Here is a 112,869-nt window from a genome sequence, read left to right as displayed (position 1 = left end):
CATTGATGCAACCACCGGAGAGCAGCATACCTCGTCCGATCAAACAGGCGGGGGAGGTAACGGCCAAGAGCAATCAACGCAGCAAGCCGCCTCGGCGGAGACTGTCGGTGCTGATTCCCTACCTCCGAATGGTGAAGAGCCGAGTGGAGAAGAATCGAAGCAAAAACCCAATCCCAAACTTCATGAAGGCGCCCAAGGAAAGCATCTTGAGGGACATCGGAATTATGATGAGACGCGAGGAAGAAGTGTCATAACCGAAGACCCTGAAGAACTTTTACAAGGGGTGATATCGGGGAAATATAAAATAATAAGAGAAGGTAATGGAAAATACGTCGTAGATTTTGGAAAAAAAATAGGTAGATTTGGCGGTGCTTCAGGTCCTGAAAGCCAGTTCGGGACAGTCCATACCGGAAAAAATGGAAGTCACATCGTGCCGGCAAACCCAAGCCAATGGTAAAAAAATGAATTATAATAGCGATGCAATGGAGTCCTCTGCAAAGAAAGCAGTGCTTATGGAGGAAACTCCAAATTTAATGTCTGCATACCTACATATTGAATCAAATAATATGAAGATATCACTTCAATTTAAAAGCACTCCAGAAGAAGTGGATATTGAATCAATGGAATCTATGGTCACATATATTTATTCCGACCTATGGAGGTGGATCGGGAATATTAATACAGAATGGACCGTGTTAAATAAGGGTCATTTTGAAGGAGAGGGTACTCTTATATTCAGCCGAAATTTATAAATTATCATATGATATGCGTCATACTTCGGGGATGCTGCCTAGTGTCTAGGGCCTGTTAGGTCTTGATATAATCTGCTGCGGCTGCGACTCAGATCATTGAGGAGAAGGGAGCAGCGATTTTTTGTATCGGGTGGTAATCGCTCTCCACTCCCTGAGGCGAACCAAAAAATCTTCGACCAGGTGACAGTGTCGATAGGCCCATTTGGGGCATGAACGGCCGCGGCCCTCTGCTCTACAAATCATCAAGAAACCAGTTTGAGGCATATCCTCGGTCACAGACGACATGGCGCGGCGTCGCCTGCAACGCGTCCAGGAGTGTCATGGCAGACGGCAGTTCGTGTGCCTGCCCCGGAGTAAGGGTGAATGACTGAACTTTTCGGGGCCGTCGGCCGCTATGCAGGTCTTGCTGACAAAGCATAGGCGCGAACGGCCAAGTGCCAGACAACTGCTCCATCTTCTTCGGAATCCCCATTTTTGGCGCCTCCTGCCGGCTTGTGGCGCACTCTGGCTTGATTCAAATGGAAATCTCGCTGGTGAGACAGGAAGCAGACATACCATTCGAAACATCCCTAAGTCGGCGGATCCGGATGCTGCTGCGCAGGAATTCGCAGACTCTATCATGGCGACCAGAACAGTGCAGGAGGTGAAACCAATCATGGTGAAGGGCGAGCCGGCTACCGTATCTAAATTGACCGATGGCACGAACGTGACTGTGCGCCCAGCGGGAGCGGCAAGCTGGAGAACATCAGAGAATACGGCGACAGTCGACATTTCGGGTACAGGTGTCCAAAATTTTTTGTATGGAGCACGAGTGCTTAGATTTAAGTTTGGAGGGTACTGAACATGTATTTCTTTTACGCTTTTTATCAGCAACCAATGGCTTTGCTTGAACATGAAGAGGGTCCCATCTTCCTCGCTTTCACTAGTAAAGAAATTGCAGATATCTGTGGGCCCCGTAAAGAAGGCGAGATGCTCAATGAAATCTGGAGGTACTCAGCGCTTATTTCGCTTTGTAGGCTCCTACACATAGGAGTGCTTCGCTCCTGGGGCCTCGAAAATGCAAATGCAGTGTTTCATGAGCTTTCCAACAGCTCGCTAAACTATCACCGAGACACAGTGTTGTGGGAGACGTATCAATTCGCTCTCACTGTTAAAGGAAAGGAATTTCTCGACGCAAATGGCGTTGCAGAAATAGAAGGGCCTGTGAGCGCTAGTTTGGAAAAAAAGCTTGCACACTTGTTCGATGTTCCATCTATACAGTGTGATGAGAAATCGGCTTCCTCAGAGGCTCTCAAGTTCTGGATCGAGAAGCTCCGTTACGTCGAGGATGAATATCCTTACTATATACCGTAGATTTGATAATTGTTGTTTGTGAATTTATAATTAGTATTACCTATTTGTTGCGAAGTAATAAAAATATAGAAAAATTAATTCTATATTTTATTGAAATATACGGAAGTTATATAATAAATCATATCTGATGATGCTTAGAGCTGGTTCGGAGTATTAGAGCTGGGGTACCTGTTGAGCTCTTCTCTACAATGACGCCAATGTTTTAACGGTGCACGAAATATCTGGTCGTAGAACTGTGGATGCCGTGTGGGACTATACCGCGGCAACGCAGTCCTCCGGCAAGGGAGGCGGCACCTTGACGGCGCTGAATGCGCTGCAAGGTGGCTATATGGCGAGCAAGGGGCTGGCCGGGGCTTTGGGTTCGGACAAGCTGCTCTCGACGTCACCGGCTGATCGCAGCAGCGGCAATCTTGAGCTGATCGGGATACAGGCGGGCGTTGGGTTCAACTCCAATAAACGGGACGCGACGCAGACCAAAACGACAGTTGAGGGATCCAAACTCACGGCGGGCGGCACGACGACGCTGATCGCCCGGGGGGATGATGCCAGTGACCCGTCGAACGGCAGGATCAGTGCCACGGCGGCGCAGATCGCGTCGTCGGAAATTGTTCTTGCGGCGAAGAAGGATATCGATCTCCGCGCGGGTTATGACACGACCTCGAGTGAGAGCCATAGTTCGAGTAAATCCGCCTTTGTCGGTGCGAATGCGAGCATTCGCACGACGGGCGCCGTGTCAGTGTCACGGCGTCGATCGGGGGCTCGAAGACGCATGTGACGACGTCGAGCTCGACGTCGGTCGATACAAAGCTCGTTGCGACGAATGGCGTGTCGGTTGTGACACCGGGTTCTGTGACGCTGGATGGCGCCGAGGTGCTGGGCAAGCGCATCGATGTGAATGCGGGGTCGCTGTCGATTACGAGCTCGCAGAACCGCTCGGACTATAAAAGCACGTCGTCGCAGTTTGGTGCATCGATCTCTGTCCCCGTGTTCGGTGCGGGGGGCAAGGCGGGCGGTGGCGGAAGCTACGGTCATCAGGCGATCAAGGACCACTTTGTCTCGACGGGCGACGTGCTGTCGGGTCTGTATGCGGGTGATGGCGGTCTTGGCGTTGATGTAGAAGGCGCGACGACGCTGAAGGCCGGCGTGCTGAGCAGCACCGCCGAAGCCTCTCTGAACCATCTGAAGACGGGATCTCTGACGAGTGGATCGCTGGAGAACGTGTCGCAATGGGGTCTGACCTCGACGGGTATGTCGCTGAGTGGCGGTGCGGGCATGATGGGCGCGGGTCTGGCCAAGGGTGCGTCTGGCATGATCGGCGGGGGGGGGGGCTCGCATGATGAGAGGGAGCGAAAGCCAGTCTGCAATCAGTGGCAATATCAGTATTGATGCAGGCAGTTGCAGCGGCGATTTCACGACCGATGTCTCGAAGGCGAATGGCCGTCTGGAGAACAAGTTCGACGCGCAGGCTCTGAAGAACCAGGCGCAGGTGCAGAGGCTTGGCAGCCAGTTGGTCGGTGAATTTGGCGGCGAGATCGCCGACGGGCTCGATAAAGCGGGCGTAGCCGGTTTTGGGGGGAAAGATCTGAGCAATGCCTGGGGACGCATTGCGCTTGAGACGGCGGGAAATGCGGTCGTTGCGGGTGCCTCAGGCGGTAATGTCGGCGCAGCGATTGCGAGCCGAAACTGGGTTCTGGATCAGGCAAACGCGATGTCGGGCAATCCTGAACTTCGAAAGATCTATGCGAATGCCATCAGCAATCTGATTGCCTCTGGCGCAGGGGCAGCAGCAGGCGGACTAGCAACCTCAGCGACTGTGTGTGTGGGTGGGGGGGGGGGCGTAGCTAGGTGGGCATTGGAACAAACAAATGGAGACGTAAAGACCGCCCTTCCTTTGATCGCAGCGATCGAGAATATCATCGCGTCCGGTTCAGGAGCATTAGGTGGCGTTGCTGGCGGCAACACGTCAGGCAATGCAGGAATTAATGCGCCGAATGGTGCAGGCCAAGCCGCTGCAGTTGAGCAATACAACATGGCAAGCCTGAAGCTCCTGGCATTTTTTGCAAAGTGGGCTGCCAAAAGAGAGGCGACTAAAGCTGCCGAGAGAGCCGCCTTGCATAAGGCTGAACATGGTGGCAGAGGCCGCGAAAGGTAATGGTGAAACGCCTGCAGAGGCTAAGCTGAGTGCCAACCGCAAGGGCGAAAATGAGTCGCCGAGATAAGTTCAGACGAAGCGTCCGGGAGAAAAAGCGAATGAAGTAGGCGCGAGCCGTGAGCAGAACGTCGCGAATTGGGTGAAGGGTAGAGTTTCACGCAAAATTATCAAAAATAAGCATGGAAAGACTGATATAGATGTTATAGCAGAAAATGGTGATATAATTACTGTAGTAGGCCCCGCAAAGGCGAATAAGTTAGATAACTTTGTTAGAGGACTTCGTGTTTATAAGGAGTAAGCTGAAAAAAGGGGTGTTCAAGCGTGGGCCTACCTCGCCGAGGGTACGCCCGATAGTGTCTTGCAAGTGGCACGCTAAATACTAGGAGGGAATGTTAAGATTTTTAAGGGAAATTGAAATGAAGATGTATTGTGAAGTTACATTAGTAGATAGCGAATGGGTAGAAACATTTTTCCAAATTGTGGATGATCTAGGTTTTCCCACAAGCAAACCAAATGTATACAAGATAAAATCTTATGTAGGAGACGACGAATATTTCTTCGAAGATCGAAAGGGGCTCATTGAAAACAGAGAAATCAGTAACCTCCTCATATGGAGCACTGAGGAAGATTGTCTTTTTTCTCTCGTTGGAGCGGAAAGAAAAAAGTATTGATATTACTATACACTTTGATGGATGGGAGATAAATTCTGCTATAGTTATGGCGTCAAGAATTTTTTCAGAAACATCTAAAAGATTGTACCGGTGCACAGAGGGAGTTTTTTTTAAGGCTTACTTTGAATAGTGATATTTTACGGAATCTACTTCCAAGTAGATCTGCTCATATTTTGACTATCCCGTCCACAAGCTGCGGCTAACTTATTTCAGTTAACGTGACTGGGAGTATGTTTCGTCGGGTCGACATCTTGACTCTTAGCACGCCCGACTTGATGGCTTGGTAATAATGTTTTCGGGCAACAATTTATTTCCGAGCCCTGATGGCGATGTGACTTGATAAGAGCCTGACGGGTTCGTCCCCTTAAAGTCACGTTCTCTTCGCCTGATGCACAGGCACTCTTTTTGTGAGGAGACTCTCGATAACACTACACTTGGTTTCGTCAACCATCATCGAGGTAGACAGGCATGATGACAAATATGCCGCAGTGGCCTCACCCGGCCAGGGAATGATCTTGGGGCGTCGATCCATCAAGGCCGATACGCACAGTTATCATGAAGAAATTACAAGATTGGTTGCAGAGCCTGAAAGTGGAAAGTAGGTTATAATCAATGATCGATGTAATTATAGAAATACTAGGACAAGACGAAAATTTCCTGAATAGATACATCGAAAACCTCGATTTCGAAGAAGAAAACATTGGGGGAGACATATATATAAAGTTCATGAAGTTGGGATTTAGCTTGCGATATAGCGATAAAATCGTAGACAGTATAATATTCTATGCAAAAAATAAGGAGGGGTATGCGGCATATAACGGAACGCTGCCTTTTAACCTGAGGTTTTCAATGAACCGCGAGGGAGTTCGCTCTCTGTTGGGCGATCCATCTTTTATCAGGGAAGCAAAGATGGTGCCGGTTTTGGGCGCTCTCCCCCCACTTGATCGATATGACGTAGACGGTAAATCTTATGCTATTTCCTATGATGATAGGTCTAATAGTATAACTAAAATTAATATATTCGTAAATTAGGCTGAATTGGAAAAGTATTGTCAGATTAGCCCAAGTTCTGATTCACTGCTTTTTTCAACGCCGACGGTGCGGTGGCGCGAACATGGCACGAGGCGATCTGGCGGATCAGGAATGGCAATGATTGGTCCGCTTCTGACACCCGAACGCGAGCGTTGGTCCCGCCCAGGCGTAAATAACCGCCAGTTTCTTAATGGTATGTTGCTTGTCCTGAGAACGGGTTGTCCGTGGCGGGGATCTCGCTGAGCAGCAAGGGCGCGCAAGGCCGTATAGGTGGTTGATGAGTCCGGCAATATTGATGAGTACGTTCCGCATAGCGTCGAGCAGGATGGTGATAAAGGGGGGAATAAATCTTAAGAAGAAGAGCGAACCCGTCTAGAGGAGAGCTCTAAACTATCATGGAAAGACTGGGAGTAGTACCCGAAGATCAGAATAGTTGGTCTTGAGTATGCAGAAATTGGGAATCTTCGCTAATAGCGACCATGCGCCTGCGGGGAAAGTAGGAGAAGCTCGAAGTATCAGCCAAAATATAGTAGAAGAAGTCATCGATGCTAGCGATTCAGCGACTCAAATGGTTTAAGCCGTCGAGAGAGAAAAATTTTCATCGGGTGACGTAGAGGTGGTCACCGGATATTCATAGTGAGTGTTTTGAGGGTGCCGCGATGAATGAATTCGAAAGAGAAATTCCTAGTTTATTGGCTGTATGTCGATTGCATATAGACGGAAATATAGATTTCCTATTTGTACAATCCAAAGTGCGGTTAACGGAGGACATTATATATTCTTACGAAAACCGGATTCATGCTCGTTTTTTGAGTAGAATGGAAAATGAATTGGAACGTATTTCCTGTATGATCGACAATGGCGACCAAGAGTCGGCGTCAAAAGAAGTATGCTTCAAAATAATTGAATACTTCGATAAAAGGGAGGGTGAAAATGAAGATAATATTTGATGCCAATCCATATCTTGGTCCACATGGAGACGACGGCATAGAGTATAGCTATGTAAACGGGAATTTGTATTTGAAGATATTCTATGATAGCACAAAGTGTATCAAATTAATGTTTCATCATTGTACATATCAGTACTTTTTTCCAATTCCAGGTCATACGCCTTTTAAAAATACAAGCGTCTATGTGCGGGGAAGGTCAACGTCTGGCATTGTTTATGAGGTAACAGATGGGGATCTTATGAAGGGTGCGCGAGAGGTATGTGAAAATCTCAACCTGAAATTTGATCAAAGACAGTACCATCTCTACCTAATCGAAGCAAATATAGTTATGGATGTCATTTCCTCAGGTGTAACTGTCGAAATTAACTGAATTCATTAAGATTTCCTGTTTTACAAGGAACGGATTTACTCTAATCCGTATCGGTTAGGTGATATTTTCTGCCACGTTTCACTGCATGGAATAATCTTTCTCATGCACTTTTAGATAAGGGGCGGGAACGAAATCCGTGAGCCAAACGTCGTTTTCCGATTTGTAAAAGAGATATCCATCGCAGCTCATAGCATCGCTATTCACGCTTATAACTACAGCATTGCCGTGTCTCTTTCCGACACGATAAGCAGTAGCCGGATCAGTCGACAAATGCACATTTTGTCGACGTCCCCGTTTGATTCCTTCTTCGAAGATAGCTTTGAGGTTTTTATTTGATGTTCCGTGCCACAGTATTTTGGGTGGCTTGACGGAGAGAATATTTAAATCGACAGATAAAGAGTGGCCTTGAGCTGCTCGAATACAGCGACCATTCGAAGAGACTGTAAAACGTTTCTTATCGTTTTCTTCAACGACTCTATTAAATGATATCAAATCGATATTATATTCTTTCTCATTTGCTAGTCGCAACAATTCGTTAATATATGCCCAGCCCGCTTTGTCGAGCGTGAGGCCAATAGTCCCGGGTTTGTGGCGGAGAACCAAATATAGTAGGCGCGATATGTCATTATCTTTCATATTCTATTTGCTCTCTAGTCAAAAGAAAGCTCATAAATTATCAGGTCGGAACTGCTGTCAAGAATGAGGGTCTGGTCTCCATCGGTTCTGGCATCGCTGGGTGAAGGTGTTGCGCTCAATGCAGGCAAGGCGCCTACGATCGATGTTTCGGCCCTGTCTGCGGTGAATGATCTGACGCTCTGGCTCCGGAGTCCAGATTTCGACATGACTGAATGGCTTTGTTCAGGCTGGCTGCATCGTCGATGTCGCTGGTTTCCCGCTCTGTGCATGGAATGAAGCGAGCTGAGCGAAGAAGGGGGCGGGCGCCTGCGTCCCCGGTGAGAGGGAGCTCGAGAAGCGAGCTTACCGGAAAGATGGCAGGCGGTCCTCGATAGGTCGGAGACGAGGTTGCGAATATCCGATCCGGCTCTGACTCGCTGGCCTGACACAGGCTTATCAACTGGGCGGCGGCGATAAAGGGCATATCCGCCAGGCAGACAAGCACACGTTCCTGTGGTGCGAGGCCGGTAATCCCAAGCGCGAGAGAAGAGCCCAGCCCTCGTTCCGGATCTGCGTTGATAACGCGATGAAATCCGGCTTGGTCATAGGCCTTGTGCCAGGCACCGTCAGCGCGCGACACGACACGTCTGTCACGCCATGAAAGCGTTGAGACGGTTTCAAGAATATGGTGCGCCAACACCTGTTTTCCGACGGTCGCTCCGAGTTTGTCGTCTGACCCGTATCGACGGCTCAGCCCGGCAGCGAGGATGAGAAGAACGCATGATTTGGTGCTCATATCTGCAGATCCGCCCGGCGTGCCTCGATCAATGAAAAAAGCTCGGCCAGAACCGACACGGCGACAGAGCGTGCTTCGCGCGATGGTCCGAACAGGCCAATCGGCCCATGAATTCGGTCGAGCGATGTCTTGCTGTGTCCGGCTTTGAAAAGCGCATCAAGGCGACGTTCCTGCGTTCGCCGACTACCCAGACAACCAATGAAAAAAGCCTTTGTCTTGAGGCTTTCCTTGAGGATAGGAAGCTCACGATCTAGATCGTGATGCAAAAGAACGATCGCGGTCTCGCGATCCTGCGCATGCTGTGCCACCAGAGTGACGTCACCTTTGAGCACGCTCAGACCGGCAGCTTCCGCGAGGCGGATAAGAAAGTGGCTCTCCAATCCGTCGCCGTAAAGCAGGATCTGCGGATCTGGGCGGAAGGCAGCGGTAAAAATGGCGCTGTTCCAACCTGTTGGCATGAGACCCGACGCAGTGCAAAGGGTCTCATTGTGGGCGTCATAATGCAGCAGAGCGGGCTCCCTCGCGCTCCGTAGTTCCAGAAAACGGGCAAGAGCGGTGCCTTCGCGAAGGACATGCAGATGAAGCCCGATGCCGCCGCGACAGGGCAGGACGATGTCGAACCAGGGTGAGCCGATCCCGTAACGACATTGGCGGTCTTTCCGCTCCCTCAAAGCAGATAACGCCTCACCGACAATGCTGGCCTCGACGCAGCCACCCGAAACCATGCCGACATAAGAGCCGTCATCCCGCACGGCCATCAGTGCGCCTAGTGGACGTGAGGCTCCGTCGATGATGTCAGTAAGAAGCGCAAGAACGCCGTCATGTCCGGCGTCATGGCCTTCTTTGAGAAAGCGTATGGCATCGTCGGGATGGTCGCTTTGCATGGCGCATCTCGCCTCAACGGCAACGAATTCTCTGAAACGATCCTGCATGAATGCCCAATCCGGGAGAGGCTGACTGAACGAGACTAGCCCGGCTTGCGGGCGCTGTCCCGCCTGGTGTGGGGATTTTCACACAGATAAATGCAACCCGCATTCTTTCCTCGAGAAAAATGTTGACCCCATTATCCGCTCATGATCTGTATATTTCGTATACGGATCGACTTTGAACTTTCCTCCCGCAAGCACGCACCCGAACATTTTGAGGCTGTCAATGTGTCGCCATGAGCGAAGCCGTTTTCTCACGTCTGGTTGTCAAAATAACGCGCTGGCATCGTCCGGTCTCCTAGCGATGGCGAGGGCAACTCAGCCTCTTCAACGTCGCACGGCGTTGTCGCTGCGATTTTGGCTTTCTTGTTCGCTCTGTTTCCTTCCGGTGGTGGCCCACGCAGAGACCGTTAAGAAAGCGGATGCCCACCATAAACGGCTCGACGTCGCGACAGGGACGTCGAACAAGAAGCCGGCCAAGGCCTCAGCCGCCCGCAATGGCGGTGTCGAAGAGGTGATGGTCACCTCGAGGCGGCGCAAAGAGACGGCGCAGCAGATTCCTGAAACCGTGCAGATTTTTACGGGCAAGGAGCTCAATCGTCTTGGCGTTCAGGCCTTGCCCGATCTGATCAAATATACGACCAACGCGCAGAACCTCGATTTCTACGGTGGCGCCATGCCGACCTGGGTTATTCGCGGTGTCAGTCTCGCCGACTTCAATCCCAATTCGACGCCCGCAGCGCCCATCTTCCTGAATGACGCCTATCAGCCCAGCACAGTCATGGGCACAGGCAGCCTGTTCGATATTTCCCGCGTCGAGGTGCTCAAGGGCCCGCAAAGCGGGCTTTATGGACGCAATACGATTGGCGGCGCCGTACGAGTGCTGACCAACAAGCCCAATTTTGACAAGGCAACCGGCTCGGTTGCGGTCTCTTACGGGCGTTGGGGCGATGGGCATGTCAATGCAGCTTATGGCGCGCCGATCACGCGTAACCTTGCTTTTCGTATTGCCGAGACATCGGACCATGGTTGGAGCGGCTGGCAGACATCCCTGCAGAACGGCGCCAAATGGGGCCGCAAGAACCGCGATGCCGTGCGCCTCGAAGTCGCCGCAAAGCTTGATAACTGGACGCTGAATTTCGATCTGCATGGCAGTCGGGACAAGTCTCAGCTGGCTCTGGCAACGGCACTCGGCGTCTATAACAACATGGGCGGTTTCTGCTCGGCCATGATCGCCGGTTATGCAGATCAGCGAAACTGTCTGACCCTGCCTCAGGCTTTTGGCGATGCCAGTCAGGCGGCCTCACGTCAGACGCAGGACGGCACAAAGGTTCTCTCTTCGCCGACGAATCAGCTGGATAACAAGGCTGGCGGCGCGCAATTCAGCGCAGTCGGCGATCTGGGTGGCCTGGAACTGACGTCCATTACCTCGCTGGATTATTTCGAATACGGCCTGAACTATAATTACGCAGCAACCGGACCAGTCTACGCGACCCAGGTCGAGCACACACCGATGCGGATGGCTCAGGAAAATCTGCGTCTCAGCTCCGGCAAGCCGAAGCGTCTGGACTGGTTGCTCGGTCTCGATGTGTCCTATGAGGATCTGGAAGAAAACAAGCAGTTCCAGCTTTTCGATAATGCGCTTCAGACACTTTATACTGGTCTCTCAGGAGCAGCGAATGAAGGAATTCTGAGCTATACCCAGAAAACGCAATCCTATAGCGGCTATGGGCAGATCACCTATCACATCCTTCCCAAGCTCTCGCTCGACTTCGGCGCACGCAGCACGTGGGAATACAAGTCGTATAATGGCGCTTTCCAGCAATCGCCCGGCTATTACGTCGCTTCCGACGTGTCGCGTCAGTATCAGCTGAAGGATCATGTCACGGGCAAGGCTGTTCTGCGTTACCAGTTCGATCCGCTGAACATGGTCTATGTCTCGGTGGCGCGCGGGTATAAATCAGGCGGTTTCTACGGTGGTTTTCCCATCGCCAGCACTGCGCAGATCGATCCCTATCGTGAAGAACAGGTCTGGGCGGTCGAGGCCGGATTCAAGGCTCAGACACGCGATCGCAAGCTGATTGTCGATGGGGCGGCTTTCTATTACCGCACCTATAACTATCAGAATTTCACAACGCAGTATTCGGCGGTCAGCAAGACGATCACCTCGACGTTGACCAATATCGGTACAGCGGTGAATCAGGGTCTCGAAGGCAATATCGTCTGGAAGCCCGTGCCGACGCTGACCTTCAATCTCGGCGCGGCCTATAACGACGCGAAGATCGTCAAATCCTCGCAGGATCAGCTCGATTATGCGGGTAATCTGGTGTCGTGGCAGGGACAGCGTTTGCCTTACGCGCCGCGCTGGAGCCTGACGCCGTCGGCCCGTTATGAACATGAGATGTTCAACGGGGCTTATACCGCCGGGGTGCAGATGAATTACAGCTTCCGCACCACGCTGAATGCCACGCGGGGTGTCGGTGCCTGGATCAATAATATCCCGGGCTACGGTCTGCTGGATGTGCGCCTCGACCTTCTCTCGCGCAAGCAGCACTGGAATCTGGCGCTGATGGGGTTCAACGTCACCAATGTTCACTATCGCACGGTCGGACAGACCGATGGTGTGAGCGATTTCCAGCAGATCTACGGCATGCCAGCCAGCTATCGTTTCCAGATCGGGTACGACTTCTGATCGGACCCGATTTCAGAACTGATTTTCTCTCTTCTCAGAACTGATTTTCTCTCTTCTCAGGTGGAATATGATCAAGACAAAGTCTCTCAAAGCCAATCTGCTCGCCATGCTCGTGCTCTCTACCGGGCTGAGCGGACTTGCTCATGCCGGAGAGCCACCCTTGCCGACCGATCCGGCCATTACCCGGTCGCTCGAGGCGCAGGATGCCCTGCCACGCACGGCGTTTTACAGCACGCCTGCCGATATCGCCGCCTCTGCACCGGGCGCGCTGCTTCGTCAGGAAAAAGCCCCTGAATATAGCCTGCCGAAGGGCTTTACGGCCACGCGCATCCTTTATCGCTCAACTGACTCGCATGGTGGTCCGGTCGCGACCTCCGGTGTCGTTGTCGTGCCCCCCGGCAAGGCGCCTGAAGGCGGCTGGCCGGTCATTGTCTGGGCCCATGGCACCAGCGGCACGGCTCAGTCCTGTGCGCCTTCGCTCATGAAGGATGTCTATTACGGCAGTCTGCGCGTATTCGATCTGGCAGCAGCAGGGTTCGTTCTGGTCATGACCGATTATCACGGTCTGGGAACCGACAGCCCGCATCAGTACATGAACAAGTTCGCTCAGGTGGCGGATATCCGCAACGCAGTGCCTGCGGCTCACGCTCTTCTGCCTGATCTGTCGCAGAAATGGTTTGTGGTGGGTCATTCACAGGGGGCCTATGCGGCTCTGGCGACGGCCGAGGCAGAAGCCAAGGCGAATGATCCGGGTTACCTCGGCGCGATTTCGATTGCTCCGGCGGCTCGTGTCGGCATGATCAATAAGAACATATCTGCCGTGAAGAAAGCCGGTGGTCCCTACATGTCCTGGCTGGCTTACGCCATCCATGCCCAGTACCCGGAATTCAAGCCCGAAGACCTGCTGTCGAAGACAGGCCTGTCGCATTATCCTGAGGCCACAGGCAAGGCTTGCTGGCTGACAGGCAACGCACTCTACTACCCTTACTCGGCCAAGGAGCTGGTGCGTCCGGACTGGAGCAAGAACAAATACGTCAAGAAGTTCTTCGCAGAGCAGACAGTCGGCTATGAGAAGGCCAAGGGCCCGATCCTGCTGATCGCTGGTGGCGGCGATACGACGATCCCCATTCACACGCTCGAATCCTATGCCAAGGATGCCTGCCATTCGGGGTCGGATGTGAAATACATGGTCGTGCCGAATGCGGAGCATGGTGCTGCCATGGTTGAATCCATGGATACGCAGATCGCCTGGCTGAAATCGGTTCTGGCGGGCAACGCGCCCTCCAATACCTGCCAGCGTCACTGAAACCGGCCATGAAGACAAGACGGTCCTCGCTCGCGCTTCTTTGCGTCGGTGTTTCGCTTCTGGCCTTCCCCACCAAGGGGAGGGCACAGGAGGCCCGATCGGGAGGCAGCGTGATTGCCGCGGTCTCGGGGTATAATCCCGAGCTGGTGCATACGGCTCCCTTCTGGGGGAAACGTCTTGTCGGCTACCTGCACACGCGCGATGGGGTGCCGCTGCGCTACAGCGTGCTTCTGCCTGAAGGCAAGGGGCCGTTCCCCGTCGTGATCAATTACAGCGGTTACGACCCCGGTGGCATTGGCAGTTCGGCCTATCTCAAAGGCGATACCGCCATGTCGGTCAGCCTCGATCACGATCTGGTTGCGCATGGCTATGCGGTGTTCGGAGCCAATGCCCGGGGTACGGGGTGTTCAGAAGGGCAGTTCACCTTTCTGACCCCCAGCTACGGTCAGGATGGCTACGACATCGTCGAATTTGCCGCGTCACAGCCTTGGTCCGACGGTCATGTCGGCATGGCCAACTGGTCATGGGCGGGAATGTCGCAGATCGCCACGGCCTCCACACGTCCTCCCCATCTGCGTGCCATAGCGCCGGGCATGGTTCTGGGCGATGCGCGTCTGGACAGCTGGGCGCCGGGTGGCGTGCCGAATATGCAGTTTCCGTCCGGCTGGCTGCTCTATCTGCAATCGCGCTGGGACGCCTTGAAAGAAGGTGCACAGGCCGAGCATGACCAGCGTTGTCTGGACAGGCTTGCGATTAATACCGAGACAAACCGCAAGGATAATCTGCGCGATCTTATTTTGCGCCATCCGTTGCGCGATGCCGAGATCGAAAAACGTAATCTGGCGGCAAGAACCGGTCAGATCACAGTGCCAGTTCTCTCCATGGAAGCCTTTCAGGACGAGGCGGTGACGTCTCGAGAAGGCTATTATCAGGATACGCTGGCGCCAGAGACAACATGGCTGGTCCAGACCAATGGCCAGCATGATGCCTATGAATCGCTGAAATATCGCAGTTTGCTGCTCGGGTTTTTCGATCGTTTCCTCAAGGGGCATGACGCCGCCTTTGGCGATACGCCCCATGTACGGGTCTGGCTTGAGAGCGGCTCTCACGGTGAAGGGCATGAGAAGGTCGAGCAGATGACTCCGCGTGTGAGTCTGAGTGGTACGACCTATCCGATCGTGGCAGCCCCTCATGTGTTTACCCTTGCCGCGAAAGGGACGCTTGAGGACGGGTCTTCTCCCTCCAGCGGATCGGATACTTATACCTATCCGGTACGGGGCCCCGATGTTGATGTCGATGCCGATCACCCTGCCTGGGGTAGTCTGCCGGAGCATTGGCGCGAGGGCAGTCTCGCCTATACTTCTGCGCCGCTTGGAAAAACGCTCATCGCCTATGGTCCAGCCAGTGTCGATCTCTGGCTTTCATCCGACATGCCCGACACCGATGTTGAAGTGACATTGACCGAGCTACGTCCGGACCATCAGGAGATGTTCATTGAACGCGGCTGGCTGCGCCTCTCGGATCGGGCGCAGGATCCAACCCGATCCACGGCGCTTCGTCCGTTTCCGCTCGACCGCGTGGAGACCACGCAGAGTCTGGCGCCCGACGAGCCGGTCCTGGCGCGTGTCGAGTTAAGCAAGCTGGGCCATGTGTTTCGTGCGGGCTCCAGGCTGCGCCTCTGGATCGACGCCCCGGGCAATTTCGGAGGGTACGGCTTCTCTCCGTGGCTCCTACCCGCCACAAACCGGCTCTGGCATGACCCCCAGCACGTGTCACGTCTGGTTTTGGGCAGCTTGTCAGAGCAGGGTGTTTCCGGTGTGACGGTTTCTGCTCTGCCGAAAACCTCCGCGCCTTGCAATGACGTGCTGATGCAGCCCTGTCGGCGCGATCCGCTTCAGTAATCCCCCAAACTTTCAGAAGGTAATCTGACATGAAGACGCTGAGAACAACGCTTTGCGCGCTCACATGCCTCGTCGCATCGGGCGCCGCACATGCCGCCACGGAGGCACCGTTCAAGGGCAAGATCTATGATCCGGTCAAGACGGAGCTCGTGCTCAATCTGGTGGTTACCTGCACCGACCCGGTTCGACCGGGCCCTGAAGGGGCGAGCAAGGATGGTGAACGCACGGAAATCTGGCCCATCATCGGGGGGCGTTTCGATGGTCCTGGTATCCACGGAACAGTAGAGCCCGGTGGTGCCGATCTGCCGGTCCTGCGCCCGGACGGTGTCGAGGTTGTCGACGCTTTTTATCGACTGAAGACCGATGACGGGCAGATCATCATCATTCACAACAAGGGCCTCGCCTACCCGATCGACGGTGGCAAGGATTATAAATACCGTCTGAGCCCGGAATTCATTGCACCGAAGGGTAAATATGACTGGTTGAACAAAAGTATTTTTGTTGCCACTCTTGTCTATCCGGTTCCCAAAGGGATGGAGCTCGCCAAGGGTGTTCATCAGAATGACCGGTTGATTCAGGTACTCCGACTTAACTGATATTCTCTCCGGCATCTGGTTTGCATAAAATGTCCTCAAATGAGCCCGTTTTCACGAATTCAAACATTGATCGTACTCTGGGCAATACCATTCGTGAGAGAAGAAAGCAGACCGGATACCTTCTCAAGGATGTCGCGTCGCGTGTCGGGATCTCGCTCAGTCATCTGAGCCAGATAGAGCGTGGCGCCTCATCGCCGAGCATCCGTGATCTGATGAAGATCTCGGATGTGCTCGAACTCGATATGTCGAATTTCTTCGGATCGATCAGGGGCAGGTCTCTCGATGAGCCTGCCTTCTACACGCGTATTGACGATCACGGCCTGCTCGGTTTCGGCGAGGGGATCACCAAGGTGATGCTCAACTCGCAGAGACCGGAGTTGCTGCGTACCTATCTCATGATTATTGAGCCGAACGGGCATTCTGGGACCGAAATCCTGACGCATGGCGGATTCGAGTCAGGTCTTGTTCTGCAGGGATGTCTCCATCTGCAGGTGGGTGATCAGGACTCCTTTCTGCGTGAAGGGGACTCGTTTTCTTTTTCCAGTGAAACGCCCCATCGCTACAGCAATGGGTCATCACAGGTTACGCGTGTCGTCTGGGCCAATGTGGACGGGCCCTGACTGACGCACGCTGCTGGCTGGCGGGACGCAAAGACATCTCTGTCGAGCGTCTGTCACCTGTTCAATTCGATAAGTCTCAATGCCTGAATTGACCGGGTTCGACCGGATGATCGACCCCGCCAAAATGGTGAAGCATCCATGTCGACAGAGCGGCGAGCTCTTCCGGCGTGTAGATGGTGGCGAATTTTTGCATCGTCATTGAACCATGAATGGTTTTAAGTGATGTCCCTTCCCTGAGCACAGCGATCAGATTGGTAGCGGAGGGATCGCTTAGCGAGTGACTGCCGGCGAGGGCTGCCCAGTCCGTTTGTCGGCCCGAGCCGTCTTCCAGATGACATCCGGCGCAGGCTTGCTGAAACACGTGTTTTCCCAACGCTGGGCCACCATCCGATGCGCTGGGGCCCTGGTTACGGAGAGACCCTTCGGACTGCGCCGGGATGCTGCGCAGATACAGGATCATCGCGTGGAGATCGTCGGAAGGTAATTGGCTCAGGCTATGCTCAATTGCCTCGGCCATCGGCCCTGAAGCCGGACCATGTCCCTTGGCGTGTCCGGTCGAAAGATAGCTGAACAGGTCTGCATCACTCCAGGCGCCCAGACCATGCTCACGGTCGGTGGTGAGATTATACGCCCGCCAGCCTACCTGAACCGCGCCCGCATAGGCACGGTGGCTGAGCCCGAACATGAAATTGCGCGGGGTGTGGCACTGACCGCAATGGCCCAAAGCTTCTGTGAGATAGGCCCCCCGGTTCCACTCAGTCGATCGGGACTTGTCGGCGGTCATGCGTCGGTTCGGGTTGTTGAACCAGTTCCAGAACAGCATGGTCCAGCGCTGATTGAACGGAAAGGAAAGACCGTTGGGGAGAGCGGGGGCTCTGATGGCAGGCAAGGTAAACAGATAGGCCTTGATGGCCAGAGCATCCTCGTCACTGAGCAGGGTGTAGGACGTGTAAGGCATGACCGGATAGAGATGCTTGCCTCCCAGACCGACACCTTTGCGCAGCATCCTGAGCCAGGCGGTGTCGGTATAAGAGCCAATACCGGTCTCGCGATCCGGGGTGATGTTGACCGCATGGATTGTGCCGAAGGGCAGGGTGAACACACGCCCCCCGGTCAGAGCGCGACCATCTTCAGAGAGATGGCAGGCCGCACAATCGGCCGCAATGAACAGGGCCCGACCCTTCATAGCCTGACTGGACAGGGCTTGCGGATCGGCCTGTGAGGCGAGGGCGTCCTGAGCGCTGGCTGGCGGCGGCGATGAAAAACAGGCGTAGGCAGCAAGGAGCGCTGCGGAAAGGGTCAGGAGGCGGGTCATAGGTCTTTCTCCCCATCGTTCCGCGGGCTCATCTGGGGCGCGAAGGGGATGCGGCGCAACCGTCGCCCTGTTGCGGCAAAGAGCGCATTGGCAAGGGCAGGTGCGGCAGCCACCGTTCCTACCTCACCGATACCGCCGACCTCTGCGGTAGGGTCAGACACCAGATGCACACGGATATCAGGGGCCTCATTGATGCGCATCATCCGGTAATCGTGAAAATTGCTCTGCTCTGCCTGACCGTTGTGGAAGGTGATCTCATTATAAAGCGCCATGGTGAGGCCGAAAATCAGTCCCCCCTGAATCTGGCGCGTACAGCGTCGGGAAACACGATCGGCCCGCAATCGACAGCGGTATCGGCTTTGACAAGATGGATCTGCCCGTCTGCCTCTACCCTGACCTCCAGCACGGTCGCTGCCCAACATTGAAAGGAATAATGAAGGGCGATACCGAGCCCGTGACCTTTGGGCAACTCGCGTCCCCATCCGGCCTGTTTTGCTGCCTCGTTGAGGACTTTCAATCCGCGCGGGGAGGGGGCGAGATGCTTGCGCCGGAAGGCAAGCGGGTCGGTCCCGCTTGCATGAGCCAGCTCGTCCATCATGCTTTCGACAACAAAGATATTGTGGGTGGGGCCCACACCGCGCCACCACAAGGTGATGAGCCCTTCAGGCTCGCATTGAACCGCCTCGTTGAGTTGGGCCGGAATAGCGTAGGGCGTTTCGGTAGCGCCCTCAACGGCGTCGGAGTCCAGACCGTTCTGAAGTCCTTCGGGCGCCCAGCGCGCCAGCACGAAGGACCCGGTTGTCCGGTGATGCCACGCCTTGATCATGCCCTGTTCGTTGAGCCCGGCGGTAATACGATCGTAGTAGAAAGGTCTGAACTGGTCCTGACGGATATCCTCCTCACGCGACCAGAAGAGCTTGACGGGATAAGCCACCTGCTTGGCCAGACGGGCTGCCTGACCGATCGAGCTGGAATCCAGTCTGCGGCCGAAGCCGCCTCCAATCACATGGTTATGAACGGTAATCCGTTCTGGCGGCAGACCCGTGGCGTCGGCGACTTCCTGACGGGCCCGGATCGGCACCTGTGTCCCGACCCAGACATCGGCGGAGTCGGACCGGATATGAAGCGTGGTATTGATCGGCTCCAGTGCGGCATGAGCCAGAAAGGGCAGCTCGTAGACAGCGTCTACACGTTTGGAGGCACTTGCGAGAGCTGAGACGGCATCTCCCGTCTTCTTGGCGACCAGCCCGTTCTGTTCCGAGGCCTGCCGAAGCGCTGATAAAAGCGTGGCACTCGATATTGCAGCGTGCGGGCCGAGATCCCATTGCGGGTTGGCTGCCTTCATTCCCGAAAGGCAGCCCAGCTATGGTCACCGATCACAGCGAGCGCGTCGGGCAGAGTCACGATCTCGATCACGCCCGGAATTTTGAGGGCAGCTTCCCTGTCGAAGCCTTTCAGAGTGCCGCCTCTTACAGGACAGGCCATGATCCGGCCGATCTTCATCCCGTCGAGGCGTACATCGATACCGAATACGGCACTGCCGTTACTTTTGGCACGCGTATCCATGCGTCGCGGGTTCGTGCCAATCAAGCGGAATTGCGAAGGATCCTTGAGCGGAACGGGATCGGGTACGGGTTGCCGGGCCGCGTCATCCGCCAGAGCACCATAAGACAGGCTCCTGCCGGAAGAGGGATGCAGCACGGCACCGTCACGTGCCTCACAGCTTTCGACGGGCACAGACCAGCGCTTGGCGGCAGCCCGGACCAGCATGATGCGTGCGGCAGCTCCAGCCTGGCGGAGCGGTACCCAGCTATCCCTTGTCGAGGCCGATCCGCCCGTGACCTCTTCTCCAGCCGTTTTGTCGATATAGCGGGAATCAGCAGGCGCCGCTTCCAGCGCAACCTTGTCGAGGGCGACTTCCAGCTCCTCGGCGAGGAGCATGGCAATGCCTGTATAAATGCCCTGACCCATCTCGGCGTGACGCATGATGAAGGTGATGGCCCCCTCGCGGTCGATGCGAATGAAGGCATTGGGTGTGAAGACGCCCTCTGGCTCGGCATGCGCCCCTGGCAGTCCTGGAATGACGCCGGAGAGGATCAATCCGCCCCCTGTCGCGAGGGCTGCACGTAAAACGGCGCGTCTGTTGAGTGCCGGTCCGATCTGATAGGGTTTACGCATTGCTGGCAGCCTTGTGGATAGCGGCGCGTATGCGCACATACGTGCCGCAGCGACAGATATTGCCCGACATGGCATCATCGATATCGTCATCATTTGGCGCAGGCGTGGTCTGGAGCAGGGCGGTGGCTGCCATGATCTGCCCCGACTGGCAGTAACCGCACTGGATCACCTGTTCTTCAAGCCAGGCTTCCTGCACGCGCTGGCCGAGGGCGGTCTTGCCGATGGCTCTATGGTTGTGACGGGTCTGTCCCCGATCAGGGAAATCGGCAACTGGCAGGCGCGCGCCGGCTGTCCGGCCACATGCACGGTACAGGCCCCGCATTGAGCGATGCCGCAGCCATATTTTGTGCCGGTCAGCCCAAGAAGATCACGCAGCACCCAAAGAAGGGGCATGTCATCCGGAGCATTTACGTCATGCGATTCACCGTTGATAAGAATCGTTCTCATGTCGCTGTTATCTTTCGGTTTTTCGGGTGCCGTTCGCCAGAACAGGATCGCCAGTGTCTTTCATGAATGCAAGTCTGCTTTCAAATCTGGGTCGAAAAGTTGTTTTGATGTTGACACGATTTTGTGGCGCCGGGATGATCGATACATCCTAATTCAGCAGGACTTCATGACGCAGGACGCAGACAGCCCCCCCTCATCTCCTTCCTGTCCGTTGCCCGAGAGAGGGGCCAGGCGGCGCGATGTGCTGTCGACAGTTGTCGTAGGGGCGGGGTGTCTCGGCGCCTGTGCTCTTGCTTATCCTTTTCTCGACAGTCTGAATGGCACCGCGAATACGTCGCTGGGAGAAGACGACTCAATCGATGTGGACATTTCTTCGCTTCGTGCCGGTCAGCAGCTTGTCGTGACATGGCGCGGCTGGCCCGTCTTCATTCAAAAGCGCACGCCCGAAATGCTGGCCTCATTGCGCGCCTCCGATCTCGGGCAGCGTTTGCGCGATCCGGATTCCAAAATACTGCAGCAGCCCAAAGACGCGACGAACTGGCATCGCTCCGTTGTGCCTGAAATCGGCGTGCTGATCGGCATCTGCACGCATCTCGGCTGCGTACCGTCCTATGCGACGCCTTCGACCAACGACAAATCCGGAAAATATTCCTGCCCGTGTCATGGCTCGCAATTCGATGTAGCAGGGCGTGTCTATAAAGAGGCTCCTGCGCCCTATAATCTCCCGGTGCCCCCCGTCACCATGATGTCTGCCACGCATGTGCGTATCGGGCAGAGCAAGGGTGATCCGGGTTTCTCCATCGCCTCCATCCAGCAGATCTGAACGGCGACCATGAGCAAACCTGAAACATCGCCAACGGGCTGGCTCGAAGCACGTCTGCCCATCGTCTCTGCCTTTCGGCGCGAATATGTCGATTTCGCGATGCCGCGTAATCTGAATTATCTGTGGAATTTCGGGGCCTTTGCGACGATTGCCCTCGCGCTTTTGATTGTGAGCGGCATTTTTCTGGCGCTCAATTATACGCCAAGCGTTGCCGAGGCATTCAACAGCATCGAGACGATCGACCGTCATGTGTCATCTGGCTGGCTGGTCCGTGCCATTCATATGGGCGGCGTGTCGATGCTTTTTGCGGCACTCTACGTGCACATGGCGCGCAGTCTCTATTACGGCTCTTACAAAACCCCACGAGAGCTGCTCTGGCTGACAGGGTTGGGCCTGTTTATTCTGGTCATGATTGCGGCGTTTGCAGGTTACATCCTGCCTTGGGGCCAGATGTCCTATTGGGGCGCCACGGTCGTAATCAATGCGATGAATGCCGTGCCGGTTATCGGTCCGGCACTCGCCTCATGGCTTCTGGGCGGTGAGGGGCTGGGCTCGGTGGCTCTGCACCGTTTTTACGTGCTGCATTTCGTGACGGCGTTCTCGATCATCGGCGTGATCGTGCTGCACGTCGCCGCGCTGCATGTGGTGGGGTCGAATAATCCGACGGGCGTGGAACCGGAAACATCCGACGATGTCGTGCCCTTTCACCCCTATTACACCACCAAGGACGGGCTTGGTCTGTGTCTGTTTCTCATGGTCTATGCAGTCCTGATCTTCTTCGCTCCGGATCTCCTGACGCTTGCCAATAATTACGCGATGGCCAACCCTCTGGTGACGCCGGGCGACATCACGCCCGAATGGTATTTCGCGCCTTTTTACGGCATTCTGCGCGCGGTGCCTTTCAAGCTTGGGGGGCTCCTCCTGTCTGCTGGCAGCGTTGCTGTGCTCTTTGCTGTCCCGTGGCTTGATCGCTCACCCGTGAAATCGGCACGTTTTCGCCCGGTACTACGCTGGGCGCTTCTGGGTCTGTTTATTGCCTTTATCGCTCTTGGAGTGGCAGGCATGCACAAGCCTACCGGGCTGTGGCTCGGTATCAGCCGTCTCAGCGTCGCCTATTATTACGCCTATTTTCTGCTCCTGCTTCCGTTCTTGCCCAGGTTTGAAAAAACGCGCCCCGTTCCGGCCTCCCTTCGTGGAGAGAACCGATGAAACGAGTCCTTCTGATCGGTCTCATGGCGCTCCCCCTCACGGCGCAGGCCTCCACGCCCGAGCAACGCGGGTTTCAGGTCTATCGTCAGGTCTGCGCTACCTGCCATAGTCTTGACCATGTGACCTTTGCCGATCTTTCCGGGATCGGTCTCGCCGTGGCCGATATCAAGGCCTATGCCGCGTCGCATCAGGTGCCTGACGGCGTGGATGATGATGGCGATCCGAAGACCCGTCCGGCCCGTCTTTCGGATTCCATCGGTTCGCCCTATCCGAGCGAGGCCATGGCGCGCCTGGCGAACCATGGCGATACCCCCCCGGATTTCTCACGACTTGCGATGACGGAAGAAGGGGGCGCCGGGCGGATCGAGACGATCCTGCGTTCTTATGAGCCCAAGCCGGCTGGCGTCGTCCTCTCTGCAGGGTCTTATTACAATACAGCTTTCGCTCAGAAGCATATCGGGATGCCGCCGCCGCTTCATGACGGTCAGGTGACCTATGCTGACGGCACGAAGGCTACCCTTCCCCAGATGGCACAGGATGTCGGAGCGTTTCTCGATTGGGTGGCTCATCCGCATCGCAGTGCACGGTCTCATACCGGGCTGGCCGTTTTGGGCTATCTCGCAGGTCTGACCGTCTTGCTGGCCCTGCTCAAGCATCGCGTCTGGAAGCGCGTGAAGGAAAACCGTCAATGAGCGATACGACAACGCTGTTCTGTGCGCAGGGAGTGGTCTGGCTGGTCGCGCTGGGGCTCTGTTTGCTTGTCGTGCTGATGTTCCGGCGTGTCAGAACTCTCTATCGTCGTATCGCCCCTCTGGGGGCGCTGGCGCCCACAGCTGCGGCGACGGATCACCTGCCGGGGACGCTATTGCGAAGCCTTGACGGTACCGAGGTGACGGCAGGCGGCGTGCGTGAAGACGGTCGCTCGCAACTGCTGGTCTTTGTCTCTGGCTCCTGTCCTGTCTCGCGCAAGATGGTGCCGATCATCAATGATTTCGCCCGGCGGGAAGCGTTGTCGCTGCTTTATTGTGGTGACGAAAGTGAGGAGGTCCAAAAGCATGCAGTTGCGAAGCTGGGCCTCTCCGAGGCGAGATTTGTGAATGATCCCAAGCTCGGACGCATTCTTGGGGTCGATCGCGTCCCGTTCGCTGTTCTGCTCGATCTGACCGGGACGGTGCAGGCGCGTGGTCTGGTCAATAATCTCGAACATCTGGAGAGCCTGCTGGGCGTGCAGGAGACCGGTTATCGCTCGTTGCAGGGGTTCATGACGGCCAACCCGAACGCTCTGGCAGGCTGAGGCCCTTCTTCCCGCAGGGTATCAGCTTCCGGGCTTTTCCTGAGATCAACGCATGAATTTCCGAGGCTGCTGCACGGCATACCCTCTTCTGCGAGGAAGGCAGTCGGGTGGAGAAGAGGGCGGCGGCTTGGTGCCGTTTCGTCCCCAAACGCTGGCTTGTCTTCTCCCGAACGCAAGCATTGATCGTTGGAGAGATACCGGCCTTCTTGAAGGAGGCTCTCTCACAAAAGCCTCCTCTCTGGCCTCATTTCAGGCGCGAGAGAAGAGCGTTCAGTGTGGACAGGCGGCGCGTGCCCGGCTGAGTACTTCAGCGCGCAAAGCCATCAGATCATCGGTCTGGAGAGGTTGAGCCCGCAGCGTATGGACTTCTGTTGCGGTGAACGGCTTTGTGCTCGTCGGGGTGCTGTTGCCGCCGAGGCGGAACAGAACGAAGTTCAGAACGTCGGCCAATTCCTGATCGTCGCGTATCAGTGACATCGAAATGCCGGGAACCCGCACCAGATAATCCCGCCCTTCCTGCGAACAGGTGAACTGCCCGACCTGATCACGCAGGGTCGGCACGAAGGTTTTGCCGGATACGCCCTCGATCCCGTGGCAGCCGCCACAATGGGTCAGGTAATTCGTTACGGTGTGAGTCTGGATGGCGGCTCTCGCCCCGCTCATTCCCAAAAGGCCGAGGAGGACGAGGCTGCTGACGAGCAGAAAATCAGGGAAGCGTGTGCGCGTCATTCAGAACCTTTCTTTCGGCCAGGATTTCCTTGGCCTTTTTCGGTGCGGCGCGCGCAGCTTTCACGTCATCGGCCGTAAAGGCCGGAGCACCCGGTGTATCGATGGTGCTGAGATAGGTGAGCACAGCGGCGAGCTGATCGTCGGTCAGCGCCTTGAAAGAGGGCATGAAGCCATATAGCTTGCGCCGCCGGCATCGATGCTGCCGTGCATGCCATTAAGCAAAACATCGACGATGTAGGTTTTGCCTCCGGGCATTGCGGCAATTTTGCCAACCCGTCCGGCAAGAGGCGGAAACTGACCGGGAGACCCGACGCCGCCCGCCTGGTGGCAGACGCTGCAATTGGTCGTGTAGACGGCCTGACCGTCTTCTGCATGGGCGGCGCTGCCCATGACGAAAGGCAGAGCGAGCAGGCTGGCGACTGAGAGGAGGCGTTTGGTCATGACGCGTTTCCGACAAGGACGGATGTTGAACAGTTATAGACGAGCGCACCCGTACCGAAGCACCAGATGATGTCGTTATTGGCCTGGGGACGATAGCTGGGCTGATCACCATCCGTGCCAAGACAGGGCGGCTGGCTGCAGGCATCCTGCCCACAGCAATCACGATAGGCCACGAGGTAGGACTGACCGTCACGCGGGTTGAAGCACGTGCCGATCCATGACGTCGGCGATGGGCGGGTCCCGGGTGGGCAGCTATGGACGCCCCCTCCGCAGGAGGCACACAAGAACCCGTCAATGGCGCAATAGCGCCAGTAATCGCACGCCGTCGGATCTGTCGTCTGTGCCTTGGCAGCAAAGGGTGAGGGCGCGTGCGTGCCGGATTTCTCAGGCTCGGCCTTGTGCGGAGAAGCCGCCGCCGATGCGCGCTCTACCGGTAGAAGGGGCACGACCGCGCCGAAGGTGACCCAGGCGCCAAGTCGGCCGAGCACGCTGCGTCGCGAGCTATGGCCTGCAACATGTCGGGTCAGGCGTTCCGTGATCCGGTCGAGCGGACTGGACGAGGCATCGTCCTGAATGGCGCGGCCCGAAAGCCGTTCAGACTGCGTCATGGAGGAACTCCTTGGTCTCAAGCGAGGGGGAAGAGGAAGCAGGCAGGGTCGCGATCAGCGTCTCGACCTGTAGTCGGGTATTGGCGACATCGCGCGACGTGATCACACCGCGCGGATCGAGGGTCACAAGCGTCGGCAACCTGCCGATCTGGAGCAGGAGCAGAAGCTCCTGACTGGTCACGAAAGGGGTTGCTCCAAGCCGTATGCCTGCAGCCATGGCGCGCAGCGCTGCGACGTCGCCCTCGCCAGCGAGGACGAGATCGAGGTCGTGAACATTCGCCTGAGCCTGCACGATGGGCAGAACACGCTTGCAGACCGGACAGTCCGGCGAGACGAAAAGGATGAGGCTCGACCGGCCGGTTTCATGCTGGCCGCCCAGAACGACAAGAGACTCATCGAGCCGCTTTGCCGTAATGCGGGGCAAGGCCTGACCCGCCTGAAGACCGGACAGGACAGGCTGCTGACCGATAGGCGCGATCCGCTCGTGAAGCACACCGATCTGCCTGGCCAGGACCAGTACGGCAAGGGTGAGCAAGCAGCACAATCCCGCCAGAAGCAGGGTCGAACCAAAGAGAATTGTCATCATGCCGGCTCTCCTGCGGTGTTCAGCTGGAGCGAGGCGAGTGTCAGCAAGAGGAGAGAGGTTCCGCTCATTAAGGCCACAGCGTCGAGCATGTATCCGAGGGAGCGGTCGATCGCAGCGGCGGCGAGCATCAGCGCGGTCAGGGAGAGGGTGCGCAACACCGATCTGCCGGTGAGCTTGCTATCGTGACCGGGCAGACATCCGCAGGAGAGGTCTGTACGACCGCGTGCGACATTGATCCCCATTGCCAGCGCAAAGACCGCGAATAATGCTGCGGCTACCAGGCATGCCTCCTGCGGGAGAAATCCCGAGCAGAGCCAGAGACCGGTGACGATCTGCGCGCCGCCCAAAAGCCGTGCTGCCGGAAAGGCAGCGCCGAGGGGCATAAGGCGATAAGAGGCGATCACCGAGCAAAGGCCGGCTGATCGAGCAGTTTCGTGATGCCAGTGCCCAGAAGCAGGGCACCGATTGCATCGGCGCCGGTTACACTGGCCATTTGCAGAGCAAGCGCGCCCATCATTCCCCCAGAGCGACCGTGAAATAGAGGTCGTCGCCGAGATGTTTGATCGTGTGCGAGAGCTTGCCGGTTTTGAGGTCCGAAATGAAGAAATCACCGGCTTCATCATTGGTAAAAAGCAGAGGAGCCGCGTCCTGCGTTACCCCGACCATGGTGCTCGGTTTGGCGAGCTTGATACGACGCAGCAGCTTGTGGGTCGCCACATCGAGTTCCCAGACTTCCGTCCCCGCTTCCTTATGTGTCCAGAACGTGCCCTTGTGCATGACGACGTAGAGATGGCCGGTTGCGTAATGCAGGGCAGCGAGCTGCCAGCCACCGGGGCGCCAGGTAACGGTAAAGGGGCTGTCAGCGTTGGTCGCTGCTTTCATCCCCGCAGCCTCCTGGATCGACCATGGCTTGTCGATGACCGTATTGGCCGAGAGTGTCGCCGGATAGACCAGACCGCTATACGAGATGAAATAGGTTTTCCCATCCGCGCTATGCGACGGGCTGTGCTCGAAGACGGCATCCTTTTCCGGATCGAAGAACGGCTTGGTATGGGTGATTTCAGCTTTTTCAGCCCCGATGCTGACATTGGCGAGGCCGCCATTGGCGCAGATCGAGGTAAATCCCGCATTGCCCCAGGGATAGGTCAGGGCGCAGCCGGGAAGACCGACATTCATGGAGACCTTATGCGTTGCCGTATCGACCACGTGCACGGCATTTGTCGGAACCATGTCATAGACATACACACGGCTGCCGTCGTTGCTGATGGTTAGGTCATTTTTCTTGGGTGTGACCAGCGCACGGCCCGGCAGAACCTCGTCATTGGTGATTTCTAGCGTTTGCGGATTATAGGCGGCGAGCAGATCGGCGCGATCACCGCGATTGCCGCGTGACCAGATGGTCTCGCCGACATAAAAAGCGCGCCCCTTGGGGTCCTGCACGACATTGCCGTTATAGGCTGCCTGTACCATGCCGAGGAGCTTGCCCTGATCGGCATCGACAACATAGACGCGACCATCCTTGGCATGATGCCCGACCGGGTCCTGAACCAGGATGCGATGCGGCGTGACCGGAGAGAGCTTGATGATGTCATTCTCTTCGGCCTGAAGGACCGGCTCGTCTGCAAGGGCCTTGCCGCAGGGTGTCAGTGCCACGCCCGCCAGCAGGAGCGCTGTCATGCTGGCCAGTTTTCGGGTGATGAGACTCATTGGGGGACCGTCCTTGCGGAAATAAGGAGGAAGGAATCGTGCTGCGTTCATAACGTATCCGAAAAGATATCCTGTTCCGGATATCGATGAAAGACAAGCCACAACCTGCGATTGAAAGGGAGGGTCAAAACTCGGTGCTGACGGTTCCGAAAAACTGGCGAGGAGAGCCGCGCTCGATCGACTGATAATCGCCGGACATCGGATTGCCACTCTCGCCCATCATCGAGATATATTTCGAATTCAGAAGGTTATAGACGTTGAAATCAATCGTGATATTTTTGGCGAACCCGACATTGCCCACATTATAACGGGCACCTGCGCTGGTCAGCCAGTATCCCGGAACGGATGTATCGTTGGTGTAGCTGTAATAACGCTTGGAATAATAGTGCACGTCGAAATGCGTCTCGAGTCCTTTCCAGCGATAGGACAGGTTCGCCTTGTACATGAACTCCGGATAATTCACGACCTTCCTGCCTTTGGTGTAGTAAACCCCGTCCGCTGTCGTGAGGTTTCCACCATAGGTCGAGTGATTGTAACTGACGCTGTTATAGAGGGCGAGCCCCTTGACGGGCGTGAGGGTGAGCGCCGCATCGACACCGTTCGTGTGTACGCTTGTCTGTGTGACACTTGATATCGGATTTGTGATGGTGCCCTCGGTCGCGGATTGCAGGCGATGGTTGGCGTCTGCGTGATAGCCGGCAAGGCTCGCTTGCAGATATTTGTCGGTGTAGCGATACCCTACAGCGTAGACCCAGTCGCGCTCCGGTTTCACCATTTGGCGTAGCTGATCGAATGTCGCCTGATCCTGCACGGACCAGAGTGAGTGTCCGACACCGTTCGGTAGCACCTGATAGGTGCGCATGTTTTCTGCGAGATCGAAATAGAGCTCGTGATGGGGCAGGAAATGCCAGCTTCCCCCGACATGGGGCAGAAATGCGGAAGACGCTGTCATGCTGCCGTTGGGCAGAGCGTCAGCGCCTGTGAAGTCCGGATTATTGTAATTCGCCCCCCCGGCCGTGGTCGAAAGCATCGATTTGAAACCGGCACTCAGACGCAGGTTGTTGAGGGGGCGCCAGTTGTCTTCGAGATGATAGGCAAACGTGTTCGTGTGCCAGACAAATCCGTATCCCTGGCGAAAGGCAGGACCATAGGTGTTGTATGGCCCAACCGTCTTGAGGGGAGACCCGGTTCCAAGGAGGGGTTCATTATACCAGAACAGATCTGCTTGCTGGTTATTGTTCTCGAACCAGACACCGGTATCGATTGTATGGTGCCCGATGCGATAGTCGAGCGCTGACGTGAAGCCATAACGCTCCTGTCTAGTTTGCCAGACCTCCTCGGAGAAGGGCGCACCGGTATCAGCCGAGGGTACGCTGTAATCTGAATAAGTGTAGTAGCCGGTCTGGCTCGTGCCGTAGAGTGTCGACTTCCAGCGTAGATGATCGGTCAAAGCCAGATCGATTTTCATGCCGCCCGTGTAGTCAACCTCGGCCTGACCGCCGTCATAGAGATAGGGCTCATCGCCATTGGCGGTGATCGCATCGGTTGTCGGGAGGGAAATGGCGCCTGACGCATAACCCGTCGCCAGTGCATAATTTGGATAAAGATGTGGTGTCCGCCAGCCAAGGCCGTCAAGCATGGCAAGAGACGTGTCCGGATAGCCCCATTCCTGCAGGTCGCTCCAGTTGAAGAACGCCTTCACGACGCTGTCATTGCCGATGGGCTGCACGATCTTGGCGTCCACCTGTTGCTGGAACTGTGTGCCATTGCCCATCCACTGGCCTTCTTCACTGCGTGAATAGGCAACGAAGGCTTTTGTACCACTCGGATTAAGGATGCCTGAGTCGCCACGCAGATAGGTGCGATGAGAGCTATAGGTGCCAAAACCCTGCGAAATCTTGCCGCCCATCTTGTCCTTGGGATCGCCGGTCTCGAATTCCAGCGTGCCTCCCAGTGTCGAGGTCGACGGAACAGCGACACCGCCGGGGCCTTCAGAGAGCACGGAGCGCTCAATATCGTCGGAAATGGCTGCCTGAATGACATTCAGGCCGTTATTGCTTTCATAGGTCTGATCGTTGAGAGGAATGCCATCGAGCGTGACGCCAAGCTGATCCATAAAAAAGCCGCGGACGAAAATGCTCGACCCCCACGTGTCAATGCCGAGAGGATCGGTGGAGCTGAAGCTCACCCCGGGAAGGCGATCAACTGCCTTGAGGACGCTGGTACCCGGAGTGAACTGCGCCATGACGGCCTTGGAGACGACATTGTCCGCGCCTCTGGAGGCCGCGCGGTTCGCGCTGACGGTCACAGTCTCGTTGCCATCGGAACGCGCAGCGCGCTTTCTCTGAGACGGTTTCGCGACATGGACGGGTGCGTGCTCGGACGCGACACTGGTTTTGCGGTGTAGACTGCTTTTCGATGCGGCCTGACCGGTATGGGGAATGAAAATGAAAAGTGCCGTAGCGCAAAGAAGAGCGCGATGGGAGACGGGCCGGACGCAACAGCGTGAGCTGACTTGGGCAGGGCGAGTAAAATTTTTCATATCCATTCCGTCTCGTTCTGCGTTCGAAACAATGACAAGCCTCTTGCTCATGCGTCTCCCCGATAAGGTTAATCGGAGTAGCGGGCAATGTCGGCGCATAAATATCCTGGAGACGAACGCTGCGTTTTTCCGGTGTTATGCACATCGGAAGAACGAGGCGGTCATCCTTTGCAAAACTCTATTTGCAAAAAATTATGCACGCAACGTTTTTGTACAAATAATGAGAGGCGATCCGTTAGGGAGGAAGATCGTGTCACTTACGCGCATGTAGAGGCGTGTTGCGTTGCTTTCCAGTGGTTCAGAAACGTGAAAAGCTCTGTCCTATCGCACTGGGTAACATTGAATCTGAGCCATGGCGATCGCGCGTTTTCGGGAGAGAAGTAATCTCCCGGTGCCAGCAGAAAATCAGACTGGGCGGCATCGCGGGTGAGTTGAAGGACATTCTGCTCCTGCTTGAAACGCATCCAGAGAAACATGCCGCCTTCGGGTTTGCAAAAAGGCACGAGCCCCGTTCTTGCAAAGCGTCTGAGGGCTTTCTCCTGCTGATGCGCCAGCTTCTCTCGCACTCTTGCCAGATGCAGACGATAGCGCCCATCGGCCAGAATATGATGGACGATAGCCTCTGACATATGCGTGCTGGTCAGGCTGCTGGCCATTTTCAGCTTGAGGATGTTCCGGGCAAAAGCTGGTCCTGAGGCGACATAGCCGACCCGCAATCCGGGAGAAATGGTTTTGGAGAAGCTGCTGATACGGATCACCTGTTCAAGCTGGCCCAGATAGGCAAGGGTCGGGCTCGTCTCAGGGGCAAGATCGCCGAAAATGTCATCCTCGATCAGCATAAGGTTCGTGGTTTCCGCGATGCGAAGCAATTTATGCAATACAGGGGCCGAGCAGGAGGTACCGGTCGGGTTGTGCAATCGTGTGTTGATGATGAAGGCCTTCGGGCGTTTCTCTTGTACCAGTCGTGCCAGGCTTTCGAGGCAGGGACCGTCTTTCAACCTTGGGACGCCATAGAGCACCAGTCCGAGTGCCCGCAGCGCCGGGAAGAGATTGCAATAGCCGGGATCTTCGACAAGAACCGTGTCCCCGGGACGGGCCAGGCAGCGTATCGCTAACTCGAGCGCCTGACTTGCTCCATGGGTGAGGATGATCCCGCTGCGCGGACAGGCAATTCCCTGGCGGGCAAGACTGAGGGCGATCTGGTCACGTAATCCTTCATGGCCATAGGGATTGCCATAACCGAGCTCGATCATGTCTGGGCGACGGCCGAGGCTGTTGAGCGCAGAACGCACCCCGCTGCCATAAAGGAAGGCCTCAGGCAGCCACCCGCATCCCGCCTGTATCTGTCGCTCTCCCCCCTCATAAGCGCGTTGCAAAAGCAGAGAGAATCCACGGATGGGGGATGGGAGAGTGGTTTTTCCTGTCGGGACGGCGGGGCAAGCTCGTGCGTGACAAAATAGCCGCTTGCGGGTCTGGCCTGCAGAAAGCCCTCTGCAACCAGACGGTTATAGGCATTCGAAACGGTGAGGGGGCTGACGGCGCAGCTTGTTGCGAGCTTTCTGATGGAGGGCAGCTTCATGCCATCGAGCCAGATACCGGACTGGACGCGGGAGCGAATGGCCTCAACGATCTGCGCGACGAGGGGGAGTGACGCAGCAGGATCGAGTTGGATCATCGTCTTGGCATTCCTGTAACGAGAACTGGTTAAAGAGACCTGTCAGAAATCACGCGTTTGCCGGGGTGAGAAGCGCTGTACCGGTCTCGGCACCGATACAGATCCGCACACAGACAAGCAGACTGTATATAGACAAGTTCATTCCGTATCAGGAACATTGCAGGTATCGCAAATGGTTCTGGTGAATGGGCTTGTATTCCCGCTACCGGACCATGAGACATGAAAGCTGCCCCATGGCCTCTTCACAATCCGAGTTCGATAGCGTTCACAGCCTTGGCTCGGGGACATACTGGATGCCGTTTACGGCCAACCGGCGGGTTCGGAAAGATCCTGCGTCCCGGCTGATCGTTTCCGCCAAGGGGGGCTACGTCCGGACTCACGGAGGCGCCTCGTTATTCGATACGCTCTCAGGTCTGTGGTGTACCCCGCTCGGGCATGGTCATCCACGCATCGTCGAGGCGCTGAAATCTCAGGCAGAGACACTGGATTATTGCACTGGGTTCCAGTTGACGAACCCTGCGACCGTCAGATTGGCCGACCGTATCGTCGCGATGGCGCCAGACGGGCTCGACCACGTGTTTTTTACCAATTCCGGGTCTGAGGCGGTCGATACGGCGCTCAAAATGGCGCTTGGCTACCACCGACTGCGCGGCGAAGGCGGTCGTTTTCGCATGATCGGACGCGAGCGCGGCTATCATGGCGTCGGGTTTGGCGGTCTGTCGGTCGGGGGCATCATGCCCAATCGCAGGATGTTTGCGGCGGGCATGCTCAATGGCGTCGATCATCTGTGTCACACTCATGACCCCGAGCAGGCAGCGTTCTCACAGGGCCAGCCTGCCAACGGCGCAGAATGGGCGGACGATCTCGAAAGGCTTGTCGGATTGCACGATGCGGGCACCATCGCCGCTGTCATTGTCGAGCCGGTTCAGGGCTCCACGGGTGTCATCGTGCCACCGGTTGGTTATCTGCATCGGCTGCGCGAGCTATGCACGAAACACGGTATCTTGCTGATTTTCGATGAGGTCATCACAGGTTACGGTCGTCTCGGTGCTCCGTTTGCCGCCCAGCGTTTCGACGTTGTTCCTGACATGATCACCTTTGCCAAAGCGGTGACGAATGGCGTCGTCCCGATGGGCGGGGTGCTCGTGCGCCGGGATCTCTACGAGACGTTCATGGCCGGTCCGGAGAACGCGATCGAATTCGCCCATGGCTATACCTATTCCGGCCATCCTCTGGCAGCTGCGGTCGGCAACGCTGTTCTGGATATCATGGAAGAAGAGAACGTTTTCGAGCGTGTTCTCTCCCTTGAACCCGTGCTGGAAGAGGCTGTTCATCGTCTCGACCATGCGCCGGGCATTCTCGATATCCGAAATATCGGTCTGGCTGCGGCGATCGATCTTGAGCCCGATCCGACAGCTCCTGGCGCGCGTGGTCTGGCCCTGTTCGAACTTGGCCTGAAGCACCGTCTGCTGCTGCGCTGCACCGGCGATACGGTCTCGCTCGCTCCACCCTTCGTCTCGACACCACAGGAATTGCGAGACATGGCGGAGACGCTCGGACGTCTGATCGAAAGCGTGACACGCTAAGTTCTCTCCTCCTGTTATTCATAAGGACTCACTGATGCCGCTGCTTCATTTTCATATCCTCGAAGGTCGCACACCCGAACAGATCAAGAGCATGCTCGATTCGGCTCATGAAGCCATGCTCGACGCTTTCCAGGTGCCGCGCAGAGACCGTTATCAGCTTGTGACCGAGCATAAGCCCAGCCACATGATCGTGGAGGATACCGGGCTCGATATTCCACGCACACAATCGATGGTGCTTCTGCAGATGTTCAGTCGGCCGCGCGGCGCTGAATCCGTTTCGGAGTTTTATCGACTTCTGACGAATTATCTCGAAAGGGATTGTGGAATCCTTCCTTCCGATGTCATGATTTCGGTTGTCGAGAATGGCGATGCGCATTGGTCGTTCGGTCACGGCCGCGCGCAGTTTCTGACCGGCGAGCTTCCCTTGCCGTCCGAATTCTGATCGATAGCGAAACGTTTCATTCATAGGGCCAGTTTCCGAGCCAGATCACAGGATCGAGCATGACAGAGAACGCGCTTGCCCGCAGTCTTCGCCCGCGCCACATCGCAATGATTTCCATCGGCGGTGTGGTGGGTGCCGGATTTTTCATAGGATCTTCAACGCCGATTTCGGTGGCCGGACCTGGCGCTTTGCTCTCTTACGCCCTTGCGGGTCTGATGACGTTTCTGGTCAATGTGATGCTGCGCGATATCGCCTTGCAGGCGCCGGGACATGGGTCGTTTGTCAACCAGATCCGTCATGCGCTGGGTGGACATGCCGGCTTTATGACCGGGTGGACCTACTGGCTGGTCTGGGTCACGACGCTCGCCATAGAAATCATGGCAGCTGCCGCCTTGCTGGCTCCGCTCGCGCATCTCCCTTTCGGTCTAATGGAGGTGCTGATCCTTGGCACCATGACTGCGGCCAATCTTCTGGCCGTGCAGGCCTATGGCGAGCTGGAATACTGGTTTGCCATGCTCAAGATTGCGGCGATTGCCGTTTTCATCCTGATCGGACTCGGGGCCTTGCTGCAGGGGCAGGGGAGTATCTCGCATCCTGTCCTTGCCGGAGGGATCGTTCCACATGGCTGGATGGCCTTGCTGGCCGTCATTCCCGCCATCATTTTCTCGATGTCCGGAAGTGAGGTTGTGACGATTGCCGCGCTCGAATCCGATGCGCCTGACCGGAATATTGCGAAAGCGACCCGTGCCGTCGCGCTGCGTGTAGTCGGTTTTTACCTCTGTTCCGTTACGCTCATTCTCTGTCTTGTGCCATGGTCACAGGTCATTCCGGGGGAGTCTCCCTTCCTGCTGGTGCTGAACCGGCTGCATGTGCCCTTTGCCAGTGCTGCGATGGAGATCGTCATCATCTCGGCCATGCTTTCCACCCTTAATTCCGGGCTTTATGCGACGTCCCGGGTTTTGTTCGAACTGGCCGATGTCAATGATGCGCCCCGTCAATTCATGCATCTCGACCCACGCACACAGGCACCGCGTGTTGCCGTGCTGTTCAGTGCAGCGGCAGCCCTCGCGATTTCTGCGGTGGCTATTATTTCTCCCAATGCCGTTTTCGCTTTCTTGCTGAGTGCCACGGGCGCCCTGATTATCTTCCACAATGCGCTCATCGTGCTGACTCGCATGCGGCTGTGCGGCGTGGGAGTGACCCCCATACTCACGCTTGTTCTGCTGCTGGGCACGCTCGTTGCGATGGCGCTGGTTGCCCATACGCGACACGAGCTCGCCCTCAGCACGGTCACCATGCTGTTTATGGGGGGCGTTGCGTTGCTGCGCCAGCTTATCGGCAAGGCGCCAAGACGCGTCTGTTCGCTTTCCCGAACGGGACATTAGTTTCCGTTATTTCAACCTCAGGCTTCTTCGTTTTCAGGATCTTTTTCTCTCATGTCCCATGCTCTCGAATTTTATATTAACGGTCAGTGGGTCAAGCCGCATGGCGAGACACGGATCGATGTCATCAATCCGGCAACCGAAGAGGCATGCGGCAGATCGCTCTCGGTGACGAGGCCGATGTCGAGCGTGCCGTTTCGGCTGCGAAAGCCGCGTTTCCAGGCTGGTCCGTCTCGACGCGTGAGGAGCGACTTGCCCTGCTTGAGCGCATGTTGGTCATTTACAAGCGTCGCAGCGAGGATATGGCTCAGGCCATATCGCTCGAAATGGGCTCTCCCATTGCGCGTGCCCGCGACAGTCAGAGCTGGGCGGGTCTGGCCCATCTGGAGGAAATGATTGCCGTCCTGCGCAATTATTCCTTCGAGGGGCCAGTAGGCGATGTCTACATTACGCAGGAGGCCGTGGGCGTTTGCGGATTGATCACGCCATGGAACTGGCCGATGAACCAGATCATGTGCAAGGTCGCTCCGGCCCTGGCGGCTGGCTGCACCATGGTGCTCAAGCCAAGCGAGGTGGCTCCCCTTAGCGCTCTGGTCTTTACCGAAATCCTGCATGAAGCCGGTGTGCCGGAGGGCGTGTTCAATCTGGTCAATGGAGACGGGCCGGGTGTGGGTGCTACATTGGCGGCGCATCCCGACATCGCCATGATCTCGATTACCGGATCCACCAGAGCAGGTGCAGCGGTTGCGAAGCTTGCTGCCGATACGGTCAAGCGCGTGCATCAGGAGTTGGGTGGTAAATCTGCCAATATCATCCTGCCGGACGCTGATTTTGCCGACGCCGTGCAGCGAGGCGTGCGCGGTTGTCTGAGTAATTCCGGCCAGTCATGCGATGCCCCCACGCGTATGCTTGTGCCCCGGGCACGTATGGAAGACGCCATGACGCTCGCGGCCCAGACAGTCGCCACGCTGCGATTGGGCAATCCTGCCGATGAAGAGACCCAGCTCGGTCCGGTGGTCAGCGATGTGCAGTACGGGCGTATTCAGACGCTCATCCTCAAGGGGATTGAAGAAGGGGCAACGCTGGTTACCGGAGGGGCTGGCAAGCCCCAGGGACTGGAGACCGGTTATTACGTTCAGCCGACGATCTTCGGGCATGTCACGACAGACATGACCATTGCGCGCGAAGAGATCTTCGGCCCCGTTCTGTCGATCATCGCCTATGATGACGAGGATGAGGCAATCCGCATCGCCAATGACACGCCTTATGGCCTTGCCGCCTATGTGCAGTCCGGTGATCTCGGTCATGCGCGGGCGGTGGCGCGGCAACTGCGTGCGGGCAATGTGAACATCAACGGGGCCGCCTGGACCGTGGCAGCGCCTTTCGGGGGGTTCGGGCAATCGGGCAATGGGCGTGAGTGCTCCAAATGGGGATTGCATGACTTCCTCGAGATACGCGCTCTTATCGGTTATGGCAGCTGAGGCATCTTGATCAGGGGGCAGGCATGAATCCCAGTCTCTATGCCCGTCATGAGGCATCATTCACACTCGCGCCTCTGACAGGCAAGGCGCGGGCGCAGATCGTTGTGATCGGCGCTGGCCTGACCGGTCTTTCAGCCGCCCTGCATCTGGCTGAAGCCGGACGTGATGTGGTCGTTCTTGATGCTCATGAGCCGGGCTGGGGCGCCTCCGGGCGAAATGGAGGACAGATCAACCCGGGCCTCAAAACGACGCCGGATCAGGTTTTGGAGGATTTCGGTCCGGAGCGTGGAGCGGTGTTGGCACGCAGAGCCTGGGCCGCCCCCGATCTCGTTTTCGACCTGATATCCCGACACAACATTGCCTGCGATGCCGTGCGGAGCGGCACGATCAGAGCTGCCACGGTGGCCAGTCAGATGTCAGCGCTGTCGTCGCTTGCAATTCAATGCACCGCGCTTGGCAATGAGGCCGAACTCCTGACGCAGGAAGAGATTTCCCAGCGCAGCGGCACAGCTTTTTATCATGGCGGCATGATCGACCGTCGCGGGGGGCAGCTCGACCCGCTTGCGTATACGAGAGGTCTTGCCCTCGCTGCGATCAAGGCAGGGGCGAAGCTGCATGATCGTTCTGCCGTCTCGACACTCCGGCGCGACGGTGCGGGGTGGAGTGTCGTAACGCCTCATGGATCGATACAGGCGCAACAGGTCATTCTGGCGACCAATGGCTATTCCGGCCCGGTTCATGATCGCCTGCGCCGGTCGATTGTCCCTGTCTTCAGTGCCATCGCCGCGTCGGCACCCCTGCCACCGCCTTGGCGTGCACGAATACTTGCCCAGCGTGAATCGCTTTACGAGCTTGGCGAGATCACCACCTATTACCGTATCGATGCGGCAGGCCGTTTGCTGATGGGTGGGCGATCTGCCTCACGTAATCTGGAGGGACCGGAGGCGTTTCCCTATCTCATCGCGCGTGCGCGCCGTCTCTGGCCCGGACTGGACAAGCTGGAATGGGAGGCAGGCTGGAACGGTCAGCTGGCCCTGACCCTCGATCACTATCCCCATCTCCACCAACCCGAGCCCGGGTTATTGGCCTGTGTCGGCTATAACGGACGCGGCGTCGCGATGGCGACATTGATGGGACAGAACCTTGCCGAACTCGTGCAGGGCGGAGAGGCTCTGTTTCCCGAGACGCCAATCAAGCCGATCCCGTTCCATTTTGGCTGGAAGGCAGGGGTGGTTGCAGGCATTGCAAAAGGCCGGATCAATGACCGTCTCGGGTTGTAACGCTTTTGCTACTCTGCCGTCCGCCCATCGCTTCGGGTGTACTGACTCTGATAATCGTACTTTGGAGGCAGTAGTACAATCAGGTCATGTTGAGCGAAGCTGTCTGCATAAAATCCATCAGGCCTTTAAGCGTGAGATGCCGTCCGGGAAGGGGGAAGATGCGTCTGTCAGCGATTATCCGATCAGGACGCCGAAGGTTTCCAAATCCGGAAAACACGACAATCCCAATGCTTTATGTGGTGCGAACTATGGGACTCGAACCTCAATACTTCGGGTCGATCGCATCACTATCTCCAATGATTTGAGGTATTTCGCCTTCTGCGCGCTTCTTCCTGTTTCTTTCTATCTGCATTCTTGGACAAACAATCCGGGAAGGCAAGAGCTGATTTCGAAGGTGCTCCTGGCTTGTGATTGGCTCGTCATGATCGGATGGAGCGTTAGTAGAGTTCGGCCGGTGATGGCGGGGAGAATGAGCGATTGATAGCGCTTCTATCGATCATAAAATGTGCTTATGGTGATCGATAGGAAGCAGGGATATCGATCATGCATTGGAACTGGCAGCTTCAGGACTGGACATGTTTCCAGTTCGACAGGGCTCGTTTGGAAGAGGCTGAGAAGCGACTTTTGAAAGGATCGGGCGTCGTCGTCGGGTCCATGCAACATCTGGATAACGCGGCTACTCAGCATCTTGTCGTGCAACTGCTGTCACAAGAGATGGTGCAGAGCTCGGCTATTGAGGGCGAAGTGCTTGATCGTGCAAGTGTGCAATCATCGATAGCTCGACAACTGGGCTTTGCCGCGGACAGGCGTCGCTCCAGCCCCGCTGAAGCAGGCGCTGCGGAATTGATGACCGATCTCTATAGAAACTGTTCGACGCCTCTGACGGATCAGGGCCTGTTCGCCTGGCATGCCATGCTGATGAATGGCCGTCGCGATCTGGAGGTTATTGGTGGTTATCGCCAACATAAAGAAGCGATGCAGATTATCTCTGGTCCCGTGCATGCGCCGCATATCCATTTTGAAGCGCCACCTTCCGAGCGTGTGCCTGCGGAGATAGCCCGATTTGTCGATTGGTATAACGAGACAGCGCCGGGTGGTGCAGACCCGTTGCCTGCGTTGGAACGGGCCGGGATCGCTCATCTTTGGTTCGAGACCATTCATCCTTTTGAAGATGGGAATGGTCGCCTCGGTCGGGCTCTCGCTGAAAAGGCTTTGGCGCAAACTCTCGAAACCCCGGTAGTGACGGGGCTGGCCGCAACCATCAATGCTCATAAAAAAGCGTATTACGATGAGCTGCACCGGGCGAGTACATCCAATCACATCGAGAGCTGGATGGCATGGTTCGCAAGTATCGTTCTCGAGGCACAATCCCGGACAATTGCCACGATCAAATTCGTCGTGGAAAAGACGCGTTTTCTGGATGGTCTGAGAGGGCAGCTTAACCCTCGCCAGGAGAAAGCCGTGCTCCGGATGCTGGCTGAAGGAATAGACGGATTTCAGGGTGGTTTGAGCGCCCAGAACTATCGCGCAATTACAGGAGCAACGTCCGCCACAGCCACGCGCGATCTGGCGGAGCTGGTCGTGCTCGGGGCGTTCATCAGGACGGGAGAGAACCGCTATGCCCGTTATGCTCTTAAGCTCGATCACTATCTTCGAGCGAGCTGAGTGGTTTTGGGCGGCTGGGTTAACGAATTGTCGCCTTTTTTGGCTTCGAAATCGGTTCGTTTCGGTTATGTTGGGTGCATAGCGCGCTTTGGTCAAAGATCAGTTGCAAAACTCTGCGCTGGCGAAATGGAAAACACATTCGACAGACAATATAGGCCTCTCCCTGCGGGTTGCGATGTGCCGCGCATGCCTGAGTCCGTCGAACATAGAATCTCTGCGGATACGGTTTGTGTCATGACACCACTTATCACCTCGGGATGCCGCGCGATCTCTGAGTATGGGAATAGCTAACGCACTTTCCTACATCAGCGAATACTGGCCATATTCGTTGTTATAATCGCCTCAATGGCCAGCATGAGCTTGGTCAGCAGGCCTTTAAGGCGGGAGATCCTTTCACAGGATATGGAGCCGGTGGCTCGGTGAAGGGTGCAGCTTTTTCACTCTTCATCTCCTCTGCCAGTCGTTCTGCCTCCGCCTCGTGCAATTTCCTCAAAGCGACACGCGTCACGTATTTGGCTTTTTCGAGATTGCCGGTCAGCTTGCATTGCATAATCTCTGCCTGTGTGGCGCGAGGCAGTTTTGCTGGCGGCATCCAGATGGCCTTCAGCAGGTCCAGATCTCGCCTGGCCCTATCGCACTGGGCGACATGGCGTGCTTTCCAAGCGGCGATCTCCTCCTGCCTACGCCTGTCGGCCTCGCGGCAGAGCGTGACGAGCCATTCCCTACATGTGTCCCGTCTGACGATCTGCTGAAGCAGCTCACGGTTCTCTCTCCGTAGCCGCGCATTGGCCTCTTCGCGTTCTGTCGGCACAGGCAGACAAAGCGGCTCGGGTGGCGTGGCACGCAGGCCAAGATGCCAGAAGACGGTTTCCAGAAGATAGCGCAGGATCTCGGCCAGCATTTTTGAAAGCCGCTCGATTTCCTCGTCGAGATGGGAGAGACGTTTCTTCTTCGAGAGGACGAATACCCTCTCACGCAGAGCGTCACGCTCCTGTCGTGTTTCCTGCAGCTGTTTTCCGGTCTGCCAGAGCTGTTTGCGCGTGTCTTCTATCTGCGCAAACAGAGCCGCGCCTTGTTCATCTAACGAGCGCCGCGGGCCATACTCCATGGGCGGTCTGGCATTCATTATCGTGCGGTATGCCCTGGCTTCACGTTTCCACTGCCGGATGTAGTGAGCAAAGTTCGGTGGCAGTGCATCGATACGATCCAGCGAGACGATCCTCGGCTGTTTTGACGAGGGTTGTGACGGCCTTGTTTTCGTAGCCGCTTTGGCAAATGCTTCGGGGTCACGCGTCAGTTCCTCGAAGGGCGGCAGGAGCAGACCGCTCTGCTCTGCGTTACGTTCCATCGCGTCAGTCTTCAGAGCTGCACGCTCCAGGAGCGGTTTGACTGCTGCCCTGATATCCCCGCGTTTCGGTCTGGCAGCGTCATCCACCAGCATCTGGCGGAAATCCTTCATGCGTGTTTTCGTCAGGCGCGTGAAAGACCCGATCAGCACTCCATCGGATGTCTCAATGATATGAGCGTCCCTGCGCGTATCCTGCCGGTCTCCGGCGCGCATGACCCAGCCCCTTGTTTTCATCAGAGCGCGAAAACGATGCAGCTGATTATCCGACTGCTCCCAGAGGGAAGCGATAGCCTTCTTTGCTTCGGCAAGATCCAGACCCTGTCGCTCGGCCATACGACGTGATTGCGAGGTGTAAGCTGCGCGGGGAAGGGGCCGGAGAGCAGGTTCTGATGCGGCTGGAGAGAGTGGTGTGTCAGGAGATGCTGGAGCAGGTGCGGCGAGGTTTGCAGTATCGGCTGCTGGCCCCTGCAGGACTGCCTCAACGCGTTCCGCTTCTGCCGCCTTTCCCTCCTGACGCAGGGCTTTGACAATCGCCCGGTCATGCCGACCCGGCACCAGGTGATGCCCGAGACAGATCTCCTCGAGACGGGCACATTTCTCCAGACGCTGCCACGAGAAGCGCGAGCTGAGCACATGGTCGTCCTGCCATTCGGGCAGGAGCAGATGGCCATGGGTGCTGCCGTCCTTCTGATGCACGACGAGCGTCATGCGCTCCCTGTCCGCCTGCAGCTCATCGCACAGCCTGGCTGCAAAAGAGGCAAGGGCCTCGTCACTCATGGGCTCGGCAGGGTTGAAGGCGATATGACGCAGGCCATAGCGTATGCCCTCACGCCTTGCTTCCTTCATCCAGTCGGCCAGACAGCAGTCACTGCCATACAGAACGCGTATCGCCTCATTCCTCGCGCCCCGCAGAACATGGCGTGAAACGGCCTGATGGCCGCTGGTCGTCCGGATACGGGTTTCCTGCACAATCATGCGTCCCCCTTCGGAGTTCGAAGAGACCTAGTGCAGCGTCTTCCGCTGCCTGTTCGTTACACGCATGGATTTGAGCAGGACATCGACGCGGTCCTTTGTCGCTTCCAGTGCATCGAGAACATCCCCCGCCCGGACGGCGTCACCACAATGGGCAGAATGAGCCAGCTGGTTGAGGTTGTTGCCAATACGCCCGAGCTCGCCCCGCAGCTTGCGCAATGAGACGCCCACCGCCATCCCGTCATGACCGGTCAGGGCGGCCTCTTTCAGCAGGGAGCGTACCCAGAGGGCTGTGGTCCCATGACCCAGAAGACGCGCTGTACCGGCCCACGCAGCGAGCTCGTCAGGCGAGGCACGAACCGACAGGCGGGACGAGCGGGCAGGGCGGGACTGGCCGGAGACGGGAGGCGTCACGGGCAAAGGGACATGCGGCGAAGCAGACATGGGATGCGCTTTCCATCAAGGGGGTCAACGGGGGCGACAGCCCCTTGCCAGCTGCTTCGTGCACCCAACGGGTAGCCACGAAGCACTGCTGGCTCAGGGGAGCCAACCGATGACCTCATGATAGAACAGGACAGGAACAGATGCCGGATGGAGCAGGCGGCTTCTGACAAACACCGTGCATAATGAGAGGAATTTTCTGCTTCAAGTCTGAGAAGAAACCGCTCTCTTGCTGTCCGTTGCCTCCGGTATTCCGAAGGGCTTTCTTCAGTTTTCCCCGGTCTCCTGTGGCGCAGTCTCAGCGGCATCGGCGGCGGCGGCAGTCTTCGGTTCCTCGACGGCCTTCAGTCTCACACCGGGGCCGAACTGCGCATCCGCCGGGATGAACACCGCTCCGGAGGCTTCCAGCGTTTCACGCATGGCCCGCAGCGTGCGGATATGGGGTGTGCGGGCATTGGTCTCGAAATCGGCCACGGTGCGATGCGCCATCTCGGCCATTCTGGCCAGGTCACGCTGCGAAAGACCCAGCATGGCGCGGGCGGCACGGCATTGCGAAGCAACAAGCGTCATGGAGGGCTCCTGAAAGGTGAGGGCAGGGAGATTGATGCTGATACTGCCTCATATGCGCCGCTTTCAAAAGGCGTGCCGACGGTTTTCTGAAAAAAGACCGGTGTTTTTCGTGGTTTAGTACCCAAGAGGGGAAATAAAGAGTCCAAACAAGATTGTAGGGAGTCCAAATATGATTTGGAGTCCAAATATGTTGACTATGATGTGGGAGCGCCGCTATCTGTGGTCTCGAGAAGGAGAACGCAGTCATGGCGCGTTACGGATATGCCCGTGTGTCGACCGATACGCAGAGTGTCGATGCCCAGCTTCCCGCTCTCGAAGGCGAGAAGCTGGACATGATTTTCGTCGAGACCGTGTCAGGTGCCGTGCCTGCCAGAGAGCGTCCCGTCCTCGCCTCGCTGCTGGACCGGCTCCAGCCTGACGACAGTCTTGTCGTAGTGCGTCTCGACAGGCTCGGGCGCGATGCAATCGATATGCTGCAGCTCGTCTCCGCGCTGGATGAGCGCAACGTCAGAGTGCGTATCCTCTCGCTGGGCATCGAGACGGGCACGGCCAATGGTCGCCTGTTCCTCACTATCCTGATGGCGATAGCGGAGTTTGAACGCGAGCTCATTCGCGAACGTACCCGTGCAGGGATTGCGGCAGCGCGGGCAGCGGGGCGTCGTATAGGACGGCCCCGTGCCCTGACATCGGCGCAGACCCGGCATGTGAGGGCATTGGCGGCACAGGGACTGTCTATCCGGGACATCGCGTCCGTCATGAATGTCGGGCGCGCCACTGTGCATCGAGCGCTGCAGGGCGAGGCTGGACCGCTGCAGGTCGGGCAATCCTCCAGCGCCGCTGCCTGAGCCTGACGCCGGAGGAGCGTTACCTCAGTGACGGGGCCTTTGCATCAGCGTGAAACCCGCCAGCCCGCAGGTGGCGACGAGCGCAATCCAGTAGCCGCTATTCCATGAGGTGGCATCAATCAGCGCGGTCGCCTGTTTCTGCACCATGGCCTGCAAATCATGTTGCATGGCGGCATTACCGCCAAAACCGCCAAGAAGCTGACCCGTGCTCTGGGCTGCCTCGGCTGCAAGATGACGCAGCCGCGCATGTACGACCAGAGGCAGGGCCAATAGCAGGAGCAGCGGCAGGATATTGAGCAGACGCGCCCGGGCAAATCGGAGCCATGGTGTCACCCAGGGCAGGAACGTGATGACACAGCCGAGCAAGCGCCAGAAGTCGAACGTCACCGTGATGTCCGCGCCTCCCGTCTGCACGCCGAGCAGCTGGTTCAGTGTGTAATCTAGCTTCATGCCCAGCATGGTATTGCCTGCATCGAGCGTCCATCCCGGCAGAGCGTAGAACCCAAGCAGCAAGGCACCAGACATGACCATGCCGGGCAGGGTCATGCGGTCTTTCTGTTGATGCAGATAAGGCAGCATCACGGTCCCTACTGAGCCACCATTGCTGCGCAGGGTCTGACCGAATGCGCTCAGCGTTTCATTGGCCAGGACATCGCGCCCCAGAACATGGATGGACGCGATGCGTCCTTCCGGTGTCAGGGTAAAGCTGACTTTCTGGTTCAGGGCCGGGGCTGCCGGTCCCTGCCAGATGCCGGAGAGCGTAAACTCATGTTGTTTTCCGTCAGACACGAGGAGGCCCGGCTGGGCGTCGGGAATACGGATGATTGTGCCGCGATTGGCATCATCGGCATTTACAGTGCCGGGCAAGGAGGAGGGATGGTTCATCGGTCTGTCCTCACAGGGCGGGCTTCGCGCTGGCATGCGCGAGCTTGGCCTCGATGGCTGTATTGAGCTGCCGGATGATCTCGGCTGTGATCGCCTGTTCGGCACCAATATCCTCGGTCGTGATGCTCAGGCTGCGTACGGCGGAGGGATTTTGCGGGACGATGCTGACAGCAATGCGCAGCCAGGCCTGGGTGATGGCAGCACGCGGGCTGACGAGGGCGAAGGATCAATCCCGGTGCCATCCGCTTTCTCAATGACGTTGCCGCTTTTGAGCACGTAGAGTGCGGTGGCGGCACTCCCGCCTGATAGCGGGGGCAGATGCGCCGTGTAGTGCGTGGTGAGTTCGGCCTTGAGGGCATCGTATCCGGGCGCATTGAGGGGCGGATAGGAGACACTGCGCTCGATGCGGGTCACCACGCCGCCCATGACCGGTGGGGCGAGGGTGACATCAATCCTGTCGTTCTCGCGCTGGCAGCCCAGCGATGCCGGATAGGGCTGGCTCTCGATATCCACCCCCTTATGCGATGTGCGCAGCGTCTCGGTTCGCAGGCTCGGTTCTGTCTGACAGTATTGGCGCAGAACGGTAGTGGCTTCGGGGGCGGACATGCCAAGCGACAATCCGAGTATGGAAGCCTGACCAAGCGCATTGCTCATTCTGGAATAGGTGAGCTTCTGCGTCAGTGCGACGCCGCCATTATCCTGTGTCGCAGGAGCGGTCGGGGGTTCCGTGACGTGTCCTTGGCCAAGCGCATTGGCTGCATTGACCATGTTGCGGCGGAAAGCCTCCATATCCTGGGCCTGAGCGAGCGGCGCTGATGCCGCAGACAGCAAGAGGCAGGCGATGACGCGTTTCATGGTTTCCCCCGGAGTGATGTGACGCAGGCCATCACAGGGCCGGAGCAGGGGGCAGTCAGAGCCTCCCCAAAAGCCACGACAGGGCAATAACGGGGTTGTAGGTGAGCGGAAGCCCGACCTTGCAAAACCCCTGCCCTAACTGACTTTCTGGCGGCTCGACCGTATCCTGACCGGTTGTGATGACCGGTTCACAATCCGTCGGTTTCGGGACGGCAAGGCATCGGGTCGTGCGTCCTGTTTCCAAACCGTGTTCCGAAACAACCGAAGGGATTTTCATGACACGGTATGGCTATGCACGCGTCTCGACCGATGATCAGACGCATGATCCGCAGCTTCTGGCACTCGAGCGGGAAGGGGTGAGGGAGATCGTGCTCGACACGGTTTCCGGCGGGGTTCCGGCTGCGTCACGACCGGGTCTGTCAGGGCTGCTGGCGAAGCTGCAGCCGGGCGACAGTCTCGTTGCAGCACGTCTCGACCGGCTGGGGCGGACCATGCTCGACGTGATGGGGCTGGTGGGCACTCTCGTGGAACGTCACGTGCGGGTGAGGCTTCTCGATGTCGGGATCGAGACCGGCACGGCAAACGGGCAGCTCTTTCTGACCATCCTTGCCGGGTTTGCCGAGTTCGAGCGGGAAATCATCCGGGAGCGAACGCGGGCCGGGCTGGAGGCGGCACGACGTAGCGGGTCACGGCTGGGGCGGCCTGCGCGGCTGACCGAGAGGCAGCGTCGGCACGCGGTTGAACTGCACAAGGCTGGAAAATCTCTGCACGAAATTGCGCAGATCATGGCTGTCTCGAAAACCACCATCTGGCGCGCAGTTTCTTGCGGAAGAGAGCGTTCCGGAAACGGAGGTTCCGGGACGGATGACCGGGCCGCACGGTCGGGCCGATTGACACCGACACAATATTGACCGGTTCCGGGACAGGAAACGTAGTGAAGGGCGGTAGGTTTGGTGCGCGAGGTCCGGCAAGGGGGGGGAACTGATGGTTCGCTTCCGGTTCCTATGATTGATTAGCGGACATCGCTAATCAATCGCCTGTGCCTCTAGCGCGATATTGGTTACTTGAGATCCTCAAAATCCCCGAGGAATTCCGACCCTGGTTTGATTCCCGATATCCAGAGCGCATCTCGGGCGCGCGTGCACGCGACGTAGAGGAGATGGCGCTCAGTAGCGTAAACTTCTTCGAGTTCACCTTCATCTGCAACTTGTTCAATTCGCGATTGAAGCGGGATAATCTCGTCGTCACACGCCATAACCACGACAACCCGGAATTCCAGTCCTTTTGCCAGGTGCATCGGTAATATGGAAACGGAACCGGGCGTGAGGACGAGCGTGTCGTCCAATACTGTCGCCGTTATTCTGGCTGCACGAACGGCAGCCTTCGCCCGGTTGATCTCGGATCGGGAGCGAACAAGAACAGCGATCTCCTCCGGCGGACAGCCTTCCTCCATGCGCTCGGCAATCCAGCGTCCCGCCCCGGCCTCTTCTGTCTTAGCCTCATCAAACAAGGCAACAATCGGCGTTGGGCCATCGAACAGAGAGACCGTCTCGGCCCGTTCGTCCGCAATACCGTCAGCATCCGAGACGGATCGGGAGAGGAGTCGGTCTGCGTGCGTCCGGATCTGATGCGAGGTGCGATAGTTTATCTTCAAGGTGGACGACCGGCCGCGAACGTCTATTCCCATTACCTTCCATGAAAAAGGCTGCTGGAATATCCGCTGACCAAGATCGCCCGCAAAGAACAGACCGTTTTTTTTTCTACCAGCAAGGGCGGACAGGAAACGCGCTTGGGCGATATCCAGGTCCTGCGCCTCGTCCACGATGACAAAACCATAAGGAGGCGCCAGTCGTCCTTCCTGCAAGGCGTCGGTCAGAGCCAGAAACACATCTGCCATGGTCATCAGACCGTCTTGGGCAAGTGACTTCCGGAGCGCTTCAAAACACGTCCAGAGAGATGCGCGCTGCTTTTCACCCAAGCGTGCCTTGCGTCCCAAGCGTGATGCTGTGCGATAGGTCTCCCAATCACGGATCTGGCGCGCATCTACGACGTCACTCCATTCCCCGAACAGAAAGGAAAGCGAAAACCGGCTGTCTGCCGCATCATTTGCGATTTGTGTCAGCCGTTCCTGAATATCGGATGAGGAAGCTATGAGCGGCTTTTTCCCCGACAGGTCGTGTAAAGCCCCAGCCCCGTTTGCGTCAGACAACTTACGTCAATCCGGGAGGCGAGCGAGCTGTCGTCCGAAACTAACAGTGACACTCTTGTCGCCAGCGCACGTGCCAACGGACCGGAAAAGGTTGTGAGCAGGACGCGTTCGTTTGGCTGAGTTCGTGCCAGATGCACAGCGCGATGTAGAGCAACGATCGTCTTTCCCGTTCCGGCGGAACCCATTACCCGTGCAGGCCCAGAGAATGACCGCTCCACCAGTGCCTGCTGTGCAGGGTGAAGGAAAATGGCCCATTTGTCCCATGGATAATCCAACGCACGGCGCAGTTCCTCCACGCCATGCAGCACGCGGAAACGACGCTGAGCATCGGGATGGGCGAAGCCCTGAACTCCTCTCTCGATCCGTGCCGGAGTTGGTTTGTCCCCTATTGCCAACGCCATCAATGCCTCTGCCGCTTCACCAGGTAAGTGAGGAAGCAGATCGAGCAACGCATCTTCGTCGGTGACGGCGAAAACATCTGCTAGCCAATCCGCTGGTACTCCGAAGGAAAGCAGTTCCGCCTCGGTGCGTCCTGCGAACAGTCGCTTCTCTCGAAGCACCGGAACTGGCAATTCTTCAACCCGTTCGCGGATTTCCACCATCTGCATCGCGCCGGTCGCGGGATGAACCTCAATCCGCCGTCTCTCGGCCCAGCGATAGGCGTCATCGTGATGGTCCACCCAGACGAGCATCAAACTGCCTGCCATACGATGAACGATCAGGCGTATATCCCTGTTGACGCGTACGGACCAGAAATGCGGATCTTTCGCGTGGTCGATGCGGTGGAAGCTCAGTCCCTTGCCGGTAGGGTTCAGTTGTAGATCCAGCGCCGTGATCTTCGCCGCCTTCTGCTCCTGCCCCGAGAGCCGAGCGAGGCTCGCGGTAAAAGTGTCGGCAATGCGAAACTCGGTCATGAGATATCAAACACCTTCATCACCTCATCGCCAAACTGGTTGATGACCTTAACGGCAATCCGTCCGGTCTCGGGCTTCGGGAACGGACGCGAGACCTCACTGTTCAGGCTTGTCCAGGCTTCTTCGTCGATTTCCGCTTTCAGTGTCGTCTTCAGCGCCTTGTAAGGATCGTTTGCGCCGAGGAAGTAAGCATGACGTACGAAAAAGCTTTCCTCGTTATAATCCGTATCGATCATCCAAAGGGCGATATCCTCGGGCCCACCCGACACAACCTCACCCGTCGAAGGCTTGAACACGTCCACACCATGAATGCGGACACGCACTTCTTCATCTTCCGTTCGTTCAATGCCAATATCCGGCTCACCAAATACGACGAACAGGTTGCCGCTTGATTTCAGGTCCGTCTGCATATGCAGGTCCGGGTTCATCCGCGCGCGCAAGACCTTCAACCGCCCAAGGCTATTGAACTCGGACGCATTGGCTTCGTAAGCAAAAGCACAGGAGATCAGCACATCAAACCCGGCATCTCCGGCCTCACGGGCCGCTGCGGTCAAGTCAGGCTTTGTTAACGTTCCAAATTCCGGACCAATCAAAATACCCGCCCGTCGCTCAGTCTCGCCCTCCATGAAGCGGCCTTCAGCACACAGCATCTTGCCCGGCCAGACATTGAGCGACGTGAAGGTAATCCGCTCACGCTTGTCGCCCTGCTGCACGCCAGCTTCACGCAAGGTCGTAAGGATCATGGTGACGAAATCACGTACGGATGGATCGCGCGAGGGCGCCGTTGGCTTGCCGGGATCGAAAAATTGATCGTCCGTGCCAACTGCCAGCATCCGGTGAGGCGAGAGAGACTCAACTGTAAACGGTCCGCTCACACGCACCTTCGAACGGTCTTCATAAGGTTTGTCGTGAAGATACTCGGTATCTGCCTTGGCTGCGATGGAGGCGTCGATTTCTTTCTGACGGGCAATGCGCAGCCCCCACCATGCTTCGTGCGTTTTCCGCGCAGCTTCGGGCCAGTCCGTGTCCGCCTTGCGCGGAATCTCCCACTCTTCCCAATGCTGGCCAAGTGTTTTGTTAAGTTCCGCCCGCAGAGGCTCCAGTCGCGTCCGGAAATCCTCCCAGATAACGTCGATTTCGGCATTATTTGCTATGGATTTCAGCGTGATATGCGGCACGCGCTCATAAACAAAGCCGTGCTTGATGTTGCCGTGCGTCAGATATGACTTCGGAACGGACCGCATGATTTCCGCCTCCTTACGCTGTCCTTCCGAACTGTCGGCAAGAAGATAATAAGGATAGCGCGCACCCATCAGACGCGAGCGGGCCAGAGCAAGTGCTACGCGAGAGGTATCGATAGTGATCCAGCGTCGACCCCATTGTTCGGCGACATACGCCGTAGAGCCTGAACCGCAGGTCGGATCCATGACGAGATCGCCAGGATCTGAGGCCATCAGAATACAGCGTTGAATCACTTTTGTAGACGTTTGGACAACGTATACTTTAGCATCTGTGAAACTACCTGTCCCTGTGTCTGTCCAGATATTACTACGTGGAACAACCGGGTAATCATCGAAAAATCTAACAAACCCTATTGAGGAGGCTCTTTTTTCGACTCTATTGGCGCGAACAAGGCGATCCATACTGGGTCGGGGGGTAGCCACTGACGCACTCCTGATTTGAATTTTTGTCCTTGAAAATCATAATCATAAAGAGTTGTTGAGGCATTAGTCTGTGAGGTTAATGGTTTTACAGCATAAATTCGACCATCCATACTTCCAACTCGTTGTGAATTATGTCGGTATCCGGAAATGTCTTGAATAAATTTATATTCAAACGAAAAATCAGAAAATATTTTCTTATCGTATTGTGGTCTATATTTTAAATTATCAATTTTTTTTGCATACCATAAAATATAATCGGATACATTATCCAAGTACTTCATGCTGGCACTAGATGTCTTTTCCAAAACTATTTCAGCAACGAAATTCTCCTCCCCAAATACCTCGTCCATCACTGCCCGCACGCGATGCACATTCTCATCGCCGATCTGAACGAAAATACTTCCACTCTCGGCGAGTAAGTCTCGCGCAACAGTCAGACGATCACGCAGATAGGCGAGATAAGAATGAATCCCATCTCGCCAGGTATCGCGAAACGCCTTGACCTGCTCCGGCTCTCGCGTCACCTGATCCGGCTTGCCGTCCTTCACATCACGCGACGTCGTGCTCCATTGAAAGTTCGAGTTGAATTTAATGCCATAAGGCGGATCAAAATAGATGCACTGCACCTTACCGCGCAGACCTTCGCGCTCGGCGAGACTGGCCATCACCTGTAGGCTGTCACCAAGAATTATACGGTTAGACCAGTGTTGATCGTGACGGTAGAATTCTGTTTTTGCCTGACTGTCCGGCAGGCCGTTAAAATCGCCGAACAGATCGGGTGCGTCGTCCTCGACCCGTGCACGGCTCTGGCGTTTGAGGTCTTCGATCAGCGCCTGCGGATGGACTTTCTCCTGAATATACAGGGGCGGCGCAGACACACTGAGGGCCGCACGATCCTGTTCATCTTTCCCGCGCCAGACAAGTTGCGGGTCGAGGTCAGGGTTGCGAGGATAGAGCAGCGTCTTAGGCTTGCGGTCCTCCGCTTCCATAATGGATTCAAACTCGGCGGTCGGGATGTTCCGCCGTGTAGCTTCATTGTGAAGATAGCTGCTTATGGCAGGCGTTTTTGTTTTTGCCCCTTTTGTCGCGGGCTTTGCCTTTGCTTGAGGCATCGCAGCCGTATTTTGGGACGCGGCTTTCGGTGCTTCGACGACAGAGGCTCCGGCAAGACGCACAGAGCCACCCCGTCCACGTCCGCTCGCAATTGTTCCGTTAGCAAGCAGTGCGTCTCTGACGTCTCTATAGTTACTCTCGTCCCAGCCCAGTCTTTCGCGCAGGGTGCCATTACCGGCTGATCCACCTTCAGCACGAAGGGCTTCAAGAAATTCGTTTTTCCGTGTGTCGGTCATCGTCTTGCTCTCTTACGCCGCTTCTGTCGTCTTTGTTGTTTTGGGGGCGGCGCGCAGGCGATCCACCAGTGCATTGAATTTGTCTTCGATCTCGAAAACGTCTTTGAATTCCTCAAAGGCCCAGCGTCCACAGGTTTCAAGGTGGTTCACACCAGGAATCCACAGCGTACGCATGGTCTCGGCCTTGGCCTTCGCGTCTTCCTTTCGATACCCCTTGATTTCGACGACGAGGCTGACTGGCTCGACCTCTCCGTCATCAATGCGGACGATGAAGTCCGGCCGGTAATGGCGGGAAACATGGCCATCATTGTAAGGCACTTCGAAACCAAGTCCCTGATTCTTTACATAGGCCATAACGTGCGGGTTCTTCTCCACCACACGGCAGAACTCGGCTTCCCAGTCGCTGTCGCAAACGACCACGTTGATATGACTTTTCTCTGGATCGGTTTTCCATGTCGTCTTTGTTGTAACGAAACTTACATCGGCCGATGAACCGATCGGCGCGAAAGGATCGGGCACGACGATGACCGGCTTTTCTCCAATATTGGCGCGCGTGATGGCATTCTTGATTTTCTCCGCTGCCCGCTCCGCAATATCAGGGCGAAGCAGGAGCGCAGGATAGGTTCCGCCTTTGCAGACGAGATGACTGTCTATCCATTCCCGAACGATCCGACGAATTGGGCCGAAGAGGTGCAAAGGCGGGTCTTCCCCCGCATCTCTATAGGTTCGAGTAATGAGATAGGTCGCAAGCTTGAAGATAATAGTGGAAGAACGGGCATCTTTCATGTCAGCAAGCGTAAGATTATTACTCTCGCCAATAATACCCGCATTCTCGGTGTTTGTCGGACCGACAAGATCCGGCGTCAGTTCCAATGTAGAATCCGGGGTGAATTCCGCTTTAGCTGTTTGGCTGGGTAATTCTGTACGATAGGCCGCTACACGAGGAAAAATGATTTCCAGAGCATCTCGGTCAGGACGCACAGCATGAACATGCGTGGTCGGTTTTGGGGTGGCCGGGACGGAAACGACTGGCTTTGCTGTAAAGTCAAACGGGATGCCGAGGATGTCGGCGTATTCGGGGTTTAACAAGCCCTCTGCGTTCAATTCATAGGACTGGCGGCGCAGAGCGCGACCCACGACCTGTTCGCACAGGAGCTGTGTACCGAAAGCACGGACGCCAAGAATATGCGTGACGGTATTCGCATCCCACCCTTCGGTAAGCATGGAGACGGAGACGACACAGCGGATTTGCGCGCCCAGTTTGCCGGACTTGCCAACGGTGTTCATGACTTCGCGCAACAAGGTCGCGTCATCAATCTTGGCTGTGGCTTGCGGGTTACCCTCACGTTCGGCAATGTCGCGGCGAAATCGTTCGATCTCGTCGGATGCAACGGCGCGGAAGCTGGGATCGAGAGCATCCCCGGATTCAAGCTGGGCGCTATCGATCAGGATGGTGCGCGGGCGGGAATGCCGCTGATGGTTTTCGTCGTAATTGGCAAAAAGCGGGAAATGCCCTGTGTTTACGATTGTTTCGTTACCGTCTTCGTCAACCTCACTCCATCCAGATATGTATTTATAGACAAGTTCCGAGGTCGTCGTGTTGTTGCAGACGACGATGAAGACCGGCGGCACGTCAATGCCCTGCTGCTCCCAGATTTCAAAAACCTGGCGGTAATGTCCATAAAGCGCGTCGAGCGCGTCATAGAGCAGATGCGGTAGTTTTTCCGGATCCGCCACGGCGCTACTACCGCGCCCCTTCTTGGGCATATCCTTGCCGATATTATCCCACAGATTGCGCAGCAGCGGCATTTGGCTGCCGGGCACATTGTCGGAAATCGGGACGCGGGGCAGTTTGACGATTCCACATTCGATCGCGTCCATCAGCGCGAAATCGCTCATCGTCCAGGGGAAGAGCGTGCCTTCTGCATACCCTGAGCCTCGGAGGAAGAATGGCGTTGCCGAGAGATCGAAGATTGTTGCGATGCCAAGCTTACGCTGCACGATTTCAAGGCCAGAGAGCCAGAGCCGGGCAGCCTTGTTGTTCTCATCGGCTTCTGCCTTGTCGTCGCCTTTGAGTGCCCCTTCCTCATCCGTTGTCGGCTTCTCGCGATAGCAGTGATGTGCTTCATCATTGAGCACGACGACACGTTTGAGACCCATCAGTTCGGGCATGACGCGCTGGAGCATCTGGCCTTCCGTTTCGAGCGTCTGGACGGTCTCTTCCCGCCAGCCTTCCAGAACCGTCCTTGTACCTTTCGCAATATCCAGCCGTTCGCGCAGCTTGAAGGCGTGATAGTTGGTAATGACGATCCGGGCCTTCATCACGTCCGGCATCATGTCGAGCGGAACGATTTCGCGTGACCGGGAATAACTATCCGGATCGTTGGGGAGCAGTACACGCAGCCGGTCCTTGATTGTGATGCCGGGGGCTACGATCAGGAAGCCTGATGAAAATAGTTTGCTCCCTGGATGCCGGACGGCGTTCACGGTTTGCCACGCGATCATTAGAGCCATGACGGTCGTCTTGCCAGCACCGGTGGCAAGCTTGAGCGCGAGGCGGAACAGTCCGGGATTGGCGCCCTCGTTGGCCTGTTTGAGGTGCGTGATGAAACGCACGCCCCGATTGCCCAACTTAGGCGCGACCTCAGTCAACCAGATTGCCGTTTCAACTGCCTCGATCTGGCAGAAAAAGGGCTTGATTCCGCTGAAATTATGGTGGCGCCAATGACGAAGCAGCCGTGCGGTTTCAGGCGTCACGCCCCACTGGTCCGGGTTGGGAAGCTGCCGCCATGCATCTACGGCAGAACGGACTTCGTTGATGAGGCGACTATGATTGTATTCCTGCTCTTCGGTGGAAAGCCCCTCAGTGTCGGTATAGATCAGACTGGGCTGAGCTGCTGTCGCCTTGGTTTTCTTGGGTTTGGGGACCGGAGTGATGAACTCCGCCGCTCGCCGTGATTCTAGAAGGGCTCCTGTTGGCTGCCCATGTTCGTCCAGTGCCCAGTGTCGCGTCGGATATCCATAAGGGGAGTTGACGACGGGGCGGAGGAAGAAGTCGTGTTTCATGAAGCGGGATGGCCTAGGCAGCAAAAAAATGAACAAATACACTGTAACAAGAGATTGAAAATTCGGCGAGAGCTTGCGCCACTACTTCGTCCGAAGAGCCGATCCTCTCTGAATCGATCCCTTTGATCATTTAGATGGATCACTATGATGGATAGGAAGGTCCATCGGCATTTTCAGATGCTTGGGGGTAGTCGGCAAAAGCGTGAAACTTTCTGCTAGAATAGCATCCGTGATCTCGCAAAGCGAGATGACACTGACCTTAATGTCGCGCGTTGGATTCGCAATGATTTCGCATGCTGCAGGACCAAACTTATCATAATTTGATCACCACCATAGCGAGACGTGAATTCGAGCGTGTCCTGCGGCGCTTGATCAAACGTATCTCTCAAGTTGCTTCGCCCACGCAGCACACTTGGCTGGAGATAGGAACGATAGGAGGGGGATAGAGGGTGCAATTTAGCCCCCATCTTATCATGAGATGTGCAGAGGATCGTACCGCCTTGCTGCGCTTCGCGAAAGTGAACGTTCAGGTTGCACCAAAACATCCGCACGCCAATTCGCAGTGGCACGTTCCGGCTGCTAGAAAGCTGTCCGCTCATAGGATCCTCCCTATATGTCATCAAATCTTTGCACATGGGGAGCGAGCGACAAGCGCAGTAGACCTCGTAGGTCCGTCGGCTTTGAGAGGGCCATAGCTTCCTCAACCTCGCCACCCAGATATCTTACCGTTCTGGCCAGCTCGGTATGACCCAGCAGAAGCCCCACCGCACGCCGGTTGCCGGTGCGTTTATAGATCATGGCAACTTTCGTCCGGCGAAGGCAGTGCGGACCGTATTCGTCGGGGTTCAGGGTGTTGGGGTTTCAGTATGGGGGATGAGAATCGGGTGCCTTCTTTCATGACACTTTTTCCGGGAGGGCTGCTCGTATGTAGCCGGGTGGAGAATTTGTTCATACGGGTGAAAATGGCATCAGTGCATGGTGATTGCGGACTGACAAATTCGGGGGACGGAATGGTGTATGTCCGAGAAGAAAGGAAATCGGACGACCTACAATATTGAGTCCGATCTCCGATTACGTTTCGGATATTGCTAGATCAAGCGTCTCGTAACCGATCGCTTCGACAACACGCTTGAGGTTGGGGACGTCAATCGCGGAGGTATAGTTCATGGTCCCCTGGCTGCGATGCGTCGCTTCATGCCCCAGGAGGCGGTCAATCCAGATCTCGCGCAGTTCATGCCCGGCGTTGCGCAGCTTGGTCGAGACTGTGTGCCGGAAGCTGTGAAAACAGACTTCCCTGGGAAGTCCGGCTCTGCTGCGGAGGCGCGCGAAGGCCTGAGAGAAGCTCGCCGAGCGGTCGCCGGTTTTTGTGACGACCAGATCCGGGAACAGCCAGACCTGATCGGGCTTCATGAAAGACAGGATACCCTTTGCAATCAGCTCAGGGTGGATTGGTACGATGCGTGTGCCTGCCTGTGTCTTCGGGGACCATCCGCTCTCGCTGTGCGGGCGGACCTGGAAGCAGGCGACACCCTCGATCATTTCGATATCGGCGCATCGCAGGTTGCAGATCTCACCCAGCCTCATATTTGTATAGGCAGCAATATTGATGATTGCGGCTGCCGTGCGTGCAGAGGGCAGGCGGCTCGCCCATGGTGTCGCATTGAGCTGCGCCAGCTCAGCGTCGCTGAAGCAGCGTCGTTCGACCTTCTTCGTGACATGGTAGTCCCAGCCTGCCCAGACATTGCGTGACACCAGATCACGCTGCAACAGGAGCGCCCAAAGAGCAGAGAGACGAGAGAAGTGGTTCTTGACCGTCTTGGCGCTGATGGTCTCGAGCTTCTCAGTTTCAGCGCGCGCGACCTCGTCACGGATCGAGCGACCATTGCGCTCCTTGCCGTGGGTGGCAGGAAGACGGAAGAGGAGATCACGGAACTCGCCAGCGGTCTCGCCGGTAATCCGTTCAACCTCCATGTCGCCAAAGGCATCGATGAACAGGTTAAGCGCTTTGCGCGTGCCACGTTTCGTATCCTCTGAGCGATTGGTATCCCGGTAAATAAAACGCTCCGCAGCCATGCTGACCGTCAGAAGCTTTGCGCGGGAGCCGGAGCTTGCCAGCTTTTTCTTTGGTATGGTTTGTCCGCGTGGGTCTGGTTCAGCAGTCAGCTGCACTGGGGCGATAGGTTCGCTCTTCGTGGCGGTTCCAATGTCGACAACGATGCTTTTCAGGAGATCGACCTGAGCGGCCAGATTAGCGGCCTCCGCACGCGCTTCAGGTAGATCCTTCTTCACGATTTTCCGCATCGTTTCGAGCCGCTCGGTATCCTTGGCAAGATAGGGGCCGATGATGGAGAGAAAACGCGTCACAAGGTTGTTGAACTCGAGGAAGCGTACCTGAACCTCTGTCATTTCCCTCTCATGCTTGAGTTCGAGCAGGCGCATTTCGATGGCATGGGCAGACTCGGTATCGCGAACGAAGCTCTCATAAAAAGTGATGATCTCGTCCGGTGTGGGCGGTCGGGCTTTCGAGTCACTCATGGCGCGCACCTTGTCGAAGAACTGTCCGGTCCGGTCATATAGCTGTGCCGCCCGTCTGCGAGCCTCGAGTTTAGCTGAAGTATCAAGCGAAAGGGAGATCTCGGACCGCCTCAGAAGAGGCCGGATATCCTTCGGCACGGCCCTGCGAAAATGGTAGCGGGACCCTATCAGACGCAGCATCAAAATTTCCCATTCTGGGAAGAAATCCGGAAAAACCCCGGTTTGACGCGTTGAGAGCCAAAAAACCCATCAATTTCAATGAGATAGTGGTGCGAACTATGGGACTCGAACCCATACGCCCTTACGGACTCGAGATTTTAAGTCTCGTGCGTCTACCATTCCGCCAAGTTCGCACAGCACGGCGTTGCCTCTAGCACGAGGTGCGAGGCGAGGAAATCCCTCTGCTCGTTACCCGAGACTCAAGAGCCGCGTGCATGGTGCCTCAGCCAGTTTTGGGCTTCGCGGCGCTCTGGGTGGAAACGCTCGACATGCTGCCAGAAGGCCTGACTATGGTCGAAATGGATGAGATGCGCCAATTCATGGATGATGACGTAGTCACGCACGGTTGCTGGCATCAGAACCAGTCGCCAGTTGAGCATGATTTTGCCCGTTCGGGTGCAGCTGCCCCAACGTGTTCTTGCAGCGCTACAGACAATGCTACTCGGCGTGCACGCCATAGACGCCGCATGGCGGCGAAGCTGCTCAGGCAATGTCATGCCTGCTATCTGTCTTAGAAAACAAACTGCACGCGCCTCGAAACGCTCGATAGGGCCGCCGATGATGAGGCGATCACCGTCAAGAGATGCAGGGCGGCGCTGCTCAGGGGCGTGGCTCAGGACCAGACTTTGATCGTTGAGAACGAGGTTCGACCCCGGGGCGAGGCTGAGCGCGTCGGGCAAAGCGGCCAGTTTTTCGTCGATCCAGGAGCGGTGCTGCGCCAGAAAGGCTTTCGCGCGTTTGAGTGCGATTGAGGGTGGACAGGTGACGATTACGCGTCTCTCGATCGGGTCGATCCTGAGCGACACCCGTCGGGCACGTGTCGAGCGGCGCCAGAACACGGGCCAGGGAAGTGCGTCGTCTGGAGCGCTCACCGGCCGCGTTTGTGATTTTGTCGTTTCTTGCGCTTCCGCGCGACCCCAGCCGGGATTTCGGCAGGCCAGTCGACCAGATGGTCTTCAAACAAACCTGCCTCACGTTCACTCAAGATACGCCCACGGCCCGAGATGCCCGCTTCGTGCACCGACTCAGCAGAGCCGGAGCGTAGCGGGTGCCATTCCGGTAGATCCTGACCGTCCCTGATCAGGATATAGGCACAGCTTGGGGGGAGCCAATCGATGTCGGTCAGGATGTCAGGCGTGAGAGAAACGCAATCCGGCACCTTGCGGAAACGGGTTTCGTAGCCTGAGCATTGGCACGACGTCAGATCGAGAAGGCGGCAGGCGACATTGGTGAAATAGATGGCGTCTGTCTCTTCATCACGGAGCTTGTGCAGGCAACATTTGCCGCAGCCATCGCAGAGGGATTCCCATTGCTCTGTGCTCATCTCGGAAAGAGGCGTTGTCTGCCAGAATGGCCGCTCATTGTCAGACATGGGCATGCCTTAGAAGAAGCAGGCAAACGGCGACGCAAAATGCAAAACTCAGGCTGGCCAGTGCGATGGGCAGTCGCAGCAGAGGGACCCACAGATAGCGGATTCTGGTCGCTCTTCCCGCACCGAGTCCGGATGCCGCGCGTGTGAGGCCTTCTTCTTGTCCAGAGAGACGTTGTACGACAGGAAGGATGCAAAAGGGTGCGATGAGTAGCCCGGCAGTAAAGGCCGTCCCTTTCTCACCGATCCAGGTCGGGACAGAACACAGCCATAATGCCCCAATCAGCCCCCCCGAAGCGCTTCCCAGCAGGAAACGGGGCAGGGAGTGGTATAGAGTCGATTTCAGGGCGATAAAGATCCCGAGGCTGATCAAGGCTCCTGCAATCAGGAGGAATAAGGCGAGGATCATTGTGTCGATGTAAGCCAGGACTGGAAGCGCTTCTGGAGCGCGTCAAAATTCATCGACCAGAAACGGTCGCTTCTCGAGAGCGTATGCAGATCGTGGCCATCCTGAGGGGCGTCCTGCGTATCGTCGTGGAGCGGTGTCTGATCACGCAGCATCTTGATGATGGTCGCGGTCTGTTCGGGTGAAACGTTTCGAGGGATCGCCCAGGAGAGCTTCTGCCGCAGCGACTGGTGCCACTGGGCGGAAAAGGAAACACGCGGCCCCAGCTTGGCAAGGCGATCGAAAGGTGTGGAGAGCATCAGCACAGCGCCGCTATTCATGATGCGGGTGGCTTCCTCAGGATTACGCCACCAGATCAGATAGGGTCTCAGCTGATCCAGTTTGCGGAAAGCCCGATCCACTCCAGAAGGTGACGACAGCACCGCGTAGACATCACCGGGTCCCACCCCGTCGGCCATAAGGGCGATCTCAAGCGTCCCGCGCGGATCCAGGCGCAAGGCGCGCTTGCCTGGATGCCGGGCAATATCCCAGAAATCGGCCCAGTTCGGGGCGCTGTCGCCCAACCGGCCACGATCCCAGGCGAGGACGAGGCTCTCTTCACCAGCCTGAATACCGCACGGAGAGAAATTCTGTCTCTGCGGGTCATTCGGAGCTGGTAGCGATTGCACCAGCCCGTCCCGGCAAGCTGCATAAAGCGTCGTATCGTCCACCATGACGGCCAGCCAGGGCGCCGTCCGAGCAACGGCCGCGTTCCGTAATGCGTTGATGCTGCCATCCCACTCCCGCAGTGGATAGGGCTGGTCCGGCATCAGAAGGGAGTGCGCGTCGATGCTGCCGGAAACGACAGCCAATACGGGAGGCTGCACAGCAGCATGTGCTGCTTTTTTAGGTTTGGTGTGGTGCGATACATGATGGACGTGGTGCGTCATCGCCGAAGCGGGAAGGGGAAGGCAAAGCGTCAGCAGCAGCGTACACACCACGCCACGTCGCGTGGTGTGGCGGTCAAGGCCAAGTCTTGAAGAGGGGCGAGACGCGCGCAGGAAAGACCCTTCCCGATAGGAAATGATAGTAGACCGTCTCTTATAGATCGTCTTGCATGGGAAAGGCCACAGCCTGACTGGCCTGCCATGCAAGTTGTAGCGATGTTCCCTGCGATATCGTGCGCATGGATTGTAGAAGCGGACGACGCATTTCGATCTCGGTCCCATCGGCTAGGCGCAGTCTAAGGCGGATATGCTCACCTGTGTGCAGCACAGACTGGATGGTTGCACGCAATGCTGCGGGCTCATCGTCGCCGGTTGCGGAGGCCCCGAAAAGAGGCGTCATACGATCTGGTCTGATACAGAGCGTGCAGAGCGAATCCTCATTTAGATCGGCATCTGCCAGCGCTTCGACGACACCACCACAGGCGAGGTGGATGCGGGCGATGTCGTCCTCGATCTCCAGAACCCGACCTGTGAGCAGATTGGCCTCACCGAAAAGACTGGCGCTTCGTGCGTCTCCCGGCCGCTCGAGGAGTGTGCTGGCGTCTGCGCACTGGATCAGGGTCTGTCGGTCGAAAAGCGCGATGCGACCGCCGAGCCAGAGCGCGTCTTCGCGGCTCTGGGCGACGTAAATCAGAGTCAGGCCCAAAGCGCGATGCAGCTTCGTGATCAGCTGGCGGGTTTTGCTGGCAGCACGGAGGTCGAGCCCAAGAAGAATGCCGTCAAGCAAAACGATAGAGGGGGCGTAGGCCAGAACCCGGGCGAGGCGGAGGCGTAAATTCTGCTCAGGATTCAGCTGATCGGCCCGTAGCGCGATGACGGCATCGAGACCAACCAGTGCCAGGATTTTGCTGATTGTCGCATGGATGGTCTCAAGAGACGCGCCTCGTGCGCGCAGAGGCAGTGCGATATTGGCCGCCACGTCCAGATGGCCGAAAACGGGGTCGCGGGCCGAAACGAGCCCGATCGGACGGTCTTCTGGCCGAAGGCTCATGATTTCGTGATCATTCAGAAGGATGCAGCCCTGAGCCGGTTTCTCGAAACCAGCGAGCATGTCGCATAGATGGCTGAGCGACACGGAATCTTCCGCCAGTAGGCACAAAGCCTCGCCTTCCTGCACCTTGAGAGAGAACGGTGGCGCCCCCTTGGTCAGACTCAAGGCTTCAAGAGAGAGGATGGATTTGCGGTCACGTGATGTTGCCGTCATGAAACCTCGTCTCTGCTCAATGCGTTGGGTGCGAAACCAATAGATGCGGTTATCGCCGTTTAAGGAGTTGTGACATGAGCAAATCAGACGTCAAGCAATCAGTGGATCTCGCAGCCAAGTCGGCACAGGAGCAGATCGACGGTCTGAAGGCGCAGCTTGAGCAGCTCCTCAAGGACCGTATCAACCCGGCTCTTCTGGACGTGGCAGGCCGTGCGGATCAGGCTGTTGCCAATGCGCGCGAGATCACCGATGTTCAGTTGCACAATGCGGAGGCACGCGTGCGGGCTCGGCCGATTGCAGCAGTTTTGATTTCTGCGGTCGTTGGCTTTATTGCAGGCCGTGTCTCCAAATAGGCCGCACCGTCTCGAAGCAGGGCGGCCGTTGACTGCAACCTTTCTCGGGGGCTGGAAGATGGCCAGGCTTGCTTCGGGCTTTCCGGGCTGGTTCGCCTCCGAGACGATCACACGGTAAAGGCGAGCGAATTTCCATGAAGGTCATCGATGTCGGGCAAGAAGCCCTCAAGGCTCAGGCGAGGTCTTTCAGCGAGTGGCAATGCGCGTCGGTCGTCGCGTCGCCTATTTCGTCATCGCGGCAATCTTCGGTCTCTTTGCGCTGATCTCTTTTCACGCTGTGCTCTGGGCTTTTGCTACAGCGTTCTGCATTTTTCGGCGTTCGCGGCGGCATGCTCGGTGCTGGGTGTCGACATGCTGTTTGTCATCATCTTCACGCTGCTGGGCACGCGTAACATTGCCGACCCGGTCGAATTTGAAGCGCGCCTGCGTCGGGACCGGAAGATGGCAGAGTTCAGGCAGACGCTCGCTCTATCGACGCTCGTCGGCATTCTGGTCGGGCCGATGGGACGTTTTACAGGCAAGCAGCTCTTCGGCGCCTTACGCAATATTTTCGCTCGCCGGTGACAAGCCTAACCAGCTTGTGACCTCTCCTGCCGGATTCTGATGCAAATTTCCGGCTTTGCTTCTGGCAGGAGTGTGACGTTTACCCTATGACCAAGGCCTGAGTTACCCCATGTTTTGGGCATGGGGTTCTTCCGGGGTCGGTCGGGTTACCTCATCTGATGTCTGCATCCTGGCATTGCGGCGGAGAATTTTCTCTTTGCCTCTGCCAGCTTTTGCTCTCATCCTTCCGATCCTGAGAGATCGTCACGGGAAGGAAGAGGGAGGCTGATGCTCGCAGAGTTTGATCTTTTTGGCGTTTTCATCTCTCCGATCGCCATTTATTCGCTCGCCGCCATTCCCGTTACGCTCCTGATCCGTTTCCTGCTTTGGCGCACAGGTGCCATCGAGTGGTTCTGGCACATCGCACTTTTTGAAGTCGCGCTCTATGTCTGCGTCCTTTGCCTGCTGGTGCTGTATGTCTGAAGCTCATGTTGCTTCCTGGATCCGGAGCGTGGTGACGATTTCCGGCTCCTGCTTCCTTCAGGCACTCTTCCCCCCGTTCTTTGACAAGGAATATGTTTCGTGCTGCTCGCCCGTACGCTGATCCGAGTTTTTCTCACTTTCGCGGTGCTCGGGGTCACGCTGCTTCTGGGCTACACGCTGTGGGAAACCTACATGATCGCGCCATGGACGCGTGACGGTCGTGTGCGCGCCTATGTCGTCGATGCGGCTCCCGAGGTCTCCGGAACGGTCGTCAGTGTCCCTGTACATGACAATGATTTCGTTCATCGGGGCGACCCTCTTTTCGTCATCGACCCAGTCAGGTTTCGTCTCGCCATCAAGCAGGCTGAGGCCCATCTGGCCGGTGCCGAGGAAGATCTCAAGCTGCGGCGCAATGATGCCAAGCGTCGCATGGGGCTGAACGGGATTGTCTCAGCTGAAGAGCAGGAAATCTATAATTCGAATGTCGAGACCCAGGAGGACGCGGTGAATGCCGCGCGCGCCACTCTGGATGTCGCACGTCTGAACCTGCAACGATCAACCGTTTATTCCCCGGTCGATGGCTACGTGACCAACCTCAATCTTCGGGTGGGCGACTACGCTCATGAGGGCCAGTCCCGCATGGCAGTGATCGATGCAGACAGCTTCTGGATCAACGCCTATTTCGAAGAGACCAAGATGTGGGGCGTGCATGTCGGCGATGTGGCACGTGTGAAATTCATGGGATACCGCGAAGTCATCCCCGCCCATGTCGTATCGATTGCGCGAGGCATCAACGATCAGAACGGGTCGCCCGACAAGCTGGGACTGCAGGACGTCAATCCGATTTTTACCTGGGTGCGCCTGGCGCAGCGTATCCCTGTGAGGATCCATCTGGATCGCGTTCCGCCTGAAGTGATTCTCGCGGCAGGCATGACGTGCACGGTAACGGTCGGGACCCCTGCTCGTGGGCAGAGGGGGCGCTTGACCACATGGCTGCAGAACCACCTCTGATGATGGTCACTCCTCCCCGCAGGATCGCGGCTTTCGCTCTGGCTGCGTCCCTTCTGGCCGGATGCACGGTAGGACCTGCCTATCGTCCCGACCGCATGAAATTACCGGATGGCTTTGTCGAGGCCGACCACGCGGCAACGCCCGAGGAAATCGCCCGTACCGAAGCAGAAATGAAGGAGTGGTGGGGGCAATACGAAGATCCGCTGCTCAACAGGCTGGTCGCTCAGGCGATCAAGGGTAATTTTGATCTTCTCATCGCCGATCAGCGCATTATTGCCGGGCGCGCAATGCGCGAAGAAGCGGCCTCTGCTTGGTATCCTCAGCTCGATGTCAATGCAGGGGGAGGATCGAGCCGGTATTCGATCAATATCGATAACTGGCCGATCCGCCCTGGAAGCCCTCAGAACCGACCTGAAGCGTCCGTGCTGACCTATGGTGCGCAGGCGAGCTGGGAAATCGATGCGTTCGGGCGCATTCGCCGCGAGGTCGAGGCCAGCGAGCGCGCTATCGATGTCAGTATCGAAGATCGGCGAGCCACGCTCATGACGCTGCTCTCCGATCTGGTACGCGCCTATATATCCCTGCGTGGGGCACAGCTTCGCCTCTCGATCGCGCAGGCGAATGTCAAAAATGCCCGAAATGCGATTGACCTGGCCAATCGTCTCTACCTGGAGGGGATCGGCAATACGCTGCAGATTGCTCAGGCCCAGAGCGAGCTCGATAGTGAACTAGCCTCGCTAGAGCCTCTCAAGGCCCAGATCGATACTTTGAGCCATGGTGTCAGTGTTCTGCTCGGCGACATGCCCGGCGATCTCAAGGCCGAACTGGAGGCCTTGCCGAACGGAACCGCGTCGCTGCCGGTGACGCCGCGTTTCCCCGCAACTCTGCCGTCTATCGTTGTGGCCAATCGCCCTGACATCCGTGCGGCAGAGCGGGGTTATGCCGAGGCAACTGCGCGGATCGGGGTTGCCGTAGCCCAGCTTTATCCGAAATTCTCGATCCCGCTCACGTTCAACCCCAATGCCTCGGCGATGTATCAGGCCTTTCAGGTCAATGCGATGAGCTGGTCCTTCATGATGCTGGCAAGCCTGCCGGTCATGCATGGTGGCCGTTTTACCTCGCAGGTTGTCGAAGCGAGAGCGCGCGCAGAAGCTAGCCGTCTCACCTATCGCAAAACGGTTCTGAATGCGTTTCGTGAGGTTGAGGATGCGATGACATCCTGGCTGCATAACGACCATTATGTCAGCCAGCTTCATCAGGCGTCGGTCGATAGTGGGCTTGCAGCCGAGCGAGCCCGACGCCTCTATGCGGCGGGGCTGACCGACTACATCAACGTTCTGACAACCCAACGGACTTTGCTGGGCGCGCAGGATCGCGAAGCTGCCGCTAAGACCGCGCGACTGCATGACACAGTGGCCCTGTATACGGCGATGGGAGCAGGCTGGCAGGGCATGGCGCTCCGTGATACGGCCTTGCCAATCGATGCTGCCAAGCAGAGTATTCTTGCGAAAACCTTCTCACGCTAGCATTCTTGCAACGTCTACGCTCGGAACCATATATAACTCATGAATTCTGTAGTATTTATGATCAGCATGGAGATATGGGCGTGAAAGACCCTTATACAGCGCTCGGCCTGACGCGCGGCGCGACGGATAAGGACATCCGGACCGCCTATCGCAAACTCGCCAAAGAGCATCATCCCGACCACAATCCGAACAACAAAAAAGCAGAGGAAGCCTTCAAGGCAGTAGGCGCGGCTTACGCGATCCTCGGCGACAAGGAAAAACGCGCCCGTTTCGATCGTGGTGAGATCGATGCCGAGGGCAATGAGCGGGGCCCGTTCGGACAGGGCGGTGGCTTCAGAGGCGGTCAGGGTTTTCCCGGTGGCGGGGGCGGTCAGTTCAATCAGGAAGATCTGGGCGCTTTCTTCTCCGACATGTTCGGTGCTGGCAATGCCGGAGGAAATTTCGGGGGTGGTCCCTTTGGGGGGCGTCGCGGTAGCCGTCGGGGGGAGATCGTTCCTACACGCTGAATATCTCGTTCGAGGATTCTGTTCTCGGAACGATCAGCCGCGTTACACTCCCTGAGGCAGGGACGGTCGAGGTCAGAATCCCTGCCGGGATCGAAGATGGCCAGACCCTGCGTCTGAGCGGAAAAGGCAGCCCCGGGGTAGGGGATAAGGCTCCTGCAGGGGATGCGCTGATTACGATCTCGGTTGAAGCCAGCACCGTCTATACCCGTGAGGGCCGCGATCTCAGAGCCAGCGCTCCGGTCGATCTGAAAACGGCAATTCTGGGCGGCAAGATCATGGTTCCGACCCCCAAGGGTCAGGTCACGATGACAGTGCCTCCTCATTCCGATACGGGGGCAGTCTTGCGCCTGACCGGGCGCGGGGTTGCTGAACACGGATCTCACAAGGCCGGAAATCTCTACATTACGCTTCAGGTAAAGATCGGGAAGGTCGATCCTGCGCTCGAGAACTTCCTCGCCAAACAGCGGGCGCATGAAGGCGAAAAGGCCTGATCCATGGCGAAGCGGACCAGCTTTTTCGACTGGAGGCTGTTCTTTACGCGTGAGGTGATGGGGGCTGTGGTCGCGGTTCTTTCCGTCGCGCTGCTGCTGGTGCTTTGTTACAGCGGGATGAAAATCTCGGGTATCTGGTCGGGACTTTAGCCTTTCCATCAACGTGGAGTGTGATATCTCCGGGCAACAATTCTTTCTTTGCCCGGAATCCCCTTCATGAGTTCACCCTCCCTTTCCGAGCTGCCGACACGACGACAGGCCTTTTCTGTCGTGTTTGCCATCGAGCTGTGGGAACGCTTCGGCTATTATGGCATGCAGGCCGTTCTCACGCTCTATCTGGTGCAGCGTCTCGGTCTGAGCGATGTGGCGGCCAATGTCATGATCGCGGCCTTTGTCGGTCTGACCTATATCACCCCCGTTCTGGTGGATATGCGGGCGACCGTATTCTGGGTCCCCGCCGCACCATGCTCATGGGAGCCTTTGCGTTGATCTTTGGCTATGGGGCGTTGGCTCTGGCCGATCAGCACCGGACCCTGCTCTTCTTCGCCATGGCGCTGATCTCCGCGGGTAACGGGCTTTTCAAGCCCAATGCGGCCAATCTGGTACGGCGAATTTATGAGGGGGATGACGCTGCTCTCGATGCGGCGTTCACGATCTACTACATGTCGGTCAATGTCGGTTCGACGGTATCGATGCTCGTGACGCCGTTGCTGCAGGACAGCTACGGACCGGCCAGCGCGTTTCTGACCTGTTCCGGTGGGCTGGTCGTGGGACTGCTCTATTATTTCTGGCGTCAACGCTGGATTCATCATGCGGGATCCGCGCTGGATCAAGGGCCTTTCCGGCTCCGTCCCTTCCTGATCGTGCTGGGCGGTTTTGCCCTGACGGTGCTTGTTCTGACCGGTATCATCGCCAGTCCCAGCGTTGCCCGGCTTTGCGTATGGTGTGCGAGCCTTGCCATCGCGTTTCTCTGGGGACGCCTCTATCTGCGATCCAGCGCGCAGGCCCGTCCGGGCCTACGACTGACGTTTCTGCTTTGTCTCGAAAGCATGGCCTATCTCATTTTCTACCAACAGATGATGACGTCTCTGACGCTCTTTGCCTTGCGTGCGGTCGATGGTGATTTGCGCATTGGGGGTGTGACGCTGGTTCACATCAGTGCGGGCCAGTTTCAGGCGCTCAATCCGATCTGGATCATGCTGGCCAGCCCGGTTCTTGCCGCGCTTTACAACCGTCTTGCGGCTCAGGGACGTGACCTGTCTCTCGCGCATAAGATGGTTCTGGGCTTCGGTCTTGTGACAATTGGTTTCCTTATCTGGTGGATCGCAGCCTCTCATGCCCAGAACCTGGTTTCGGCATGGGTGATGGTCCTCGGTTATGGACTGATCTCGATTGCCGAGCTTCTGACCATGGCGCTCGGGCTTGCAATCATCGCGCGGTACACGGCGGCGGAAAGCAGTGGCTTCATGATGGGCTCGCTCTACCTTCTCTGGGGGATTGCAATGTACGCTGGCAGCCTCGTTGCGAACTTTGCGGCGGCGACAGGGGAGCCGACAACAGGGGCCGCAGCAGCAGCCTTTACGTGCCGCTCTTCCGCGATCTGTTTATTGCAGGATTGATCCTCACCGGCGTGCTGGCTTGCCTGCTGCCGCTGGCCAAGCGCTGGGACCGGGAGCATGTGCAGGCGATGGGCGCGCCTCGCGAACACTAGTTCTTTTCCTGTCCCGGCCCGGGACTGACTGTTGAGGCTTAACAGGTTCGTCCTTTGGAGGATCCTTGACCAAAACGAGGAGCCTCGCGGGACTGGTAGAGTAGCTGATGGTCGACCGTGCAGGACGGGGAATTGCATGTTTTGCCAAGAGGGCATGAACCTGCCTATCATCCCGGCGCTCAGAACGAGCCTGTTCAGAAGGACGATATCATGAAGCCAAGCTCACGTTACGCTTTTGCCGGTCTGGCCCTGATCGCCGGAACGGCTGCTCTGCCTTGCCTGCCCGCATCCGGGGTTATCGCTCCGGCGATGGCGGCCAGCGCTCCGGCGGCCAACGCGCCGCTCACGCTCAAAATTCTGAAGGTTGAAGGCAACAAGGCTGTTGCTACGGCGGATATCCTTGCCGCTCTTCCTTATCATGTGGGTGATACAGTGACCCGCGATCAGCTCGATGCTGGCGTGCAGAAGGTGGCCGATCTTTACAAGGCCAAGAATCTCGGCGCCAAATTCAGCGAAAAAGAACGCTTCGTGAAGAATACGGTGCAGTTCTATCTCGTGATCGAGGAACAAGCCCCGAGCGCAGCACCGGCCCCCGCCCCCTTCGTGCTCGACAAGGTCGAATTTGTCGGCAACAAGAAGGTGCCGACGGCTGAGCTCGAAGCTGCGACGGCCCTGCGTCCTGGCGCGACTGTCACGGCGGAAGCCGCTTCAGCTGACACTGTTGCCATTCAGAAGATCTATCAGAAGCACGATCTCGGCGTGCAGATTCAGCCGGTCGCAACGCAGCCAAATCACGATAACCACGTGGTCCTGACCTATCAGATCACTGAGAAGTAAGCGCTGTAGATAGCGCCTGCGTTACGGCGGGCGCTATCACGCTTTCCCTGTTATCCCGTCTCCAGCCCGACAAAAAATGTGTTGTCGAGCAGGCTCGGGGTCAGAGCGGAGGCAGATAAAGCGGATGCTCAGGCCTGCCGCCTTTGCTCAGCCGCATGACGGACAATTCTATCCCTGCACGGTGCAGGGAGAGGGCGACCTCATTGCCACGCAAGCGAAGCGAGGGATGGGTCGGAGAGCCATAGGCCAAAATGACCTTGTCGGCCTTTTGAGCCATATCGAGCAGAGCTGCGTCATTATCCGGTCCGACGGGATCCGGGACTTCCAGCAGACGCTTCTGGTCCGTGCACCGATAGCCAAAGCTGTTGCCTACGAACATGGCGCCATAGCCCCATGCGCGCGCATAGCGCTGGCACTTTGCCACCGTCCTGTCGTCGCCATATTCCGTCGCGACAGAAGGGTTCATCATCAGCCACATGAGTGTGGGAAGTGTGTCGTCCCAAATGCGATGGAGACGATAGCGGTAGCATTCCTGCGGACCGCCATAGAGGGCAGTGCTGACAACGTCATCCTGCAGACGCAGGGCCTTTGAAGACCCTACGTGATGAGGCGAAGTTTCCTGATTCATAACCTCTTTAGGCGCACTCATCCGATGCGTGCGCCGTGACCTTTACTTCTTTTGATTTTCGGCGGTGACGGATTTGAAAGCCTGCAACGCTGCCAGTGCCTTCTCGATATGGTTGGCAGGTGTTTCCGAGCTGATCGTCGCGATGATCCGGCGGCTCGGTGCGATGACATAGGTGACCCGCTGAGCGATATCCAGCATCGGCATTTTAGCATCGTAGAGGCGGGCGACCTTGCCGTCAGTATCAGAGGCGAGCGGGAACAACCCGCGGATCTGACTGACGGAGAAATCGTCGAGCTTGTCTATCCCGTCCATGGACACGCCGATGACGGTCGCGCCGAGAGCCGTGAATCTTGGCATGGCATCAGCGAAGCCGTTGGCTTCCGCCGTGCAGCCTTTGGTGAAGGCGGCCGGATAGAAATAGAGAACGACCGGACCTTTGGAGAGGGCATCACGCAGGATATACGGCTTGACCCTGCCGTTCTGGGTGGACGGCAGCGTGAAGTTCGGAGCCTCGCTTCCCTGAGGCAATGCGGCGTTTGCTGCCGGTGCTGACAGAGCGAGAGACAGGCCGAACAGGGCCGATAGGGAGGTGAGAGTAACTCGACGGGACATGCGGGCTCCGCGCAGTATAAGGGTCAGAACGAGGATCCCGGAGAGACGACCACACAAGGTGTGTCGCGGCCCATCTTCCGGCATGCTGCCACGGCGTTGTCATGAGAAAGATTGACGAGGCGCGCCCGATAGAGATGCGCCCGACCGGACGGCACCGTGGAAACCTGACTACGCGCGCCGGAAACTGAAGTTCCGGCGTGGTTCTGGGCCTGTGCAACAGCGCGTGTGGCCTGAACAGCCGAGTTATAGGCACCGACCTGAATGGCCCAGCCTCCCGTTGCTGTCGTTTTGGACGGCGCTGTCAGACGCGGGGCGTTACGAGAAGCCGGGCGTGGCGTCATAACCGCAAGGACCGGCTCTGCCGATAAATTGCGCCCTACCGGAATGGGCTGGACGGGGGCACGGCCAGCCCAGGCCTGCGAGACGTTGTCAGAGGACGACCCTGAGTTGTCAGGCCTGTTCAGGCTTGCCAGCTGAACAGGCGCAGTGCGCGAGGATGTTGCTCCGCCGACGCCCCGTGCCGCCCAGGCAGCGCTGACCGAGCTGCGTCCGACTGCAGGGGCTTCGGCCACCTGCATGTCCTGCTGGTCGGCGCGATAGGTCGCTGCCTGAGCCTGCTGGCGCCACGCTGCACGGACCGAAGCCGTTTCACCATCATTCTGGGCAACCATGGTGGCGGCAGAAGGATCATGCTGCGAAACCATCAGATCGGCTGCTGAGCGGTTATGGGGCCAGATACCGGCAATCTGCGGGCCAACATGAGCGACATAGCGGCGGGTTTCCCGCGGTAGAGCGCGGCCGCGACGCAGATAGGAATCAAGGCTGCCGGGCCCGTCATTATAGGCTGCGAGAAACCCGGGTGAACCGTAAAGGTCGTACATCTGACGGATATAGGCCGTGCCCGCCATGATGTTGTCATGCGGGTCATAGGCGTCGTCGCCCAGATTGTATTGCGAGCGCAAATCATCATAGGTCGGCGGCATGAGCTGCATCAGCCCCATGGCGCCCGGAGCCGAGGTGGTGAACTGCCCATTGCGATCATAGAGCCGTCCGCCTGATTCCTGCATCATGACGGAACGTATCCAGGTGCCGGGCACGTCAAAGCGTCGGGAGGCTTCCTCGATATAAGGGCCCCAGGGATCTTCCGGTGGGCCAGGCGGGGCATAGTAGGATTTGGCATGTTCGCGATAATCTGCAGCTTCCTGCGCAACAGGAATTTGCGGACGTTGCGGGCCAGTGGCACAGGCGGCCAGCAGGGCGGTTGCACCGGTGAGCATAAAGAAGCGTGATGAACGCAGCCCCGAGCAAAGGAACCGATCGGCTTCTTTGCGTCCGACCTTGGAGTTCGAATGGCGGGAACGGGTCATGATATGATTCACCTGATGCAAACCGAGCGTGATCCGCATGATGCGGTAGGAATAAGGCGAAACTACGGAGCTAAAGACGAGAAAGATAGATTTAAATTGCCAGCCGATAAACCAGGCGACGCTTTCCATCTTGTTTGGGGATGTCAGGCCTAATGGGCCCCAGATAGTTGCGAAATCAGGTTTGATCGGCTAGGGCCCGAAGATCGGCATGCCTCGAGATCAAGAACCTGTAATTCCCCTGGAGGGACATGAGCCAGAGTAGTCACGCCCGCGCATGGGAAGATCTAGCATCCGGGCTTCGTTCCTGGCGCCTTGCTGCGACCCTTGGATGGACCGACATCAGGTTACGCTATCGCGGCTCGGTTCTTGGACCTCTGTGGATGACCATCTCGGCCGCGATCATGGTCGCCTCGATGGGAGTGATCTACGCTCGTCTCTTTCACATGAACCTGCGTGAATATCTGCCTTCCTCTCGCTTTCTCTCGCGCTATGGCAGGTGGGCCTCGCGAGCCTGATTCAGGAGTCCTGCACCTGCTTCATTGAGGCAGAGGCCGCGATTCATGCCATCAAGCTTCCATTCTCACTTCAGGCTCTTCGTCTGCTGGTGCGTAACGCGATTGTTTTCGCTCATAGCATCGTCGTGCCGATCAGTGTTTTCGTGATTTATGGAGTTTTTCCCGGCTTGATCAGCCTTGCCGCCTTGCCCGGTCTTGTTTTGTGGTTGATCGACGGTTTTGCTGCGTGTCTGTTGCTTGGTGCCCTCTGCGCGCGGTTTCGAGATATTGCCCCGATTATCGCCGCTTTCCTCCAGATTGCTTTTTATGTGACGCCGATCATCTGGAAACCGTCTCAGCTCAAACCCCACCAGATGCATTATCTGATCTTGAATCCGTTTTACGACCTGATGGAACTCGTGCGAGGCCCTGTTCTGGGGATCCTTCCCTCCCTGTCGAGTGTCGTGGTTGCGACCGGATTGAGCATTGTTTGGTGCACGACCGCGTTTCTTGTTTTCACTAGAACGCGTGCGCGTCTGGCTTTTTGGGTTTGACCGTCATGCCCTCGATACGATTGCTCGATTTTTCCCTCATCTATCCAATGTTTCATGGCAGCGCGCGATCGTTCAAAAAGAGCCTTCTCAAAGGTGTTCGAAGCAGGATAGGGGAGGGACAAAGCGTAGGGGGGAGCATCGTCAGTCAGTCCGATACGACTGTCGTTCTGGCGCTTAGTAACCTCACACTGTCGATCAATACTGGCGAACGTGTCGGGCTGATCGGGCATAATGGAGCAGGGAAGTCGACGCTCCTGAGAGCGCTCGCCGGGATTTATGAATCGTCATTGGGCGTGCTTCATATCGAAGGTGATTTACACGCTTTGCTCAGTCCTCAGGCGGGGATGAATATTGAATTGACGGGGCGCGAAAATATCAGGCTTTATGCCCGCTATATAGGGCTCGATGGAAAGGCGACTTCTGCGCTCGAGGCTGACGTCGAAGCTTTTGCCGAATTGGGCGCTTTTCTCGATCTTCCTGTCAGGCTTTATTCTTCGGGCATGGCAGTGCGTCTGGGCTTCGGGCTTGCAACAGCTCCCCGTCCTGAGATTTTGCTTATGGACGAATGGTTCATGGCAGGAGACTCTCATTTTCAGGAGAAGGCCCATCAGCGTCTCACTCGCCTGATCGAGCATGTGCGTATTCTGGTCATCACATCGCATTCGCTCCCCATCCTCAGAAAGTGGTGCACGCGTATCATCTGGATGGAGGGCGGGCGCGTCCGCATGGACGGCCCGACCGAGACCGTGATCAACGCTTACGAGGCGTTTAATAAGGTTTGATATTCAGCCTTTGAAAATTCCCGTAATCGACGCGAGCAGAGCCAAGGCTTCTTCTCGCGGACGCTGGAATGTGTTGCGGCCGATGATGGAGCCAAAGCCGCCACCGGCGTGAATGCCCTTGATCGTATCGAGCAACGCCTCGGTGGAAGCATGTTCACCGCCAGAGAAAATCACGATGCGGCGTCCTGCAAAGGTGGATTGCACGACGTGGCGGATGCGCGCCTCCATCGATGAGACATCGATCTTCTGCTCCTGATAGACGGCCTTGGCTGCCGGCAATGACAGAACATCGGTTGGCGGTTTCACCTTGATGATGTGGGCACCGCATTCTGCTGCCATATGAGCCGCGTAGGCGCAGATATCGACAGCGGTTTCGCCCGCCTTGTCGAGCATCGGGCCGCGCGGATAGCTCCAGACAATCACGACAAGACCCGCCGCCTTGGCCTCCTGAGCCAGTTCGCGCAGCTCGTTCATCTGATCGAAGCAGTATTCGCTGCCAGGGTAGATCGTGAACCCGATTGCCGAGCAGCCAAGGCGCAGGGCGTCTGCCACGGTACCGGTGACAGCCTGATTTTTCTCGGTAGCAAGGGAATTCGAGCTGTTACATTTCAGAATGAGCGGGACTTGCCCGGCGAAGGTTGACGCTCCCGCTTCAAGCAGCCCGACCGGCGCGGCAAACGCGTTGAGTCCGGCTTCGATCGCCAGCGAGAAATGATAATGGGGATCATAGGCGGGAGGGTTGGCAGCAAAAGAGCGCGCGGACCATGCTCGAAGCCCTGATCGACTGGCAGGATGACCAGCTTCCCGGTCCCCGCCAGGACACCCGTGTTCATCAGACGGACCAGATTGGCTTTGGTGCCTGGGTTATCTGACTCATAATTGGCGAGGATGGCTTTGACCTGAGGCGTTAATGACATTCTACACTCCTGTCTTCATTCCCGCTCGCGCAGACATCGCCGGACATCCAGCGCAACGAGAAAGCGATACCGCGTTCTAACTACTGTTCCTCTACTGCGTTTCTTATTGGGTGACGGACGCCCCTTCACAGATGCGACATCGGATTTCGATGCTTCGGATCTCACTGAAGCTTCTCGCGTTTACTCTGACCACTTCGGTGACGCGCCGTCTGCCGCGCCAGGATTGCGGAAGCAACACAGGAGCCTTGATGAAAGTTTTCAACCTGCTGACCTGCCTCGTGGCGGGAACCTGTCTGTTGCCGTTCGCAGCGAATGCCGACCCGGTCGCGTTGACACATGCGCGTTTGATCGATGGCACAGGCAAGGCAGCCACCTCTGATACGACTTTGGTGATCGATCATGGGCAAATTGTCTCAATCGGAGCGAAACCTCCTGCCTTAGGTGTGAAAACGATCGACCTTGCGGGCAAGACGGTCATGCCCGCTCTGGTCAGCGATCACAGTCATGTTGGGCTTGTCGATGGGATGACCACGGCCTCGCGCAACTACACACGGGCAACGATCCTTGCGGCGCTCGATCAATATCGGCGTTATGGCGTTCTGACAGTCACGGCGCTCGGCCTCAACAAATCGCCGCTCTTCGATCAACTGCGTAGGGAGCAGCATCAGGGCCTCAATCCGGGAGCCGATCTCTACGGTGTGGATCAGGGGATTGGAGCTCCTGGCGGCATGCCGCCCGAGGCGATGATCGACAAGATGGGGCACGATCAGATTTCTCGTCCCAGGACTCCGATCGAGGCCCGTCGAGCCGTCGATCGCATGGCCGATGAGGGGACTGATTTCGTCAAGATCTGGCTGGATGACCTTCATACGACCAACCCCGCCAATCCGCCTTTGCCGCTTCTTGGTGCATCCGTCTGGCAGGCTGCGATTGCTGAGGCTCATAAACGCCATCTGCGTGTTGCAGTGCATATCCATGATCTGGACCTTGCACATCAGGCCCTGGCGCATGGGGCCGATATCCTGGCGCATGGTGTACGGGATAAACCAGTTGATGACGCGCTCATCGCGCAGCTCAAGACCAGTGGGGCGTGGTATATTCCAACGCTCTCGCTTGATGAGTCGACCTATTATTTTGCAGAGCATCCCGAGACGCTCGACCAGACAACGGCAAGCGGCGCCATGCCGTCTGGTTTGAAGGAACTGATCGCTCAGGAGGCGTGGCGCAAGGCGACGCTGGCCAAGCCGACGACCGAGGCCGCGCGTGCGGCTTTGGCGATGAACCAGCGTAATGTGCTCGCCCTTTACCGTGGAGGCGTGAAGATAGGCTTTGGAACCGATTCAGGGGCGACCCCTCTGCGTCTGCCGGGCTTCGCCGAACATCGGGAATTGATTCTTCTGGTACAGGCAGGCTTGACGCCGCTTCAGGCGATCAACCTTGCCACGCAAAAAGCGGCATCTCTTCTTGGGCTGGATGATCGTGGTGTTCTCGCCGTTGGCAAACGCGCAGACTTCCTGATCATTGACGGCGCGCCGGATCGGACCATATCTGATATCGACCTGATTTCTCAGGTCTGGCAGCGCGGAACGCCTGTCTCTGACGGCCTCGTCGCAAAAGGAAAGACGTTATGAACCGTCACCTCGGGAAGATTTTGAGCGCGACTGTTTTCATGTTGCCGTCTATGGCTCTGGCTCAGGCCGTTCCTCAGGCGGGTTATGGTGATGGCACGGGCGGTTATGCGGTTGAAGGACCTAACGGTGCCCCCCATGCAGGCGACAATGCAGGTCCACACGATAGGGGGGGACCGCCGCCCCCACCGCCTGGCGCGGGTCGGGTAGGACCTCCACCACCGCCTCCGCCGCATCATCCCCCGAGGCATCGCTGGCGCCACCACCCGGAAAGGCACGGTCCCGACCAGCCTCTTCCGCCCCCGCCTCCGCGGTGAAATCCACCGTCACGTGACTCCTGCGGTCATTCTGGCCGGCGGGAGAGGGCTGAGACTGGGAGGGTGCGACAAACCATTGTTGCAGGCGGGAAATGTTACCCCACTGGAGGTTTTACTTTCTCGCCTTCGCCCTCAGGTCTCAATGACTGCGCTCTCTGTACGTCCTGACCAGCTTGCGTACCGGGAGCTCGGTCATCATCTCCTGCTCGACCACCATTCCGATGAGGGACCACTGACGGGTGTTCTTTCCGCCATGGAGTGGGCGATGGAGATTGGAGCGTCTCAGGTGCTGACTGTCCCCGGAGACACGCCTTTTATCCCGTTGGATCTGGTCGAAAGGCTTTTGCCCGGCCCCTCCTGTGCGGTCAGCGTGCAGCATGTACATCCTCTTATTGCGCTCTGGCCGGTCAGTTCGGCTCAGGCCTTGAGTCGCTATCTCAGCGAGGCGCGATTGTCAGGTGACCGGCGCCGTTTTGCAGTGCGTCCTTTTGCTGATCAGATTACCACGCAGCACGTCGTTTTTCCCGTTGCGGGGGAAGATCCTTTTTTCAACATCAATAGACCAGAAGACGTCCAGCATTTCGAAGATTGTGTGGCGACGGATTTTCCTCTGACATGATCAGGAAAGAGACCCTTCATGGGCCAGACCGAATTCGATCAGTGCAGGCACATAATTCTCATTTTCGTGTTTTGAACGCGCCAGTTTCACGAGGGCAAATCGCTGAAGAGCGTGCAAAGCCCGCCATTGATCAAGACTAGGCGCAATGACGGCATCGAGTTTTGCCTGAGACAGAACGCAGTCCGGCACAAGCTCTGTGTTGCGCCAAAGATGATCGTCGTTTTGCTTAAGAGTTCTAGGTGGTTCGTCACAGCGCGCAACGATCAGGTCCATCAGCTGCTCATGGTAAAGTTTTTGCTCTGCTGCGGTCTCGCACGCCCTGTGTAAAAGCTCTTTGCGCTCGTCAGAGGTAAGCTGGCTCCACTGACGCAGACTGAGCTTGATGGCGCATAGGTCGAGCTTCAGGCGCACGCGCATGGGGATGCAGCGTAACGTTCCGGCAAAATCCTGTTCAAAGTCAAAAAACTCGGTTTCAGGGTCGAAATTCATGCGGAAATCATCTCGATGGATGCAGGTTTGACCAGGCGGTGTGCACCGCAGAAAATTGTCAGGCGTTCCGGTCGCGCATTTCCGATCAGGGTCATGTCGGCATGCTGAGCGATCCGTATGGCGCGGTCGGTCGGTGAGGAGATCGAGACCAGCGTGGAAATCCCCAAAGTCAGGGCCTTTTCGACCATGTCGAAGGAACAGCGGCTTGTGAGCAGGCAGAAGCCCTGTCCAGGATCTCGGGGAGACTGGCTGAGAATGCCGATCAGTTTGTCGAGGGCATTATGACGCCCCACATCTTCACGCAGATAATGGATCATCCCGTCTGGAGAGGCCCAGGCAGCGGCATGCACCATACGGACCTTCTGGTTCAGGACCTGCTGACCGGCGAGCGCAGAGAGAGCTCTTCTGATTGCCTGCACCGGAATACAATGTGTCGGGAGTTCAGGCGGCGTTGTAGCGGCGTCATCGAGCGTTCTCACGCCGCACAGGCCGCAACTGCTACCGCCGGTCATCAATCTCTGTCCCCGCCTGATGAGACGACTGAAATCAGTACCGGGTATACGAATATGGGCTGAGAGCTGATCGTCATGACGATCGAAATGACAGGAGATCAGATCGGAAGGGCGCGCAATGATCTTCTCTGTCAGCATGAAGCCCAGCACGAAATCATGCAGATCGAGCGGCGTGATCATCATCACGGCGTGGACATGAAATTCGTTGAAAATCAGCGTGAGGGGCGTTTCTTCAGCAATGCCCAGCTCGACACGGTCCTGCGTGCCTTCCGGCCCAATCGTGATCGCATGTCGCAGGACATGGGCATCGGCGAGGCTGTCAGGGCGTGTTGTCATGGCGTTTTCCCGGAGGAAACGACGCGCACAGGGATGGATTTTGCGGCGGGTGTGCCGCTGATTTCATCGAAATGATTGAGCGGGAGCAACGGATTGAGCTCGGGATAATAGCCCGCGATCGACCCGCGCGGCAGGGGATAGGCGACGACGACGAGATCATCCACATGACGGGCAATGCCGTCTGTCGAGAGCGTTTCGAGACTGACCGTCATTTCCTGTTCCAGATGACGTGCACGCATGTCTTCTTCGTTCATGAACACGATCATTCGGGTATTGTAGATTCCGCGATACCGGTCGTTCATGCTGTAGATCGTTGTGTTGAACTGGTCATGCGAACGGATCGTAGACAGACGAAGCATGTCACGATCCTCGACCAGATCATCGACATCGAGACCGGAAAAAAGCAGAAACTGGGCCTTGCCTGAGGGGGTTTTCCAGACCCGACGACGGGGCGGGATGTCGAGATGAAACCCTTGTGGATTACGGATGCGGGCGTTGAAATCGGTGTAGATTTCCGGATAGACAGCGGCGATCTTGTCGCGAATGAGCCCATAATCGGTTTCGAAGAGCGCCCAGGGAATCTTGCTGTCCGGCAGCGTCGCTTGTGCCATGCCGCAGACGATGGCGACCTCGGAAAGAAGATCCGGACTGGCTGGCTCGAGGACACCGCGCGAGGCAGTAACGGTCGACATGGCATCTTCAATGGTGATGAATTGCTCGCCGGTTGCCTGACGGTCGATTTCCGATCGGGAGATGACCGGCAGGATCAGGGCATCGCGTCCATGCACGATATGTCCGCGGTTCAGCTTGGTTGCGATGCCGACCGTCAGGTTGAGCTGCCGCATGGCTCATAGGCACGTGTGGTGTCAGGGATCGCGTGAATGAAATTGCCGCCCATCCCGATGAAGACCTTCGCCGTGCCTGCCAGCATGGCTTCGACTGACTCAACGGCATGGTGTCCGTGCTCCCGTGGTGGCTCAAAGTCGAAAACGGCGCCCAGCCGATCGAGATAAGCCGGGGTCGGTCGTTCATCGATCCCCACCGTGCGGTCACCCTGAACATTCGAGTGGCCTCGTATCGGGGCAATCCCGGCACCTTTCTTCCCGAAATTGCCACGTAGCATCAGGAAGGCGGCAATCTGCTGGATCATGCGGGCGCCCTGCTGGTGCTGGGTGATGCCCATGCCGAAACAAACGATTGTGGCCTTCGATTGTGCATAGATCGACGCGGCCCGCTCGATCTGGGCCTTTTCGATGCCCGATATCTTCTCGATATCTGCCCAGCCCTGCTGCATGACGTCTGCACGCAGGGCAGCGAAGCCTTCGGTGTGCTCTGCGATAAAAGCGCAATCGAGTACGTCCTCCCCTGCGGCATCGCGTTCGAGAAGAATTTTCATCATCCCTTTGAAAAACGCGAGATCGCCGCCTATGCGGATATGCACGAATTCCGTTGCAATCGCTGTTGAGCCTCCTGTCGCCATCATGACCGGGTCTTGTGGTCGGTGAAGCGGATGAGTGCTCGCTCGGGCATAGGATTGACGACAACAATCGGCACGTTGCGTTTGCGGGCATGGGCAAGCAGTCCCATCATGCGCGGCGAGTTCGTGCCCGTATTCTGCCCAACGATGAAGATGGCCTCGGCGTGGTCGAGATCGTCCATCACAACCGTGCCTTTGCCGATGCCGATGGCGGCGGGCAATCCACGGCTGGTCGGCTCGTGGCACATGTTCGAACAATCGGGAAAGTTATTCGTCCCATAAGCGCGGACGAAAACGGCATAGAGAAAGGCCGCCTCGTTCGAGGTCCGCCCCGAGGTATAGAACTCAGCCTGATCGGGTGTCTCGAGTTGGCGCAGATGGCGACCGATCAGATCGAAGGCATCCTGCCAGGAGCAGGGCACATAATGATCCGTTGTCGGATCATATCGCATGGGTTCTGTAAGACGGCCCTGTTCCTCAAGCCAGTAATCGCTCTGAGCGGCAAGAGAGGTCACGCTATGCTCGGCAAAGAAGTGGCGTGTCACCCGGCGCTTGGTCGCTTCGACGGCAAGAGCCTTGACGCCATTTTCGCAGAACTCGACTTTCTTGTGATGGGTCGGATCAGGGAAGGCGCAGCTCGGGCATTTGAAACCGCCAGGTTGGTTCATCGAGAGAAGGGCACGCGAGCCCTTGGTGACCACACTTTGTTCGAGCAGAGCTTTGGCTGTGGCCTTGACCGCCCCCCAGCCTCCGGCCGGATGATGATACGGCTTGAACCGGGTCTTTTGCTCGGGCATGGGCCATTTCTCCAGATGAGCCGGGGGACCCACACTATACGCAGCACCCTTCCAAGCGTTGAGCTTATGTCCTCATATCTGCGTGAGGCTCGTCAGAAGCTGCTGACGACAGAGAAGAACGTGCCCCGCCTTTGCCCGTATTGCGCCTGTGTCACGCCCACGCCGCTCCCGTCGCGAAGCTGATAGCGGTGATCGAAAAGATTGACGACATCCGCGCGCAGCTTGACGCTGTGCCCAACGGGGACGTTGGTGAAATTATGCGCGTAGCCAATATTGAAGATGGCATAGGAGGGCTGTTTCTCCAGATTGGCAAAGCCGCTTCTCAAGCCATAGCCATAGAGAAAATCGACATAAGCCATGTCGTGCCTGTTGCTGTAGGACGCACCCGCTGACGAGGTGAATTCTCCTTGGTGATCGAGCCGAATTCCGTGACGTCTGACATAGTCCAGTTCGGCAACTTCAAATTGATATTGTGCGGAATTGATGTCTTTCGCCCAGGTTTTTACGAACGAGAAGTTCCCATAGACCGACCAGCCTCCATGGCGCCACGCATTGCCGATTTCGGCCCCGTAAACGCGACCTTTCCGATAGCTGAAGGGCGCAAGAATAACCGCCCGACCGAATTGTCCCAGATCGCCCTGATCGCGTGCCCATTTGCCAAAGGCATCGATCGTGATCTGATAATCCCGGGTGACATGGTGCAAGATGCCGACATCGACATAATTGGATTTTTCGACGCGCGTAGGGGTATTCAGCATCGTCTCAGGGGCATTGGTCGTGCCAACGAATTTTCCGAGTGTGGTGTCCGAAATATATTGGGGTGAGGGTGGTGCAAAGTAGCGTGAGTAGCCGAAATGTACCGTAGTCTTTTTGCTCGCCTTCCAGACCATATTGGCGCGAGGGCTGAGTTGCCCCTCGTTATGGAAGGATGACGCAAACCGGTCGTATCGCAGACCGTAATTGAAGGTCAGCTTCGGCGTGATGCGGTATTCGTCCTGAAGATAGGCTCCGGCTTCCACAGCCCAGTTGCCGCTATGATCGATAATCTGTCTCGGGTCGATCGAGATCTGTTCTCCAGCCTCATTGATCGGAAAAGCGAGCGTATTCGTATCGAGGCGCTCTGAAGTATATTGCCCGAGCAAACCGAAGCGCAGGGTATGATGCGGGGCGATCTCGTAGGACGTATCGACTTGCACACCGCCCGTCGTGAAGTCATTGACCTCATGTTGTGAGATGCCGGAAAAGGCGAGGTCACGGTTCGGATCGTTCCGATAGCCGATACGGCCGTAGCGGAAAAAGGGTGAGACCTGCAGGTTCGTCTTCTCCGTGCTGCGTTGGTAGGACAGAACGGCGTAATAGTTCTGTTCTGTCTGACCGTTACGAAGAAGGCGAGACTGGATATCTTGGTCATCGGGGGCAATCGTCGACGACTGATACAGGATCGGCAGACCCGTCGTGTTGGGAAGCTGAAAATCGGCGTAGGAGGCGCTTGTCAGAAGGCTGATCCGACTTTCATCGTCCAGCTGATAAGCGAGATAGCCGAAGGCTTTTTCCTGCTGGGTGAAATCATGCGTCGCGCGAAAAGAGTTCGTCGGGTTCTCGATGCCAATGTCGTTGCGGTTATAGGAGGCCGTGACAAAATAATCCCAGCGGTCCTTCGATCCTCCAAGCTGCAAGGACGGGATGAACGTGTTGTAGCTTCCGCCATAGAGCGAGAGCTGGTTGCTTTTCAGGGTGTTTCCCGATTTTGTTTTGACGTCCACCACGCCTGACGTACGAAATCCGAACTGAGCGGGCAGGGTGCCGGTCAGAAGATCGACGGATTGGATAATCCGGCTGTCCAGTTCCTGACCAAAGCCATTCAAGCCCTCCGGAAGCAGTACGCCGTTGACCCGATAGGTCAGCCCGCCATGCTCCCCACGGACATGTACCTCGCCGTAGGAGTCCATCACGACACCGGGCAAACGCAGCATGATCTGGCTGAACGCCGCGTTCTCACCGCCGGGCGTGACCTGAATCTGCCGTTGGTCGATGCCATAGGAGACGGCGCCCAGGCCCGGCGCCAGACGCCCGCGTGCCTGATCGAAATGAGCTTTCACCGTGATGTTCTCTCGCACGGGACCTGCGCGCGCCGGGGAGGCGGCAGCCGAAGCGGGGTTCTTTGCCTGTGTCGGTTCAGTGCTGGTCGGAGGGCTCGGCTTCCGGGCTGTCGCAGTATGAGCCTGTTCAGAGGGAATATTCAGGCCGTTCTTCTCTTTTGGAGCGGTCCGGTGGACGGCCGCAGGGTCATTGCCTGAAAGATGTGCAGCAGCACAGGCTTTCGAGGCGCAGATCAGAGCAAGGCAGGGCGCGATGAGGGCAGGGAACAGCGTTACGCAGGGGCGCCAATAAGCAGACACTCCAAAAACATCTTCCTGCTTTATATAATAGCAATTGCTATATTGTGACCTGTGGCGCGGCATGATGAGGCCTTTCATGATGCGGTGGGACGATGGAGTGCCTGGGTGATGACGCCGCTTCAGGCGGCGAGTGTGTCGTAAAGTAGTTTGAAATTCAGGAGCAGAATGATCCCGGCAACCAGCCAGGACAGGGCTTTCATGCCGGTCGGAATTGTAAAGCGCCCCATCTTGCTCCGGTCAGAGACAAACATCACAAGGGGAACCACAGCAAAGGGAAGCTGAAGCGACAGCACGACCTGGCTGAAGATCAGCAGCTTGCCCACGCCATGATCGCCGTAGAGGGCTGTGACGGCCACAACGGGCAACACGGCAAGGCCTCGTGTAATGAGCCGCCGTGCCCAATGGGGAATGCTCAGCTGGAGGAAGCCCTCCATTACGATCTGTCCGGCAAGGGTGCCGGTGACAGTCGAGTTTGTCCCAGCCGCAAGCAGGGCGACGGCGAACAGGGTGGATGCTGCGCCCATACCCAGCACTGGGGAAAGCAGACGATAGGCATCCTCGATCTCGGCCACATCCTGATGACCCGTGCCATGGAAGGCCGCCGCGGAAACAATGAGGATGGCGGCATTGATGAACAGGGCCAGCATGAGGGCAACCGTGCTGTCGAGCGTCGCCCAGCGGAGTGCGTCTTTCTTGCCGGAATCATCGCGTTTGTAATCGCGTGTCTGAACGATTGACGAGTGCAGATAGAGATTATGGGGCATGACTGTCGCCCCGATGATGCCGATGGCGATGTACAGCATGGCCGGGTTCGTCACCACGCTGGCGCGAGGAAGAAAGCCGGAGAGCACCGCAGCGACCGGCGGGGAGGCTGCCACGATCTGTACGCCGAAACACACGGCGATCACGGTAAGCAGCCCGATGATGAAAGCTTCGAGGTAGCGAAAACCGCGATTCATTAAAAAGAGAACGAGCAGCGCGTCGAATGCCGAGATGATGGCACCGAAAAGGAGCGGAATGTGAAAGAGCAATTGCAGTGCGACGGCTGTACCGATCACTTCCGCAAGGTCGCAGGCGATAATCGCCAGCTCACAGGTGAACCACAGAACAAGTGACACGGATGTCGGAAAATGATCGCGGCAAGCCTGAGCCAGATCGCGCCCTGTCACGATCCGAGCCGTGCCGCCAGCGCCTGAAGAAGAATTGCCATCAGGTTGGAGAGCATGATGACCGAGAGCAGGGTGTAACCGAATTGCGCTCCGCCCTGCAGATCGGTTGCCCAGTTTCCGGGGTCCATATAACCGACGGCGACCATGTAGCCGGGGCCGACAAAGGAGAGAAAACGCCTCAACCACCCCGCATTCTCAGGGGCGACACGGATCGAGGAAAAGACCTCAGGCAGACTCTTGCCTTCCGCCCCGACGGCACGCGTGAAGCGCCATGAGGTGCGAGACTGAGGGCGTTGGTCAGGGCTGGAAGTCGTTCCCTGGGCGGGCGGCGTGCTGGACATAGGGCGCTACTCAAACCTAAGGCTTATAAATATGCAATATGCTATATTTAGTTAAGGGCAACGTTTCTGGCTGGTAACGTGCAGTTGATGATCGGGTTGGCTTTGCCTTCGACCTGTTTTTGCAAAATCAGAGGGCTGGTGTTTATGGGGTGTTTAACCCAGCAGTCGTGAGAACCGTTCGTGGTATAAGGCTTGGTAGGGGCTTGAGGTCATGTCGCATCAATCACGGGGAGGTGGATGCTGGCGATGAAAGCGCCCTATCTAAGCGACGAACGGTATCGATTTGAGCGTGAGCTGATCGCTCAGGCTGTTTGACTGTCTTTTCGCTCTCATTTGCTGGAAAAACTTCTGCTGGGTGGGGGATCGTGGTCTCGTATCAGACAATCCGTCGATGGAGCTTGAAATTCGGTGCAGCGATGGGTGCTCCTTGCTCCGCACGGGGGCTGATAATGTCTGACATCTGGACGAAGAACGTATCATCATCCGTGGTAAACCTCACCAGTTGTGGTGTGCTGCTGCTCAGGAGGGATATGTTCTCGACAATACGACGGCGGTTCTTCGTCTCGTCAGCCACGCTGCGGCCTTTTTCGTTCAGAAAGACGCCGCGATAGGGGCGGCGATGCACATACCCCTCTGCGGCAAGGCGGGTCAGCATCATGGCGACAATGCTGAGAGGTCCTAAGTTGCGTTGCGATATCGCCCTGATGGACCTCAAGCCTTTCGGTCAGCAAGTCGACATCTTTCCAGTGCGCAAGTCCTGATTCTCAGAGAAAAACCTTGGTCGCTTTCAAAGCCTGATGATCCTCCCTGCGATTATACCTCCCGACAGTGTGGACGCTCAGGCTGTTAGAGCGTGTTGTTCGAAGAAATTTTCATCAAGAATGTAGGGGCCTGCGGCTCGAACTTCGATTGCCATCAGGGCGATAGAGTCTGATGCGCGGTGCCCCAGTGAGAGCCGGGCGTTCCCATTGGTCCAGCGCGTGGTGCCCTCTTCCACGTTATTCCAGCCCGAGAGGTGGGGATCGTAGAGGTGATCGGTGAGCGTTTGTGTTGTGTCGCATTCGAACAATTTGATCTCACCCACCAGAACGCCGAGCTGGCGACGGTCATCGACGAAAGGTCCGATCACATTACAGGGTCGGCTGGCATGGGAGACCAGCCGAACATTTTCGATGCCGCCAGGGATCATGAATATGACCTGCCCGTTGTGCTCCCGCGTCGGGCGGATGACTAGTCCCGTCTCCGTCGTCAGATGAATAGCACTGTCATTGGTAAGAGGGCGGACTGGAGTGTGGATCGCGACACCGGCCTTTTCTGCACGGGTTGCGATTTGACGGAACAGAGGTTCGACGGTTTCGCGGGAGACCGTCAGGGGAGCTGCGGCGTCATCCCAAGTCAGGTTCCGGCTGTGGCCGGTCGAGATGACATTGCCGCTCTGGGAAAAGGAGTGCCGGTTTCCGGTGTCGAGATAGCTCTCAGTCAGCATGCCATCGGCCATGATGACCGAGTGATTTTCTGTTTCGATATGATAATAATCGTAAGATGTAATTGTTTTGTCAAAGAAGATGGATCGACCGTTCACGAGCATACGCGCTGGGACAAATTTTCCATCGAAAAACAGGCAGTGTTCCGCCGTGATCAGCATGTCTTTGAACGGTACTCCATCAGAAATCGCATCTTTGAGAACGCGGACCGGATATCCAGCCTGATCATCGGGAAGATGGGGGCTGGATTTTCTGACGGATTTTCCAATCCAGGAGATTGTCTGCTGGCTTGTTTGACCCTTTACGAAGACATCGATCTGTCCGCCGACAACGAGGTCGTCTATGTCTTGAAATTCACCACAGACTGAAATTTTGGTGCCAGCAAGAAAACAAGGGTCAAAGTAAGTGTTCCCACTTGAATCGAAGTGGAGATACCGCTCTTGGCCAGGGCCGTTAGGTCCCAAATCGTCCAAGCATCGCTGAACTTTGGTTCTTCTAGCGTAGTTTCTTTTTTAAATATAATTTTCGATAGATCGATGTTGGCCTGCGTAATGGCGTAATATCCGCCATGCCTATCATCAAGTATAATGATTGGGCGCGCTTCCCCATACTGACCCCACCCGAACCAGGAATAATAATATTCGTGTGTTTTGCCGTTAACCGTAAATGTCTTCGTGCTTGGATCGAAGATGACTTTGGCGCTATTGGAGATACCAGAAAGTTTCCCGTTTGCGTCCAAATATGAAAAATTAAGAATATAGGGTCCGGTAAGTTGATCACTGGAGTTGAACATAGCTATTTGCGCCATCCGGTATTTTACGAGAGTGCTCCATCGTTGAGCGAGTAGGTCAGTAATTGCACGAATATGGTCGGTTATTCCCATCCACTTAAGCGCTCATGGGCAGGCCAATTGGCTGGTATGGGTTGCAAGCTGACTGGCGTCAGGCTCAAATCCCTTCGATTGGGGTCGTGAGCGCTGTTTCAGACTCTTTGAGTGTATGAAGTTGGGCTGATCGCCTTAGATGACGGAAGAGCAGATGGCGCGTCTGCGACTGTTTTTCAGGTCACTGAGGGTCGCGCGTTTAATACCTACGCAAGCTGAGTAGGACTCTTCTGGTGTACCGTAACGGTGCATCAATGACGCGCTGTACAACCGACGGAAGTGGTACGCGCGCGCGCTTTTTACGAAAAAATGTGCTGATCTATGACCTTATGCGCGTCGAGGTTGATCTCCATGCAAGGGCATCAGGTCGATCGTCCTTTCGCAAGCAGATCAGCGAGGCCAGCGGAGAGTGCTCGGTCAAAGGCCTCAAGCGTTTCATCGCTGACATAATGCTCAATGCCCTCTGCATCGACACGCAGCGTCTCTTCCCGGATGCCGAGGCGCGCAGAAAGCTCTCGACAATACGATGGCGGTTCTTCGCCTCGTCAGCCACGCTGCGGCCTTTTTCGGTTAGAAAGACCCCGCGATAGGGGCGGCGATGCACATACCCCTCTGCGGCAAGACGGGTCAGCATCTTGGCAACAGTCGGCTGAGAGACCCCAAGTCGGGTTGCGATATCGACCTGACGGGCTTCAAGCCCTTCGGCGAGCAGATCGGCAATCAGCTCGACATAATCCTCGATCAGCGCATTGCGCCGTGCCGCGCGATTGAGCCGAAACCCCTCCGATTGTGCGGACACATCGGGCAGGGTTGCTTCGGCAAGCCCCTTGGGGTCCGCCGGGGGCTTGTCAGATTTTTTCTTGCCGCCGCTCATGACGTTTCTCTTCGCAGATAAGGGCGTCGACCTCAATATCTACAACGCTTCGGATCCAACGCCGGGAGGGCGTTGTGTGAAGCCCGAGCCCGTGCCATGTCTGGCACGGAACCAGACGTGCCTAACAGGAAGGGAAGCTCATGGCTGATCTCGACAGCATCGTTGCCGAAATCGCCCATGACATGAGGGCGATGACTGACCGCGGTCAGGTTGCGGATTACATCCCGCCTCTCGCCTGTGTCGATCCGGCCAAGTTCGGCATTGCGGTTATCGATGCAGGAGGCACTCCTCATCTCGCAGGAGATGCTGATGAAGCTTTTTCCATCCAAAGCCTGTCCAAGGTGTTCGGCCTGACATTGGCACTGTCTCTGGAGGGGAGTGAAATCTGGCGTCGCGTGCGCAAGGAGCCATCGGGCAGCGCCTTCAATTCGATCGTTCAGCTCGAAAGCGAGCATGGCATTCCGCGCAATCCGTTCATCAATGCCGGGGCCATTGTCATTGCCGATATTCTGGTCTCGACATGGGGACGTCTTGGCGCACGTCAGGCCCTGCTCGACTTCACAACCGGGCTGGCAGGCTCGCCAGCCGGGCTGCATATCGATGAAAATATGGCACAACAGGAACGCGAAACCGGATTTCGGAACGCTGCCCTCGCCAATTACATGCGGACCTTCGGCAATATCAAAAACCCGATCGACGAGACGCTCGACCTCTATTTCCATCAATGTGCGTTGACGATGTCGTGCCGTCAGCTTGCGGAAATTGGCTGTTTTCTGATGACGGGGGGCGTCGACCTTCATTCGGGGCGAGCGGTCACAACCGTGTCTCATGCCCGCTCCATCATGGCGTTGATGATGATGTGCGGCCATTATGATGGTTCGGGGGCTTTCGCGATCCGTGTCGGGCTGCCCGGGAAATCCGGCGTGGGCGGGGGTATTCTGGCTATTGCTCCCGGTCTTGCCTCCGTTGCCGTCTGGTCACCGGGTCTGAATGCACAGGGCAATTCTCTGCTCGGGACATTGGCTCTTGAAAAACTGGTGCAGAAGACGGGCTGGTCGGTATTCAATCCGTTTCCTCTCTCGGTGCAGCAGATCACCTGAAATCGCTCGCAAGGGGATCCTTCATGAGCAAGATTACGCAATTCTCGACAATCGGTGCCTTGATGTCCGGGCACCTTCGGGGCGAGGCTCCGCTCTCGCATTTTTGCCCCGCTCATGGGTTCGGTCTCGGCTGCTCTCCTGAGATCAGCGGCGAGCTGACCATTCATGAGGGGAAGGTGCATGAGGCGTCAGCCGGTGAGGCTCTGCATCTTGTCACGGCAGAGACCCTTGTTCCGTTCCTGCAGGTGACCGAGTTCAGCCCTCAGCAGACCCATCGCATTGTATCGGTGACGCAGGATACCGCGTATGAGAGACTGAGCCAGTTCATCCGCCCTGATAATATCTTCCTCGCTGTCACGATCGTCGGGGTATTCGATCATCTTCTGCTCCGTCGCCCTCAACGCGCAGAGGGCAGTCAACGCTCGGTCGATGACGTTGCCGCCTCACAGCGGGAGGACAGCTACAAGAGTATTTCCGGTCGTCTGATCGGTTTCTGGACGCCTGAGCTGTTCGGTCGGGTCTCCGTGCCGGGCTTCCACTTTCATTTTCTCGACGACGAGGCGCGGATCAGTGGTCATGTTCTCGAGTTTGAAGCGTCAGAAGCCACGCTGAGCTTTGAGGAGAAAACCTCGATCGAGATTGTTAATCCCGCGAGTGACGCCTATCGCGCGCTCTCCATCGATGTCGGCGCCCTTGATGAGATGATTCATCGGATCGAGAAATAAGGCGTGGCCGCTTATAGCAGAGACCCGTCAACGTCATTCGATCATGTTCGCGAGGTGAGATGAGATCGCTCGATAGCCTCGTTATTGTCGTCTATTTCGCAGCCCTTTCGCTGCTCATTTGGCGCGTCAGCCGCAAAGCCCGCAGTTCTTCGGAAGACTTCCTTTCTGCCAAGCATGACCTGCCCTGGTGGGCGCTTTGCCTGTCTTTGGTTGCTACCGAGACATCGACCCTGACTTTCATCAGTATCCCGGGCGTTGGTTACACTCAGGGACTGGTCTTTCTGGGGATTGCCGCAGGTTATTGTCTCGGTCGGAGTGCTGTGGCGATTTGGTTTCTGCCACGCTATGCCCAAGGCAGGCTGACAAGCGCCTATGCGTTGCTTGGAGAGCGCTACGGAGCGTCGATGCAGCGACTCGCTTCGGGGGCGTTTCTGGTGACGCGCTTTCTGGCCGAGAGCATCCGCCTGCTCGCTGGCGCGCTTCCCGTTGTCTGGCTATTTTCCCAAAGTGGCTTGCCGCTCGGTCGCTGGACGATACTGGCAGCCATTCTGATCTTTACGCTGGTCTATACCGTTCTGGGTGGGCTGCGTGCTGTTGTCTGGTCGGATGCCATTCAGCTCGGGATTTACGGCTTTGGTGCCGTGTTTTGTGTGATCTTTGTCGGAAGCGCTCTCTCAGGATCCGGATGGCATCACGCCTGGGATGCGGGAATGATGCGCATTTTCCATCCTGTGACAGGGCAAAACTGGTGGCGCGATCCTTTCACCTTTGCTGCGGCGGTGATCGGTGGGGGTATCCTCTCTGTCGCCTCGCACGGTACGGATCAGCTCATGGTACAGCGTGTGCTCGCAGCGCGCTCGCTGCGTGAGGCGCGCCTGGCGCTGATCGGGAGCGCCTTTGTGGTGGCACTGCTTTTCGGTCTGCTGTCACTGCTGGGCGTGCAGCTTTGGATCAGGCAGGGCGGGCAGAGTCTTGCGGCACAGGGGCTTGGATCACCCGACGAGCTTTTCCCTCATTTCATCGTGCAGGCGCTCCCTGCAGGTGTGTCGGGTCTGCTGATCGCCGGGGTGCTAAGTGCAACAATGGGGTCACTCTCGTCCACGCTAAACGCAATGGCCGGCGCGAGCCTGACCGATTTCGGTCCTGCACCCACACGCTGGATCGAGCGCATGATACGCGTTCTAGGCTATACGCCGCGCGCGCTCTCTGCCGCGCGCTTCATGACCCTGATCTGGGGGGCAATCCTGCTGCTCGGCGCTGCCTTGTTCACTCTGGGGAGCAAATCGGCGGTTATTCTGGGGCTGACCATAGCGGGGTGGTCTTATGGCCCGACGCTCGGCGCTTTTCTGTGTGCGCTGTTTTTGCCGAAACTCATGTCGCAAGCAGTCAGGGCAGGGTTTCTATTTTCGTTACTGGTCATGGCGACCATATTGATTGGCGGACAGCTGAGAGGCGTCTCAATCGCCTTTCCATGGCTTGTCCCGCTGGGGATCCTGCTCCACCTTGCAGGCGCAGGATGTTACAGTGTCTTGAGTTCAAGCCGTTCCCGGTGAGACAAGGCCGAGAAACAGGATGATTGTCATGAATGACAAGCCGAGTGCCTCCCAGACCGAAACGCACGACCCGCGTTATGAAACGATCGAGCTCTGGCCAACGGCGACCATTCTCGAGGCTCTCGCTGAAGCCCAGATGACCGCAACGGCTCTGGTGCGCGCGGCGGTGCCACAGCTGGAAGCGGTCGTGGAGGCCGCTTTGCCGCGATTGAGGGCCGGGGGGCGGCTTTTCTACATCGGAGCAGGAACGGCCGGGCGCGTCGGAATGCAGGATGGCGTGGAGCTGACCCCAACCTATGGCTGGCCGCCGGAGCGTCTGGTGCTCATGCTGGCCGGAGGGAGCGGTGCCCAGTCTCAGGCGGTTGAAGGCGCAGAAGATGACGAGGATGCGGCTCAACGTGAACTGACTGCCCATGAGGTCGGACCGAATGATGTCGTGTTCGGCATCGCCGCGAGCGGAAACACGCCGTATAGCTGCGCCGCATTGGCCTTTGCCCGTGAAGCAGGCGCGCTGACGATTGGCATCAGCTGCGTGCCCGAAACGCGCCTTCTTCGTGAGGCCGAACTCGAGATCTTGTTGCCTACCGGCGCAGAGGCCATTGCCGGATCGACCCGTCTTAAGGCGGGGACCGCTCAGAAGGCAGCGCTGAACCTGCTTTCCACGACATTGATGCTCCGTCTGGGGCATGTCTATCGTGGGCTGATGGTCGATATGCGCGTGACCAATGCCAAACTCGGCCGACGCGCCATCGGGATGGTTCGACGTATTGCTGGAGGCAGCGATGCTGAGATCGAAGCCGCGCTGGCGGCGACCAAGGGCAATGTAAAACGGGCTGTTCTGCTCCGTCAGGGGATGAACCTGGAAGAGGCAGAAACAGCGCTTCAGGCAGCAGGTGGCGATTTGCACATCGTATTAAAGGCCTAGAGACGCAATGCCTCAGAACAACTGTCCGCCGGGCTACCTGCGCGTCATCGGTCTCATGAGTGGGACATCGCTCGATGGGGTCGATGCCGCTCTGATCGAAACGGACGGGGTCAGTATCGGTCGTCGGGGGGCGTCGCTCAGTCTGGCTTACGACCCTGAGTTGCGTCGCACCCTTTACGCCTTGCTGGATCGTGCCGCAGGATTGACGGGAAATGAGCCTGAGCTTTTGTCAGCCGAGCGTAGGCTGACCGATATTCATGCCGAGGCCGTACGTCGGGTCCTCGCAGTGGAGAAGGAAGCCGATCTGATCGGATTTCACGGCCAGACGATCTACCATGCCCCGAAAGCCGGGCAGACCTGGCAGATCGGAGACGCATTGCATCTCTCCCGCGCGACCGGGCTTGGGGTGATTCACGACTTTCGCAGTGACGATGTCGCTGCAGGAGGAGAGGGGGCGCCTCTCGCTCCCTGGTATCATGCGGCCTGTCTTGCAGGGCAGCAGGGGCCGGTCGCGATCCTCAATATCGGAGGCGTCGCCAATATTACGTTTGTCGGTCGCGATGGGGCAGTTCTCGCGGGCGATACCGGTCCCGGCAACGCCTTGCTCGACGACTGGGCCTTGCGCCATACAGGCTATGCCTGCGATCGGGACGGCGCTCTTGCGCGTGCTGGAAAACCCGATGACGCGCTATTGGCGCGGCTTCTGTCAGATCCTTTCTTTCAACGGCAGCCGCCAAAATCTCTCGACCGGCAAGCTTTCATCTCCGTGCTCGATCACGTGGCTCCCCTTACTGCGCAGGATGGGGCCGCGACCCTTGCTGCACTGACAGTGCGCGCGGTTGCTTCGATCCCGCTCCCCGAACCGCCGCGTCTTTGGTTTGTGTGTGGCGGCGGGCGTCATAATCCGGTTCTGATGCAAGGCCTTGCTGACGCGGTGCCGGGGGATGTGGCTCCTGTCGAGGCGCTGGGATGGAACGGGGATATGGTCGAGGCGGAATGCTTTGCCTATCTCGCCATGCGCAGCCTGCGCGGCTTGCCTCTTTCAGCACCGGGTATCACGGGGGCGCCGGGGCTGTTGACGGGGGGGCGTTTCAGTTCGGCGATGAGTCGACCACCCAAAGGCTTCTGGGCTGCAACCTCCGGTCGCGGTTGAGCCGGTTCTTTCTGTCGTTCGACTTTGTCTCGCCCAGTGTTTAATTGACTGTTCCGACCCGGTGATGCGTTGATAAGACGAAACAGGGGATGGATCGGATCATGACAAAATTACTGGCGTTTCTGGTGGGTGCGCTGACTTTGACAGCCTGTAACGGCATCGAACATGCCGGTTGTGCCAATGATCCCACGGCAAGTTCCTATGCCGTCAACAGCCCGCAATCGGTTCTCCACACCTGCAACTGAGACCGTCACACAAGAGTGATGATCCGTAAGGTGACGTAAAATTCATCAAACGGTAGGGTATCAGACAGGTAAGAAAGATCGAGGCCACTGCGAGTTCTCCCTGTGACGGGGAGAATGCGGCCTGTCGATCGGGAGGACACTGTCGATGAGCCCGCTGCGTTGGCAGATGATTGCCCTGTGTTTCCTCGCCAATATCATCAACTTTCTCGACCGTTCGAATCTCGCCATCGCGGTGCCGCGCATCGAGGCAGAGCTTCATTTGTCTTCCTTCCAGATGGGTCTCGCCCTGAGCGCGTTTTTCTGGACGTATGCTCTGATGCAGCTCCCGGTCGGATGGATGATCGACCGTTTCGGGGTACGTCGCTGTCTCGCTGGATCGGTCCTGTGGTGGTCGTTTTTTACGGCAGTCACGGCTTTTGTTTCGGATCTGCCCAGCCTGCTCGGTGCGCGATTGCTTCTGGGTGTCGGCGAAGCTGGCGCATTGCCCGGTTTTGCCAAGGTTGTGTTCAACTGGTTTCCCCGCACCGAGAGGGGGTTTGCGAGCAGCATCTTCGATAGCGGCTCTCGTGTCGGATCCGCGCTCGCTCTGCCTCTGGTAGCGTGGCTCGTCACCTTTGTTGGCTGGCGTCATTCCTTCCTCTGGACAGGAGCTGTCGGCTTCATCTGGGTGGCGTTCTGGCTCTGCTTTTATCGTGACCCGAAAGACCATCCTCGTGTCAGAGACGCGCAGCGTCGCTTGCTGAGCGAGGGCCAGAATGCTGGCGCCGCGTCGACTGACGTGATGCCGGTATCCCTAGGCTTTCTGCTCAGGCAGCGCACGATCTGGGGCATGATGATCGGGTTTTTCTGCCTCAACTTCGCGATCTATTTCTTCATCACCTGGTTTCCGACCTTTCTCATCAAGGCCCGTCATTTTTCGATGGAAGAGGTCAGATATTACGGCCTCTTCCCGGCGCTTTTTGCCATCCCCTTCGGTTGGATCGGCGGCGCCGTCTCTGATGCGCTCCTGCGCCATGGCTGGAGTGCAACGCGTGCGCGCAAGACCTGCCTTGTCGGCGGGATGCTGGTTTCTTGTGTGATCGCTCTGGCGCCACTGGTTGAGAGCACTGTGACGGCCCTTGTTCTTATGGGTATTTCCTATGCGTCACTGGCGTTTTCGGCGGCGATTATCTGGACTCTTCCCGGAGAGGTCGCGCCCAGCGCGAGCAATGTCGCCCTGATCGGTGCGTTGCAGAATGGCGCGGCCAATCTGGCCGGGATCGGCATTTCGACCTTTACCGGCCTGCTCCTGATGCTGACGGGCGGCTCTTTCGTGCTGCCCCTCGCCATCGCCGGGGCGCTCTGCCTTGTCGGCGCTTTTTCGTATCTCGTCATCATGGGGCCAGTCGAGCGCATTGCGCCGCCACGAGCCGCGCCCGGCTAGGCCACACGGGTCAGCTTACGCTTCTCATTTTCCTATAACGATCAAGGAAACTCTCATGTCTCAGGCGCTCGTGATTCATGCTCCGCACGATCTTCGGATCGAGACACGTGACGTGCCGCCTCTGACCTCGGGAGAGGTGCGCGTACGGGTAGAGGCAGGAGGTATTTGTGGCTCAGACCTGCATTATTACCACCATGGTGGTTTCGGGGCTGTGAGACTGAAGCACCCCATGGTTCTCGGCCATGAGATTGCGGGCCGGATCATCGAGAAGGCCCCCGATGTGTCTTCTCTTGAGATTGGCGATACCGTAGCGGTCAATCCGGGCCTTGCCTGCGGGCAATGCCTTCAATGCCGTGCGGGTCGCGTCAACCATTGTTCCGATATGCGGTTTTACGGCAGCGCCATGCGCAACCCGCATGTCGATGGCGCTTTTCAGCAGGAACTGGTCTGTAAGGCCCGGCAATGCGTCGCAGGTCGACAAAAGCGACCGGCCGCGCTCGCCTTGGCGGAGCCGTTTGCTGTGGCACTTCATGCGGTAAGCCGAGCCGGCGCGCTGATGGGCAAGACGCTGCTCGTCACAGGGGCCGGCCCGATTGGCACATTGGTTGCGATTGCAGCGAGGCTGAACGGCGCGAAAGAAGTGATTGTGACCGATATTCTCGCAGAGCCATTAGCGGTCGCACTTAGGGCCGGTGCCGATCGGGTCATCAATTCTCGAGAAGACCCCGAGGCTTTGGCCTCTCTTGAGCGTTCAGTGGATGTGCTGATCGAGTGTTCGGGCAACGAACAGGCCCTGCGCGGGGCACTGGATCTGATGTCCCCATGCGGCTGATCGTTCAGCTTGGGCTCGGCGAGGATGTCACGCTGCCGCAAAGCCGTATCGTGACCGGAGAGCTGAGCTGGCTCGGGTCTTTCCGCTTTGGCGATGAGTTCGCGCTGGCGGTGGATCTGATCGATTCAGGCAAAGCCGATCTGAGCGCCTTGGTGACGCATCGTTTTGCGCTTGGGGACGCAGGACAGGCCTTCGATCTGGCCTCAAACCGGCGTGAGGCGATGAAGGTGCTGCTCGAATTCTGAGCAGCACTTCTCCCGATCTTAGAACTGCGCGCCAATCGATCCGATAAACTGACGCGGCGCGCCTACAAACAAATTGCTGTTATTATCGCCTGATACCGAGGCTGCTCCGTAGACCCCCCCAATATAATTGGTGTCGAAGAGATTAGTGACGCCGAAGCTCGTTTTGAGGTGCTGAGCGAAGCCGATCTGGCCGAAATCATGAGAGAGCGTCGCATTGGCCAGCCAGTAGGGGGGCAGGTGCACATCGTTGAGAAACGTCATGGGGCGCGAGGCAATATAATTGACGTTGAAATTGAACTGCGTGCCACGCCATTGATAGGCGAGATTGGCTTTGTACATATAAGCCGGGTAGTAAACCTGTCTCTTGCCTTTCAGACTGTAGAGCTTGCCGCCGTAATTGATGCCTGTCCCCTGATAACGGGCGTTGTTCCAGCTGAAGCTGTTCGTGATTTCCAGCCCTTCGACGGGCCGGACCGACCCGAGGATGTCGACCCCATCCATCGTTTCACGCCCGACATTCATGTAGGCGCTGCGCGTGTTGTTCGCCGTTCCCTCGGTGATCGATGCGAGACGATTGAAGTAATCGGTATGATAGTAATCGACCGTACCCGTGAAATACCTGTCGTCATAACGATAGCCGACGACATAATTCCACGTGCGTTCGGGCTTTAGCACTTTCTTGTTGGCGTCAAAGACTTGCTGCGCGGGCTGCGACGCATTGCCCAGACCACCCCAGGCCGTGCCTGATGTCGTCTGGGAGTAATAATCATAAGCGCGGAGGTTTTCTGCGATATCCCAATAGACCTCATGATGATCCAGAAAGTGATAATCGAAGCTGAAATGCGGGAGAAACGCGCCCGAAGCCGTCAGCGAGCCCCGTGCCGGGCGCCTGTAATAGGCGTTCCAGCTTCATCGATGAGTTGCTGGGTGTAATCGTTCTTGGTGCCGCCATGGGTTGTCTGGGTGAGGGATTTGAAGCCTGCCAGCAGGGTCATCCCCTTGATGATTGTCCAGCGATCCTGAAGGAAAAACTGGAAGCTGTTCGAATTATAGGTGTTCTCGAACCATGTATGACCCGTGCCCTTCTTGAAGTCGGACATCATGTTATGCGCGGCTTCTGGCGTGTCCTCATACAGGCGCGCATCATAGACCCAGCGGTTGTTCTCGTACCACAGACCGCCCTCGATCAGGTTGTGATGAGGCGCTTCATAGGAGAGCTTCTGGGTAAAGCCGAGGCGGCGCATATCGGCATGGGCGCGTTGCAGCGCCATGGGCACACCGCTGACTGTCCCGTCCGGAAGAAGAGCAGGCACGCCATAGCTCGGTGAGGTCACGAAATTATTGGTGCCACCGTAAACACCGCTGGCGATGTTGCTATAGGCGATAGTGTCGGAATGCAGATGCTCCGTCAGGTCAAAATGGCCGGTGACGGAAGAGAGATAGCTGCGCTGTATCTGGGAGCCATCCCATGCATAATTGCCGACCTCATCATTGGACAAGACGCCTTCATAGCCGGGAGGGACGTCGGAGGTATATTGCGCGTAATAAGCCAGAGCTTGGCTTTTTCGTAGTCGGGCTTGAGATAGGTTGTATCCCGACCCAGGCGCTGCCACATGTTTTTCGTGAGTGAGAGATAATTGGCCTGAGTAAAATTGCCAAAGCCGAAAAATCCGGTCAGCTTGCCGTGAGGCCCGACCGGCTGCACCAGCTTTGCATCGGCCTGTAATTCGCGCTGATAGCCTTCGCCCTTCCACAGATTGCTCTCCGTTCTGGCGAAAGACGCGTAGAACTTCGTGCCGCTAGGATTGAGAACGCCACTATCGGCGCGAGCATAGGTACGAAAGGCGTTATAACTGCCGAAACTCTGGCTTAGTCTCCCTCCCGCCTTGTCAGTCGGGTCAGACGAAACATAACTCATGGCAGCCCCGAGGAGCTGAGCTGAGAACGTGTCGAGAGATCCCGCTCCCTGAGAGAGGGTCATGCCGGCCAGATCGTCCTGGATCATGGCTTGAGTGATGGAGACACCGTTCTGATTGGTAAATCCCTGTGTGCCGAGCGGTATTCCATCGAGCGTGGCCCCGATCTGCGTCTGGGTAAAGCCGCGGACATAGAAGGTGTTGGCCGCCGTATCGAGACCGAACGCGTCGGATGAGGTAAAATTGGCCCCCGGAAGACTTTGCGAGAGTACCTGCATCGGGTTAGTGCCGGGAATGAAGCGCTCCATGATCGTGCGGGTCACAGCGACTTCTGCCCCATGGTTGCGAACGCGCTTTCCGCTGACCGAGATCGCCTCGTTGCCTGAGATTACAGACGTGGTCTGTCTTTTCTTGAGTGGGACCGGTGTTGGTCGAGCGTGCTCTTTTTCCAAGCTTTTAGGCAAAGGGCGATGCGGCGAGGAGGTTTCGTCAGCGTAAGAGGGAAAAGAAATGGCTGGCATGACGACGCTCAGGCTCAACAGTGAGAGTGACCATTTCAAGTTTCGACGCGTCATGATGCTTTTCCATCGTCAATTTATCATTATGTTACATTATGATAACGATGCGACAGATGGTCAATTCGGATACGTAACTGTTTTTGCAATGTCTCGCTTGAGTGCGGCTTGAGTGCGCGCGTGCGGAGTCAGGCGAGTGTACTCCGTCCGATCAGAGCGCCCTGACGATCGAAAACGACAACATCCAGCTGACAAGAGGGGGCGTTCAACGCCTGTCTCGCACATGCTGCGGCGCGATTGGCGATAAGCGTACCAAGACGCGCGTCGCCGAGTGCAGCATAGCCCTGAGCGATTGTCTGGGCCCTCTCGAGCTCAGATTTTTGCGCTGCCGTCGGATTCAGAGGCGCTGCGAGCGTTAGCAAGGCCTGAGGGTCGGCGAGGCTGCGGCTGGAATGCAGATCGAGATGGCCTTGAGCGAGTTTGGTCATCTTGGCGAGACCACCGGCAATGGTCAGGCGTGGGACAGGGTGACGATGGAGATATTTGAGGAACCCTCCCACAAAATCACCCATCTCGATGAGGGCGGTGTCCTTCAGACCGTAGAGCGAGCGGATAGCATTTTCAGATGTCGACCCTGTGCTGCCTGCGATATGGGGTAATGCTAGTGCGCGGGCGACGTCGACACCGCGATGGATTGAGTGGATCCAGGCCGAGCAGGAATAGGGAATGACGATCCCGGTCGTACCGAGAATGGAGAGCCCGCCAAGAATGCCGAGCCGGGCATTAAGCGTGCGTTCGGCCAGTTTTTCGCCGTTCTTGACCGAAATCGTCACAACGGCATTTGCCGCGCCGGGTGTGATCTGCTCGAGGGCGGTGCAGATCATGGCACGTGGTACGGGATTGATGGCGGGCTCGCCGGGCGGCAGGGGAAGGCCGGGCTGAGTAACCGTCCCGACACCGGGGCCTGCTTTGAACGTAACGCCGCTTAGTGCGGGCTGAGCTTCGACCCGTACGGTTATCAGCGCACCATGAGTGACATCAGGATCGTCTCCTGCATCTTTGATGACACTGGCCCATGCGGTCTCTCCCTCGCGTCCTGCACCATCGATTGCAAAAGCGGCCTCTCCCCCTCCCGGCAGAGTAATTGTGACAGGGTTTGGGCAGTCTTCATGCACGAGGAGAGACCACGCGGCCTTTGCCGCCGCAGTCGCGCAGCTTCCTGTTGTCCATCCTCGACGCAGGGCGGTGGCTTGCGTCATGAGCTCAGCCTCCCAACTGCTCGGGCGGCTAGAGGCCGCGTTAGTGATCGCACCTGTCACTCATCGCATTTCAACCGCGATATCGCCAGTCTTGTCGTCAAATGATGCTCTCGTCGTCTTCTTGTCGATGTGCCATGTTGTTTCGGTGGCGCGAAAATTAGACTTTGCGTTAGAGAGATAAAGTTCTCTTTTTTCGGGTAGCGGCGTCTGCACAGCGTAGACTTGTCTTAACAACGAAACAGATAAGGAGACCCTGAAAATGCCAGTATCTTTTCTCATTACCATCGCGTTTCTCGCTCTGATTGTGCTGGTCGTGTTCATCCTGTTCGGCGGGATCATGGTCGTTCCGGGTCGTATGGTCTATGTCACCGAATTTCTCGGTAAACCACAGCGCAGACTGCTCGAGAGCGGGTTGCATTTCCGTATCCCGATCCTGAACCGGGTGGCTTACAAGGTCTCTTTGCAGCAGATGCAGATCGAGACGTCCTCCGAGGTCAAGACGCGTGATGACGTCTTCATCCAGATCCGTTGGGTGCTGCTTTACAGCGTGCGCGACGATCGTGAAGCCGTCTTCAGCTACGCCTATAAAGTCTCGCAGCCCGTCAAGCGTCTCGTCTTTCGCGTCGAGAACGAGATCCGACAGATTTCTTCTACCATGACGCTTGCGGAGCTCTATTCGCAGCGCAACGAGATCGCGCGGCGCGTGATTGCCGATCAGGTTGCCGATGCTTTGGAATCCGGTCTTGAAATTCATGGCGTGACCATTGAGCAGCCCATGCCCCCTGCAGGAATTCAGGAGGCGATGAATAACAAGCTGGCCGCGATCGCCCGCAAAGACGCCGCACAGGCTGAAGCCGAGGCCGAAATGGTGCGTCGAGTCGGTATTGCCAGAGCAGAGGCAGAGAGCAAGAAACTGCAGGGCGAAGGCATCGCTAATGAACGTAAAGCCATTGCAGCCGGATTTGCCGAGGCGGCTGAATTGTTCAGGCAAAGTGTTCCGGGTGTCAGCGAAGACGCGATCCTCACCCTGATGCAGAACGTAAATCAGGCCGATATGGTCGTCACCGCCAGCCGCACCGGCAAGGCGACGGTTATTTTCGTCCCGGTCGATATGAATAGCGGCCAGATTGCCGCCGCTGCATCAGGTCAATTTATCCCGACTGCAACTTAGGCTTTGTGACGAGACAGAAGAGTAGCGATCTTCGCGGGCTGATGGAGGTGCTGGCGAACTGTCTCTGACTCTATCTCTCAACGGGCTTTGGCAAAGGGGGGAGGCTCGATGAGCGATGCCTTCCAATCTGCGGGATTATTGTCAATTGCGAGGGTTTGCAGCGAGGAAACAAGAAGCAGAAAAAGTGCTTCAAAACCGTTGGGACTTCCGCGTTATCGTTGCCGGGGACAGCAATGGTAAACACAAGCCGAAGCCGCAGCAACGAAGGCGCGTGTGAAAGCATGGCCATCTGAGCAGGCAAAATGGAGGAAGCTCAGTGGGGCATGGACGCCTGTGTTGACGGATGCTGCGAGCGGTCCTTTCTTGGGCCAAGTCGCCATTCTATCCTAATGGTTCTAATTGCTTCGTCTGTATCCAGAGCGACCATTCAGAAATGAAGATATGAGGTTCTCAACATTATAAGTAGATTAAATAATGAGTGAGAGAAGGAAACTCGAATTAGTGATGATACTCTCAGTAGCTTTGATGAAATAAATATCAAAGAAAATAAAGGTGCCGGGAAAAAGGATATCATGAAAGCATCATATACAGTCCTCCCTCCTCCTTCATTGAGAGATCCCATGGGGAAATGTAGCGTACTGAATAGAGCGTAAGAAAATACTCCGCTCATGTATACAATCTCTTTCCTATTTATGAACTTCACTAGGAAAAATGGGATCTCGAAAAATATCAATGTCTCCACAATGGGGGCTCTTAAGCACGTTTGTATCGAATCGAAAAATAACTCGTTTCGATTTTCCGACGGAATATAATGTCTCGGCGCAAACCCGGAGGCATAAATTATGGAAGATAAAGTAAAAGCAAAAAATGTTACCAGTGTGATATATCTATATTTCGTCACGGGGAACCCCAAAGCTTCAAAAGGGAAGCCGTCTCTAACATGGATTCCCACAAAACTATGGCTGTTATATTTTATCTACGCTAGATCGGAGGTTATTTTATTTTCAATCATCCAAATTGTTGAGTCGTAGGATCCGTTATCGGTGATTTATTATTTCTATTTTAATCAATATTGCTTGGCCTGGCTTTTTAGTCGATAATCTGGCGGCTTTATGAGTGAAGCTGACGATCAATACCATTTCTTGGAGTGCCCTCTTGGTTCTGCTGTCTCGGGCGATCCAATGCGGGTTAAAGTCTACGGACACTTTGATGAGACTATCGGTGCCTGCCTTGCGTCGAGAAATCATGGTGCCCTGTGAAACAGACTGGGGGCGTTACAAGGACTGCAATCGCATCGAGCGCGCGAAACGAAGGTTCGATTAGGAGTGCTATTGTCGACTCCGACAAGATCGCCTGGTCCTGCAAAAGGTTCCTCAGTGCGCCTATCGTATAATCTTGAATCTAATCCAATGTTCGACACGACCTACGCCGCAACAGGAACCTAGCGAGATGTCGGGGAGAGACTTTTCTCGTACCCATACGTTCTTCGGAGATCGCGCGGTACGATGCTCGATGACTTCAGCGGTCCGTCAAAGTCTTCAGAAAAGCGATGATCTTATCGTTCTCCTGTGATGTAAGCGCTGGCGTTTTCCGGTCGCCAAAGGGGGCATCCGTCTTGTCGATGTTTGCCCAGTATCGTTTGGGAAGATCGTCATAAAGGGCCACTGAACCATCTGGACGTCGTGGATAGAAGCGTCCGGGATCCACATCGCGCCAAACGTAGAAATCCATGACCTGACGGAGCGATGTGAAGGCCCCGTTATGAAAGAAGACTTTGCGCGTCGCGCTGTTGCGGAGCGACGGGGTACGGAAAAATCCGCAATAGGCTTCTGTATGTCCAATATCGGCGCGACCCGCTGCGCAGAGACCGAGATCGGTCGTGCCCGTGGGAGCAAGCGGATTTCGAGGGGCTGCCAGCGCTTCATATTGATGGTCCGTGAAAAGGGGCGGCCGCGCCTCCTCATCGACGCTGCTTAGATGGCATGCCGCGCAATTGCCCTTGTTCGGATCGTTAAAGAGCGCCAGACCCTCCGCCTCATCCCGGGTGAGGCGTGTCTTGCCTTCAAGCCAGGCGTCATAACGGCTTGAATAAGGATGAAAGCCCGGCGCTTCGATCTGGTATCGGGCCAGCGCAAAAAGTGCGTCCGCAATCAGCATGTCGTCGGATGCGCCGGGTCCAACCAGGCGCAACAGGTCGGCACTATAGGGGGCGTGGCGCAGGCGGGAGACAACCCCAGCATGCGTGGCCGCCATCTCGCGGGAGTCGAAGAGAGGCCCGGCGGCCTGGCTTTGCAAGGTGTCCGCACGGCCATCCCAGAAAAGTCCGCCCTGCGGCACCATGGCCTGAGCCGATGCGCCTGTATTACTGGCCGATTTCAGGCCTTTGGTTGCAGGCGGTGGAGGCGCCGGCGGCGCGACCTCGCTTGTCGCGTTGTCAGGCCCCACACTGAAAGGCGGTTGCCTCTCGCGATAGGTCAGCGAAGGCACAGCCCGAACCCCGAACCGGTCCATGGCGACGCCCCCTTTTTCGAAGGCAAGCGTATTGTCGGGGGCATAATGCGCGCCTGGCACGTGGCAGGAGGCACAGGACAGCGTGCCTGACCCCGAAAGCGTAGCGTCGAAGAAAAGCGCCTTGCCGAGTTTCGCCATTGCAGAAAGCGGAAGCACAGGCGGCCGCACAAGCGTCACCGGGCAAGGATTGCTTCCATTGCCGGTAGGCGCGCAGTCAGCCGCAAAGGCTGCGGACGGTGTCAGGGCGACCGCCAACAGCAACAATGACCGTGTCAGGAACCGGGGAAGAGGTCTCCGAGTGTCGCAGCGATTTCCGAAAACCGATCGCTGCGCGCTGAAAACCTCAGAGGGTCTTGGGAGCATCCCGCAGCACCGAGCCGTCTTTGGGTGCGAGATAAAGCGGCGTGACATCCGGCGTGCTCTTGAAATCGAAGAGACCATCGAGATCGTTCGCGTCTGCGTCGAACGATCCGCCACCCAGACGCGTTCCCTCAAGCCAGTTATTCTCGATAAAGCGCAGAACCGAGCTTTGTGTCAGCAGAGTGTGGTCGATGGCGTTCTTGCGGGCCCAAGGTGACAGAACCAGAAGCGGCGTGCGCGTGCCGGGGCCGCAACGCCCGTTCACAGGCTTGCCTTTGACGCCGAGCGGAGCCGGAGCCTTGCCGCATTGGCCGGGTCCATCCAGCTGATCTGCCTCGGCATCATGAGAGCTATGTTGGGGCGACACGAAGGCATGGTCGTACCAGCCATCGGAATCGTCATAGGCGATGATGATGGCGGTGTCTTTCCATTCCGGTCGGGACTGAACGAAATTGACGATGCGGACGACGCCTTCCTGCTCATCCAGCGGATCGGAATACCCCGCATGGGCGTCCTGATAGGCGGGCAGCTTCAGGAAAGATACGGCGGGCATATGACCGCTTTTGGAAGCAGCAATGAAGTCTTCCAGATCATATTGATGGTTGGCCGGGTCTTTCGTCTTGCCATCCACACCCATTGTCTGACCGATGGCTTCGACACCCGAGGGGCGCAGATGCTTGGGGTTCGACGTGCTCGGGTAGTACTGAAACCAGTTATGGTGCGGAATATAATCCACAACTGTCTGTGCCACGATGCTTGAATAGGTCGTGCGCTGGCAGCCGCTGGTGCCGTTATGGTTGCGGTGCGAGAGGTCGAACCCCGCCATGAATCCGCCCCAGCTCACGCCCTTGACGGTCAGCAGATCCCCGACATTGCGGCCTTCCAGCCAGACCTGCTCACCGGGCACAGAGCAGACATCGCCATTCGGGTCGATGTCATTGACCATGGTCAGCCCACCCTGATCGTCATGACCTTGACCGTCGGGGATGAAAGGAGAAGGGTGGGCCACCGTGCTGCGTTTTTCCGCCGACGCGACGATGTGGAGGCCGTTTGTCTGGCCTGAGACAATCTCGAGCGCACCCGGGTCGAGGGGCCATAGGTGTCGGTATAGGCGTTATCGCTCATGGCAAAGCGTTGCGCGTAGCGCCAGAGCGCCGTGACGGTATTGCCGTCGAAATAGCCCATAACCTGGCCATGCGTGGCAAAGGCTCCGACACCGCCAGGTGAACCGTTACCGGTATAGAGGGGGAAGAGATCGGCCTTGCCGCCGTTATAAGCCATCTGCTCGGCCGTGTAGCCGTGGTTCTGGTCTGCCGTGCTGGCCTGGCTTCGATCGAGCCGGAATGGCAGGGCGGCATTCGGACCATTTGCCGGATTGGTGTTCGGGTTCGTCACAAGCAGATTGGCGCGGAGCAGCGTGTTCGCTGCGGGCGTTCCAAGGCGGGGCAGAAAGACCGGCTCGCCCTCGGGATTGGCCGCCTGAGGATAGGTCGCAAAGTAGTGGTCGAACGACACGTTCTCGTCGAAAATCACGACGACATGCTTGATCGGCGTCTTCGTCTGGGTCTCAGCCCGGGCTGTGAGGGGCGCGCTCAGGGAGGTGAGCGCGAGAAGGGCGGAGGCGAGAGAACGGATCGAGCGTGTCATGATGGGGAACGAAAACACCTGTTCGGTAAAAAAGAAACGTCTATCCCGTCACGCCCGGATGGCAAGGCCTGAAACGTCAGGGAAAGGTCGTTCGTGGCTCAGGCCCGATCGTCGTCGCGCAAGGGCGCGTCCTGCATCGGCTTCAGTCCACTGCGACGCGACTGAAGGGAAATCGTCTCAAGACGATGCTCGCGCCAGGCGGCGACGAGGGTCTGACGCCAACGATCCGAAGGAGCATTGGTGATCTCGGGCTGAAGCTGAAATTCCATTGACCGGCGCCTTGTCCATAAGGGTGCGGGGTTACGGCGCTTGGTTAAAGGATTAAGGGGAAGTTGCGTGTGACTCTTCCGTGAATAAACCCGATGTGAGACGGCTTTCTGAGAACAAGTCTTTGAAAGCCAGTCCGAATTTCTGTTCTCGGGAAGTAGAGATTCTGAACGAGATTCCTGGACTCCGGTTCGGACAAAGAAGGGACTCCATCGTATCTCGCAAAGCGTCCTCATGGCCGCCGATCATGATCTCCCATGAAGTCGGCGGCGTATCAGCGTGAGGAGAGTGTGACGCCGTCCTGGCGCGAACGCTCCTCAGGCTTGACGATCTTCGTTTCAGATGGAAAGGGCTTCAGTTGAAGCCTGCCGAGATGCCTGCAAAGACACCGAAGCCATCGCCCGGCTGGAAGACAGAGAGCTGCTTGCCAGCGGCGATATAACCCGGGACCACGATCGACGCGTAATGCGTGTTGGCGAGGTTGTTGAAGGACAGGAACACCTGGCGGTGTTTGTGCGGCCACTCATAGCCGATCGTCGTGTTGAAGATATGATATGAGGGCGCGAAATACGTGTCGTCATACGACCCGGAGACTTTTGACGAGACCTGTGTGTTGAAATTGGCATAGAGACCGTTTTTCAGGTCGAGACGGATTTCGCCCTGATAGAAATGGGCCGGGATGCCGGGCAGGGCATTACGACCGAAAACGGCGTCATGTTTGAAATGGAAATCCTGCCAGGTGTAAGACTGTCGCAGGCCGAGTTTGCCCCCGGACCATTTGATGAGATCGGTCTCGAGCGATGCCTCGACGCCCTGATGGGTCGTCGGGCTCGCATTGGAATAGGTGGCGGCACCATAGAGCTGAGAGAGCGGCGTCATGACGGACAGCAATTCATTGCGCACGTCAGAGTAGTAGTAGGAGACACTCCAGCGATTATTCTTCCAGTCTCCTCGCGTGCCAACTTCATAGGTCGTGGCGGTCTGATTATCGAGCTTTACCCCTGACGCATTGAGCCCCTGCGCCGCGCCAGAAGTATAGAGGGCGCCTGAGAGAATCTGCCAGTCATTGGGCGGCTGGAAACTGCGGCTGACATTGCCGTAGAGAGAGGCATGGGGTGAGATCACGTAACGGAACCCGCCGCGTGGCGTAAAGCCGAGGCCTGACGTGCCAACGGCGCTTTGTGTCGGGTAGGTGACTTCGGTCGAACGCTGGACGAAATCGAGCGCTCCCGCAGCGGTCAGCCAGAAATTATGAAACAGCTCATAATTATTGCGGATGTGGAAATAATTATCCGTGCCGCCATAATTCGAATGACGCAGCACGGTGCCGAGCGGAATTTTGGCGTAAAGTCCGGTTGTCGTTCGGGTGCGGTTGGTCTGCCAGGCTTCGAGATCGGTGTAGGTGTCGATGCCGAAAAGCGTCTCGCTCTTACGGCCCCAAAGCCTGTCATCGCGGCTGTAACGCACGACGCCTGCAACGGTCTTGTACCCCCATCGCTGCGCTGTCGCGGTATTCTGGATATCGATCGGGGCATCCTGATAATCGAAGCCGAGTTCGAGCTTCGATTTATCGTCGATGCGGATCGTGGTCATGTCGCCATAGAACTTGCTGCCGGGCTGGATGCGGTGACCATGCAGCGTGACGTAAAGCGCCTGAGCCTGTTTTGGATTGCTCTCGATCTGGGAGCGCGTCAGATACCCCGGATATCCATTTTGCGTCTGGCGATAGCGGAAAAACAGCCGCGTTGAGACCTTGTCATTGAAGCGATAGCCATAATTGGCATTCACGCCAAAGCTGCTCGCGGCCGTCTGTGCCTGATACCCGCCGCGATAGGACTTGGTCAGGCTGATATAATAGTCGGATTTGCCGATGACTGCGCCCGAGCTGATCTGCTGCTTGTTGTAATTGAAGCTTCCTGCTTCCGCACGCGCCTGAAAATGATCGGCAGTATAGCCGGTTGGCGTGACGTAATTGATCGCGCCGCCGAGCTGCAATCCGCCATAATCGAACGCGTTGGCGCCGCGGAGTACCTCGGTGTACTGAATGCCCAGCGTCTCGAAAAGCTCGTAGGGTGTTCCGGCAGGCGTGGTGACCGGCAGCCCGTCGAACATCATCAGAATGCCGGAGCGGAAATAATTCGTGCCGGTCTGGATACCGGAGCCGCGTATGGAAAGACGCAATCCGTCGCCACCGCCCGAGCTCTGGGCAAAAACGCCCGGCTGAAACGCCAGAATATCGGCGTTGGTCAGGTTGCGGCTGCGCAGCACGTCTTTGGAACTGATGACCGAAACTCCACCCGGAACCGTGTCCAGCTGGCGCGTCGCGGCTGCGACGGGAGAGAGGCGGCGTTCAGAGACGGTGATTGACTCAGCGCCAGCTGCACGGTGTGGAGCAGCACCGGATTTTTTCTGTGAGGCTGTGGAGCGATCTGTCGCGGCGTGTCGTGCTTTGGAGCCATCTTTGGCGGTCAGCTCGGCTGCGAAGGCACTCTTATGAGGGAGGAGGCTCATGCCAGTCAGGAGCACGAGCGAATTGGCGCCTAGAAGAGCGCGTCGTGAAGCGAGAAAGTCAGGTCGGTGGCGGTGTTTCATCAGGTCGGTGTCCGTGAGTCAGAAGAGAGGTCAGAGAGAGGCGCATCGCGGACGGACATCGCGACTGGATGGCGGTGAAGGAGAGAGCAGAGTTCAGCATGGTGTCAGACCTTTCCGATCTGTTTCGGGGGCGTTTCGTGGTGAGCTTGTGATCGCGCTTTTCAGGCGCTTCGCTCTGACGGGCACAACGCCTCGTTTGGCAAGGATGCGCGCGAGGCATCCAGAGCGAGGTCGAGCTCCCGATCGCTATCGGCGTCATAGCCGAACACTTCCCAGCGAATGGCGAGGTGCAGCGCGATACCGACGAGAGGTGCAATCAGGATGACCCAGAAGATCGTCGTGCCCATCGTGGTGAAGGCTGAGGGCAGTGCCACATGCTCAGCGTTCCTGCAAAACCGGCGACGAAATTGGTGAAGCCGATGCCTGAGCCGCGCAGCTCGGTCGGATAGCTGAGCGTCGGATAAACCATTTGCTGGCATCCGGGGCCAAAGCCCTGAGCAAACAAAAACGAGGCAAATCCTGTCATGACCAGAACAATGCCGAGTGTGGAATGCGGCGTCCCGTTCAGCGCAAGCAGAAGAATGCCGACGACCTGAAGCGCATATCCCGCAAGGGTGATCGGCCGCGAGCCGAAAGAGCGCGTCAGACGCACACCCAGCAGGCCGCCAGTCAGGGCGAAGAGAGATTGAGCAGGATCGAGACAATCAGGACCTGCGTGCGATCCAGATGAAGCATTGTCATCAGCAGGCTGGGCGCCCCGAACGCAATCGCCGCGTAAGAGGTCGCGCTGACAATTTTCATGCCGATGACAAGGATTGTGCGGCGCAAAAGCGGCGCACGCAGCAGGGCCATCATGCTGGGGGACGGTGCGCTTTGCGGCGGCACGGTAATCTGCAGAACCGGATCGATTCCGTGGGTGGCGCGCAGGATCGTCGCGGCTTTTTCCAGATCCCCGTGGCGCGCGGCCCAGAGGGGGGACTCACTCATGAAGCGGCTACGCACAAGGATGATGATAAGGCTGGCACGGCGCCAAAGCCCAAAGACGCACGCCACAGCCAGTCAGGATGGCTGGCAGGGACAACGGCATTGAGCGCAAAGACGAGCAAAAAGCAGACCGAAGACGCGGCATACCAGGTCGGGCACCAGGCGGCGGCCCGACCAGCCTTACTGCCTTTGCCCGAGAGCTTGGAAAACTCGGAAAGAAAAGCCATGGCAACCGGCAGATCCATCCCGACGCCAAAGCCCATGGCAAAACGGGCGAGAATGAGAATGCTGGCGGTGGGGGCAGCTGCGGCAACCAGAGCCGCAATCACGAAGCAGGCCATGTCGGCCATGAAAACCGCGTAGCGACCAATGCGATCGGTCAGCCAGCCCCCGCTCAGACTGCCGATGATCGTCCCGGCGCTCATGGCGGCAGCACCATGCCCGTCTCGGAGCCCGAGAGATTGAAATATTTCTGCACGTCGCCAATGCCGTAGGACAGCGTCGTGAGATCATAGGCGTCGAGAAACACACCACCGAGTGCAAGCAGCACAATGATATTGGCGTGTCCCTTGCCCGTTGGCCCCCGATTGACGAGGGCAGCAATATCATCGGCGGAGCGGATGATGGGACGCAAGGCGTCTTGAGGCGGCTGGGCACTCATGGTTCAACCTCGTCTGGAATAAGGACCGGAGTTAAGGGCAGCAGGGCTGCGAGATGCCGGGCCACGGATTGGGCGCTTTCCGTGACTTCCGGCAGGCCCATCAATTCGCCGAACTGACCGCGTGACAGAGGCCCGGCGATCAGCAGATTGGCGATGCGTTGCATCCCGACACGGGCATGATGATCGGCGCATGTATGAATGCCGAGCCCGGTCGGGTCGGGCTCGACGACACGTAGTGCAGCCAGTGCGCGCAGATAGGGTGTCCGATGCACGATGCCCGCGTGATCGGGGCCGGTCGTGTTTATGACATGATCGACTAAGTGCGTTTCTTCGGTCCCGCCGCGAGGACGCAAGGTCAGCGTGACTCCCTCGTCCGTCGCTTCGGCATTGATGAGACGCGCGGCCTTCAGGGCGAGGCTCTCTTCTGCCAGACGTGTCTCCAGAACGCGATCGACCTGAGGCGCGATCCGAAATCGATGCACGTCCCAGAAGGGACGCAGATGCCGGATGAGCCGACGGCGTTCGACAGTATGCAGCGAGCCCCAGAGCTGGCGTCCCTGCTTGCGGACCGCGTCGATGATTTCATGCCAGGAAAGATCGGCATGATCGCTCAGGCTGGCGCGTATGTTCCGCAGCAGTGCCAATGCTGTCGGAGCTGGGGAGATGAGGAGCACGTCCGAAAGCGCCGAAGCCTGAGGCGCATGGGCGCGTGGCCGCAATCCCCGGCGGGAAAAGGCCAGTATCCTGCCCTTGTGGCCGCGCGCCGACAGGCTCGCGACGATATCGGCCATTGTCAGGCCTGTGCCGATAATGGCTACGCTCTCCTGAGGAGCAATACGGGCGAGGGCGTCATCCCGCCAGGGATTGCTCACGACACGCTTGTCATGCTCGAGCGTCGTAAGAGGAGCGGGCAGCGAGGGCGCAGGATGGGTGGTCGCAATGACGAGCAGCGTCGCGTCGAGCGTGGGACCGTCACTGACCGACAGGTGCCACGTCGTCCCGGTCTGCGTGACGTCATCGAGTGTGCCGCGCACATGTCTCAGCCTGCCCGTCTCCAGATAGGGGGCAAGACGGGCCGCGAGATAGCGGCCGAACTGCGCGCGCGCAGGGTAAAGATCGCCGGAGGGAAGAAACGCGTCCGGGTCGATGGCGGCCAGCGCATCGAGGTCGAGCCAGTCGCGAAAATCGCTCGGTTTTTGCGTATCAAGGCTCATGCGCGCAGCCGGAACATTGATCCGATGCTGTGGATCATGCGTGCCATAGGCCTGTCCCGCGCCAAGCTCATGGCGCGGTTCGATGATCGTGACGCCGTGCTTTCCCAGATCGGGACGCTGGCGGAGCAGATGCCATGCCACCATCGCGCCGGTCGCTCCACCGCCGACGATCACAACCGGAACAGGGGGGTGTGAATGGTCCATCAGGAAGCCGAAACCAGGCCGGGTCGGCGGTCGCCTGCAATGCTCTCGCCGAAGGGCCCCATATTGCTGGTGGCTTGCGCTGCACGCACGGGGTTGCCTGTGGGCAGAAGCGGAAGCACGAGCTCGCCGAAGCGATAGGCTTCCTCAAGATGCGGATAGCCCGACAGGATGAAACTGTCGCATCCGGCGCGTCGATATTCGTCGATGCGCTCGGCAATGGTGGCCGGATCGCCCACGACAGCCGTCCCGGCCCCGCCACGTACAAGCCCGACACCGGCCCAGAGATTGGGGCTGATTTCGAGTTTGTCGCGTCGTCCGCCATGAAGCGCGCTCATGCGTGCCTGCCCGACGGAATCGAGGCGGGAGAAGACGTTCTGGGCTTCGGCGATGGTCGCATCGTCCAGCTTGGAAATCAGGCGGTCCGCCTCTTTCCAGGCCTCTGCCGTTGTTTCGCGGGCAATGACATGAAAACGGATGCCGAAACTGACCTCGCGGCCCGCTTTGGCTGCGGCCTCCCGCACGCGGCTGATTTTCTCGCGCACAAGGGCAGGGGGTTCGCCCCAGGTCAGATATTTCTGTACCCGGCGTGCCGCGATATCGATCCCGGCATCTGACGAGCCGCCGAAATAGAGCGGCGGGCCGTTCTCCTGATGGGGCGGAAAGAGCAGGCGACCGTCTTCGATGCGAAAATGCGGTCCCTCGTGCTCGACAGTCTCGCCGCGAAGCAGGCGGGAATAAATGTCGAGGAATTCGTCGGTAATGGCATAGCGCGTTGCATGATCGTGAAAGAGCCCGTCACCGCCATTTTCACGCGGGTCGCCTCCTGTCACGACATTGACGAGCAGGCGCCCGCCCGAAAGGCGATCGAGCGTTGCGGTCATGCGGGCAGCCAGCGTGGGGGATTGCAGACCCGGGCGGACAGCTACAAGGAATTTCAGACGCTCTGTCGAGGTGATTAGCGCGGAGGCGACAATCCATGAATCCTCGCAGCTTCGTCCTGTCGGCAGCAGCACGCCATGATAACCCAGCGTATCTGCGGCATGGGCGATCTGTTGCAGATAGGGGAGATTGACCGCCCGCCCTCCTTCGCTCGTGCCGAGGTAGCGGCTGTCGCCATGGGTCGGCAGAAACCAGAAAACGTTGATTTTTTCAGGTGTGGTATGGAGGGGGGCTGTTGTCATGACGATGCGCTCTCTTGCTGGGCGTTTGTCGGGATGGGGCCGAACGGGGTCCGCTTGGCCGCAGCGGGGTGGGCGTCAGGCAGGCGG

96 protein-coding genes, 1 tRNA gene and 11 pseudogenes are annotated in these 112,869 nt (G+C 57.2%); 49 read left to right on the top strand and 59 right to left on the bottom strand.

All coding sequences use genetic code 11. From position 1 onward, the window contains the following. Window positions 1-457 (top strand): polymorphic toxin type 50 domain-containing protein (locus tag JCM15831_RS21075; protein WP_232228140.1); only part of this gene is annotated, 457 nt, incomplete at its 5' end. A gap of 527 nt (window positions 458-984) precedes the next feature. Here the strand turns inward: JCM15831_RS21075 and JCM15831_RS24010 are convergent. Then, window positions 985-1,170 (bottom strand): transposase, encoded by a 186-nt coding sequence (locus tag JCM15831_RS24010; protein WP_373277640.1) that lies wholly within the window; start codon window positions 1,168-1,170, stop codon window positions 985-987. 458 nt (window positions 1,171-1,628) lie between these two features. Between JCM15831_RS24010 and JCM15831_RS10960 the strand changes: the two genes are divergently transcribed. From JCM15831_RS10960 to JCM15831_RS24005, 6 genes are all read left to right on the top strand, one after another. Then, window positions 1,629-2,105, top strand: coding sequence for a hypothetical protein (locus JCM15831_RS10960; protein ID WP_156938838.1), 477 nt, complete (start codon window positions 1,629-1,631; stop codon window positions 2,103-2,105). Between the two features lie 244 nt (window positions 2,106-2,349). Next, window positions 2,350-2,880 carry a hemagglutinin repeat-containing protein gene (locus JCM15831_RS10955; RefSeq protein ID WP_156938837.1) on the top strand — a complete coding sequence of 177 codons (531 nt, stop codon included), beginning with the start codon at window positions 2,350-2,352 and terminating at the stop codon, window positions 2,878-2,880. Next, the gene (locus tag JCM15831_RS10950) at window positions 2,877-3,491 is read left to right on the top strand and encodes a hemagglutinin repeat-containing protein (protein ID WP_025824300.1); all 615 of its coding nucleotides are present in this window, start codon (window positions 2,877-2,879) and stop codon (window positions 3,489-3,491) included. The genes JCM15831_RS10955 and JCM15831_RS10950 overlap by 4 nt, the downstream gene beginning before the upstream one ends. Then, window positions 3,439-4,257, top strand: coding sequence for a hypothetical protein (locus tag JCM15831_RS10945; protein WP_156938836.1), 819 nt, complete (start codon window positions 3,439-3,441; stop codon window positions 4,255-4,257). The genes JCM15831_RS10950 and JCM15831_RS10945 overlap by 53 nt, the downstream gene beginning before the upstream one ends. Before the next feature lie 1,283 nt (window positions 4,258-5,540). Beyond that, a complete protein-coding gene (locus JCM15831_RS10935; protein ID WP_025824297.1) occupies window positions 5,541-5,960 on the top strand; it encodes a hypothetical protein in 420 nt (139 codons plus the stop codon). A gap of 111 nt (window positions 5,961-6,071) precedes the next feature. Further along, on the top strand, window positions 6,072-6,203 hold the full coding sequence (locus JCM15831_RS24005) for a transposase (protein WP_156938835.1): 132 nt from the start codon (window positions 6,072-6,074) through the stop codon (window positions 6,201-6,203). 1,155 nt (window positions 6,204-7,358) lie between these two features. On the opposite strand, the gene JCM15831_RS18445 is transcribed toward JCM15831_RS24005, so the two are convergent. From JCM15831_RS18445 to JCM15831_RS10915, 3 genes are all read right to left on the bottom strand, one after another. Further along, on the bottom strand, window positions 7,359-7,916 hold the full coding sequence (locus JCM15831_RS18445; protein ID WP_035774303.1) for an RNA 2'-phosphotransferase: 558 nt from the start codon (window positions 7,914-7,916) through the stop codon (window positions 7,359-7,361). Window positions 7,917-8,049: 133 nt separating this feature from the next. Beyond that, window positions 8,050-8,691, bottom strand: a complete 642-nt coding sequence (locus JCM15831_RS10920; protein ID WP_025824295.1) for a nucleotidyltransferase family protein — start codon at window positions 8,689-8,691, stop codon at window positions 8,050-8,052. Then, window positions 8,688-9,623 carry an XdhC family protein gene (locus JCM15831_RS10915; RefSeq protein ID WP_025824294.1) on the bottom strand — a complete coding sequence of 312 codons (936 nt, stop codon included), beginning with the start codon at window positions 9,621-9,623 and terminating at the stop codon, window positions 8,688-8,690. The genes JCM15831_RS10920 and JCM15831_RS10915 overlap by 4 nt, the downstream gene beginning before the upstream one ends. 385 nt (window positions 9,624-10,008) lie before the next feature. Here JCM15831_RS10915 and JCM15831_RS10910 point away from each other — a divergent pair, with 385 nt between their 5' ends. The 5 genes from JCM15831_RS10910 to JCM15831_RS18435 all read left to right on the top strand — a co-directional run bounded on the left by JCM15831_RS10910 (window position 10,009) and on the right by JCM15831_RS18435 (window position 16,732). Then, window positions 10,009-12,309 (top strand): TonB-dependent receptor, encoded by a 2,301-nt coding sequence (locus JCM15831_RS10910; RefSeq protein ID WP_198024302.1) that lies wholly within the window; start codon window positions 10,009-10,011, stop codon window positions 12,307-12,309. Between the two features lie 67 nt (window positions 12,310-12,376). Continuing rightward, complete coding sequence (locus tag JCM15831_RS10905) at window positions 12,377-13,615, top strand: alpha/beta hydrolase family protein (RefSeq protein WP_025824292.1); 1,239 nt, start codon at window positions 12,377-12,379, stop codon at window positions 13,613-13,615. Between the two features lie 8 nt (window positions 13,616-13,623). Further along, a complete protein-coding gene (locus JCM15831_RS10900) occupies window positions 13,624-15,516 on the top strand; it encodes a CocE/NonD family hydrolase (protein WP_025824291.1) in 1,893 nt (630 codons plus the stop codon). A gap of 29 nt (window positions 15,517-15,545) precedes the next feature. After that, entirely contained in the window at window positions 15,546-16,112 is a 567-nt protein-coding gene (locus JCM15831_RS20335; RefSeq protein WP_025824290.1) for a DUF3237 domain-containing protein, read from the top strand. Between the two features lie 29 nt (window positions 16,113-16,141). Then, entirely contained in the window at window positions 16,142-16,732 is a 591-nt protein-coding gene (locus tag JCM15831_RS18435) for a helix-turn-helix domain-containing protein (RefSeq protein WP_025824289.1), read from the top strand. 76 nt (window positions 16,733-16,808) lie between these two features. Here JCM15831_RS18435 and JCM15831_RS10885 read toward each other — a convergent pair whose 3' ends face one another. From JCM15831_RS10885 to JCM15831_RS24185, 6 genes and pseudogenes are all read right to left on the bottom strand, one after another. Further along, on the bottom strand, window positions 16,809-18,047 hold the full coding sequence (locus JCM15831_RS10885) for a cytochrome c (RefSeq protein ID WP_025824288.1): 1,239 nt from the start codon (window positions 18,045-18,047) through the stop codon (window positions 16,809-16,811). Further along, window positions 18,044-18,319 (bottom strand): hypothetical protein, encoded by a 276-nt coding sequence (locus JCM15831_RS22825; RefSeq protein WP_232228139.1) that lies wholly within the window; start codon window positions 18,317-18,319, stop codon window positions 18,044-18,046. Before JCM15831_RS22825 ends, JCM15831_RS10885 begins: the two co-directional genes overlap by 4 nt. Before the next feature lie 14 nt (window positions 18,320-18,333). Then, window positions 18,334-19,392: a xanthine dehydrogenase family protein molybdopterin-binding subunit gene (locus tag JCM15831_RS22820; protein WP_232228138.1), complete on the bottom strand. Its 1,059-nt coding sequence runs from the start codon at window positions 19,390-19,392 to the stop codon at window positions 18,334-18,336. Then, a complete protein-coding gene (locus JCM15831_RS22815; RefSeq protein ID WP_232228137.1) occupies window positions 19,389-20,225 on the bottom strand; it encodes a molybdopterin cofactor-binding domain-containing protein in 837 nt (278 codons plus the stop codon). The genes JCM15831_RS22820 and JCM15831_RS22815 overlap by 4 nt, the downstream gene beginning before the upstream one ends. Beyond that, window positions 20,218-20,547, bottom strand: a complete 330-nt coding sequence (locus JCM15831_RS18425) for a (2Fe-2S)-binding protein (protein ID WP_456303433.1) — start codon at window positions 20,545-20,547, stop codon at window positions 20,218-20,220. Before JCM15831_RS18425 ends, JCM15831_RS22815 begins: the two co-directional genes overlap by 8 nt. Window positions 20,548-20,570: 23 nt before the next feature. Beyond that, window positions 20,571-20,618, bottom strand: a pseudogene (locus JCM15831_RS24185) ((2Fe-2S)-binding protein); the annotation flags it as partial. Window positions 20,619-20,838: 220 nt separating this feature from the next. On the opposite strand from JCM15831_RS24185, the gene petA reads away from it, so the two are divergent. Genes petA through JCM15831_RS10855 form a run of 4 tightly spaced genes read left to right on the top strand, consistent with a single transcriptional unit; the run spans window position 20,839 to window position 23,998 of the window. Next, window positions 20,839-21,495, top strand: coding sequence for a ubiquinol-cytochrome c reductase iron-sulfur subunit (petA, locus tag JCM15831_RS10870; RefSeq protein WP_025824287.1), 657 nt, complete (start codon window positions 20,839-20,841; stop codon window positions 21,493-21,495). 9 nt (window positions 21,496-21,504) lie between these two features. After that, a complete protein-coding gene (locus JCM15831_RS10865) occupies window positions 21,505-22,704 on the top strand; it encodes a cytochrome b (protein ID WP_025824286.1) in 1,200 nt (399 codons plus the stop codon). Further along, window positions 22,701-23,396: a cytochrome c1 gene (locus JCM15831_RS10860; protein WP_025824285.1), complete on the top strand. Its 696-nt coding sequence runs from the start codon at window positions 22,701-22,703 to the stop codon at window positions 23,394-23,396. Before JCM15831_RS10865 ends, JCM15831_RS10860 begins: the two co-directional genes overlap by 4 nt. After that, on the top strand, window positions 23,393-23,998 hold the full coding sequence (locus JCM15831_RS10855; protein ID WP_025824284.1) for a thioredoxin domain-containing protein: 606 nt from the start codon (window positions 23,393-23,395) through the stop codon (window positions 23,996-23,998). Before JCM15831_RS10860 ends, JCM15831_RS10855 begins: the two co-directional genes overlap by 4 nt. Before the next feature lie 270 nt (window positions 23,999-24,268). Here JCM15831_RS10855 and JCM15831_RS10850 read toward each other — a convergent pair whose 3' ends face one another. From JCM15831_RS10850 to JCM15831_RS22810, 9 genes and pseudogenes are all read right to left on the bottom strand, one after another. Next, on the bottom strand, window positions 24,269-24,727 hold the full coding sequence (locus tag JCM15831_RS10850) for a c-type cytochrome (RefSeq protein WP_025824283.1): 459 nt from the start codon (window positions 24,725-24,727) through the stop codon (window positions 24,269-24,271). Beyond that, window positions 24,705-25,168: pseudogene (locus tag JCM15831_RS24000) on the bottom strand (c-type cytochrome). The gene JCM15831_RS10850 and the pseudogene JCM15831_RS24000 overlap by 23 nt, the downstream one beginning before the upstream one ends. Beyond that, window positions 25,165-25,776, bottom strand: coding sequence for a methylamine dehydrogenase (amicyanin) small subunit (gene mauA / locus JCM15831_RS10840; protein WP_025824282.1), 612 nt, complete (start codon window positions 25,774-25,776; stop codon window positions 25,165-25,167). The pseudogene JCM15831_RS24000 and the gene mauA overlap by 4 nt, the downstream one beginning before the upstream one ends. Further along, window positions 25,763-26,362, bottom strand: coding sequence for a thioredoxin domain-containing protein (locus JCM15831_RS10835; RefSeq protein ID WP_025824281.1), 600 nt, complete (start codon window positions 26,360-26,362; stop codon window positions 25,763-25,765). The genes mauA and JCM15831_RS10835 overlap by 14 nt, the downstream gene beginning before the upstream one ends. Further along, the gene (locus JCM15831_RS18415) at window positions 26,359-26,766 is read right to left on the bottom strand and encodes a MauE/DoxX family redox-associated membrane protein (RefSeq protein ID WP_051528461.1); all 408 of its coding nucleotides are present in this window, start codon (window positions 26,764-26,766) and stop codon (window positions 26,359-26,361) included. Before JCM15831_RS18415 ends, JCM15831_RS10835 begins: the two co-directional genes overlap by 4 nt. A gap of 109 nt (window positions 26,767-26,875) precedes the next feature. Further along, entirely contained in the window at window positions 26,876-28,069 is a 1,194-nt protein-coding gene (locus JCM15831_RS10825) for an amine dehydrogenase large subunit (RefSeq protein WP_025824280.1), read from the bottom strand. 124 nt (window positions 28,070-28,193) lie between these two features. Further along, window positions 28,194-30,611, bottom strand: coding sequence for a TonB-dependent receptor (locus tag JCM15831_RS10820; RefSeq protein ID WP_232228136.1), 2,418 nt, complete (start codon window positions 30,609-30,611; stop codon window positions 28,194-28,196). A gap of 257 nt (window positions 30,612-30,868) precedes the next feature. Beyond that, complete coding sequence (locus JCM15831_RS18410; protein ID WP_232228135.1) at window positions 30,869-31,903, bottom strand: aminotransferase-like domain-containing protein; 1,035 nt, start codon at window positions 31,901-31,903, stop codon at window positions 30,869-30,871. After that, entirely contained in the window at window positions 31,861-32,286 is a 426-nt protein-coding gene (locus JCM15831_RS22810; RefSeq protein WP_232228134.1) for a GntR family transcriptional regulator, read from the bottom strand. The genes JCM15831_RS18410 and JCM15831_RS22810 overlap by 43 nt, the downstream gene beginning before the upstream one ends. A gap of 233 nt (window positions 32,287-32,519) precedes the next feature. Here JCM15831_RS22810 and JCM15831_RS10810 point away from each other — a divergent pair, with 233 nt between their 5' ends. From JCM15831_RS10810 to JCM15831_RS10780, 6 genes and pseudogenes are all read left to right on the top strand, one after another. After that, on the top strand, window positions 32,520-33,872 hold the full coding sequence (locus JCM15831_RS10810; protein WP_025824278.1) for an aspartate aminotransferase family protein: 1,353 nt from the start codon (window positions 32,520-32,522) through the stop codon (window positions 33,870-33,872). A 34-nt stretch (window positions 33,873-33,906) separates the two neighbouring features. Beyond that, a complete protein-coding gene (locus JCM15831_RS10805) occupies window positions 33,907-34,314 on the top strand; it encodes a tautomerase family protein (protein ID WP_025824277.1) in 408 nt (135 codons plus the stop codon). Between the two features lie 59 nt (window positions 34,315-34,373). Further along, window positions 34,374-35,699, top strand: a complete 1,326-nt coding sequence (locus tag JCM15831_RS10800; protein ID WP_025824276.1) for an amino acid permease — start codon at window positions 34,374-34,376, stop codon at window positions 35,697-35,699. 51 nt (window positions 35,700-35,750) lie between these two features. Further along, a pseudogene (locus JCM15831_RS18405) lies at window positions 35,751-37,177 on the top strand (aldehyde dehydrogenase family protein). Between the two features lie 23 nt (window positions 37,178-37,200). Beyond that, window positions 37,201-38,457: an NAD(P)/FAD-dependent oxidoreductase gene (locus JCM15831_RS10790; protein WP_025824275.1), complete on the top strand. Its 1,257-nt coding sequence runs from the start codon at window positions 37,201-37,203 to the stop codon at window positions 38,455-38,457. A gap of 543 nt (window positions 38,458-39,000) precedes the next feature. Then, a complete protein-coding gene (locus tag JCM15831_RS10780; protein WP_025824274.1) occupies window positions 39,001-40,122 on the top strand; it encodes a Fic family protein in 1,122 nt (373 codons plus the stop codon). A gap of 364 nt (window positions 40,123-40,486) precedes the next feature. Here the strand turns inward: JCM15831_RS10780 and JCM15831_RS22805 are convergent, their stop codons facing one another. The 3 genes from JCM15831_RS22805 to JCM15831_RS18390 all read right to left on the bottom strand — a co-directional run bounded on the left by JCM15831_RS22805 (window position 40,487) and on the right by JCM15831_RS18390 (window position 43,453). Further along, window positions 40,487-42,445, bottom strand: a complete 1,959-nt coding sequence (locus JCM15831_RS22805) for a hypothetical protein (protein WP_025824273.1) — start codon at window positions 42,443-42,445, stop codon at window positions 40,487-40,489. Between the two features lie 27 nt (window positions 42,446-42,472). Then, window positions 42,473-42,886, bottom strand: a complete 414-nt coding sequence (locus tag JCM15831_RS18395) for a MobC family plasmid mobilization relaxosome protein (RefSeq protein ID WP_025824272.1) — start codon at window positions 42,884-42,886, stop codon at window positions 42,473-42,475. A gap of 264 nt (window positions 42,887-43,150) precedes the next feature. Beyond that, on the bottom strand, window positions 43,151-43,453 hold the full coding sequence (locus JCM15831_RS18390) for a helix-turn-helix domain-containing protein (protein WP_025824271.1): 303 nt from the start codon (window positions 43,451-43,453) through the stop codon (window positions 43,151-43,153). A 245-nt stretch (window positions 43,454-43,698) separates the two neighbouring features. On the opposite strand from JCM15831_RS18390, the gene JCM15831_RS10760 reads away from it, so the two are divergent. Continuing rightward, window positions 43,699-44,298 (top strand): recombinase family protein, encoded by a 600-nt coding sequence (locus JCM15831_RS10760; RefSeq protein WP_025824270.1) that lies wholly within the window; start codon window positions 43,699-43,701, stop codon window positions 44,296-44,298. 24 nt (window positions 44,299-44,322) lie between these two features. Here the strand turns inward: JCM15831_RS10760 and JCM15831_RS10755 are convergent, their stop codons facing one another. The 3 genes from JCM15831_RS10755 to JCM15831_RS21550 all read right to left on the bottom strand — a co-directional run bounded on the left by JCM15831_RS10755 (window position 44,323) and on the right by JCM15831_RS21550 (window position 46,315). After that, entirely contained in the window at window positions 44,323-45,183 is an 861-nt protein-coding gene (locus JCM15831_RS10755) for a hypothetical protein (protein WP_025824269.1), read from the bottom strand. Between the two features lie 126 nt (window positions 45,184-45,309). Next, on the bottom strand, window positions 45,310-46,038 hold the full coding sequence (locus JCM15831_RS10750) for a hypothetical protein (protein ID WP_025824268.1): 729 nt from the start codon (window positions 46,036-46,038) through the stop codon (window positions 45,310-45,312). Between the two features lie 55 nt (window positions 46,039-46,093). Continuing rightward, entirely contained in the window at window positions 46,094-46,315 is a 222-nt protein-coding gene (locus JCM15831_RS21550) for a hypothetical protein (protein ID WP_232228133.1), read from the bottom strand. On the opposite strand from JCM15831_RS21550, the gene JCM15831_RS10745 reads away from it, so the two are divergent. Continuing rightward, window positions 46,314-46,949, top strand: a complete 636-nt coding sequence (locus JCM15831_RS10745; RefSeq protein WP_025824267.1) for a recombinase family protein — start codon at window positions 46,314-46,316, stop codon at window positions 46,947-46,949. The two genes, JCM15831_RS21550 and JCM15831_RS10745, sit on opposite strands and share 2 nt — an antisense overlap. Window positions 46,950-47,098: 149 nt before the next feature. On the opposite strand, the gene JCM15831_RS22800 is transcribed toward JCM15831_RS10745, so the two are convergent. From JCM15831_RS22800 to JCM15831_RS10690, 12 genes are all read right to left on the bottom strand, one after another. Continuing rightward, complete coding sequence (locus tag JCM15831_RS22800; protein ID WP_232228132.1) at window positions 47,099-48,247, bottom strand: 3'-5' exonuclease; 1,149 nt, start codon at window positions 48,245-48,247, stop codon at window positions 47,099-47,101. Then, the gene (locus JCM15831_RS22795) at window positions 48,187-49,161 is read right to left on the bottom strand and encodes a UvrD-helicase domain-containing protein (RefSeq protein WP_232228131.1); all 975 of its coding nucleotides are present in this window, start codon (window positions 49,159-49,161) and stop codon (window positions 48,187-48,189) included. The genes JCM15831_RS22800 and JCM15831_RS22795 overlap by 61 nt, the downstream gene beginning before the upstream one ends. Then, entirely contained in the window at window positions 49,158-50,804 is a 1,647-nt protein-coding gene (locus JCM15831_RS22790; RefSeq protein ID WP_232228143.1) for a DNA methyltransferase, read from the bottom strand. The genes JCM15831_RS22795 and JCM15831_RS22790 overlap by 4 nt, the downstream gene beginning before the upstream one ends. Then, window positions 50,753-52,174: a DNA methyltransferase gene (locus JCM15831_RS22785; RefSeq protein ID WP_232228130.1), complete on the bottom strand. Its 1,422-nt coding sequence runs from the start codon at window positions 52,172-52,174 to the stop codon at window positions 50,753-50,755. Before JCM15831_RS22785 ends, JCM15831_RS22790 begins: the two co-directional genes overlap by 52 nt. 12 nt (window positions 52,175-52,186) lie before the next feature. Further along, window positions 52,187-55,240: a BPTD_3080 family restriction endonuclease gene (locus JCM15831_RS10730; protein ID WP_025824266.1), complete on the bottom strand. Its 3,054-nt coding sequence runs from the start codon at window positions 55,238-55,240 to the stop codon at window positions 52,187-52,189. Between the two features lie 1,071 nt (window positions 55,241-56,311). Then, a complete protein-coding gene (locus tag JCM15831_RS10720; RefSeq protein WP_025824264.1) occupies window positions 56,312-57,955 on the bottom strand; it encodes a DUF6538 domain-containing protein in 1,644 nt (547 codons plus the stop codon). A gap of 87 nt (window positions 57,956-58,042) precedes the next feature. After that, window positions 58,043-58,128: transfer RNA gene (locus JCM15831_RS10715), tRNA-Leu, on the bottom strand. A 66-nt stretch (window positions 58,129-58,194) separates the two neighbouring features. After that, complete coding sequence (locus JCM15831_RS10710; RefSeq protein ID WP_025824263.1) at window positions 58,195-58,866, bottom strand: M48 family metallopeptidase; 672 nt, start codon at window positions 58,864-58,866, stop codon at window positions 58,195-58,197. Then, window positions 58,863-59,366 (bottom strand): YcgN family cysteine cluster protein, encoded by a 504-nt coding sequence (locus JCM15831_RS10705; protein WP_025824262.1) that lies wholly within the window; start codon window positions 59,364-59,366, stop codon window positions 58,863-58,865. The genes JCM15831_RS10710 and JCM15831_RS10705 overlap by 4 nt, the downstream gene beginning before the upstream one ends. Next, window positions 59,359-59,736, bottom strand: a complete 378-nt coding sequence (locus JCM15831_RS20330; RefSeq protein WP_156938833.1) for a hypothetical protein — start codon at window positions 59,734-59,736, stop codon at window positions 59,359-59,361. Before JCM15831_RS20330 ends, JCM15831_RS10705 begins: the two co-directional genes overlap by 8 nt. Window positions 59,737-59,768: 32 nt before the next feature. Continuing rightward, window positions 59,769-60,749 (bottom strand): extracellular solute-binding protein, encoded by a 981-nt coding sequence (locus JCM15831_RS10695; RefSeq protein ID WP_232228129.1) that lies wholly within the window; start codon window positions 60,747-60,749, stop codon window positions 59,769-59,771. 100 nt (window positions 60,750-60,849) lie between these two features. Then, on the bottom strand, window positions 60,850-61,959 hold the full coding sequence (locus JCM15831_RS10690; RefSeq protein WP_025824259.1) for an ABC transporter ATP-binding protein: 1,110 nt from the start codon (window positions 61,957-61,959) through the stop codon (window positions 60,850-60,852). A 74-nt stretch (window positions 61,960-62,033) separates the two neighbouring features. Here JCM15831_RS10690 and JCM15831_RS10685 point away from each other — a divergent pair, with 74 nt between their 5' ends. The 10 genes and pseudogenes from JCM15831_RS10685 (at window position 62,034) to JCM15831_RS10645 (ending at window position 69,420) form a co-directional block, all read left to right on the top strand. Next, a complete protein-coding gene (locus JCM15831_RS10685) occupies window positions 62,034-62,312 on the top strand; it encodes a hypothetical protein (protein WP_025824258.1) in 279 nt (92 codons plus the stop codon). Window positions 62,313-62,459: 147 nt separating this feature from the next. Next, window positions 62,460-62,876 carry a hypothetical protein gene (locus JCM15831_RS18365; protein WP_232228128.1) on the top strand — a complete coding sequence of 139 codons (417 nt, stop codon included), beginning with the start codon at window positions 62,460-62,462 and terminating at the stop codon, window positions 62,874-62,876. A gap of 267 nt (window positions 62,877-63,143) precedes the next feature. Next, window positions 63,144-63,338, top strand: coding sequence for a DUF1656 domain-containing protein (locus JCM15831_RS10675; RefSeq protein ID WP_025824257.1), 195 nt, complete (start codon window positions 63,144-63,146; stop codon window positions 63,336-63,338). Window positions 63,339-63,437: 99 nt separating this feature from the next. Further along, a complete protein-coding gene (locus JCM15831_RS10670) occupies window positions 63,438-64,349 on the top strand; it encodes an efflux RND transporter periplasmic adaptor subunit (protein WP_025824256.1) in 912 nt (303 codons plus the stop codon). After that, window positions 64,328-65,875 (top strand): efflux transporter outer membrane subunit, encoded by a 1,548-nt coding sequence (locus JCM15831_RS10665; RefSeq protein WP_373277638.1) that lies wholly within the window; start codon window positions 64,328-64,330, stop codon window positions 65,873-65,875. The genes JCM15831_RS10670 and JCM15831_RS10665 overlap by 22 nt, the downstream gene beginning before the upstream one ends. A 74-nt stretch (window positions 65,876-65,949) precedes the next feature. After that, a pseudogene (locus JCM15831_RS18360) lies at window positions 65,950-66,872 on the top strand (DnaJ C-terminal domain-containing protein). 3 nt (window positions 66,873-66,875) lie between these two features. Then, window positions 66,876-67,022 (top strand): hypothetical protein, encoded by a 147-nt coding sequence (locus tag JCM15831_RS21545; protein WP_156938832.1) that lies wholly within the window; start codon window positions 66,876-66,878, stop codon window positions 67,020-67,022. A gap of 66 nt (window positions 67,023-67,088) precedes the next feature. Further along, window positions 67,089-67,361 (top strand): hypothetical protein, encoded by a 273-nt coding sequence (locus JCM15831_RS22780; RefSeq protein WP_232228127.1) that lies wholly within the window; start codon window positions 67,089-67,091, stop codon window positions 67,359-67,361. Further along, the gene (locus JCM15831_RS18355; RefSeq protein ID WP_306301840.1) at window positions 67,337-68,491 is read left to right on the top strand and encodes a peptide MFS transporter; all 1,155 of its coding nucleotides are present in this window, start codon (window positions 67,337-67,339) and stop codon (window positions 68,489-68,491) included. Before JCM15831_RS22780 ends, JCM15831_RS18355 begins: the two co-directional genes overlap by 25 nt. 302 nt (window positions 68,492-68,793) lie before the next feature. Next, window positions 68,794-69,420, top strand: coding sequence for a POTRA domain-containing protein (locus JCM15831_RS10645; protein ID WP_035774325.1), 627 nt, complete (start codon window positions 68,794-68,796; stop codon window positions 69,418-69,420). A 100-nt stretch (window positions 69,421-69,520) separates the two neighbouring features. Here the strand turns inward: JCM15831_RS10645 and JCM15831_RS18350 are convergent, their stop codons facing one another. Genes JCM15831_RS18350 through JCM15831_RS10630 form a run of 3 tightly spaced genes read right to left on the bottom strand, consistent with a single transcriptional unit; the run spans window position 69,521 to window position 72,027 of the window. Further along, window positions 69,521-70,048 carry a DUF1643 domain-containing protein gene (locus JCM15831_RS18350; protein WP_084490654.1) on the bottom strand — a complete coding sequence of 176 codons (528 nt, stop codon included), beginning with the start codon at window positions 70,046-70,048 and terminating at the stop codon, window positions 69,521-69,523. Window positions 70,049-70,090: 42 nt separating this feature from the next. Further along, the gene (locus JCM15831_RS10635) at window positions 70,091-70,660 is read right to left on the bottom strand and encodes a peroxiredoxin (protein WP_025824253.1); all 570 of its coding nucleotides are present in this window, start codon (window positions 70,658-70,660) and stop codon (window positions 70,091-70,093) included. 23 nt (window positions 70,661-70,683) lie between these two features. Further along, window positions 70,684-72,027: a transglycosylase SLT domain-containing protein gene (locus JCM15831_RS10630; RefSeq protein ID WP_051528462.1), complete on the bottom strand. Its 1,344-nt coding sequence runs from the start codon at window positions 72,025-72,027 to the stop codon at window positions 70,684-70,686. 248 nt (window positions 72,028-72,275) lie between these two features. Between JCM15831_RS10630 and JCM15831_RS22775 the strand changes: the two genes are divergently transcribed. Genes JCM15831_RS22775 through JCM15831_RS10620 form a run of 3 tightly spaced genes read left to right on the top strand, consistent with a single transcriptional unit; the run spans window position 72,276 to window position 73,857 of the window. Then, complete coding sequence (locus tag JCM15831_RS22775; protein ID WP_051528458.1) at window positions 72,276-72,542, top strand: hypothetical protein; 267 nt, start codon at window positions 72,276-72,278, stop codon at window positions 72,540-72,542. Further along, window positions 72,524-73,075, top strand: a complete 552-nt coding sequence (locus JCM15831_RS18345) for an ABC transporter permease (protein ID WP_051528457.1) — start codon at window positions 72,524-72,526, stop codon at window positions 73,073-73,075. The genes JCM15831_RS22775 and JCM15831_RS18345 overlap by 19 nt, the downstream gene beginning before the upstream one ends. A gap of 5 nt (window positions 73,076-73,080) precedes the next feature. Then, window positions 73,081-73,857, top strand: a complete 777-nt coding sequence (locus tag JCM15831_RS10620; RefSeq protein ID WP_025824251.1) for an ABC transporter ATP-binding protein — start codon at window positions 73,081-73,083, stop codon at window positions 73,855-73,857. A 3-nt stretch (window positions 73,858-73,860) separates the two neighbouring features. Here JCM15831_RS10620 and JCM15831_RS18340 read toward each other — a convergent pair. Beyond that, window positions 73,861-74,774 (bottom strand): annotated as a pseudogene (locus JCM15831_RS18340) (class I fructose-bisphosphate aldolase). 245 nt (window positions 74,775-75,019) lie between these two features. On the opposite strand from JCM15831_RS18340, the gene JCM15831_RS10610 reads away from it, so the two are divergent. Both JCM15831_RS10610 and JCM15831_RS10600 read left to right on the top strand, forming a co-directional pair. After that, the gene (locus JCM15831_RS10610) at window positions 75,020-76,405 is read left to right on the top strand and encodes an amidohydrolase family protein (protein WP_084490663.1); all 1,386 of its coding nucleotides are present in this window, start codon (window positions 75,020-75,022) and stop codon (window positions 76,403-76,405) included. Between the two features lie 327 nt (window positions 76,406-76,732). Continuing rightward, the gene (locus tag JCM15831_RS10600; RefSeq protein ID WP_025824248.1) at window positions 76,733-77,338 is read left to right on the top strand and encodes a molybdenum cofactor guanylyltransferase; all 606 of its coding nucleotides are present in this window, start codon (window positions 76,733-76,735) and stop codon (window positions 77,336-77,338) included. On the opposite strand, the gene JCM15831_RS10595 is transcribed toward JCM15831_RS10600, so the two are convergent. The 9 genes and pseudogenes from JCM15831_RS10595 to mntR form a co-directional block, all read right to left on the bottom strand. Then, on the bottom strand, window positions 77,339-77,827 hold the full coding sequence (locus JCM15831_RS10595; protein ID WP_025824247.1) for a nitrate reductase associated protein: 489 nt from the start codon (window positions 77,825-77,827) through the stop codon (window positions 77,339-77,341). After that, window positions 77,824-78,675: a formate dehydrogenase accessory sulfurtransferase FdhD gene (fdhD, locus tag JCM15831_RS10590; protein ID WP_025824246.1), complete on the bottom strand. Its 852-nt coding sequence runs from the start codon at window positions 78,673-78,675 to the stop codon at window positions 77,824-77,826. The genes JCM15831_RS10595 and fdhD overlap by 4 nt, the downstream gene beginning before the upstream one ends. Beyond that, window positions 78,672-80,949: pseudogene (locus tag JCM15831_RS18335) on the bottom strand (FdhF/YdeP family oxidoreductase). Before JCM15831_RS18335 ends, fdhD begins: the two are co-directional and overlap by 4 nt. A gap of 92 nt (window positions 80,950-81,041) precedes the next feature. Further along, the gene (locus tag JCM15831_RS10580) at window positions 81,042-83,348 is read right to left on the bottom strand and encodes a TonB-dependent receptor (RefSeq protein ID WP_025824245.1); all 2,307 of its coding nucleotides are present in this window, start codon (window positions 83,346-83,348) and stop codon (window positions 81,042-81,044) included. Window positions 83,349-83,467: 119 nt separating this feature from the next. Continuing rightward, a pseudogene (locus tag JCM15831_RS18330) lies at window positions 83,468-84,858 on the bottom strand (Nramp family divalent metal transporter). A gap of 376 nt (window positions 84,859-85,234) precedes the next feature. Continuing rightward, complete coding sequence (locus JCM15831_RS20320; protein WP_051528455.1) at window positions 85,235-85,516, bottom strand: hypothetical protein; 282 nt, start codon at window positions 85,514-85,516, stop codon at window positions 85,235-85,237. Window positions 85,517-85,696: 180 nt separating this feature from the next. Further along, the gene (locus tag JCM15831_RS18320) at window positions 85,697-86,686 is read right to left on the bottom strand and encodes a Hint domain-containing protein (protein WP_232228141.1); all 990 of its coding nucleotides are present in this window, start codon (window positions 86,684-86,686) and stop codon (window positions 85,697-85,699) included. Next, window positions 86,683-87,225, bottom strand: a complete 543-nt coding sequence (locus tag JCM15831_RS22770) for a hypothetical protein (RefSeq protein WP_051528452.1) — start codon at window positions 87,223-87,225, stop codon at window positions 86,683-86,685. Before JCM15831_RS22770 ends, JCM15831_RS18320 begins: the two co-directional genes overlap by 4 nt. A gap of 362 nt (window positions 87,226-87,587) precedes the next feature. Then, window positions 87,588-88,099: pseudogene (gene mntR, locus JCM15831_RS18315) on the bottom strand (manganese-binding transcriptional regulator MntR). 140 nt (window positions 88,100-88,239) lie between these two features. Between mntR and JCM15831_RS10555 the strand changes: the two are divergent. The 9 genes from JCM15831_RS10555 (at window position 88,240) to JCM15831_RS21930 (ending at window position 96,300) form a co-directional block, all read left to right on the top strand. Next, window positions 88,240-89,199, top strand: coding sequence for a glutaminase (locus JCM15831_RS10555; RefSeq protein WP_025824244.1), 960 nt, complete (start codon window positions 88,240-88,242; stop codon window positions 89,197-89,199). 23 nt (window positions 89,200-89,222) lie between these two features. Next, complete coding sequence (locus tag JCM15831_RS10550) at window positions 89,223-89,924, top strand: acetolactate decarboxylase (protein WP_025824243.1); 702 nt, start codon at window positions 89,223-89,225, stop codon at window positions 89,922-89,924. Window positions 89,925-89,983: 59 nt separating this feature from the next. Then, window positions 89,984-91,477, top strand: coding sequence for a sodium:solute symporter (locus tag JCM15831_RS10545; RefSeq protein WP_025824242.1), 1,494 nt, complete (start codon window positions 89,984-89,986; stop codon window positions 91,475-91,477). 28 nt (window positions 91,478-91,505) lie between these two features. Continuing rightward, the gene (locus JCM15831_RS18310) at window positions 91,506-92,402 is read left to right on the top strand and encodes an N-acetylmuramic acid 6-phosphate etherase (RefSeq protein ID WP_156938831.1); all 897 of its coding nucleotides are present in this window, start codon (window positions 91,506-91,508) and stop codon (window positions 92,400-92,402) included. A gap of 7 nt (window positions 92,403-92,409) precedes the next feature. Further along, a complete protein-coding gene (locus JCM15831_RS10535; protein ID WP_035774300.1) occupies window positions 92,410-93,555 on the top strand; it encodes an anhydro-N-acetylmuramic acid kinase in 1,146 nt (381 codons plus the stop codon). Between the two features lie 101 nt (window positions 93,556-93,656). Further along, window positions 93,657-93,800, top strand: coding sequence for a hypothetical protein (locus JCM15831_RS21540; RefSeq protein ID WP_156938830.1), 144 nt, complete (start codon window positions 93,657-93,659; stop codon window positions 93,798-93,800). A 145-nt stretch (window positions 93,801-93,945) separates the two neighbouring features. Further along, window positions 93,946-95,223 (top strand): MFS transporter, encoded by a 1,278-nt coding sequence (locus JCM15831_RS10525; RefSeq protein WP_025824240.1) that lies wholly within the window; start codon window positions 93,946-93,948, stop codon window positions 95,221-95,223. 55 nt (window positions 95,224-95,278) lie between these two features. Next, the gene (locus JCM15831_RS18305; RefSeq protein ID WP_198024300.1) at window positions 95,279-96,055 is read left to right on the top strand and encodes an alcohol dehydrogenase catalytic domain-containing protein; all 777 of its coding nucleotides are present in this window, start codon (window positions 95,279-95,281) and stop codon (window positions 96,053-96,055) included. Next, window positions 96,046-96,300, top strand: a complete 255-nt coding sequence (locus tag JCM15831_RS21930; RefSeq protein WP_198024299.1) for an MDR/zinc-dependent alcohol dehydrogenase-like family protein — start codon at window positions 96,046-96,048, stop codon at window positions 96,298-96,300. The genes JCM15831_RS18305 and JCM15831_RS21930 overlap by 10 nt, the downstream gene beginning before the upstream one ends. 18 nt (window positions 96,301-96,318) lie before the next feature. On the opposite strand, the pseudogene JCM15831_RS23995 reads toward JCM15831_RS21930, so the two are convergent. Beyond that, window positions 96,319-98,524 (bottom strand): annotated as a pseudogene (locus JCM15831_RS23995) (TonB-dependent receptor domain-containing protein). Window positions 98,525-98,919: 395 nt separating this feature from the next. Further along, window positions 98,920-99,990 carry a cobalt-precorrin-5B (C(1))-methyltransferase gene (locus JCM15831_RS10505; protein WP_025824239.1) on the bottom strand — a complete coding sequence of 357 codons (1,071 nt, stop codon included), beginning with the start codon at window positions 99,988-99,990 and terminating at the stop codon, window positions 98,920-98,922. A gap of 259 nt (window positions 99,991-100,249) precedes the next feature. On the opposite strand from JCM15831_RS10505, the gene JCM15831_RS10500 reads away from it, so the two are divergent. After that, window positions 100,250-101,161: an SPFH domain-containing protein gene (locus JCM15831_RS10500; RefSeq protein WP_025824238.1), complete on the top strand. Its 912-nt coding sequence runs from the start codon at window positions 100,250-100,252 to the stop codon at window positions 101,159-101,161. Window positions 101,162-102,679: 1,518 nt separating this feature from the next. Here JCM15831_RS10500 and JCM15831_RS10495 read toward each other — a convergent pair. The 7 genes and pseudogenes from JCM15831_RS10495 to ssuD all read right to left on the bottom strand — a co-directional run bounded on the left by JCM15831_RS10495 (window position 102,680) and on the right by ssuD (window position 112,782). After that, entirely contained in the window at window positions 102,680-103,936 is a 1,257-nt protein-coding gene (locus JCM15831_RS10495) for a cytochrome-c peroxidase (protein WP_025824237.1), read from the bottom strand. 79 nt (window positions 103,937-104,015) lie between these two features. Continuing rightward, window positions 104,016-105,679: pseudogene (locus JCM15831_RS18295) on the bottom strand (phospholipase C). 98 nt (window positions 105,680-105,777) lie between these two features. Continuing rightward, window positions 105,778-105,948 (bottom strand): hypothetical protein, encoded by a 171-nt coding sequence (locus JCM15831_RS21535; protein ID WP_156938829.1) that lies wholly within the window; start codon window positions 105,946-105,948, stop codon window positions 105,778-105,780. A 352-nt stretch (window positions 105,949-106,300) separates the two neighbouring features. Next, entirely contained in the window at window positions 106,301-108,538 is a 2,238-nt protein-coding gene (locus JCM15831_RS10475) for a TonB-dependent receptor family protein (protein WP_025824236.1), read from the bottom strand. 161 nt (window positions 108,539-108,699) lie between these two features. Then, a pseudogene (locus JCM15831_RS18290) lies at window positions 108,700-110,183 on the bottom strand (MFS transporter). Further along, window positions 110,180-111,601 carry an FAD/NAD(P)-binding protein gene (locus JCM15831_RS10445; RefSeq protein WP_025824230.1) on the bottom strand — a complete coding sequence of 474 codons (1,422 nt, stop codon included), beginning with the start codon at window positions 111,599-111,601 and terminating at the stop codon, window positions 110,180-110,182. Before JCM15831_RS10445 ends, JCM15831_RS18290 begins: the two are co-directional and overlap by 4 nt. Continuing rightward, complete coding sequence (ssuD, locus tag JCM15831_RS10440) at window positions 111,601-112,782, bottom strand: FMNH2-dependent alkanesulfonate monooxygenase (RefSeq protein ID WP_025824229.1); 1,182 nt, start codon at window positions 112,780-112,782, stop codon at window positions 111,601-111,603. Before ssuD ends, JCM15831_RS10445 begins: the two co-directional genes overlap by 1 nt. Window positions 112,783-112,869: the final 87 nt, after the last annotated feature.

It is taken from the genome of Asaia astilbis JCM 15831 (assembly GCF_000613845.1).
In the GTDB taxonomy this organism is placed as follows: Bacteria; Pseudomonadota; Alphaproteobacteria; order Acetobacterales; family Acetobacteraceae; genus Asaia; species Asaia astilbis.
Note: the sequence above shows the minus strand (reverse complement) of the source record. Positions and strands in the feature narration are given on the sequence as shown.

What these genes read in the sequence shown, in the direction of transcription:
- JCM15831_RS10525 (WP_025824240.1), top strand. Translation starts at nt 93,946, where the DNA reads ATGAGCCCGCTGCGTTGGCAGATGATTGCCCTGTGTTTCCTCGCCAAT.
- JCM15831_RS21930 (WP_198024299.1), top strand. Translation starts at nt 96,046, where the DNA reads ATGCGGCTGATCGTTCAGCTTGGGCTCGGCGAGGATGTCACGCTGCCG.
- JCM15831_RS10665 (WP_373277638.1), top strand. Translation starts at nt 64,328, where the DNA reads ATGGCTGCAGAACCACCTCTGATGATGGTCACTCCTCCCCGCAGGATC.
- JCM15831_RS10645 (WP_035774325.1), top strand. Translation starts at nt 68,794, where the DNA reads ATGAAGCCAAGCTCACGTTACGCTTTTGCCGGTCTGGCCCTGATCGCC.
- JCM15831_RS18445 (WP_035774303.1), bottom strand. Translation starts at nt 7,916, where the DNA reads ATGAAAGATAATGACATATCGCGCCTACTATATTTGGTTCTCCGCCAC.
- JCM15831_RS10745 (WP_025824267.1), top strand. Translation starts at nt 46,314, where the DNA reads ATGACACGGTATGGCTATGCACGCGTCTCGACCGATGATCAGACGCAT.
- JCM15831_RS10945 (WP_156938836.1), top strand. Translation starts at nt 3,439, where the DNA reads ATGATGAGAGGGAGCGAAAGCCAGTCTGCAATCAGTGGCAATATCAGT.
- JCM15831_RS10730 (WP_025824266.1), bottom strand. Translation starts at nt 55,240, where the DNA reads ATGAAACACGACTTCTTCCTCCGCCCCGTCGTCAACTCCCCTTATGGA.
- JCM15831_RS18355 (WP_306301840.1), top strand. Translation starts at nt 67,337, where the DNA reads ATGCTCATGGGAGCCTTTGCGTTGATCTTTGGCTATGGGGCGTTGGCT.
- JCM15831_RS10535 (WP_035774300.1), top strand. Translation starts at nt 92,410, where the DNA reads ATGCCTCAGAACAACTGTCCGCCGGGCTACCTGCGCGTCATCGGTCTC.
- JCM15831_RS10760 (WP_025824270.1), top strand. Translation starts at nt 43,699, where the DNA reads ATGGCGCGTTACGGATATGCCCGTGTGTCGACCGATACGCAGAGTGTC.
- JCM15831_RS18305 (WP_198024300.1), top strand. Translation starts at nt 95,279, where the DNA reads ATGTCTCAGGCGCTCGTGATTCATGCTCCGCACGATCTTCGGATCGAG.
- JCM15831_RS10960 (WP_156938838.1), top strand. Translation starts at nt 1,629, where the DNA reads ATGGCTTTGCTTGAACATGAAGAGGGTCCCATCTTCCTCGCTTTCACT.
- JCM15831_RS22825 (WP_232228139.1), bottom strand. Translation starts at nt 18,319, where the DNA reads ATGGCGCTTTATAATGAGATCACCTTCCACAACGGTCAGGCAGAGCAG.
- JCM15831_RS22780 (WP_232228127.1), top strand. Translation starts at nt 67,089, where the DNA reads ATGAGTTCACCCTCCCTTTCCGAGCTGCCGACACGACGACAGGCCTTT.
- JCM15831_RS10690 (WP_025824259.1), bottom strand. Translation starts at nt 61,959, where the DNA reads ATGACGGCAACATCACGTGACCGCAAATCCATCCTCTCTCTTGAAGCC.
- JCM15831_RS10595 (WP_025824247.1), bottom strand. Translation starts at nt 77,827, where the DNA reads ATGAATTTCGACCCTGAAACCGAGTTTTTTGACTTTGAACAGGATTTT.
- JCM15831_RS10780 (WP_025824274.1), top strand. Translation starts at nt 39,001, where the DNA reads ATGCATTGGAACTGGCAGCTTCAGGACTGGACATGTTTCCAGTTCGAC.
- JCM15831_RS10630 (WP_051528462.1), bottom strand. Translation starts at nt 72,027, where the DNA reads ATGACCCGTTCCCGCCATTCGAACTCCAAGGTCGGACGCAAAGAAGCC.
- JCM15831_RS21535 (WP_156938829.1), bottom strand. Translation starts at nt 105,948, where the DNA reads ATGGAATTTCAGCTTCAGCCCGAGATCACCAATGCTCCTTCGGATCGT.
- JCM15831_RS22805 (WP_025824273.1), bottom strand. Translation starts at nt 42,445, where the DNA reads ATGATTGTGCAGGAAACCCGTATCCGGACGACCAGCGGCCATCAGGCC.
- JCM15831_RS10675 (WP_025824257.1), top strand. Translation starts at nt 63,144, where the DNA reads ATGCTCGCAGAGTTTGATCTTTTTGGCGTTTTCATCTCTCCGATCGCC.
- JCM15831_RS18435 (WP_025824289.1), top strand. Translation starts at nt 16,142, where the DNA reads ATGTCCTCAAATGAGCCCGTTTTCACGAATTCAAACATTGATCGTACT.
- JCM15831_RS10500 (WP_025824238.1), top strand. Translation starts at nt 100,250, where the DNA reads ATGCCAGTATCTTTTCTCATTACCATCGCGTTTCTCGCTCTGATTGTG.
- JCM15831_RS10755 (WP_025824269.1), bottom strand. Translation starts at nt 45,183, where the DNA reads ATGAACCATCCCTCCTCCTTGCCCGGCACTGTAAATGCCGATGATGCC.
- JCM15831_RS22815 (WP_232228137.1), bottom strand. Translation starts at nt 20,225, where the DNA reads ATGCGTAAACCCTATCAGATCGGACCGGCACTCAACAGACGCGCCGTT.
- JCM15831_RS18390 (WP_025824271.1), bottom strand. Translation starts at nt 43,453, where the DNA reads ATGACGCTTGTTGCTTCGCAATGCCGTGCCGCCCGCGCCATGCTGGGT.
- ssuD (WP_025824229.1), bottom strand. Translation starts at nt 112,782, where the DNA reads ATGACAACAGCCCCCCTCCATACCACACCTGAAAAAATCAACGTTTTC.
- JCM15831_RS10445 (WP_025824230.1), bottom strand. Translation starts at nt 111,601, where the DNA reads ATGGACCATTCACACCCCCCTGTTCCGGTTGTGATCGTCGGCGGTGGA.
- JCM15831_RS10810 (WP_025824278.1), top strand. Translation starts at nt 32,520, where the DNA reads ATGGCCTCTTCACAATCCGAGTTCGATAGCGTTCACAGCCTTGGCTCG.
- JCM15831_RS10555 (WP_025824244.1), top strand. Translation starts at nt 88,240, where the DNA reads ATGGCTGATCTCGACAGCATCGTTGCCGAAATCGCCCATGACATGAGG.
- JCM15831_RS10790 (WP_025824275.1), top strand. Translation starts at nt 37,201, where the DNA reads ATGAATCCCAGTCTCTATGCCCGTCATGAGGCATCATTCACACTCGCG.
- JCM15831_RS18365 (WP_232228128.1), top strand. Translation starts at nt 62,460, where the DNA reads ATGTCGGGCAAGAAGCCCTCAAGGCTCAGGCGAGGTCTTTCAGCGAGT.
- JCM15831_RS22785 (WP_232228130.1), bottom strand. Translation starts at nt 52,174, where the DNA reads ATGACCGACACACGGAAAAACGAATTTCTTGAAGCCCTTCGTGCTGAA.
- JCM15831_RS10805 (WP_025824277.1), top strand. Translation starts at nt 33,907, where the DNA reads ATGCCGCTGCTTCATTTTCATATCCTCGAAGGTCGCACACCCGAACAG.
- fdhD (WP_025824246.1), bottom strand. Translation starts at nt 78,675, where the DNA reads ATGACAACACGCCCTGACAGCCTCGCCGATGCCCATGTCCTGCGACAT.
- JCM15831_RS10835 (WP_025824281.1), bottom strand. Translation starts at nt 26,362, where the DNA reads ATGATGACAATTCTCTTTGGTTCGACCCTGCTTCTGGCGGGATTGTGC.
- JCM15831_RS10820 (WP_232228136.1), bottom strand. Translation starts at nt 30,611, where the DNA reads ATGAAAAATTTTACTCGCCCTGCCCAAGTCAGCTCACGCTGTTGCGTC.
- JCM15831_RS10885 (WP_025824288.1), bottom strand. Translation starts at nt 18,047, where the DNA reads ATGACCCGCCTCCTGACCCTTTCCGCAGCGCTCCTTGCTGCCTACGCC.
- JCM15831_RS20335 (WP_025824290.1), top strand. Translation starts at nt 15,546, where the DNA reads ATGAAGACGCTGAGAACAACGCTTTGCGCGCTCACATGCCTCGTCGCA.
- JCM15831_RS10905 (WP_025824292.1), top strand. Translation starts at nt 12,377, where the DNA reads ATGATCAAGACAAAGTCTCTCAAAGCCAATCTGCTCGCCATGCTCGTG.
- JCM15831_RS10935 (WP_025824297.1), top strand. Translation starts at nt 5,541, where the DNA reads ATGATCGATGTAATTATAGAAATACTAGGACAAGACGAAAATTTCCTG.
- JCM15831_RS22790 (WP_232228143.1), bottom strand. Translation starts at nt 50,804, where the DNA reads ATGGATCGCCTTGTTCGCGCCAATAGAGTCGAAAAAAGAGCCTCCTCA.
- JCM15831_RS10475 (WP_025824236.1), bottom strand. Translation starts at nt 108,538, where the DNA reads ATGAAACACCGCCACCGACCTGACTTTCTCGCTTCACGACGCGCTCTT.
- JCM15831_RS10685 (WP_025824258.1), top strand. Translation starts at nt 62,034, where the DNA reads ATGAGCAAATCAGACGTCAAGCAATCAGTGGATCTCGCAGCCAAGTCG.
- JCM15831_RS10620 (WP_025824251.1), top strand. Translation starts at nt 73,081, where the DNA reads ATGCCCTCGATACGATTGCTCGATTTTTCCCTCATCTATCCAATGTTT.
- JCM15831_RS10900 (WP_025824291.1), top strand. Translation starts at nt 13,624, where the DNA reads ATGAAGACAAGACGGTCCTCGCTCGCGCTTCTTTGCGTCGGTGTTTCG.
- JCM15831_RS20320 (WP_051528455.1), bottom strand. Translation starts at nt 85,516, where the DNA reads ATGATGCTGACCCGCCTTGCCGCAGAGGGGTATGTGCATCGCCGCCCC.
- JCM15831_RS21540 (WP_156938830.1), top strand. Translation starts at nt 93,657, where the DNA reads ATGACAAAATTACTGGCGTTTCTGGTGGGTGCGCTGACTTTGACAGCC.
- JCM15831_RS10635 (WP_025824253.1), bottom strand. Translation starts at nt 70,660, where the DNA reads ATGTCCCGTCGAGTTACTCTCACCTCCCTATCGGCCCTGTTCGGCCTG.
- JCM15831_RS10855 (WP_025824284.1), top strand. Translation starts at nt 23,393, where the DNA reads ATGAGCGATACGACAACGCTGTTCTGTGCGCAGGGAGTGGTCTGGCTG.
- JCM15831_RS21550 (WP_232228133.1), bottom strand. Translation starts at nt 46,315, where the DNA reads ATGAAAATCCCTTCGGTTGTTTCGGAACACGGTTTGGAAACAGGACGC.
- JCM15831_RS10800 (WP_025824276.1), top strand. Translation starts at nt 34,374, where the DNA reads ATGACAGAGAACGCGCTTGCCCGCAGTCTTCGCCCGCGCCACATCGCA.
- petA (WP_025824287.1), top strand. Translation starts at nt 20,839, where the DNA reads ATGACGCAGGACGCAGACAGCCCCCCCTCATCTCCTTCCTGTCCGTTG.
- JCM15831_RS18425 (WP_456303433.1), bottom strand. Translation starts at nt 20,547, where the DNA reads ATGCGGGGCCTGTACCGTGCATGTGGCCGGACAGCCGGCGCGCGCCTG.
- JCM15831_RS10505 (WP_025824239.1), bottom strand. Translation starts at nt 99,990, where the DNA reads ATGACGCAAGCCACCGCCCTGCGTCGAGGATGGACAACAGGAAGCTGC.
- JCM15831_RS18395 (WP_025824272.1), bottom strand. Translation starts at nt 42,886, where the DNA reads ATGTCTGCTTCGCCGCATGTCCCTTTGCCCGTGACGCCTCCCGTCTCC.
- JCM15831_RS10545 (WP_025824242.1), top strand. Translation starts at nt 89,984, where the DNA reads ATGAGATCGCTCGATAGCCTCGTTATTGTCGTCTATTTCGCAGCCCTT.
- JCM15831_RS10915 (WP_025824294.1), bottom strand. Translation starts at nt 9,623, where the DNA reads ATGCAGGATCGTTTCAGAGAATTCGTTGCCGTTGAGGCGAGATGCGCC.
- JCM15831_RS22795 (WP_232228131.1), bottom strand. Translation starts at nt 49,161, where the DNA reads ATGACCGAGTTTCGCATTGCCGACACTTTTACCGCGAGCCTCGCTCGG.
- JCM15831_RS24010 (WP_373277640.1), bottom strand. Translation starts at nt 1,170, where the DNA reads ATGCTTTGTCAGCAAGACCTGCATAGCGGCCGACGGCCCCGAAAAGTT.
- mauA (WP_025824282.1), bottom strand. Translation starts at nt 25,776, where the DNA reads ATGACGCAGTCTGAACGGCTTTCGGGCCGCGCCATTCAGGACGATGCC.
- JCM15831_RS10860 (WP_025824285.1), top strand. Translation starts at nt 22,701, where the DNA reads ATGAAACGAGTCCTTCTGATCGGTCTCATGGCGCTCCCCCTCACGGCG.
- JCM15831_RS24005 (WP_156938835.1), top strand. Translation starts at nt 6,072, where the DNA reads ATGGCAATGATTGGTCCGCTTCTGACACCCGAACGCGAGCGTTGGTCC.
- JCM15831_RS22810 (WP_232228134.1), bottom strand. Translation starts at nt 32,286, where the DNA reads ATGATCCAACTCGATCCTGCTGCGTCACTCCCCCTCGTCGCGCAGATC.
- JCM15831_RS10720 (WP_025824264.1), bottom strand. Translation starts at nt 57,955, where the DNA reads ATGCTGCGTCTGATAGGGTCCCGCTACCATTTTCGCAGGGCCGTGCCG.
- JCM15831_RS18310 (WP_156938831.1), top strand. Translation starts at nt 91,506, where the DNA reads ATGAATGACAAGCCGAGTGCCTCCCAGACCGAAACGCACGACCCGCGT.
- JCM15831_RS10850 (WP_025824283.1), bottom strand. Translation starts at nt 24,727, where the DNA reads ATGACGCGCACACGCTTCCCTGATTTTCTGCTCGTCAGCAGCCTCGTC.
- JCM15831_RS10825 (WP_025824280.1), bottom strand. Translation starts at nt 28,069, where the DNA reads ATGAGTCTCATCACCCGAAAACTGGCCAGCATGACAGCGCTCCTGCTG.
- JCM15831_RS10920 (WP_025824295.1), bottom strand. Translation starts at nt 8,691, where the DNA reads ATGAGCACCAAATCATGCGTTCTTCTCATCCTCGCTGCCGGGCTGAGC.
- JCM15831_RS22820 (WP_232228138.1), bottom strand. Translation starts at nt 19,392, where the DNA reads ATGAAGGCAGCCAACCCGCAATGGGATCTCGGCCCGCACGCTGCAATA.
- JCM15831_RS10550 (WP_025824243.1), top strand. Translation starts at nt 89,223, where the DNA reads ATGAGCAAGATTACGCAATTCTCGACAATCGGTGCCTTGATGTCCGGG.
- JCM15831_RS22770 (WP_051528452.1), bottom strand. Translation starts at nt 87,225, where the DNA reads ATGGGAATAACCGACCATATTCGTGCAATTACTGACCTACTCGCTCAA.
- JCM15831_RS21545 (WP_156938832.1), top strand. Translation starts at nt 66,876, where the DNA reads ATGGCGAAGCGGACCAGCTTTTTCGACTGGAGGCTGTTCTTTACGCGT.
- JCM15831_RS10705 (WP_025824262.1), bottom strand. Translation starts at nt 59,366, where the DNA reads ATGTCTGACAATGAGCGGCCATTCTGGCAGACAACGCCTCTTTCCGAG.
- JCM15831_RS10750 (WP_025824268.1), bottom strand. Translation starts at nt 46,038, where the DNA reads ATGAAACGCGTCATCGCCTGCCTCTTGCTGTCTGCGGCATCAGCGCCG.
- JCM15831_RS10865 (WP_025824286.1), top strand. Translation starts at nt 21,505, where the DNA reads ATGAGCAAACCTGAAACATCGCCAACGGGCTGGCTCGAAGCACGTCTG.
- JCM15831_RS18350 (WP_084490654.1), bottom strand. Translation starts at nt 70,048, where the DNA reads ATGAATCAGGAAACTTCGCCTCATCACGTAGGGTCTTCAAAGGCCCTG.
- JCM15831_RS22775 (WP_051528458.1), top strand. Translation starts at nt 72,276, where the DNA reads ATGAGCCAGAGTAGTCACGCCCGCGCATGGGAAGATCTAGCATCCGGG.